The 110255-nt window shown below is 68.0% G+C and carries 115 protein-coding genes, 1 tRNA gene, 5 pseudogenes and 2 riboswitches (2 of these 123 cut by a window edge); of the genes and pseudogenes, 41 read left to right on the top strand and 80 right to left on the bottom strand.

Annotated elements, in window-relative coordinates; all coding sequences use genetic code 11:
• A protein-coding gene (locus ABNX41_RS02720) for an aminoacyl-tRNA deacylase (RefSeq protein ID WP_438668173.1) crosses the window boundary here: on the bottom strand, positions 1 to 95 show its start. It extends 376 nt beyond the left edge of the window; only the first 95 of its 471 coding nucleotides appear in the window; its start codon is at positions 93 to 95; its stop codon lies off the left edge, out of view.
• The gene (gene map / locus ABNX41_RS02715) at positions 95 to 904 is read right to left on the bottom strand and encodes a type I methionyl aminopeptidase (RefSeq protein ID WP_438668172.1); all 810 of its coding nucleotides are present in this window, start codon (positions 902 to 904) and stop codon (positions 95 to 97) included. The genes ABNX41_RS02720 and map overlap by 1 nt, the downstream gene beginning before the upstream one ends.
• 185 nt (positions 905 to 1089) lie before the next feature.
• Here map and ABNX41_RS02710 point away from each other — a divergent pair, with 185 nt between their 5' ends.
• The 3 genes from ABNX41_RS02710 to ABNX41_RS02700 are packed head-to-tail and all read left to right on the top strand — an operon-like array spanning position 1090 to position 3539.
• Complete coding sequence (locus tag ABNX41_RS02710) at positions 1090 to 1818, top strand: competence/damage-inducible protein A (protein ID WP_438668245.1); 729 nt, start codon at positions 1090 to 1092, stop codon at positions 1816 to 1818.
• The gene (locus ABNX41_RS02705; protein ID WP_438668171.1) at positions 1815 to 2552 is read left to right on the top strand and encodes a GNAT family N-acetyltransferase; all 738 of its coding nucleotides are present in this window, start codon (positions 1815 to 1817) and stop codon (positions 2550 to 2552) included. Before ABNX41_RS02710 ends, ABNX41_RS02705 begins: the two co-directional genes overlap by 4 nt.
• A 27-nt stretch (positions 2553 to 2579) precedes the next feature.
• A complete protein-coding gene (locus tag ABNX41_RS02700) occupies positions 2580 to 3539 on the top strand; it encodes an OmpA family protein (RefSeq protein ID WP_438668170.1) in 960 nt (319 codons plus the stop codon).
• Positions 3540 to 3600: 61 nt separating this feature from the next.
• On the opposite strand, the gene ABNX41_RS02695 is transcribed toward ABNX41_RS02700, so the two are convergent.
• The 3 genes from ABNX41_RS02695 to ABNX41_RS02685 form a co-directional block, all read right to left on the bottom strand.
• Entirely contained in the window at positions 3601 to 4506 is a 906-nt protein-coding gene (locus ABNX41_RS02695) for a LysR family transcriptional regulator (protein ID WP_438668169.1), read from the bottom strand.
• A 149-nt stretch (positions 4507 to 4655) separates the two neighbouring features.
• A complete protein-coding gene (gene rsmD, locus ABNX41_RS02690) occupies positions 4656 to 5219 on the bottom strand; it encodes a 16S rRNA (guanine(966)-N(2))-methyltransferase RsmD (RefSeq protein ID WP_438668168.1) in 564 nt (187 codons plus the stop codon).
• The gene (locus ABNX41_RS02685; RefSeq protein WP_438668167.1) at positions 5216 to 6406 is read right to left on the bottom strand and encodes an NAD(P)/FAD-dependent oxidoreductase; all 1191 of its coding nucleotides are present in this window, start codon (positions 6404 to 6406) and stop codon (positions 5216 to 5218) included. Before ABNX41_RS02685 ends, rsmD begins: the two co-directional genes overlap by 4 nt.
• 112 nt (positions 6407 to 6518) lie before the next feature.
• Between ABNX41_RS02685 and ABNX41_RS02680 the strand changes: the two genes are divergently transcribed.
• Positions 6519 to 7010, top strand: a complete 492-nt coding sequence (locus ABNX41_RS02680) for a peroxiredoxin (RefSeq protein ID WP_438668166.1) — start codon at positions 6519 to 6521, stop codon at positions 7008 to 7010.
• A gap of 137 nt (positions 7011 to 7147) precedes the next feature.
• Here the strand turns inward: ABNX41_RS02680 and ABNX41_RS02675 are convergent, their stop codons facing one another.
• Genes ABNX41_RS02675 through ABNX41_RS02665 form a run of 3 tightly spaced genes read right to left on the bottom strand, consistent with a single transcriptional unit; the run spans position 7148 to position 9584 of the window.
• Complete coding sequence (locus ABNX41_RS02675) at positions 7148 to 8320, bottom strand: GNAT family N-acetyltransferase (RefSeq protein ID WP_438668165.1); 1173 nt, start codon at positions 8318 to 8320, stop codon at positions 7148 to 7150.
• 32 nt (positions 8321 to 8352) lie between these two features.
• The gene (locus ABNX41_RS02670; protein WP_438668164.1) at positions 8353 to 9126 is read right to left on the bottom strand and encodes a glycerophosphodiester phosphodiesterase family protein; all 774 of its coding nucleotides are present in this window, start codon (positions 9124 to 9126) and stop codon (positions 8353 to 8355) included.
• On the bottom strand, positions 9126 to 9584 hold the full coding sequence (locus ABNX41_RS02665) for a RidA family protein (protein WP_438668163.1): 459 nt from the start codon (positions 9582 to 9584) through the stop codon (positions 9126 to 9128). The genes ABNX41_RS02670 and ABNX41_RS02665 overlap by 1 nt, the downstream gene beginning before the upstream one ends.
• 351 nt (positions 9585 to 9935) lie before the next feature.
• On the opposite strand from ABNX41_RS02665, the gene ABNX41_RS02660 reads away from it, so the two are divergent.
• A complete protein-coding gene (locus ABNX41_RS02660) occupies positions 9936 to 10724 on the top strand; it encodes an MlaA family lipoprotein (protein WP_438668162.1) in 789 nt (262 codons plus the stop codon).
• A complete protein-coding gene (locus ABNX41_RS02655; RefSeq protein WP_438668161.1) occupies positions 10714 to 11319 on the top strand; it encodes an MlaC/ttg2D family ABC transporter substrate-binding protein in 606 nt (201 codons plus the stop codon). Before ABNX41_RS02660 ends, ABNX41_RS02655 begins: the two co-directional genes overlap by 11 nt.
• 147 nt (positions 11320 to 11466) lie before the next feature.
• Here the strand turns inward: ABNX41_RS02655 and ABNX41_RS02650 are convergent, their stop codons facing one another.
• On the bottom strand, positions 11467 to 12831 hold the full coding sequence (locus tag ABNX41_RS02650) for an ammonium transporter family protein (RefSeq protein WP_438668160.1): 1365 nt from the start codon (positions 12829 to 12831) through the stop codon (positions 11467 to 11469).
• A gap of 31 nt (positions 12832 to 12862) precedes the next feature.
• Positions 12863 to 13201 carry a P-II family nitrogen regulator gene (locus ABNX41_RS02645; RefSeq protein WP_438668159.1) on the bottom strand — a complete coding sequence of 113 codons (339 nt, stop codon included), beginning with the start codon at positions 13199 to 13201 and terminating at the stop codon, positions 12863 to 12865.
• A 267-nt stretch (positions 13202 to 13468) separates the two neighbouring features.
• On the opposite strand from ABNX41_RS02645, the gene ABNX41_RS02640 reads away from it, so the two are divergent.
• A complete protein-coding gene (locus ABNX41_RS02640) occupies positions 13469 to 15718 on the top strand; it encodes a transglycosylase domain-containing protein (RefSeq protein ID WP_438668158.1) in 2250 nt (749 codons plus the stop codon).
• A gap of 61 nt (positions 15719 to 15779) precedes the next feature.
• Here the strand turns inward: ABNX41_RS02640 and ABNX41_RS02635 are convergent, their stop codons facing one another.
• The 14 genes and pseudogenes from ABNX41_RS02635 to leuC form a co-directional block, all read right to left on the bottom strand.
• The gene (locus tag ABNX41_RS02635; RefSeq protein WP_438668157.1) at positions 15780 to 16955 is read right to left on the bottom strand and encodes an amino acid aminotransferase; all 1176 of its coding nucleotides are present in this window, start codon (positions 16953 to 16955) and stop codon (positions 15780 to 15782) included.
• 43 nt (positions 16956 to 16998) lie between these two features.
• Entirely contained in the window at positions 16999 to 17877 is an 879-nt protein-coding gene (gene sseA / locus ABNX41_RS02630) for a 3-mercaptopyruvate sulfurtransferase (protein WP_438668156.1), read from the bottom strand.
• A 152-nt stretch (positions 17878 to 18029) separates the two neighbouring features.
• On the bottom strand, positions 18030 to 18320 hold the full coding sequence (locus ABNX41_RS02625; RefSeq protein ID WP_438668155.1) for a hypothetical protein: 291 nt from the start codon (positions 18318 to 18320) through the stop codon (positions 18030 to 18032).
• Between the two features lie 170 nt (positions 18321 to 18490).
• Positions 18491 to 18964 carry an SsrA-binding protein SmpB gene (gene smpB / locus ABNX41_RS02620; RefSeq protein ID WP_438668154.1) on the bottom strand — a complete coding sequence of 158 codons (474 nt, stop codon included), beginning with the start codon at positions 18962 to 18964 and terminating at the stop codon, positions 18491 to 18493.
• A 67-nt stretch (positions 18965 to 19031) separates the two neighbouring features.
• Positions 19032 to 19830 (bottom strand): annotated as a pseudogene (locus tag ABNX41_RS02615) (DMT family transporter).
• Positions 19831 to 19885: 55 nt separating this feature from the next.
• Positions 19886 to 20761, bottom strand: coding sequence for a 4-hydroxy-tetrahydrodipicolinate synthase (dapA, locus tag ABNX41_RS02610; RefSeq protein WP_438668153.1), 876 nt, complete (start codon positions 20759 to 20761; stop codon positions 19886 to 19888).
• Positions 20762 to 20897: 136 nt separating this feature from the next.
• Positions 20898 to 20974 (bottom strand) — tRNA-Pro (locus ABNX41_RS02605).
• Between the two features lie 115 nt (positions 20975 to 21089).
• Complete coding sequence (locus ABNX41_RS02600; protein WP_438668152.1) at positions 21090 to 22043, bottom strand: DMT family transporter; 954 nt, start codon at positions 22041 to 22043, stop codon at positions 21090 to 21092.
• A 133-nt stretch (positions 22044 to 22176) separates the two neighbouring features.
• Complete coding sequence (leuB, locus tag ABNX41_RS02595) at positions 22177 to 23283, bottom strand: 3-isopropylmalate dehydrogenase (RefSeq protein ID WP_438668151.1); 1107 nt, start codon at positions 23281 to 23283, stop codon at positions 22177 to 22179.
• A gap of 96 nt (positions 23284 to 23379) precedes the next feature.
• A complete protein-coding gene (locus ABNX41_RS02590; RefSeq protein ID WP_438668150.1) occupies positions 23380 to 24432 on the bottom strand; it encodes an endonuclease/exonuclease/phosphatase family protein in 1053 nt (350 codons plus the stop codon).
• 35 nt (positions 24433 to 24467) lie between these two features.
• Positions 24468 to 25331: a hypothetical protein gene (locus ABNX41_RS02585; RefSeq protein WP_438668149.1), complete on the bottom strand. Its 864-nt coding sequence runs from the start codon at positions 25329 to 25331 to the stop codon at positions 24468 to 24470.
• A 320-nt stretch (positions 25332 to 25651) separates the two neighbouring features.
• A complete protein-coding gene (leuD, locus tag ABNX41_RS02580; protein ID WP_438668148.1) occupies positions 25652 to 26257 on the bottom strand; it encodes a 3-isopropylmalate dehydratase small subunit in 606 nt (201 codons plus the stop codon).
• A gap of 9 nt (positions 26258 to 26266) precedes the next feature.
• Positions 26267 to 26782 (bottom strand): HdeD family acid-resistance protein, encoded by a 516-nt coding sequence (locus ABNX41_RS02575; RefSeq protein ID WP_438668147.1) that lies wholly within the window; start codon positions 26780 to 26782, stop codon positions 26267 to 26269.
• A gap of 54 nt (positions 26783 to 26836) precedes the next feature.
• Positions 26837 to 28255 (bottom strand): 3-isopropylmalate dehydratase large subunit, encoded by a 1419-nt coding sequence (gene leuC / locus ABNX41_RS02570; RefSeq protein WP_438668146.1) that lies wholly within the window; start codon positions 28253 to 28255, stop codon positions 26837 to 26839.
• Positions 28256 to 28710: 455 nt separating this feature from the next.
• On the opposite strand from leuC, the gene rsfS reads away from it, so the two are divergent.
• On the top strand, positions 28711 to 29061 hold the full coding sequence (gene rsfS, locus ABNX41_RS02565) for a ribosome silencing factor (protein ID WP_438668244.1): 351 nt from the start codon (positions 28711 to 28713) through the stop codon (positions 29059 to 29061).
• A 30-nt stretch (positions 29062 to 29091) separates the two neighbouring features.
• Complete coding sequence (gene rlmH, locus ABNX41_RS02560; protein ID WP_438668145.1) at positions 29092 to 29562, top strand: 23S rRNA (pseudouridine(1915)-N(3))-methyltransferase RlmH; 471 nt, start codon at positions 29092 to 29094, stop codon at positions 29560 to 29562.
• A gap of 37 nt (positions 29563 to 29599) precedes the next feature.
• On the opposite strand, the gene ABNX41_RS02555 is transcribed toward rlmH, so the two are convergent.
• Positions 29600 to 31522 (bottom strand): transglycosylase SLT domain-containing protein, encoded by a 1923-nt coding sequence (locus tag ABNX41_RS02555; RefSeq protein ID WP_438668144.1) that lies wholly within the window; start codon positions 31520 to 31522, stop codon positions 29600 to 29602.
• A gap of 163 nt (positions 31523 to 31685) precedes the next feature.
• Here ABNX41_RS02555 and ABNX41_RS02550 point away from each other — a divergent pair, with 163 nt between their 5' ends.
• Positions 31686 to 32972, top strand: coding sequence for a glycosyltransferase family 2 protein (locus ABNX41_RS02550; RefSeq protein WP_438668143.1), 1287 nt, complete (start codon positions 31686 to 31688; stop codon positions 32970 to 32972).
• 34 nt (positions 32973 to 33006) lie between these two features.
• On the opposite strand, the gene ABNX41_RS02545 is transcribed toward ABNX41_RS02550, so the two are convergent.
• The 15 genes from ABNX41_RS02545 to ABNX41_RS02475 form a co-directional block, all read right to left on the bottom strand.
• Entirely contained in the window at positions 33007 to 33882 is an 876-nt protein-coding gene (locus tag ABNX41_RS02545) for a transglutaminase family protein (protein ID WP_438668142.1), read from the bottom strand.
• Positions 33882 to 36272, bottom strand: coding sequence for a circularly permuted type 2 ATP-grasp protein (locus ABNX41_RS02540; protein ID WP_438668141.1), 2391 nt, complete (start codon positions 36270 to 36272; stop codon positions 33882 to 33884). The genes ABNX41_RS02545 and ABNX41_RS02540 overlap by 1 nt, the downstream gene beginning before the upstream one ends.
• 42 nt (positions 36273 to 36314) lie before the next feature.
• A complete protein-coding gene (locus ABNX41_RS02535; RefSeq protein ID WP_438668140.1) occupies positions 36315 to 39641 on the bottom strand; it encodes a transglutaminase family protein in 3327 nt (1108 codons plus the stop codon).
• A 201-nt stretch (positions 39642 to 39842) separates the two neighbouring features.
• Positions 39843 to 40439 (bottom strand): OmpW/AlkL family protein, encoded by a 597-nt coding sequence (locus ABNX41_RS02530; RefSeq protein WP_438668139.1) that lies wholly within the window; start codon positions 40437 to 40439, stop codon positions 39843 to 39845.
• Between the two features lie 153 nt (positions 40440 to 40592).
• Positions 40593 to 41702, bottom strand: coding sequence for an FAD-binding oxidoreductase (locus tag ABNX41_RS02525; RefSeq protein ID WP_438668138.1), 1110 nt, complete (start codon positions 41700 to 41702; stop codon positions 40593 to 40595).
• Between the two features lie 2 nt (positions 41703 to 41704).
• The gene (locus ABNX41_RS02520) at positions 41705 to 42943 is read right to left on the bottom strand and encodes an aromatic ring-hydroxylating oxygenase subunit alpha (protein ID WP_438668137.1); all 1239 of its coding nucleotides are present in this window, start codon (positions 42941 to 42943) and stop codon (positions 41705 to 41707) included.
• 81 nt (positions 42944 to 43024) lie between these two features.
• A riboswitch (cobalamin riboswitch) is annotated at positions 43025 to 43224 on the bottom strand.
• A gap of 89 nt (positions 43225 to 43313) precedes the next feature.
• Positions 43314 to 44003 carry an urease accessory protein UreG gene (gene ureG / locus ABNX41_RS02515; RefSeq protein WP_438668136.1) on the bottom strand — a complete coding sequence of 230 codons (690 nt, stop codon included), beginning with the start codon at positions 44001 to 44003 and terminating at the stop codon, positions 43314 to 43316.
• Positions 44000 to 44632 carry an urease accessory protein UreF gene (locus ABNX41_RS02510; RefSeq protein ID WP_438668135.1) on the bottom strand — a complete coding sequence of 211 codons (633 nt, stop codon included), beginning with the start codon at positions 44630 to 44632 and terminating at the stop codon, positions 44000 to 44002. The genes ureG and ABNX41_RS02510 overlap by 4 nt, the downstream gene beginning before the upstream one ends.
• A gap of 12 nt (positions 44633 to 44644) precedes the next feature.
• A complete protein-coding gene (locus ABNX41_RS02505) occupies positions 44645 to 45274 on the bottom strand; it encodes an urease accessory protein UreE (RefSeq protein WP_438668134.1) in 630 nt (209 codons plus the stop codon).
• Between the two features lie 39 nt (positions 45275 to 45313).
• Positions 45314 to 45484, bottom strand: coding sequence for a hypothetical protein (locus ABNX41_RS02500; RefSeq protein ID WP_438668133.1), 171 nt, complete (start codon positions 45482 to 45484; stop codon positions 45314 to 45316).
• Between the two features lie 120 nt (positions 45485 to 45604).
• Complete coding sequence (gene ureC / locus ABNX41_RS02495; RefSeq protein ID WP_438668132.1) at positions 45605 to 47356, bottom strand: urease subunit alpha; 1752 nt, start codon at positions 47354 to 47356, stop codon at positions 45605 to 45607.
• The gene (locus ABNX41_RS02490) at positions 47356 to 47661 is read right to left on the bottom strand and encodes an urease subunit beta (protein WP_438668131.1); all 306 of its coding nucleotides are present in this window, start codon (positions 47659 to 47661) and stop codon (positions 47356 to 47358) included. Before ABNX41_RS02490 ends, ureC begins: the two co-directional genes overlap by 1 nt.
• A 9-nt stretch (positions 47662 to 47670) precedes the next feature.
• Positions 47671 to 48225, bottom strand: coding sequence for a HupE/UreJ family protein (locus tag ABNX41_RS02485; protein WP_438668130.1), 555 nt, complete (start codon positions 48223 to 48225; stop codon positions 47671 to 47673).
• Between the two features lie 11 nt (positions 48226 to 48236).
• Positions 48237 to 48539 carry an urease subunit gamma gene (locus ABNX41_RS02480; protein WP_438668129.1) on the bottom strand — a complete coding sequence of 101 codons (303 nt, stop codon included), beginning with the start codon at positions 48537 to 48539 and terminating at the stop codon, positions 48237 to 48239.
• A complete protein-coding gene (locus tag ABNX41_RS02475) occupies positions 48536 to 49372 on the bottom strand; it encodes an urease accessory protein UreD (protein WP_438668128.1) in 837 nt (278 codons plus the stop codon). Before ABNX41_RS02475 ends, ABNX41_RS02480 begins: the two co-directional genes overlap by 4 nt.
• 251 nt (positions 49373 to 49623) lie before the next feature.
• Here ABNX41_RS02475 and ABNX41_RS02470 point away from each other — a divergent pair, with 251 nt between their 5' ends.
• Entirely contained in the window at positions 49624 to 50076 is a 453-nt protein-coding gene (locus tag ABNX41_RS02470) for a MarR family winged helix-turn-helix transcriptional regulator (protein WP_438668127.1), read from the top strand.
• Positions 50077 to 50211: 135 nt separating this feature from the next.
• On the opposite strand, the gene adh is transcribed toward ABNX41_RS02470, so the two are convergent.
• Positions 50212 to 51729, bottom strand: coding sequence for an aldehyde dehydrogenase (gene adh, locus ABNX41_RS02465; protein ID WP_438668126.1), 1518 nt, complete (start codon positions 51727 to 51729; stop codon positions 50212 to 50214).
• A gap of 158 nt (positions 51730 to 51887) precedes the next feature.
• Positions 51888 to 52862: a GAF domain-containing protein gene (locus ABNX41_RS02460; protein ID WP_438668125.1), complete on the bottom strand. Its 975-nt coding sequence runs from the start codon at positions 52860 to 52862 to the stop codon at positions 51888 to 51890.
• Positions 52863 to 53015: 153 nt separating this feature from the next.
• On the opposite strand from ABNX41_RS02460, the gene ABNX41_RS02455 reads away from it, so the two are divergent.
• Positions 53016 to 53423, top strand: a complete 408-nt coding sequence (locus tag ABNX41_RS02455) for a winged helix-turn-helix domain-containing protein (protein WP_438668124.1) — start codon at positions 53016 to 53018, stop codon at positions 53421 to 53423.
• 10 nt (positions 53424 to 53433) lie between these two features.
• Here the strand turns inward: ABNX41_RS02455 and pheS are convergent, their stop codons facing one another.
• The 5 genes from pheS to ABNX41_RS02430 form a co-directional block, all read right to left on the bottom strand.
• On the bottom strand, positions 53434 to 54513 hold the full coding sequence (gene pheS, locus ABNX41_RS02450) for a phenylalanine--tRNA ligase subunit alpha (RefSeq protein WP_438668123.1): 1080 nt from the start codon (positions 54511 to 54513) through the stop codon (positions 53434 to 53436).
• Between the two features lie 119 nt (positions 54514 to 54632).
• Positions 54633 to 55112 (bottom strand): LysE family transporter, encoded by a 480-nt coding sequence (locus ABNX41_RS02445; protein ID WP_438668122.1) that lies wholly within the window; start codon positions 55110 to 55112, stop codon positions 54633 to 54635.
• A 292-nt stretch (positions 55113 to 55404) separates the two neighbouring features.
• A complete protein-coding gene (locus ABNX41_RS02440; protein WP_438668121.1) occupies positions 55405 to 56016 on the bottom strand; it encodes a hypothetical protein in 612 nt (203 codons plus the stop codon).
• A gap of 5 nt (positions 56017 to 56021) precedes the next feature.
• Positions 56022 to 56363, bottom strand: a complete 342-nt coding sequence (locus tag ABNX41_RS02435) for a hypothetical protein (protein WP_438668120.1) — start codon at positions 56361 to 56363, stop codon at positions 56022 to 56024.
• The gene (locus ABNX41_RS02430; protein ID WP_438668119.1) at positions 56296 to 56460 is read right to left on the bottom strand and encodes a hypothetical protein; all 165 of its coding nucleotides are present in this window, start codon (positions 56458 to 56460) and stop codon (positions 56296 to 56298) included. The genes ABNX41_RS02435 and ABNX41_RS02430 overlap by 68 nt, the downstream gene beginning before the upstream one ends.
• A gap of 126 nt (positions 56461 to 56586) precedes the next feature.
• Here ABNX41_RS02430 and ABNX41_RS02425 point away from each other — a divergent pair, with 126 nt between their 5' ends.
• The 8 genes and pseudogenes from ABNX41_RS02425 to ABNX41_RS02390 all read left to right on the top strand — a co-directional run bounded on the left by ABNX41_RS02425 (position 56587) and on the right by ABNX41_RS02390 (position 61594).
• On the top strand, positions 56587 to 57231 hold the full coding sequence (locus ABNX41_RS02425; protein WP_438668118.1) for a hypothetical protein: 645 nt from the start codon (positions 56587 to 56589) through the stop codon (positions 57229 to 57231).
• 31 nt (positions 57232 to 57262) lie between these two features.
• Positions 57263 to 57568 (top strand): helix-turn-helix transcriptional regulator, encoded by a 306-nt coding sequence (locus ABNX41_RS02420; protein WP_438668117.1) that lies wholly within the window; start codon positions 57263 to 57265, stop codon positions 57566 to 57568.
• 118 nt (positions 57569 to 57686) lie between these two features.
• Entirely contained in the window at positions 57687 to 57929 is a 243-nt protein-coding gene (locus tag ABNX41_RS02415; protein ID WP_438668116.1) for a hypothetical protein, read from the top strand.
• Between the two features lie 90 nt (positions 57930 to 58019).
• Positions 58020 to 58769, top strand: coding sequence for a TonB-dependent receptor plug domain-containing protein (locus tag ABNX41_RS02410; protein WP_438668115.1), 750 nt, complete (start codon positions 58020 to 58022; stop codon positions 58767 to 58769).
• A gap of 9 nt (positions 58770 to 58778) precedes the next feature.
• Entirely contained in the window at positions 58779 to 59933 is a 1155-nt protein-coding gene (locus ABNX41_RS02405) for a TonB-dependent receptor (protein WP_438668114.1), read from the top strand.
• A 155-nt stretch (positions 59934 to 60088) separates the two neighbouring features.
• A pseudogene (locus ABNX41_RS02400) lies at positions 60089 to 60442 on the top strand (hypothetical protein); the annotation flags it as partial.
• Positions 60443 to 60581: 139 nt separating this feature from the next.
• Positions 60582 to 61133, top strand: coding sequence for an MFS transporter (locus ABNX41_RS02395; protein WP_438668248.1), 552 nt, complete (start codon positions 60582 to 60584; stop codon positions 61131 to 61133).
• The gene (locus tag ABNX41_RS02390; RefSeq protein ID WP_438668243.1) at positions 61130 to 61594 is read left to right on the top strand and encodes a class I SAM-dependent methyltransferase; all 465 of its coding nucleotides are present in this window, start codon (positions 61130 to 61132) and stop codon (positions 61592 to 61594) included. Before ABNX41_RS02395 ends, ABNX41_RS02390 begins: the two co-directional genes overlap by 4 nt.
• A 185-nt stretch (positions 61595 to 61779) precedes the next feature.
• Here the strand turns inward: ABNX41_RS02390 and ABNX41_RS02385 are convergent, their stop codons facing one another.
• Entirely contained in the window at positions 61780 to 61917 is a 138-nt protein-coding gene (locus ABNX41_RS02385) for a hypothetical protein (protein WP_438668113.1), read from the bottom strand.
• Positions 61918 to 62032: 115 nt separating this feature from the next.
• Here ABNX41_RS02385 and ABNX41_RS02380 point away from each other — a divergent pair.
• A pseudogene (locus ABNX41_RS02380) lies at positions 62033 to 62929 on the top strand (IS5 family transposase).
• A gap of 395 nt (positions 62930 to 63324) precedes the next feature.
• On the opposite strand, the gene rplT reads toward ABNX41_RS02380, so the two are convergent.
• The 4 genes from rplT to pyk form a co-directional block, all read right to left on the bottom strand.
• A complete protein-coding gene (gene rplT / locus ABNX41_RS02375; RefSeq protein WP_438668112.1) occupies positions 63325 to 63690 on the bottom strand; it encodes a 50S ribosomal protein L20 in 366 nt (121 codons plus the stop codon).
• Between the two features lie 12 nt (positions 63691 to 63702).
• On the bottom strand, positions 63703 to 63903 hold the full coding sequence (gene rpmI / locus ABNX41_RS02370) for a 50S ribosomal protein L35 (RefSeq protein ID WP_438668111.1): 201 nt from the start codon (positions 63901 to 63903) through the stop codon (positions 63703 to 63705).
• A gap of 119 nt (positions 63904 to 64022) precedes the next feature.
• Positions 64023 to 64247 (bottom strand): hypothetical protein, encoded by a 225-nt coding sequence (locus ABNX41_RS02365; protein WP_438668110.1) that lies wholly within the window; start codon positions 64245 to 64247, stop codon positions 64023 to 64025.
• A gap of 59 nt (positions 64248 to 64306) precedes the next feature.
• On the bottom strand, positions 64307 to 65752 hold the full coding sequence (gene pyk / locus ABNX41_RS02360) for a pyruvate kinase (RefSeq protein ID WP_438668109.1): 1446 nt from the start codon (positions 65750 to 65752) through the stop codon (positions 64307 to 64309).
• A gap of 274 nt (positions 65753 to 66026) precedes the next feature.
• Between pyk and ABNX41_RS02355 the strand changes: the two genes are divergently transcribed.
• The 3 genes and pseudogenes from ABNX41_RS02355 (at position 66027) to ABNX41_RS02345 (ending at position 68569) form a co-directional block, all read left to right on the top strand.
• Entirely contained in the window at positions 66027 to 66764 is a 738-nt protein-coding gene (locus ABNX41_RS02355) for an N-formylglutamate amidohydrolase (protein ID WP_438668108.1), read from the top strand.
• Positions 66757 to 67059 (top strand): annotated as a pseudogene (locus ABNX41_RS02350) (DUF1244 domain-containing protein); the annotation flags it as partial. The gene ABNX41_RS02355 and the pseudogene ABNX41_RS02350, both read left to right, overlap by 8 nt.
• A gap of 541 nt (positions 67060 to 67600) precedes the next feature.
• Positions 67601 to 68569: a calcium-binding protein gene (locus ABNX41_RS02345; protein WP_438668107.1), complete on the top strand. Its 969-nt coding sequence runs from the start codon at positions 67601 to 67603 to the stop codon at positions 68567 to 68569.
• A gap of 70 nt (positions 68570 to 68639) precedes the next feature.
• Here ABNX41_RS02345 and ABNX41_RS02340 read toward each other — a convergent pair whose 3' ends face one another.
• The 5 genes from ABNX41_RS02340 to dgcN all read right to left on the bottom strand — a co-directional run bounded on the left by ABNX41_RS02340 (position 68640) and on the right by dgcN (position 72665).
• Complete coding sequence (locus ABNX41_RS02340) at positions 68640 to 68939, bottom strand: AzlD domain-containing protein (protein ID WP_438668106.1); 300 nt, start codon at positions 68937 to 68939, stop codon at positions 68640 to 68642.
• Positions 68936 to 69604: an AzlC family ABC transporter permease gene (locus tag ABNX41_RS02335; protein ID WP_438668105.1), complete on the bottom strand. Its 669-nt coding sequence runs from the start codon at positions 69602 to 69604 to the stop codon at positions 68936 to 68938. Before ABNX41_RS02335 ends, ABNX41_RS02340 begins: the two co-directional genes overlap by 4 nt.
• Positions 69605 to 69667: 63 nt before the next feature.
• Positions 69668 to 70525, bottom strand: a complete 858-nt coding sequence (locus ABNX41_RS02330; protein WP_438668104.1) for a D-amino-acid transaminase — start codon at positions 70523 to 70525, stop codon at positions 69668 to 69670.
• A 75-nt stretch (positions 70526 to 70600) separates the two neighbouring features.
• A complete protein-coding gene (gene dgcA, locus ABNX41_RS02325; RefSeq protein WP_438668103.1) occupies positions 70601 to 71563 on the bottom strand; it encodes an N-acetyl-D-Glu racemase DgcA in 963 nt (320 codons plus the stop codon).
• Between the two features lie 100 nt (positions 71564 to 71663).
• Positions 71664 to 72665, bottom strand: a complete 1002-nt coding sequence (gene dgcN / locus ABNX41_RS02320) for an N-acetyltransferase DgcN (protein WP_438668102.1) — start codon at positions 72663 to 72665, stop codon at positions 71664 to 71666.
• 289 nt (positions 72666 to 72954) lie between these two features.
• Here dgcN and ABNX41_RS02315 point away from each other — a divergent pair, with 289 nt between their 5' ends.
• From ABNX41_RS02315 to ABNX41_RS02305, 3 genes are all read left to right on the top strand, one after another.
• Positions 72955 to 73914: an L-malyl-CoA/beta-methylmalyl-CoA lyase gene (locus ABNX41_RS02315; protein ID WP_438668242.1), complete on the top strand. Its 960-nt coding sequence runs from the start codon at positions 72955 to 72957 to the stop codon at positions 73912 to 73914.
• Positions 73915 to 74214: 300 nt separating this feature from the next.
• Entirely contained in the window at positions 74215 to 75174 is a 960-nt protein-coding gene (locus ABNX41_RS02310; RefSeq protein ID WP_438668101.1) for an acetyl-CoA carboxylase carboxyltransferase subunit alpha, read from the top strand.
• A complete protein-coding gene (locus tag ABNX41_RS02305; RefSeq protein ID WP_438668100.1) occupies positions 75171 to 75686 on the top strand; it encodes a hypothetical protein in 516 nt (171 codons plus the stop codon). The genes ABNX41_RS02310 and ABNX41_RS02305 overlap by 4 nt, the downstream gene beginning before the upstream one ends.
• Here ABNX41_RS02305 and ABNX41_RS02300 read toward each other — a convergent pair.
• From ABNX41_RS02300 to ABNX41_RS02290, 3 genes are read right to left on the bottom strand one after another with little or no spacing between them, the layout of a single operon-like run.
• Positions 75679 to 76419: a lysophospholipid acyltransferase family protein gene (locus ABNX41_RS02300; RefSeq protein WP_438668099.1), complete on the bottom strand. Its 741-nt coding sequence runs from the start codon at positions 76417 to 76419 to the stop codon at positions 75679 to 75681. The two genes, ABNX41_RS02305 and ABNX41_RS02300, sit on opposite strands and share 8 nt — an antisense overlap.
• The gene (locus tag ABNX41_RS02295) at positions 76416 to 77330 is read right to left on the bottom strand and encodes a cell division protein FtsX (RefSeq protein WP_438668098.1); all 915 of its coding nucleotides are present in this window, start codon (positions 77328 to 77330) and stop codon (positions 76416 to 76418) included. The genes ABNX41_RS02300 and ABNX41_RS02295 overlap by 4 nt, the downstream gene beginning before the upstream one ends.
• The gene (locus ABNX41_RS02290; protein ID WP_438668241.1) at positions 77327 to 77998 is read right to left on the bottom strand and encodes a cell division ATP-binding protein FtsE; all 672 of its coding nucleotides are present in this window, start codon (positions 77996 to 77998) and stop codon (positions 77327 to 77329) included. The genes ABNX41_RS02295 and ABNX41_RS02290 overlap by 4 nt, the downstream gene beginning before the upstream one ends.
• A gap of 187 nt (positions 77999 to 78185) precedes the next feature.
• Here ABNX41_RS02290 and ABNX41_RS02285 point away from each other — a divergent pair, with 187 nt between their 5' ends.
• The gene (locus ABNX41_RS02285) at positions 78186 to 79142 is read left to right on the top strand and encodes a zinc-ribbon domain-containing protein (protein WP_438668097.1); all 957 of its coding nucleotides are present in this window, start codon (positions 78186 to 78188) and stop codon (positions 79140 to 79142) included.
• A gap of 242 nt (positions 79143 to 79384) precedes the next feature.
• Here ABNX41_RS02285 and ABNX41_RS02280 read toward each other — a convergent pair whose 3' ends face one another.
• The 5 genes from ABNX41_RS02280 to argH form a co-directional block, all read right to left on the bottom strand.
• Positions 79385 to 81901 carry a DUF4175 domain-containing protein gene (locus tag ABNX41_RS02280; protein WP_438668096.1) on the bottom strand — a complete coding sequence of 839 codons (2517 nt, stop codon included), beginning with the start codon at positions 81899 to 81901 and terminating at the stop codon, positions 79385 to 79387.
• Positions 81902 to 82001: 100 nt separating this feature from the next.
• Complete coding sequence (gene lysA / locus ABNX41_RS02275; protein WP_438668095.1) at positions 82002 to 83267, bottom strand: diaminopimelate decarboxylase; 1266 nt, start codon at positions 83265 to 83267, stop codon at positions 82002 to 82004.
• 101 nt (positions 83268 to 83368) lie between these two features.
• Positions 83369 to 83512, bottom strand: coding sequence for a hypothetical protein (locus ABNX41_RS02270; protein WP_438668094.1), 144 nt, complete (start codon positions 83510 to 83512; stop codon positions 83369 to 83371).
• Between the two features lie 41 nt (positions 83513 to 83553).
• The gene (locus ABNX41_RS02265; RefSeq protein ID WP_438668093.1) at positions 83554 to 83715 is read right to left on the bottom strand and encodes a hypothetical protein; all 162 of its coding nucleotides are present in this window, start codon (positions 83713 to 83715) and stop codon (positions 83554 to 83556) included.
• Between the two features lie 40 nt (positions 83716 to 83755).
• The gene (gene argH, locus ABNX41_RS02260; RefSeq protein ID WP_438668092.1) at positions 83756 to 85171 is read right to left on the bottom strand and encodes an argininosuccinate lyase; all 1416 of its coding nucleotides are present in this window, start codon (positions 85169 to 85171) and stop codon (positions 83756 to 83758) included.
• Between the two features lie 27 nt (positions 85172 to 85198).
• Here argH and ABNX41_RS02255 point away from each other — a divergent pair, with 27 nt between their 5' ends.
• Entirely contained in the window at positions 85199 to 85741 is a 543-nt protein-coding gene (locus tag ABNX41_RS02255) for a TlpA family protein disulfide reductase (RefSeq protein WP_438668091.1), read from the top strand.
• A gap of 2 nt (positions 85742 to 85743) precedes the next feature.
• Here ABNX41_RS02255 and ABNX41_RS02250 read toward each other — a convergent pair whose 3' ends face one another.
• Complete coding sequence (locus ABNX41_RS02250; protein WP_438668090.1) at positions 85744 to 86532, bottom strand: exodeoxyribonuclease III; 789 nt, start codon at positions 86530 to 86532, stop codon at positions 85744 to 85746.
• Between the two features lie 475 nt (positions 86533 to 87007).
• The gene (locus tag ABNX41_RS02245; protein WP_438668089.1) at positions 87008 to 87694 is read right to left on the bottom strand and encodes a response regulator transcription factor; all 687 of its coding nucleotides are present in this window, start codon (positions 87692 to 87694) and stop codon (positions 87008 to 87010) included.
• Between the two features lie 171 nt (positions 87695 to 87865).
• Between ABNX41_RS02245 and ribA the strand changes: the two genes are divergently transcribed.
• The gene (ribA, locus tag ABNX41_RS02240; protein ID WP_438668088.1) at positions 87866 to 88963 is read left to right on the top strand and encodes a GTP cyclohydrolase II; all 1098 of its coding nucleotides are present in this window, start codon (positions 87866 to 87868) and stop codon (positions 88961 to 88963) included.
• Positions 88960 to 89496, top strand: a complete 537-nt coding sequence (locus ABNX41_RS02235) for a L,D-transpeptidase family protein (protein ID WP_438668087.1) — start codon at positions 88960 to 88962, stop codon at positions 89494 to 89496. The genes ribA and ABNX41_RS02235 overlap by 4 nt, the downstream gene beginning before the upstream one ends.
• Here the strand turns inward: ABNX41_RS02235 and ABNX41_RS02230 are convergent.
• Both ABNX41_RS02230 and ABNX41_RS02225 read right to left on the bottom strand, forming a co-directional pair.
• The gene (locus ABNX41_RS02230; protein ID WP_438668086.1) at positions 89484 to 90140 is read right to left on the bottom strand and encodes a YggS family pyridoxal phosphate-dependent enzyme; all 657 of its coding nucleotides are present in this window, start codon (positions 90138 to 90140) and stop codon (positions 89484 to 89486) included. The genes ABNX41_RS02235 and ABNX41_RS02230 overlap by 13 nt on opposite strands.
• A gap of 155 nt (positions 90141 to 90295) precedes the next feature.
• Entirely contained in the window at positions 90296 to 91126 is an 831-nt protein-coding gene (locus ABNX41_RS02225) for a porin (RefSeq protein WP_438668085.1), read from the bottom strand.
• A gap of 334 nt (positions 91127 to 91460) precedes the next feature.
• On the opposite strand from ABNX41_RS02225, the gene ABNX41_RS02220 reads away from it, so the two are divergent.
• The gene (locus tag ABNX41_RS02220) at positions 91461 to 92003 is read left to right on the top strand and encodes a DUF3576 domain-containing protein (RefSeq protein ID WP_438668084.1); all 543 of its coding nucleotides are present in this window, start codon (positions 91461 to 91463) and stop codon (positions 92001 to 92003) included.
• Positions 92004 to 92048: 45 nt separating this feature from the next.
• Here the strand turns inward: ABNX41_RS02220 and holA are convergent, their stop codons facing one another.
• The 3 genes from holA to leuS are packed head-to-tail and all read right to left on the bottom strand — an operon-like array spanning position 92049 to position 96105.
• Entirely contained in the window at positions 92049 to 93062 is a 1014-nt protein-coding gene (gene holA / locus ABNX41_RS02215; protein ID WP_438668083.1) for a DNA polymerase III subunit delta, read from the bottom strand.
• A gap of 6 nt (positions 93063 to 93068) precedes the next feature.
• A complete protein-coding gene (gene lptE / locus ABNX41_RS02210) occupies positions 93069 to 93560 on the bottom strand; it encodes an LPS assembly lipoprotein LptE (protein WP_438668082.1) in 492 nt (163 codons plus the stop codon).
• Positions 93547 to 96105 carry a leucine--tRNA ligase gene (gene leuS / locus ABNX41_RS02205; protein WP_438668081.1) on the bottom strand — a complete coding sequence of 853 codons (2559 nt, stop codon included), beginning with the start codon at positions 96103 to 96105 and terminating at the stop codon, positions 93547 to 93549. Before leuS ends, lptE begins: the two co-directional genes overlap by 14 nt.
• A gap of 153 nt (positions 96106 to 96258) precedes the next feature.
• Between leuS and ABNX41_RS02200 the strand changes: the two genes are divergently transcribed.
• From ABNX41_RS02200 to ABNX41_RS02185, 4 genes are all read left to right on the top strand, one after another.
• Positions 96259 to 97320 carry an MBL fold metallo-hydrolase gene (locus ABNX41_RS02200; RefSeq protein ID WP_438668080.1) on the top strand — a complete coding sequence of 354 codons (1062 nt, stop codon included), beginning with the start codon at positions 96259 to 96261 and terminating at the stop codon, positions 97318 to 97320.
• An 89-nt stretch (positions 97321 to 97409) separates the two neighbouring features.
• Positions 97410 to 97559, top strand: a complete 150-nt coding sequence (locus tag ABNX41_RS02195; RefSeq protein ID WP_438668079.1) for an aa3-type cytochrome c oxidase subunit IV — start codon at positions 97410 to 97412, stop codon at positions 97557 to 97559.
• A gap of 23 nt (positions 97560 to 97582) precedes the next feature.
• The gene (locus tag ABNX41_RS02190; RefSeq protein WP_438668078.1) at positions 97583 to 98215 is read left to right on the top strand and encodes a hypothetical protein; all 633 of its coding nucleotides are present in this window, start codon (positions 97583 to 97585) and stop codon (positions 98213 to 98215) included.
• Positions 98216 to 98293: 78 nt separating this feature from the next.
• On the top strand, positions 98294 to 98929 hold the full coding sequence (locus tag ABNX41_RS02185) for a GNAT family N-acetyltransferase (protein ID WP_438668077.1): 636 nt from the start codon (positions 98294 to 98296) through the stop codon (positions 98927 to 98929).
• Here ABNX41_RS02185 and ABNX41_RS02180 read toward each other — a convergent pair.
• Together ABNX41_RS02180 and greA are read right to left on the bottom strand one after the other, a co-directional pair.
• A complete protein-coding gene (locus ABNX41_RS02180; RefSeq protein WP_438668076.1) occupies positions 98926 to 99942 on the bottom strand; it encodes a hypothetical protein in 1017 nt (338 codons plus the stop codon). The two genes, ABNX41_RS02185 and ABNX41_RS02180, sit on opposite strands and share 4 nt — an antisense overlap.
• Before the next feature lie 13 nt (positions 99943 to 99955).
• Positions 99956 to 100426 (bottom strand): transcription elongation factor GreA, encoded by a 471-nt coding sequence (greA, locus tag ABNX41_RS02175; protein WP_438668075.1) that lies wholly within the window; start codon positions 100424 to 100426, stop codon positions 99956 to 99958.
• 315 nt (positions 100427 to 100741) lie between these two features.
• On the opposite strand from greA, the gene ABNX41_RS02170 reads away from it, so the two are divergent.
• The gene (locus tag ABNX41_RS02170; RefSeq protein WP_438668074.1) at positions 100742 to 102388 is read left to right on the top strand and encodes an electron transfer flavoprotein-ubiquinone oxidoreductase; all 1647 of its coding nucleotides are present in this window, start codon (positions 100742 to 100744) and stop codon (positions 102386 to 102388) included.
• Positions 102389 to 102406: 18 nt separating this feature from the next.
• Here the strand turns inward: ABNX41_RS02170 and ABNX41_RS02165 are convergent, their stop codons facing one another.
• Positions 102407 to 102802, bottom strand: a complete 396-nt coding sequence (locus ABNX41_RS02165; RefSeq protein ID WP_438668240.1) for an FAD-linked oxidase C-terminal domain-containing protein — start codon at positions 102800 to 102802, stop codon at positions 102407 to 102409.
• A 239-nt stretch (positions 102803 to 103041) separates the two neighbouring features.
• A pseudogene (locus ABNX41_RS02160) lies at positions 103042 to 103155 on the bottom strand (TetR/AcrR family transcriptional regulator); the annotation flags it as partial.
• Positions 103156 to 103944: 789 nt separating this feature from the next.
• Between ABNX41_RS02160 and ABNX41_RS02155 the strand changes: the two are divergent.
• Both ABNX41_RS02155 and ABNX41_RS02150 read left to right on the top strand, forming a co-directional pair.
• The gene (locus ABNX41_RS02155; protein WP_438668073.1) at positions 103945 to 104205 is read left to right on the top strand and encodes a LacI family DNA-binding transcriptional regulator; all 261 of its coding nucleotides are present in this window, start codon (positions 103945 to 103947) and stop codon (positions 104203 to 104205) included.
• A 260-nt stretch (positions 104206 to 104465) separates the two neighbouring features.
• Positions 104466 to 105233 (top strand): inositol monophosphatase family protein, encoded by a 768-nt coding sequence (locus ABNX41_RS02150; RefSeq protein ID WP_438668072.1) that lies wholly within the window; start codon positions 104466 to 104468, stop codon positions 105231 to 105233.
• Here the strand turns inward: ABNX41_RS02150 and ABNX41_RS02145 are convergent.
• The 4 genes from ABNX41_RS02145 to ABNX41_RS02130 are packed head-to-tail and all read right to left on the bottom strand — an operon-like array spanning position 105173 to position 108215.
• Positions 105173 to 105883 (bottom strand): glycerophosphodiester phosphodiesterase, encoded by a 711-nt coding sequence (locus ABNX41_RS02145; protein ID WP_438668071.1) that lies wholly within the window; start codon positions 105881 to 105883, stop codon positions 105173 to 105175. The genes ABNX41_RS02150 and ABNX41_RS02145 overlap by 61 nt on opposite strands.
• Entirely contained in the window at positions 105837 to 106634 is a 798-nt protein-coding gene (locus ABNX41_RS02140; RefSeq protein ID WP_438668070.1) for an ABC transporter ATP-binding protein, read from the bottom strand. Before ABNX41_RS02140 ends, ABNX41_RS02145 begins: the two co-directional genes overlap by 47 nt.
• Before the next feature lie 4 nt (positions 106635 to 106638).
• Positions 106639 to 107094: an ABC transporter permease gene (locus ABNX41_RS02135; RefSeq protein WP_438668069.1), complete on the bottom strand. Its 456-nt coding sequence runs from the start codon at positions 107092 to 107094 to the stop codon at positions 106639 to 106641.
• Positions 107058 to 108215, bottom strand: a complete 1158-nt coding sequence (locus ABNX41_RS02130; protein WP_438668068.1) for an extracellular solute-binding protein — start codon at positions 108213 to 108215, stop codon at positions 107058 to 107060. The genes ABNX41_RS02135 and ABNX41_RS02130 overlap by 37 nt, the downstream gene beginning before the upstream one ends.
• Before the next feature lie 189 nt (positions 108216 to 108404).
• Positions 108405 to 108509, top strand: a riboswitch (TPP riboswitch).
• Positions 108510 to 108589: 80 nt separating this feature from the next.
• On the opposite strand from ABNX41_RS02130, the gene thiD reads away from it, so the two are divergent.
• Both thiD and ABNX41_RS02120 read left to right on the top strand, forming a co-directional pair.
• Positions 108590 to 109405 carry a bifunctional hydroxymethylpyrimidine kinase/phosphomethylpyrimidine kinase gene (thiD, locus tag ABNX41_RS02125; RefSeq protein ID WP_438668067.1) on the top strand — a complete coding sequence of 272 codons (816 nt, stop codon included), beginning with the start codon at positions 108590 to 108592 and terminating at the stop codon, positions 109403 to 109405.
• Positions 109402 to 110255 carry the 5' portion of an FAD-dependent oxidoreductase gene (locus ABNX41_RS02120; protein ID WP_438668066.1) on the top strand. 124 nt of this gene lie beyond the right edge of the window, so only the first 854 of its 978 coding nucleotides appear in the window; the start codon lies at positions 109402 to 109404; its stop codon lies off the right edge, out of view. The genes thiD and ABNX41_RS02120 overlap by 4 nt, the downstream gene beginning before the upstream one ends.

Raw genomic sequence — 110255 nt, 5'->3', positions numbered from 1 at the left:
CCGATGCGCTCGGCCCCCGGATCGTAGTCATAGGGATGAAGCGTGAAGGCGATGCCCGCCCTGGCCAGCATCATCGTGCCCCGGGTCGCCGCCATCAGCCCGCAGTATGGAAGAACCGCCCCGCAGGCGACAAGGTGAAGATCTCGCAGCCCTCGGCGGTGACGCCGATGGAATGCTCGTATTGCGCGGAAAGCGACTTGTCGCGGGTCACGGCGGTCCAGTCGTCGGCCAGGATCTTGGTCTCGGGGCGGCCGAGGTTCACCATCGGCTCGATGGTGAAGAACATCCCCTCTTCCAGCACCGGGCCGCGCCCGGGCCTGCCGTAATGCAGCACGTTCGGCGCGGCATGGAACACCCGGCCCAGGCCGTGGCCGCAGAAATCGCGGACGACCGACATGCGCTGCGCCTCGACATAGCTCTGGATCGCATGGCCGATGTCGCCGAAGGTCGCGCCCGGCTTGACCACGGCAAGGCCGCGCATCAGCGATTCATGCGTCACTTCCAGCAGGCGCTCGGCCTTGCGGGGGGCCTTTCCGGCGGTGAACATGCGGCTGGAATCGCCATGCCAGCCATCGACGATCACGGTCACGTCGATATTGGCGATATCGCCCTCGGCCAGCATCTTCGGCCCCGGGATGCCGTGGCAGACCACATGGTTGATCGAGATGCAGGAGGCGTGCTGATAGCCCTTGTAGCCGATGGTGGCCGAAAGCAGGCCGCGCCGCCCGATCTCCTCGCGGATGAAATCGTCGATCTCGGCAGTGGTCACGCCGGGCTGCACCAGCGGACCCAGCATATCGAGGATCTCGGCCACCTGCCGCCCGGCCTCGCGCATGCCTGCGAAGTCGGCTTCCTCATGGATGCGGATCCCTTCGGGGGTAGTGCGGCCTCGGTTTTCGTCCATGGCGGGTTCCTTTCTTCTCTCCAAATAGGGCAGAGCCCGCGAAAAGGCCAGAGCGCGAAAGCCCGCCCTTGCCCGGCGGCTCGGGCTGGCAAAGCCCCGGCCTGCGGGTCTATACCCTGAGGCAAGGGCCGAGACCCTGGGGCAAGGGCCCCGAGGCCGGGCCGGACCAGGAGGCGCGAATGAACATTCCGGCAAATGCGATGCCCACGGCCGCGATGCTGGTCATCGGGGATGAAATCCTCTCGGGCCGCACCCGCGATTCGAACCTGCACCATCTGGCGCGGGAACTGACCGGCGCGGGGATCGAACTGCGCGAGGCCCGGGTGGTCGGGGACGACCATGCCGCCATCGTCGCCGCCCTGCGCGCGCTTTCCCCGGCCCATGACCATGTCTTCACCTCGGGCGGGATCGGCCCGACCCATGACGACATCACCGCCGATGCGGTGGCCGAGGCCATGGGCGCCCCCATCGGCCACCGCGCCGATGCGATGGCGTTGCTGGCCGCCCATTACGCGGCGCGTGGGATGGAATTCAACACCGCCCGCCAGCGCATGGCGCGGATCCCGGACGGCGCGGCGCTGATCGACAATCCGGTCTCGATCGCGCCCGGCTTCACGCTGGGGAATGTCCATGTCATGGCCGGGGTGCCCTCGATCTTCGAGGCGATGCTGGCCTCGGTCCTGCCCGGGCTGACCGGGGGCGCGCCGCTCATGTCGCAGAACCTGCGGGTCCTGAAGGGCGAGGGCGAGATCGCGGGCCCCTTCGGCGCGCTGGCCGCCGAATATCCCGACCTGTCGATGGGTTCCTATCCGTTCCAGCAGGATGGCGCGGTGGGCACCAATCTGGTGATCCGGGGCCAGGATCCGGGCCGGATCGCCGAAGCCATGCTGCGGCTGGCGAAACTGGTCGAATGACGCCCCTGCCGCCCTTCACCCCCGCCCGGTTCGCCGAGGTGATGGAGGCAACCTGGCCGCCACATTCGCATCGCGACCTCGGGCCGTTCCGGCTGCGCGAGGGCGTGGGCGGCGGCAAGCGGGTCTCGGCCGCAAGCCGCGAGGCGCCCTGGCGCGACGCCGACCTCTCTGCCGCCGAGGCCGCGATGGCGATGCCGCTTTTCGTCCTGCGCGAGGGGGACGAAGATCTCGACCGGGCTCTGGCCGCGCGCGGCTACCGGATCGTCGATCCGGTCGTGGCCTGTGCCGCCCCGGTCGCGCGGCTGACCGGCGACCTGCCGCCGATGGCCGCTTTCGCGCATTGGCCGCCGCTGGCCTCGGCGCTGGAGATCTGGGCCGAGGGCGGCATCGGCCCGGGCCGCATCGCGGTGATGGCCCGCGTGCAGGGGCCGAAATCCGCCATCCTGGCCCGGACCGCCGACCGCGCCGCGGGCGTCGCCTTCGTCGCCTGCCACGGGGCCGAGGCCATGGTCCATGCCATCGAGGTCCGCCCCTCCGCCCGCCGCCAGGGCACCGGCTCCACGCTTTTGCGCGCGGCGGCGAACTGGGCCGCCGAACGGGGGGCCGCGCGGCTTTCGCTGGCGGTGACGGAGCGAAACGCCCCCGCGCTGTCGCTTTACCACCGCGCCGGGCTGGAGATCGTGGGACGCTACCACTATCGGGCCCGGCCGGATCGCGCGCCCGTGCCGGGCTGAGATCGCATGAACCGAAAGCCCCGGCCCATGCGCCACCGCCTTTCCCACCGCACCGCCGCGCTCTGCCTCGCGCTCGCCCTGCCATGGCCGGGGCGGATCGGCGCCGAGACGCTGGAATTCCCCTTCCCTGTGGTCGAGGTCACCTCGGAGCCGGCGATCTTCGGCGGCTACCGCCTGCCGGTCGCGGGCTTTCGCGACGGCATCCTGCCGGTGCGGGTGGTCGAGGGCATGATCGACCGCCGCGCCTTCCGGCTCGACGCGCCGGGCATGCCGCTGCTGACCGTCCTCGCGCCCCTGCGCAGCCAGCTTCGCGCGGCGGGCTACGAGGTGATCCTGGATTGCGAGACCCGCGATTGCGGCGGCTTCGATTTCCGCTTCGCGACCGAGGTGATGGCCGAGCCGGGGATGCATGTCGACCTGGGCGAATTCCGCTTCCTCTCTGCGCTGCGAGAGGGCGAGGCGGGGGCCGAGGCGATCGGCCTTCTGGTCAGCCGCTCGGCGCTTTCGGCCTTCGTTCAGGTGATCTCGGTCGGGCCCGAGGCCCTGGCGCCGACGCCTCCCGCGCCCGGGGCGCACGGGGCCTTGTCACCCCCCCCGCCGCCCTCCGATCCCGCCGGGCTGGCGGCGCGGCTGGATCAGGGGCTTTCGGTCGCGCTTGACGATCTGGTCTTCGGATCGGGCGCCGCCGGGCTGGCCGGGGGCGAATATGCCTCGCTCACCGCGCTGGCCGCCTGGCTGAGGGCCGATCCCGCGCGCCGGGTGATCCTGGTCGGCCATACCGATGTCTCGGGCGGGCTGGAGGCGAACGTCAATCTGTCGAAACGCCGGGCCGAGGCGGTGCGGATGCTGATGGTGCAAAGCCTGGGCGTCAGCGGCGCGCAGATCTCGGCCGAGGGGGTCGGCCCGCTGGCACCGCGCGCCAGCAACCTGACCGAAGAGGGCCGACACCGAAACAGAAGGGTCGAGGCCATACCGGCCCCGACCTGAGTTGGACGCGCCCGCACCGGGTGGAAACCGGGGCGTTAGGGGAAACGAGATCAGGCCCGGCTCACCACTTGTCGGGGCCCTTGTCGATGAAGCGCCGGGCCAGAAAGTCGATGAAGGCGCGCACCTTGGGCTGGGTGAACCGGCCCGGCGGATAGACCGCGTAGATGCCCAGATTCTCGACCGGGAGGCCGGGGATCGCCTCTTCGACCTGGCCCTGGCGCAGGGCATCGGCGTAAAGGAAGGAGGGCAGATAGGCGATGCCCAGCCCCGCGATGGCGGCGTTCAGCAGGCTTTGCCCGTCGTTCACCGTCAGCCAGCCGTTCGAACGCACCTGGCGCCTTTCGCCCGAGGGCGCGGTGACCTTCCAGACATTGCCATTGGCCTGGTTCGAGTAATGCAGAAGCTTGTGCTCGTTCAGATCGTCGATCTTCAGCGGCCGCCCGAATTTCTGGAAATACGAAGGCGAGCCGATCATCCGCTTGGTGGTCTCGGTCAGCTTGCGGGCGCGAAGCGAGCTGTCCTCCAGCTCTCCCACGCGGATCGCCATGTCGAAGCCTTCGCTGATCAACTCGACATAGCGGTTGTTCAGCACCATGTTCACGGTGATATCCGGGTATTCCAGCAGGAAATCGCCCAGGATCGGCGACAGCAGATTGACGCCGAAATCGGTCGCGACCGAGATCCTGAGCAGCCCCGAGGGCGCGGATTGCATCGAGGTGACCAGCGCATCGGCCTCGCCCGCGTCGTTCAGCACGCGGCGGGCGCGGTCGTAATAGGCCAGTCCGATCTCGGTCGGCGAGACGCGGCGGGTGGTGCGGTTCAAAAGCCTTGCGCCCAGGCGGGCCTCAAGCGCGGAGACATGTTTCGAAACGGCAGATTTCGAAATCCCCATCTTCTTGGCCGCATCCGTGAAGCCGCCCTGGTCCACCACGGTGGCGAAGGCTTCCATTTCGGTCAATCGGTCCATCGGTTTCCCCAGGCAGACATTTGGCAGGTCATAGCCCTTATTGACGCCGAAATCGGGCGGGATCGGGGCGGGGACGCGTCCGATCCGGGGAATTTGCGGGGATCGTCCAAGGCACGGAAACAGGGCGCAGTCAGGTAATGGGCCGGATTTCAGCCCTCGGCGCGCAGCAAGGTGACCAGGGTGTCGCCATAGCGGCGCTGGTCGATCCGGGTCAGGCCGGGCGGGTCCAGGGGATCGGCGCCCTCCTCCCAGACGACCATCGCGCCGGGGGCCAGCCAGCCACCCGCCCGGGCCGAGGCCAGCGCCGCCTCGCCCAGGCCCTTGCGATAGGGCGGGTCCAGAAAGACCAGCCCGTATCCCGGCCCGCGATTGGGGCCCAGCCGGGTGGCGTCGCGGCGCCAGACATCGGTCGCGCCCATCGCCTGCATCTTTTCGATATTGCGCCGCAAGAGCGCGCGGGCCGCCGCGCCGTCGTCGACGAAGGCCACCCGGGCCGCGCCGCGCGACAGCGCCTCAAGCCCCAGGGCGCCGGTCCCCGCGAACAGGTCCAGCACCCGCGCGCCGGACACGCGATCGCCATGGCCGCCGTTGATCAGCAGGTTGAAGATCGCCTCGCGCACCCGGTCCGAGGTGGGGCGCAGATGCGCCGCCGCATCGCCTTCGCCGACATCGGCCAGGACCAGCCCCCGCCGGGCGCCACCGACGATCCTCACAGCAGGGCCTTGAGGTCGGGGGCCGTGGCCACCAGATCGGGATCGGGGGATTTCCCGGCCTCGATCAGCCGCTTGCCGACCATATAGGCGCGCGCGTCGCCCATGGAATCGACTGCCAGCAGTTCGGCGCCCCGGTAATACCAGAAGGACGGCGCCGCGCCGCCGCGCGTCACCACCCGGTCGTAACCGCAGTTCAGCCCGGCGATCTGCAGTTTCAGGTCATACTGGTCCGACCAGAACCAGGGTTTCGCCGCATAGGGCCGGTTCGCGCCGCACAGATTGGCCGCCACCGCCTCGGCCTGGTCGATGGCATTGCCGACCGATTCCAGCCGGATCCGCCCGCCCCGCCATGGAAACGAGGCGCAATCCCCCGCCGCCCAGATCGCCGGATCCGAGGTGCGGCCGAACGCATCGGTCGCGATTCCGTTGTCAAGCGCGAGCCCCGCCGCCACGGCCAGCCCGTCGCCCGGCTGGACGCCCACCCCCACGACGACGAAATCGGCCGCGATCTCGCGCCCGTCGGCCAGGCGGGCGCCGGTGACGCGGGTCTCGCCCAGAAGGCGTTCCAGCCCGGTACCCTCGATGATCTCGACGCCATGGGCGCGGTGCAGCGCGCGGATGTGATCCGCCGTCTCGGCGGCGGCGACCCGGCCCAGGATGCGCGGCGCGGCCTCGATGAGCACCACACCCAGGCCCAGCTTCGAGGCGACCGCCGCCGCCTCCAGCCCGATATAGCCGCCGCCCACCACCAGAAGCCGCGCGCCCGCGCGGAAAGCCGGGCGCATCCGGTCCACATCGGCAAGGCTGCGCACGCAGAAAACGCCCTCCAGCCCGCCGCCGATGGCATCGGGCAGCCGCCGGGGGCTGGCGCCCGTGGTCAGCACCAGCGCGTCATAGGGGATCCGCTCCTCCCCGATCACCACCTGTCGCGCGGCGCGGTCGATCGCATCGACCCTTTGTCCCAGGCGCAGGGTGATCGCGTTTTCCGCCCAGAACCCCGGCGCGCGCAGCCAGAGCCGATCCTCGGCCATCGTGCCCATGAGATAGGCCTTGGACAGGGGCGGGCGCTGGTAGGGCGGGCTGTCTTCTTCCCCGATCAGGGTGACGGCACCGCCATGGTTCAGCGCGCGCAGCTTCGCGGCCAGCGCCGCCCCGGCCTGTCCGGCCCCCACGATCACCACATCCATGAGCGGTCTTCCCCCGTTCGACCCCGTTCGCCACATCCTTCGGACTGGCAAGTTCCGGGCGTGACCCTATAACTTCAGGGGCAACAGGCGCAACGCGCGAGGAGAATGGAAGATGTCGGAAATTACCGTTGGATCGAAACTGCCCGAGGCGAAACTTCTGGTGGTCGGCGCGAATGGCCCCGAGGCGGTGGAGCTTGGCGAAAAGCTGAGGGGCCGCAAGGTCGTGATCTTCGGTCTGCCGGGGGCCTATACCGGCACCTGCTCGACCGCCCATGTGCCCAGCTTCATCCGCACCGCCGGAAAATTCGCCGAAAAGGGCGTGGACGAGATCATCTGCATCGCGGTCAACGATCCCTTCGTGATGAAGGCATGGGGCGAGGCGACCGGCGCCACGGCGGCGGGCATCACCTTCCTGAGCGATGCCGACGGCGGCTTTGCCAAGGCGGTGGGCCTGTCCTTCGACGCGCCGCCCGCCGGGCTGTTCGGACGCTCGAAACGTTATGCGCTGCTGGCCGAGGATGGCGTGGTGAAGATGCTGCATCTGGAGGCGAGCCCGGGCCAATGCGAAATCTCGGGCGGGGAAACGCTTCTGGACGCGATCTGAGCCCCCGGCCAAGCCCCCCGCGCCGGCCCCCCGAGGACACCGATCCCGCGGCGGAACACGAGCAAGGATCAGGGGCGGGAATCAAGGGCGGGGCCGGGAGTCGAACTCCGGCCCCGCCCCCTATTCGGGGCGAGGCTTCATTCCGCCTCGCCGCCCCGGCGAAACGGGCCGTAGCGGGTCAGGGTCTCGATCTCCTCGCCGGTGGCGCGGGCCTCGGCGGAAAGATATTGCGCGACGGCGCGGCGGAAACCGGCGTCGTTGATCCAGTGCAACGAATGGGTTTCGACCGGCAGATAGCCGCGGGCAAGCTTGTGTTCCCCCTGCGCACCCGCCTCGACCCGGGTCAGGCCATGGGCCAGCGCCCAGTCGATGGCCTGATAGTAGCAAAGTTCGAAATGCAGGCAGGGGTAATCCGCCACCGTCCCCCAATAGCGGCCGTAAAGCGTGTCGCGCCCGATGAAGTTCAGCGCGCCCGCGACCGGGCGGTCACCCTCGAAGGCCAGAACCAGCAAGATGTCGTCGCGCATCGTGTCGTGGAAGGCGTCGAAGGCGGCACGGGTCAGATAGGGCCTGCCCCATTTGCGGCTGCCGGTGTCCTGGTAGAATGTCCAGAAGGCCTGCCAGTATTCGGGCAGGATCGCGTCGCCGGTCAGCGCGCGCAGGTCCAGCCCATGGGCGCGGGCGGTCTCGCGCTCCTTGCGGATCATCTTGCGCTTGCGCGAGGACAGGTCCGACAGGAAGTCGTCGAAGCTGCCGTAGCCCCGGCTCTGCCAGTGGAATTGCTGGGTGACGCGGTGCAGGATGCCCTGCTGCCCGGCCAGGGCCCGCGCCTCGTCGCCGGTGCAGAAGGTGACATGCAGGGACGACAGGCCATTGGACTGCGCAAGCCCGAGCGCGGCATCCAGCAATGGCCCGCGCAGGGCGTCCGGGCCCAGGAAGCGGCGGCCGGTCGCCGGGGTGAAAGGCACCGCGACCTGAAGCTTGGGATAATAGTCGCCACCCGCGCGCTCGTAAGCCTCGGCCCAGCCGTGGTCGAAGATATATTCGCCCTGGCTGTGGGTCTTGACGTAAAGCGGCAGGGCGGCGCGGATCCGCCCGCCGCCCGTCCGCCCACCCTCGCGCAGGACCAGCGGGCGCGGCAGCCAGCCGGTGCCCTTGCCGGTCGAGCCCGACCGCTCCAGCGCCGACAGGAACCGATGCGTGGTGAACGGATCGACCGGCCGACCCGCCGCCTGTTCGCGCGCGGCCAGCGCGTCCCAGTCTTCGGGCGCGATCTGGTCCAGCGAGTCGAGAAGGTCGGGATCGGGCATGGGGCCTCGGGCTGGAGAAGCGGACCGGAAGGTCAGGTCGGGAACCGCGCGCGATAGCCCTCGAAAGTGATGTTCTGCGCATATCGGCGGGCCAGGGCCTCGGCCTCGGGCGAGCGGACGGTCCAGCACAAGAGCGCCGCCCCCCGCGCCTTCAGCTCGGCCACGCGCGGGCGCGCCAGATCGGCGGCCTCATGGCTGATGAAGCTGGAATCGGTCTCGTCGTAATCCGGGATCTCGCGCAGGCGCGCGCAGGTCTCGGGCGCAAGCGGCGCCCAATCCTCGGGATCATAGGCCGAGGTGGTCAGCCCGCGCGCGATATCCGGCGCCAGTCGCGCCATGTGGCCGATGGAATGGGGGTTGAAGGACATCACCGCCACCTCACCGCCATAAAGCGTCAGCAGCCGCGCCGCCTCGGCCTCAAGTCGGCCATCGGTCGGGCCCATGGTCAGGCTCTGGTCCTTGATCTCGACCAGCAGCGGCACCCGCCCGGCGATCAGCGCCAGCACCTCTTCCAGCGTCGGGATCGCCTCCTCACCGCCAAGCAGCGCGATGCGGCCCAGCTCCTCGGCGGTGCGGACCGCCACCGGGCCGGTCTCGGCGGTCAGCCGGTCGAGCGTTTCGTCGTGGAACACCATCGCCCGGCCGTCGAGCGAAAGCTGAAGGTCGATCTCGATCCCGTAGCCGCCTTCGATGGCCGCGCGGATCGCGGCGCAGGAATTCTCGATCCGGCCCGCCGCGCGCTCATGCAGGGCGCGATGCGCAATGGGGCGGGCCAGGATCCCTGGGGGAAGCGGGATGCGCGCCATCAGCGGATCTCGAAAATGCCTTCGATCTCGACCGCGACGCCCAGGGGAAGCGAGGCCGCCGAAACCGCCGAACGCGCATGGCGCCCGGCATCGCCAAGCGCGGCGACAAGGAAATCCGAGGCGCCGTTGATCACCTTCGGCTGGTCGACGAAATCGGGGGTGGAATTGACGAAGCCCACCAGCTTCACCGCCCGCACCAGCCGCGACAGGTCGCCCCCCACCGCCGCGCGCACCTGCGCCAGCAGCGAGATGGCGCAGCGCCGCGCCGCCTCGGCCCCCTGTTCCACGTCGAGATCGGCGCCCAGCTTGCCCTTGATCAGCCCCGCCTCGTTCTGGCTGACCTGGCCCGAGACATGGACCAGGTTGCCGACGATGGTGAATGGGACGTAATTCGCCGCCGGGGCCGGGGCCTCGGGCAGGGTGACGCCGAGTTCGGCGAGACGGGCTTCGATGGACATGGGCGACTCCGCTGATGATCGCATTCCGTTTCGGCGCGGAGCCTAGCCGCAGGACAGCGCCGCGCCAAGGGGGGCAAAGGGAACGCGCCGGTTTCAGCCCGTCGCGGCATTCCGCCCGGCGGGCGGGCGGCTCTGGCCGTTCCTTGCCGGAGCGGCGACGGGGCCCGCAATCCCTGTTGTCTTGCCCCGACTGAACCCGTAAGTCTGGATCGCGGTGGCGACGCCGACCGGGAACGGCAAAGGAGGTAGCCCGGCGCCTGCCTCCGGCCAGCGTTTTCCCCACCGTTCCCCGGCCCCGATCCCTCGGCGGCAAGACCGAAGACCCGACCCAGGCAGCCTGATCCCATGCGCATGAACCTTTCGTTGTCGACCCATGGCTTTCCAGGCCGTTTTCCCCTTCGCGGCGCCCTGGTCGGGCTGATCGGCCTGGCCCTGTCGGCCTGCGCCGCGCCGCCTTCCAGCCAGAGCGTCCACGATCCGATCGAGCCGGTGAACCGCGCGGTCCACGGCTTCAACAAGGGGCTGGACACCGTGGCGCTGCGCCCGGCCTCACAGGTCTATGGCAAGGCGGTGCCCGCCCCGGTCCGCAAGGCGGTCAGCAATGTCGCCGATACGCTGGATCTGCCCGGCACCATCGCCAACGACCTGTTGCAGTTCCGCATCGGCGATGCCGTGACCAACACCCTGCGGCTGGGGCTGAACCTCACGCTCGGCCTGGGCGGCACCATCGATTTCGCCACGGCGGCGGGCCTGCCCGATGCCGACAACGATTTCGGCCGCACCCTTGCCACCTGGGGCGTCGGCGAGGGCGCCTATGTCGAGCTTCCGGGCTTCGGCCCCTCGACCGCGCGCGATGCGGTGGGGGTGGTGGTCGATTTGGCGATGAACCCGCTGGGGCAGGTCTTCGACGGCGACGATGCCAAAGCTGTGACCGGCGCGGAGCTGCTTTCGCAACTTGACAAGCGTTACCGCTATTCCAACACGGTCGATCAGATCCTATATGAAAGCGCCGACAGCTATGCGCAGGCGCGCCTTCTTTACCTTCAGAACCGGCGTTTCGTTCTGGGTCAGGGCGGCGCGGCGGCGGATGGCGCGGACGACGACTTCATCGACCCCTACGAGGATCTTTATGGTGAATAACCCCGGCATTTCCCGCCGACTCTTCGTCGGAACCGGCCTTGCCGCCGCCGCCGTCTTCGGCGCGGCCCCGGCCTGGGCATTGAACAAGGACCAGGCCCGCGCAATGATCGACAAGGCCGTGGCCGAGATCAACAGGGTGATCGGCTCGGGCCAGTCCGAGGCGCAGATGTATCCCGCCTTCGAGAAGATCTTCGCGCAATATGCCGATGTGTCCACCATCGCCATCTCGGCGCTTGGCCCGGCCGCGCGCCAGGCCAGCGAGGCGCAGAAGACCGCCTTCACCCGCGCCTTCCAAGGCTATATCAGCCGCAAATACGGGCGCCGCTTCCGCGAATTCATCGGCGGCCGCATCGAGGTGACCGACGCCCGCCCGGTGAAAAGCTATTTCGAGGTGATCTCGACCGCGCATCTGCGTGGGGAATCGCCGTTCGAGGTGCGCTGGCATGTGGCCGAGCGGGGCGGCAGGAACCTGTTCTTCAACATCATCATCGAGGGCGTGAACATGCTGGCCTCGGAGCGGACCGAGATCGGCGCCCTTCTGGACCAGCGGCGGGGCGATCTCGACCAGCTTATCGCCGATCTGGCGAAGCTCTGACCGCGCCGCGCCCCTGGGGGGATCGCCGGACGAAGCAAAAGGCCCGCGCGGGGAAACCGGCGCGGGCCTTTTCCATTGCCCCCCCGGAAAGCAATCGGCCCGGAGCGAACTCCGGGCCGATGCGTCCAATGGCTTTGGGAGGAGAGATCAGCCCTTGGAGAATTCGGGATAGGCTTCCATCCCCAGTTCCGACTTGTCGAGACCGGCGTATTCGTCCTCCTGCGGCGTACGCAGGCCGAAGATCGCCTTGATGACCAGCCAGGCGACGGCCGAGGTCACGATCACGAAGATACCCACCACGACGATGGCCTTGAGCTGCTCGAAGAGCGAGGCGTCGCCATTGGTGAAGACCACGGCGATGGTGCCCCAGATCCCAGCGAAGAGGTGGACCGGGATGGCCCCCACGACGTCGTCGATCTTGAACTTGTCCAGAAGCGGCACGGTGAAGACCACGATCAGCCCGCCCACGGCACCGATCAGCGAGGCCGCGCCAAGCGACGGCGTCAGCGGCTCGGCGGTGACCGAAACCAGGCCCGCCAGCGCGCCGTTCAGCACCATGGTCAGATCGGCCTTCTTGTAGACGGCCGAGGTCAGGATCAGCGCGGCCAGCGCGCCGCCCACGGCGCCCGCATTGGTATTGGCCATCACGCGGCCCACGTCGGCGGCATCGCCGATCGACGAGAAGGCGAGCTGCGAGGCGCCGTTGAAGCCGAACCACCCCATCCACAGGATGAACGTGCCGAGGAAGGCGAGCGGCAGGTTCGAGCCCGGCATGGCGACGACCTTGCCGTCCTTGTATTTGCCAAGGCGCGGCCCCAGGATCAGCGCGCCGGTCAGCGCGGCCCAGCCACCGACCGAATGCACCACGGTCGAGCCGGCGAAATCGAGGAAACCGCCCGCATCGAGGAAGCCGCCGCCCCATTTCCACGAGGCCTGGATCGGGTAGATGAAGCCCGCGAGGATCACGGTGAACACCAGGAAGGGCAGAAGCTTCATCCGCTCGGCGATGGTGCCCGACACGATCGAGGCGGTGGTGGCGCAGAACATCACCTGGAAGAAGAAGTCCGACGAGGTCGACGCATAGTCATAGGCGTCGGTATCGGCGGCGGCGACGCCCACGGCTTCCAGACCTGCGGTGCCGAAGGTGCCGAAGATGCCCGAGATGATCCAGCCGTCACCCGGATACATGATCGAATAGCCGATCAGGTAATACATGAAGCAGGCGATGGCGAAGAGCGAGATGTTCTTGGTAAGCTGCATCGTGACGTTCTTGGAACGCACGAGGCCCGCCTCCAGCATGGCAAAGCCCGCGGCCATCCAGAACACCAGGATGCCCCCGAGCAGCATGATCAACGAGTTCAGGATGTAGTTCAGGTCGGTCGGAACGGCGGACGGGATCTCGACCGCAACCTCGACGACCTCCTCGGTCGCCTCCTGCGCCCAGGCGGGCAGGCTGGTGAAGGCCGCCGCAGCAAGCGCCCCCAGACCGGCAGGTTTCAGAAACTTGTTCATTTTCTTGGTATCCCCTTCCCTGGGTCGCTGTTCAGATGGCGTCATCGCCGATTTCGCCGGTGCGCACGCGCACGGCCTGTTCCACGTCGAGGACGAAAATCTTGCCGTCGCCGATCTTGTCGGTCTTCGCGGTCTTGGCGATGGTTTCGACCACGGCATCCGCCAGGGCATCCGGCACGACGATCTCAAGCCGGACCTTCGGCACGAAATTCACCGCATATTCGGCGCCACGGTAGATTTCGGTATGGCCGGACTGGCTGCCGAAACCCTTGATCTCGGTCACCATCATGCCGCGCACGCCGATCGTGGTCAGCGCCTCGCGGACTTCGTCAAGCTTGAACGGCTTGAGTGCTGCAATGATGAGTTTCACTCTCCATCCCCTTTTTTTGGCAGGGACCCTGGGAGCGGGCCCTTGCGCCGCAGAAAGCGGCTTTTCGCTTATGCAGCACAAGAAAACGGCGCTGCTCCCGCCAAGATTGAATGCAATAAGCCGTAAAAATAGGCTAACTCCGCGTGTTTAGACTAAATTATAATCACAATAGAGACTCGAATCGGCACGCCCCGGGACTTCGCTTTGCGGCAAAAGCGGGCTATCTTCCGGGCCGAGAAAAACACGCGGCAGAGCGGGCAGCACGAGATGGCGATACGGGGTGGAAACGGGGGGGCGAAGGCCCCGCTGGTGGCGGACAGGCGCTATCCGGCGCGCAGGGCGGGCGCATCCTCGTCCGGGGGCGCCGCGAAACCGCCGAAGAAACCCCGCCGGACCGCCAGGCCCGCGCGGCCGCGCCGCAAGCACGGCTTCATCCTCGGCTCGATCCTGTTCCTGTGGCGGATGATCTGGGCGGTGCTGTGGCGGGTGACGGCGGTCGGCGCGGCGATCTATGCCTGCATCGTCTTCTATTTCTATGCCCAACTGCCCGAGATGACCGCGCTTCTGGACGGGCGGGCGCGCGGCTCGGTCACGCTTCTGGACCGGCAGGGCCAGGTCTTCGCCTGGCGGGGCGAGACCTTCGGCGGCCAGCCCTCGGCCGGGAATGTCAGCAAATACCTCCATGACGCGGTAATCGCGACCGAGGACAAGCGCTTCTACTGGCATTTCGGCGTCAGCCCGCGCGGCATCGCCAGCGCGATCCGCATCAACCTATCGGAAGGGCGCGGCGCCTTCCAGGGCAACGGCGGCTCGACCATCACCCAGCAGGTGGCGAAGCTTCTGTGCCTCGGAGTCGTCTACGACCCGGCGCAATGGAAATCCGAGGCGGAATACGAGCGCGACTGCCGGGGCGGCGGCATCATGCGCAAGATCAAGGAAGTCCCCTACGCCATGGCGATGGAGGTGAAATATTCCAAGGAAGAGATCCTGACCATCTACATGAACCGCGCCTATCTGGGCGCGGGCGCGCGCGGCTTCGAGGCGGCGGCGCAGCGCTATTTCGGCAAGTCGGCCGCCAATGTGACCCCGGCCGAGGCGGCGATGCTCGCGGGGCTTTTGCAGGCGCCCTCGACGCTGGCGCCCACCGGCAATCTGGAACGCTCGCAGAACCGGGCCAATGTGGTGATCGGGCTGATGGAGGAGCAGGGCTACCTCAACGCGGCCGACGCCGCCGAGGCCCGCGCCAATCCCGCCCGCCCGACCGAGGCGGCGCGCCAGCGCTCGGGCGGGTTCTTCGCCGATTGGGTGATGGAGACCACGCCCGACTACCTTGCCCGCGACACGACCGAGGATGTGATCATCGAGACCACGCTGGACCAGCGCATGCAGAAACAGGCCGAGGAGGCGCTGGCCTGGATCTTCGAGAACAAGGTGCGCGAGGGATCCAAAGCCCAGGCCGCCATCGTGGTGATGAGCGCGGACGGCGCGGTGCGCGCCATGGTGGGCGGGCGCAACACGCCGCAGGCCGGGGATTTCAACCGCGCGACCCAGGCGCTGCGCCAGACCGGATCGGCGTTCAAGCCCTTCATCTATGCCGTGGCGATGGACATGGGCTACAGCCCGCTCGACTATGTCAGCGATGAGCCGTGGTCGATCTACGTTCCCGGTTCGGGCGAATATACGCCGCGCAATTACGACAACAGGTTCAAGGGGATGATCACCCTGACCCAGGCCCTGGCCGAAAGCCGCAACATCCCGGCGGTCAAGATCCAGGAACTGGTCGGCCGCGACCGCGTGCGCGAGGTGGCGACCGCCTTCGGCGTGGCGCAGAACCTGGCCACGGGGCCCGCGCTTGCCCTTGGCGCCAGCGAATCGACGCTGATCGAGATGACGGCGGCCTATGCCGGGATCCTGAACGGCGGCTCCTCGGTCACGCCCTACGGGTTGATGGCGCTGAAGCTGAAGGACGAGGCCGAGCCTTTGTTCGGCCGCGGCGGCGGCATCGGCGAGCGGGTGATCTCGGAAACCGCCGCCCATGCGCTGATCTACATGATGACCGAAGTGATCAACTCCGGCACCGGCGGGCGCGCCCGCCTGCCCGACCGCGAGGCGGCCGGAAAGACCGGCACCACCAATTCGGCGCGCGACGCCTGGTTCGTGGGCTTCACCGCCGATTACGTCGTCGGGGTCTGGATGGGCTATGACGACAACTCGCCCCTGAACGACGTGACCGGCGGCGGCCTGCCCGCCGACATCTGGCGCGAGGTGATGGTGCGCATCAACGAGGGCCAGCCCGTGCGCGACCTTCCCAAGGAGATCCCGCCAAGCGCCTTCACCGGCGCGGGCGGCGGTTATGACGGGCCGGTCCAGCCCGAGGATGTGCCCTGGTTCAACGACCCCTCGGCGCCGGTCTATGACGGCGGCTCGTCGGGACCGCCGCCCGCGGGCACCAATCTGGGCCCGGTGGGGACCGACGATCTGGCCGAACAGATCCTGCGCGAGCTTCTGGGGAACTGAAGGCGTGCGCGAGCATCGGCAGGAGGCGAGGGCCCGTCGCCCGCGCCTCCCCCCAGGTCCCTTAAAGCACCGCCGCGATGGCGCGGGCCAGCACCGGCACGGTGCGCGCATTCAGCCCGGCGATGTTGATGCGCGAATCACCCACCATATAGACCGCGTGATCCTCGCGCAGCCGCACCACCTGCGCCTCGGTCAGGCCGAGGCGGCTGAACATGCCGCGATGGTCGGCGACAAAGTCGAAACGGTCCGAATTGGTGGCCTTGCGCAGTTCTTCGGCCAGTTGGCGGCGCAGGTTCAGCATGTTCAGCCGCACCTCTTCCAGCTCGGCCTGCCAGTCGGCCCGCAGAGCGGCGTCCTCAAGGATCATGGTCACCAGCCGCGCACCATGATCGGGCGGGAAGGAGTAGTTCTGGCGGTTGAGGAAATTGAGGTTCCCCTGCACCACCGCCTTGCGCTCGGGCGTGCCGAGCGCGATCAGGATGCCGGTCCGCTCGCGGTAGATGCCGAAGTTCTTCGAGCAGGAGGCCGCGATCAGCGCCTCGGGGAAGGCCGCCGCCACCTTGCGCGTGGCCTCGGCATCGGCCTCCAGCCCGTCGCCGAAGCCCTGATAGGCCAGATCGACCAGCGGCACCGCGCCCCGGGCCCTGAGAACCGCGATCACCTCGTCCCATTGGGCGGGCGACAGGTTGGCGCCGGTCGGATTGTGGCAGCAGCCGTGCAGCAGGACGACATCGCCCTCGGGCACGTTGTTCAGATCCTCGATCAGCCCGGCGAAATCGATGCCGCTGGTCGCCACGTCGAAATAACGGTATTCGGCAAGCGGCATCCCCAGATATTTCACGATCGAGGGATGGTTGGGCCAGGTCGGGTTCGACAGCCAGATCTTCGCGCCCGGCCGCGCCAGACGGATCAGCTCCAGCGCCTGACGGATCGCGCCGGTGCCGCCCGGGGTGGCGATCGCCGCCGCGCGCGCGGAATGGCCCTCGCCCAGGATAAGCCCGGTCAGCGCCGCCGCATAGGCGGGCTCACCTGCAAGGCCGGTATAGGTCTTGGTGGTCTCGGTCTCCCACAGCTTCTTCTCGGCGGCCTTCACCGCCCGCATCACCGGCGTCAGGCCGGTCGCGTCCTTGTAGACGCCGACGCCCAGGTCGATCTTCTCGGCCCGGTCGTCCTCGCGGAACATGGCGATGAGTTGCAGGATCTTGTCCTGCGGCTGGGGGTTCAGCGCCTCGAGCATCTCGCTTCCTTTCAAGGCATGGGCAGGTCGGAAATCCTGCGGATCAGGGCCGGGCGGGGCCGGTTTCGACCGGCAGATCCTCATACATGCCCCATTCGGCCCAGGAGCCGTCGTAAAGCGACCAGTCGCGATGGCCGATCCGTTCCAGCGCAAGCGACAGCACCGCCGCCGTCACGCCCGAGCCGCAGCTTGTGATCGCGGGTTTCGACAGGTCCACCCCGGCGCCCTCGAACACCCGGCGCAGCGCGGCGGGATCGCGCATCGTGCCATCGGGCTTGAGGACCGCGCCGAAGGGCACGTTGCGCGCCCCCGGAATATGGCCCGAGCGCAGGCCAGGCCGCGGCTCGGACGCCTCGCCGGTGAAACGCGCGGGCGAACGGGCGTCGATCACCACCGCCTGGCCAAGCTTGGCCGCATGCGAGACCTGGGTCACGTCGCGCAGCAGGTGGTTCTGCCGCGTCACCGTCATGTGGCGGTCGCGGATCACCGGGGGCAGGTCCTCGACCTCGCGCCCCTCGGCCTGCCATTTCGGGAAACCGCCGTCCAGCACCGCGACATCGGTCTTGCCCATCAGCCGGAACAGCCACCAGACCCGCGCCGCCGAGAAGATCCCCGATCCGTCATAGATCACCACCTGATGGCCGTCGCCCACGCCCATGGCGCGCAGCCGCGCCATGAACTTCTCGACCGGCGGCGCCATATGCGGCAGGTCGGAGCGGTGGTCGGAAATCTCGTCGATGTCGAAGAACCGCGCGCCGGGAATATGGGCGGCCTCATATTCCGCGCGGGCGTCGCGCGGCGTGCCGGGCATATACCAGCTTGCATCCAGAATGCGCAGGTCCGGGTCCTTGAGGTGGTGCCCCAGCCATTCGGTCGAGACCAGCGTCCTGGGATCATCGGCGGGGGAAGGCGACAGGGACATGGCGGCCTCATGGAAAACCTGCGGGTTCGCCCTGTCCTATTCCCGCCCGCGCCGGGGTTCAAGCCTTGGCGCGGAGGACGGCGGCATGGCGGGTCCGTGCGCCACGTCGCCGGGATCGGCCGACCGGGCCCCGGTCGGCCGATCCCGTCATCTTACTTGACCAGCGCCTTCTTGATCACGCCGACGATGGCGACCAGCGCACCGCCGCCCACGCCGCCGCCCAGAACGCTCTGGACGATCGAACCGATGTCGAGGCCCGAGGCCGCAGCCGCCGCCTCGCCTGCGCCCGCGCCGCCCAGAAGGCCCAGAAGCTGGCCGCCGCCCACGCCGCCCAAGAGGCCGACGACGGTGTTGAGCAGCGTGCCGAGGTTGAGATTCTTCAGCCCCTTGCCCGCGGCGTTGCCGCCGACGGCACCCGCGATAAGCTGGATGATGAGTTCCATGTCATGCCCTTCCTAATGACCCGGCGTCCTGCCGGATCCGATCACCCTCAAGTCGTGGCATATGGCTTACGCTTTGGGCAGGGGGAATGCTGCACCATCCTTCCCCCAGGCGCAAATCCTGTGTTCACTTCTGAACAAATCCCCGGATCGGCGTTGCCCAAACGCCCTGTTCAGACGCCCTGCTTGAGCAGCCGGGCCTTCTGGCGGTCCCAGTCGCGCTTGGCGCTGGTCTCGCGCTTGTCGGCCAGCTTCTTGCCCTTGGCGATGCCGATCTTCAGCTTCACCATGCCGCGCGCGTTGAAATACATCCGCACCGGCACCAGCGTCATGCCCTCGCGCGCGGTGGCCGACCACAGGCGCGACAACTCGCGCTTCGAGACCAGCAGCTTGCGGCGGCGGCGTTCCTCATGCCCCCAGATCCCGGCCTGGAAATAGGGCGCGATATAGGAGTTGATCAGCCAAAGCTCTCCGCCCTCGACCGAGGCGTAGCTTTCGGCGATGTTCGAGCCGCCCTGGCGCAGGCTCTTGACCTCGGAACCGGCCAGAATGATGCCGACCTCCAGATCCTCTTCGATATGGTAATCGAAGCGGGCGCGCCGGTTCTCGGCGATCAGTTTGGAGTTGGGGTCGGATTTCTGCACCATGATCCCCGTCAGATAGGGGTTCGGCCCATGACACGCAAGCGGGCGCGCAAGCAGGCAGGGGGGAGGGTCAGCGCCGCGCCAGCCCGAAAAGCCCCGCCAGGACCACCAGCGCCGATCCGGCCAGCACCGCGGCATCGGGCCGCTCGCCCAGGAAGACCACCGCAAGCGCGATGGCGAAGACCAGCCGCGTATAGCGGAACGGCGTCACCGCGCCGATCGCGCCGGTGCGCATGGCGGCGGTCAGCGCGTGATATGCCAGCAGGCCAAAGCCGGTGCAGCCCGCGACAAGCGCCCAGCCCCCTGGGGTGGGCCAGGTCGCGCCCCCGGTGACCGCAAGCACGATCACCCCGGCCAGGCCCAGCATGGCAAAGCCCAATGTGCCGAGCTGGCGGTTCGACAGCACCTTCGGCGCCGCCCTTGTCGCCAGGTCGCGGCCCGCGAAGCCGATCATCCCGGCCACCGCCAGCAGCGACAGCACCGAAAAGCCCTCGACCCCCGGGCGCAGGATGATCAGCACACCAGCGAGCCCCGCCAGCACCGCGATCCAGCGGCGCGGCCCCACCCTTTCGCCGAAGAACAGCGCGGCCCCCGCCACCACCATCAAAGGCGCGGCCTGAAGGATCGCCGAAGTGGTCGACAGCGGCGTCAGCGCCACGGCGAGCGCGTAGAACAGCCACCTCGAACCCCGACCGCAACAGCAGGCGCGGCATCAGATAGGCGCGGGGAAACATCGTCTCTTGCCGCCGCCACGACATGGCGGCGAAGACCGCCACGCCGCAAAGCCCCATGACCAGCATGACCTGGCCCACCGGCATCTGCCGCGCCGCCAGCTTGAGAAAGACGTCCTCGACGGCGAATCCCGCCATCGAGAGCGTCATCAGAAGCGCGCCCTTCAGATCCGGCGAAAGCGGAGCGCGGCTCTCAGCCGATAAGACCGGCATGAACCATCGCCGCGCGTATCTTCGCCTTGGTGGGCTCGGTCAGCCCGACAAGGGGCAACCGGACCTCCTCGTCGCAGCGGCCCAGCAGCGAAAGGCCGTATTTCGCGCCGACCAGCCCCGGCTCGATGAAAATCGCCTCATGCAGCGGCATCAGCCGGTCCTGGTAGTCCAGCGCGGCGGCGTAATCGCCCGCGCGCGTGGCGGCCTGGAACTCGGCGCACAGCTTCGGCGCGACATTGGCGGTGACCGAGATGCAGCCCACCCCGCCATGGGCGTTGAAGCCGAGCGCGGTGGCATCCTCGCCCGAAAGCTGGATGAAATCCGCCCCGCAGGTGGCGCGCTGCTGGCTGACGCGCTCGATCCTGCCGGTGGCGTCCTTGACGCCGATGATGCGCGGCAGTTTCGCCAGTTCGCCCATGGTCTCGGGCGTCATGTCGACGACCGAGCGGCCGGGAATGTTGTAGATGATGATCGGCAATTCGCAGCAATCGTGCAGCGCGGTGAAATGCGCGATCAGCCCGGCCTGGGTCGGCTTGTTGTAATAGGGCGTCACCACCAGCGCGACCGAGGCGCCCACGCTTTCGGCATGACGGATCAGGCGGATGCCCTCGACCGTGTTGTTCGAGCCCGCGCCCGCGATCACCGGCACCCGGCCCGCGGCGAATTTCACCACCGCTTCGACCACGGTCTCGTGCTCTTCATGGCTCAGCGTGGGGCTCTCGCCCGTGGTGCCCACCGGCACCAGCCCGGTCGAGCCCTGCTCGATCTGCCAATCGACAAGTTTCTTGAGCGTCTCCAAATCCAGAGCGCCGTTCTTGAACGGCGTTACCAGTGCGGGGATGGACCCGTGGATCATGGCACGCTCTCCTCATTTCGGGGCGCATGTGGCGCCCGGTGCAGACGCGCCCTCCATATCCCCGGGCGCTGGCCTTGCCAAGCACCCGCGCGAAGGTCCGCCGCTACAGTCTGTCTGGGGGAAATGTCGGGATTTCTGGTCGGAGCGAGAGGATTCGAACCTCCGACCCCCTGCTCCCGAAGCAGGTGCGCTACCAGGCTGCGCTACGCTCCGACCGTGGGCGGGGCTTAGCGCCCGCGCCGGGGTTTTGCAAGGGGGATCGGGCAGCGGGTTGCGGATTTCGCCTGGGGAAAGCCCAGGCCCGATCTTCCGGCCCCCATGCGCCGGATCAGGGACGGCGGTCGGACCGGCGGGGCCAGAGCCCGCGCAGCACCTGCCCGGTGTCGAGGCGCGAGCGCGTGGCCAGGACGGGCTGGTTGTCCGAGACCTCGGGCTGGCCCTCGCGCTGCACGATGTAAAGGCCCGAGGCGACGATCACCGCCGTTCCCACCGCCGTCCAGCGGTCGATCCCCTCGCCGAAGAACAGCCAGCCGTAGAAAACTGCCCAGATCATCTGCGAATACTGCATCGGCGCCACGACCGCCGCCGGGGCCGCGCGATAGGCCGCGATGACCAGCATGCCCGCCAGGATCGACAAAAGCGCGACCACCGCCATCCGGCCCATGTCCGCGACCGGCATCGGCGTGTAGAAGAAGGGCATCAGCAGCCCCATGCCCAGAACCTGAAGCATCATCGGGTAAAGGATCAGGACGACCGTGCGCTCCCTGGAACCGATCCGGCGCACGATGATGCTGGTGGTCGCGCCGCAGACCGCCGAGGCCAGCGCGGCGGCATGGCCGAGCGACAGCGCCTCGCCCCCGCCCGGACGCAGGACGACGAGCACGCCGAGAAGCCCCAACCCCACCGCGAGCCCGCGCCTGAGCCCGACCCTCTCGCCCAGGACCGGAATCGCCAGCACGGTGATCAGCAGGGGCGTGGCGAACAGGATCGCATAGGTCTGCGGCATCGGCAGGCGGGTGAAGGCGATGAAGGCGAAGACGCTCGACCCGACCGCCGCCACCGCGCGCACCGCCGACCACCAGGGATGGCGTGGGATCAGCGTTCCGTCGGTGCGGTCGCGCATCAGCATCATGGTGATCAGCGGAAAGCCGAACAGCCCGGTGAAGAAGACGATCTGGAACGAGCTGTAGCTTGCGCCCAGCAGTTTCACCACGACGTCATGGGTCGAATAGACGCCGAACGCCGCCAGGGCCAGAATCGCGCCTCGAAGACCGGAAGACATCGCACGACCCACCTTTCGACGCCGGGCCGGGGCGGCCTCGGGGCAGGCGCATGCGGCACCCGCCTGTCCGAATCTCTAGCCGCGAAGGGGCGCGTCCCGCAAGCGGTCTTGCGGGGGCCGGAATCGCCGGAACTCAGAGCCCTGCGTCGAGCGCGGCGAGGATCGCATCCCCCATCTCGGCGGTCGAGATCGGGGTGCCGCCCTCGGGGCCCAACAGGTCGGCGGTGCGCTTGCCCTCGGCCAGCACCTTCTCGACCGCCTTTTCGACGCGGGTGGCCTCGTCGCCCAGGTCGAAGCTGTAGCGCAGCGCCATGGCAAAGCTCAGGATGCAGGCGATCGGATTGGCCTTGCCCTGACCGGCGATATCGGGGGCCGAGCCATGGACCGGCTCATACATCGCCTTGGGGCGACCGTTGGCCATAGGCGCACCAAGGCTGGCCGAGGGCAGCATGCCGAGCGAGCCGGTCAGCATCGCCGCCAGATCGGACAGCAGGTCGCCGAACAGGTTGTCGGTCACGATGACGTCGAACTGCTTGGGCCAGCGGGTCAACTGCATCGCGCCCGCATCGGCATACATATGCGACAGCGCCACATCCGGGTAATCGCGGTCATGCACTTCCTGCACCACGTCGCGCCACAGGATACCCGATTCCATCACATTGGCCTTCTCCATCGAGCAGACCTTGTTCGAGCGCCGCCGCGCCAGCTCGAATGCCGATTTCGCGACGCGGGCGATCTCGGATTCGGTGTAACGCTGGGTGTTGATACCCACGCGCTCATTGCCTTCCTTGAAGATGCCGCGCGGCTCTCCGAAATAGACGCCGCTGGTCAGTTCGCGCACGATCATGATGTCGAGGCCCGCCACCACATCGCGCTTGAGCGAGGAGAAATCGGCCAGCGCATCGAAACATTGCGCCGGGCGCAGGTTCGAGAAGAGGTCCATCTCCTTGCGCAGGCGCAGAAGACCGCGCTCGGGCTTCACGCTGAAATCCAGCTTGTCGTATTTCGGGCCGCCCACGGCCCCCAGCAGCACCGCATCCACCTCTTGCGCCTTGGCCATGGTGGCATCGGTCAGGGGCGTGCCATGCGCGTCATAGGCGCAACCGCCGACCAGATCCTCGGTCACGTCGAAGGTGATGCCACGCTTCGCGCCGATCCATCCGATGATCTTCTTCACCTCGGCCATGACTTCGGGACCGATACCATCGCCGGCGAGGATCAGGAGTGAGGGATTGGCCATGGCGCGCTCCGTCTGAAAGTGATGGGGAAGTATCGCGCGCGTGCTAACCCAAGCCCGGGGCGGGATCAAGGTCGGCCGGTTTCCGGCGCCGCCCGATCAGGGCGCGACCAGGTCGACCCAGACCGGGAAATGGCGCGAGGCGGCCTGAAGGTCGCGCCAGAGCGGATCGGCCCCTGCAGAGGTTTCGGCGGGGCTTTGGACAGGGCTTTCGGCGGGCCACAGGACGCCCGCGCCCACCACCTCCAGCCCGGCGCCCGGCACCACCAGATCCACCCGCAGCCCCCCGGTGGCGACAAAAACCGCCGTGTCCAGCGCCGGATCGCCGCGATGCCCGGGCTCGGTCCGACCTTGGCTGCCGCGCGGGCGCACATCGTTCAGCGCCGGATGGGCGAGAAGCGCGCGGATCGCATCCGGCAGGCCGTCGCCATCCTCGGGGTCCATGTTGCTGTCGGCCAGCATCACGAAGGGCGGCTCGGGCGGCGGCATCGGCAGAAGGCCGTCGAACAGCGCCAGCCAGAAGGCGGCCTCGTCATGGTTGCGCCGCGCGTTCCGCCCCTCGGCCCCGCCGAAGACCGGCGGCGTCGCATGCCAGGCCAGAAGCCGCAGCCGCCCGCCATCGGGCAGGATCAGCGGCACCTCCCAGTGGCCGGTGGTGGCCAGGCGCTGGATCCGGCGCACCTCATCCGTCATGCCGTCATGCAAGAGCGCACCGGGCAGATCGGCCCAGAGGAACCCCGAGAAATCCCGCACCGCCGCCTCGTCCACGGCCAGGCGCGACAGGATCGCCATCGCGCCCTGCCCCGAGAAACGACCCCAGCCCTGCGCATCCCCGGGCCCGCCCAGCCTGCCGTCGAGATCGAGGTCGAGCCCGGTCTGCATTCCGGTATTGGGCCGCAGCGCGAAGACATGGGGGTAAGGGGCGATCACCTCGCCCAGGCGGTCGGCGAACAGCCGGGCCGCGACCCGGTCGTGGTCATGGTCGAAGCCGGTCAGCAAGATCACATCGGCATCCAGGACGGCGAGCACCCGCAGCGCGGCCTCGATCTGCGGATCGCCGCCCTTCGCGATATCACGGGCCAGAAGGCCGGGACCGGCGCGGTCCATCTCGACATTCCAGTTCGCCAGCCGGATCACCTCGGCCGTGGCCATGCCGCCCAAGGCGAGCAGCCAGCACAGCGCAAGGGTCAGGCATGCGCCAGCCCGGGCCGCGCACCGGCCTGGGATTCGCGCTTGGAGCGGATCATGTCGGCGATCCGGCGCATGGCGATGCCACGCATCAGAAGGCTTGCGGGAATGAAGGCCCATGCGGCCACCGTCCAGACCTTGGTTTGCGGCGAGTTCAGCGTGAACGGCTCAAGCCCCATCGAGCCGATGCCGATCACGGCCGGGATCAGGAATGGCAGCAAAAAGCCTAAGGAAATGTTAATCCTCGCGTCGCGCTCCAGCCGCTCGATCACATCGCCGCCCGCCGTGGGCTCGAAGGTCGGCAGGTTCACCCAGACGTTGAAGGCCTGATGGCGTGCGGGCCAGCCGCTGAGCTTCATGATCAGCATGAAGAACACCAGCGACAAAACCGAGAGCAGATAGGCGGTCCCCGCCGCGCTGCGCACCGAGATCATCTCGGCCGCGCCCGCATCCCCCGCCATCATCACCGTGGCCAGCCTGACCGGCGAATAGGGAAAGTCCAGCGCCGCGCCGATCAGATAGCCGATGGCCTCGAACAGGCGCCCGAAGGGCGTGGGCGCGCCCCCGGCCGCCTCCATCACCGACAGGGTGAAGACGATGATGTAAAGCGTCAGATAGCGGATGCGGTTGAAGGGGGCGGCGTCGCGGAACTCGACCAGGCTGGGATAGGTGGCGTTGTATTCGGCAAAGGTCAGGGCGCCTGCGAAAAGCGCGACCAGAGCCACCATCTGCTTGGTGTCGGCCCCCACGCCCGGCAGAATCGCCGAGGGCGTGGCGACAAGAAACATCACCAGAAAGGCGCGCACCAGCGCACCGGCCAGCCGGGAAACCACTGCCTTCACATCCTCAACCTGGACGGTCACGATACGATGCCGTGACCTTGTTCCAACGAGCCCGCGCACATTGTGGCGGATTGCCTCAATCTTGCCCAATTTGTGCCTTCTTTCGCTTCCCGTCGCAACCGCTCGCGAAAGGGAAACCCATTCCTGTGGCGGAATAGGGGCAAAGGTGTTGCAGGATTGAAGCATGCAGGGGATGAATCCATGGCCCGGATGCAGCCCGGACCGGACAGGCCACAAGATCTTGTATATCAAGGCCTTCGCCCCAATAGGCAAGACTGGCGCATCGGCCTTGGCCTTGCGCGCCCGTCTGATCGGGGTCGGATATGGCGGTTGCGCGGGCCTCAGGCCCAGGGACGGGTCACCGCCAGCCGGTTTTCGAAACTGTCGATCGCGCCCGCATTCTCCATCGTCAGGCCGATGTCGTCGAGCCCGTTCAGAAGGCAATGCCTCTTGAAGGCATCGACCTCGAAGGGAAAGCTGCGGCCGTCCGAGGCGGTGACGGTCTGGCTTTCCAGATCGACGGTGATGCGGGCGTTCGCGCCCTTCTCGGCATCGGCCATCAGATATTCGACCTGATCGGCGGGCAGGCGGATCGGCAGGATGCCGTTCTTGAAGCAGTTGTTGAAGAAGATATCGGCGAAAGAGGTCGAGATCACGCAGCGGATGCCGAAATCCAGGAGAGCCCAGGGCGCATGTTCGCGCGACGAGCCACAACCGAAATTGTCACCCGCGACGATGATCTGGGCCGCGCGATAGGCGGGTTTGTTCAGGACGAAATCGGGGATCTCCTCGCCCTCGGGGGTATAGCGCATCTCGTCGAACAGATTCTTGCCAAGGCCCGAACGCTTGATCGTCTTCAGGAACTGTTTGGGAATGATCATATCGGTGTCGATATTGACCAGCGGCATCGGCGCCGCAATCCCGGTGATCGTGGTGAATTTGTCCATGTCTGATGCCTAGGGAAGTTTCTTGAGCCCGACGCCGAGCGCGATCAGCGCGGCGCCGACGGAAATCAGTTCGACCGCGAACAGCGTGCCCAGAAGCACCGGCGTCGCGGAGGGCAGGAAGAAGATGGCGTAAAGCCCGAGCAGCGCCGAAAGCACCCCGGTCAGAAGCAGCGCCCAGAACAGCCGCGTGCCCTTCAGGCCGAATGCGGCGACCACCCGCCCGATGCCCGAGGCGAGGAACAGGATCCCCGCCGCCAGCGTCAGCGAAACCAGCCCCGCCAGCGGATTGGCCAGGATCCACACACCCAGCACCAGTTGCAGGCCGGACAGAAGCCCGATCCAGCCCCGGCTGGGCAGGGTCTTGTCCGAGAAGGCCGCGAACAGCCCGAGCGCGCCGCTGACCACGAAGGCCACGCCCGCGAAGACCGTGACCGCCAGCGAGGCGGGCAGCGGGAAGACCAGCGCGGCAACGCCGCCCAACAGGGCGAGGACGCCCGCGATTATGCTGATGGTCGAGGATTTCATCTTTTTCTCCTGCGGACGGCGTGGGGCCGGATCCCGCATGCCATTCTGCCAGTGTCAGACGGTTTCCGCCATCATCTCGCGCACATCGGTCAGATGGCCGGTGACCGCCGCCGCCGCCGCCATGGCGGGGCTCATCAAATGGGTGCGCCCGCCGCGGCCCTGGCGGCCCTCGAAATTGCGGTTCGATGTGGCAGCGCAACGCTCGCCCGGGTTCAACTGGTCGGGGTTCATGGCAAGGCACATCGAGCAGCCCGCCAGCCGCCATTCGAAACCGGCATCGATGAAGATCTGGGCCAGCCCCTCTTCCTCGGCCTGCGCCCGCACCAGACCCGAGCCCGGCACCACCATGCCGCGCACGCCCGGCGCGATCCTGCGGCCCTTCAGGATGGCGGCGGCGGCGCGCAGATCCTCGATCCGGCCATTGGTGCACGAGCCGATGAAGACCGCGTCGATGCCGATCTCCGACAGTTTCATGCCGGGCTTCAACCCCATGTAGTCGAGGCTGCGCTGCGCCGCCTCGACCTTGCCGCCCTGGAATTCCGAGGGCGAGGGCACGGTGCCGGTGATCGGCAGCACGTCCTCGGGCGAGGTGCCCCAGGTCACCACGGGGGCGATATCCTCGCCCCGGATGGTCACGACCTTGTCGAAATGCGCGCCCTCATCGGTGAAAAGCGATTTCCAGTAGGTGAGCGCGGCCTCCCAGGCGGCGCCCTTCGGTGCATGGGGGCGCCCGCGGCAATAGGCGAAGGTGGTCTCGTCGGGCGCGATCAGGCCCGCGCGCGCGCCGCCCTCGATCGCCATGTTGCAGACCGTCATCCGGCCTTCCATCGACAGTTCGCGGATGGCCTGACCGCAATATTCGATGACATAGCCGGTGCCGCCCGCCGTGCCGGTCACGCCGATCACCGAAAGCGTGATGTCCTTGGCCGTGACTCCGGGGCGCAACGAGCCGGTGATCTCGACCTTCATGTTCTTCGACTTCTTCTGGATCAGCGTCTGGGTGGCCAGAACATGCTCCACCTCGGAGGTGCCGATACCATGCGCCAACGCGCCGAAGGCGCCATGGGTCGCGGTATGGCTGTCGCCGCAGACCACGGTCATCCCCGGCAGGGTCCAGCCCTGCTCGGGCCCGACGATATGGACGATGCCCTGGCGGATGTCGCTGACCGGATAGTAGTTGATGCCGAAATCGCGCGCGTTCCTGTCCAGCGCCTCGACCTGGATGCGGCTTTCCTCATTGTCGATATGGCTGTCGCGGCCTTCGGTGGTGGGCACGTTGTGGTCGGGCACCGCGATGGTCTTTTGCGGCGCATGGACCTTGCGGCCCGCCATGCGCAGCCCCTCGAAGGCCTGGGGGCTGGTCACCTCATGCACCAGGTGACGGTCGATATAAAGCAGGCAGGTTCCGTCTTCGGAGGTATGGACGACATGGTCGTCCCAGATCTTGTCGTAGAGCGTTCTCGGAGCGGTCATGGCTCTCACCCTTGGGCATGGCTTTGATGATGGGTTCTCTTGGCTCGCGGCATCCGGCAGCGCGCATGAGCGGCGCGCCCCGCCGCGTCAAAGACGCGCGAGAATGTTGCGGGTCGCACCGAAGAACCGGGCGGGAAGCCGGGCATGGTCGGTGATGTTGAAATAGATGAACCCTCGCATGGGGCGATATCTAGACCCGAATCCCCCTTGAGGCAAGGGCGCAGCTTGGCCCGCACCCTTGCCCCGGGCCGCGAAATCCCCTATCCGCGCCCTCCTGCGTTGAGTTGGCGGCCCGCCGGTGCTAATCTTGGCGCCGAAACACTCGGACCGGGGCGCCGCCCGCAGCGGCGCGTTGCTGGAGGACCCAAGTCCTGTCTCACTCTGATCCTTCGACCGGGCTTCCGGTCGCCACGCGCGAGGGACGCCCCGCGCCCACGGATTTCACCCCCGAACAGATCCTTGCCGCCGTCCTTGGCTCGGTCGATGACGACAAGGCCGAGGATATCGTGCAGATCGACCTGCGCGGGCGCTCGGACGTGGCCGATTACATGGTGATCTGCTCGGGCCGGTCCTCGCGCCAGGTCGCCGCCATCGCGGAAAAGCTGGCCGACCGGCTGAAACAGGGCTTCGGCGTCAGCGCCAAGATGGAAGGCCGCGAAACCGGCGACTGGGTGCTGATCGACACCGGCGACGTGATCGTCCATGTCTTCCGCCCCGAAGTGCGCGAGTTCTACCAGCTTGAAAAGATGTGGCTTCCGGCGGGCCAGGTTTCCGGCGCCCGCACCATCGCCGCGCCCGAGGCCTGATCCGGCCCGGGCCTGCGAAAGGGCTAGGGGATGCGCATCCATATCTGTGCCGTGGGTCGGCTGCGCGCGGGCCCCGAGCGGGTTCTGAGCGACGATTACCTCGACCGGCTGGGCAAGCAGGGCCGCACGCTTGGCCTTGGCCCCGCGCGCGAGCACGAGGTCGAGGACCGCAAGAATCTTTGCATGGAGGCCGAGGCCGCGCTCCTGGCCCGCGCCATCCCGCAGGGCGCGCTGGTCTGCACGCTGGATGAGCGCGGGCAGATGCTGTCCTCGCCCGAATTCGCCGCGCTGCTGGCGAAATGGCGCGATGCCGGGCGACAGGACCTGGCCTTCCTGATCGGCGGCGCGGACGGGCTTTCGCCCGGCCTGCGGGCCCGCGCCGATGCCTCGATCAGTTTCGGGCCCATGGTCTGGCCGCATATGCTGGTGCGGGTGATGCTGGCCGAACAGCTTTACCGCGCCGCGACGATCCTTGCGGGCGGGCCCTATCACCGGGCCTGACCGCCTCTGGCCCGAGTCGCCCCGCCCGGATCGCGACTCAGCCCTTCAGCTCGGCGGTGATGCGGATCGGCCCGGTCGTGCCGCGCAGCTTGGCGCGGTAGATCACCAGCCCCTCGACCACCCGCATCACATAGGTCCGGGTCTCGGCGAAGGGGATGGTCTCGACCCAGTCCACCACATCGACATCCGCCCGGCGCGGATCGCCGAATTCGGTGATCCAGCGGCGCGGGCGACCGGGGCCCGCATTGTAGCCCGAGGCCACCAGCGCGATCGAGGGGCCGAATTCCTCGACCATCTTCGCCAGATAGGCCGCGCCGACCTGCACGTTGAAGCCCGGATCGCTGAACAGCTTTCCGGCCGAGTAATCAAGGCCAAGTTCCCGCGCCATCAACTCGGCAGTGCCTGGCAGCACCTGCATCAGCCCGCGCGCATCGGCCTGCGACCGCGCCAGCGGGTCGAATTCGCTTTCGCGCCGCGCGATCGCCAGCGCCAGTGCCCGGCTGACCTTCAGCCCCTCGGGCACCAGATCGGGGGTGGGGAAATAGGCGGCGGGCAGGATCACCCCGCGTTCGGCCGCGGCCTTGGCGATCAGCACGGCGATATTCGGCTCGTTCAGTTCCAGCGCCATATCGGCAAGCTGCGCCAGTTCGGCGCCATCGAGGCTTTCGGCCAGATGCAGCAGGAAACGCCGCGCCTGCCCCTTGTCCCCGGCGGCGAGCAAAAGCCGCGCCGCCTCCAGCACCGAGGATCCCGCGAAACCCGCGCCGCGCCAATGCGGCGGGCGCGTGGTGTCGAGCAGTTCGGAGCTGAGCGGCAGGTCCAGCCGCTCGGCCGCCAGAAGACCGTAATAGGCGGTCTGGTGGCGGGCGGCGGCCAGGTAGAAGGCCTCGGCCTCGGACTGGCGGCCCCGCGCCTCGGCGGCGCGGCCCTGCCAATACTCCCCGCGCGAGACGCTGATCGGGGTCGAGACCCCGGCCCTGAGCCGCGCGAAATGCGTCACCGCCAGATCGGGCCGGTCCAGATGCCGAAGCGCGAGGAACCCGGCCAGAAACTCCAGATCGGCAAAGGCCGCGCCGCTTGAAAGCCCATGCGCGGCGGCCAGGCGATAGGCCTCGTCCCCGCGGCCCTGGCGCATCAGCCAGCGCGAAAGCAGCGCCCGGCGCGGCGCCCATTCGGCGGGGCGGCCCAGCGAATCGGCGGGCAACGACAGGATCAGTTCGGCGGCGCTGTCGTAAAGATCGCGCCGCATCCGCCAGATGAACCGCTCATAGGCAAGGCCGGGATCCGCGCGCAGACCCTCGGGCACCGCCGCGACCAACTGGTCGACACCGGCCTGATCGGCGCGAAGCGCCATCCGTGCCCGCGCCAGGGCCTGCTGCCCCTCGGACAGCCGGGGAAGCATCCGCATCGCCTCGACCCGCCGCCCGGCCCAGAGCAGGTTTTCCAGCCGAAGCTGATCGACCGAGGCCACCGCCTCAGGCATCATCGCCAGCAGGACCTGTTCCTCCTCGACCGTCAGCACCTGTTCGGCCCAGGCCCGCATCGCCACCGTCTCGGCCAGATCGCGCTCTCCGCGCGCCAGCGCCGCGCGCACCAGCGCGATCGAACCCTCGGCCGTGCGCGGCAGGTCGGCGCCGAACCAGCCGATCACGCGAGCGGGCGTCTCGGACCGGGCCACCGCCGCCTCGCCCTTCTGGCGCAGAAGCGCCAGGCCCGGCCAATCGGCGCGGCGGGCGAGGAAATCCTCGTAATCGCCAAGCCGCCCCTCGCCCTCGCGCAGCATCGACCACAGCACGAAATCGCGCCCCACCCCCGAAGGCGCGACCGCGAGCGCGGCCTCCCATTGGCGGGTCGGGATCAGTTGCAGCGCGGTCTTCATCGCCTGCACCTCATCGGCGCGGGCGGAAACCGGCAGCAGCAACAGCGGCAGCAGAAGGAAAAGGCGCAGAAGTCGGATCATGGCGCCAAACTGCCCGAGCCCCGGCGCCGCGACAAGCAACGATCCCGTCAACAGGGCCCGGGCCGGTGGCGCAGGCCAATCGGGGGGTTGAGAAATCCGCCGGGCGGGAGGATTCTGGCGCCGTCCGGTCCCTGCACCGGACGGGTTCGGGCAAAGGTGGCATATGGGTGATCGGTCGGAAGATGGCGTGGAAAGCGGGCTTTCGCAAGCGATCCGCCTTGCGCTTTCGTCGGACGGCGGGCCTGCGGAGAAGATCCTGGCCTGCCAGGCGGCGCTGCGCGATCACCCCGCGGGCGAAGGCGAGGGCGCGCTGCTCGCGCTTGTCCTGAACACCCTGGGCGAGGAATTGCTGCACGACCGGATCTCCCGGCAGGACACCGCCTTCCGGCTCAAGACGCTGATGCGGCAGCTCACCGGGCGCGAGCCCCTGCGGCTGACGGGCGAGGCGGCGGCGATGGATGTGCTGCTGGCCCGTGCACTTGGCGCGATGTCGAAACGGGCCGCGCGCGGCATCTTCGACGGGGCGCATTACCTTGCCCGCTATCCCGACATCGCGGCGGCGCGGGTGGATCCGCTGGCGCATTTCATCGCCGGCGGCGGGGCCGAGGGGCGCTATCCCGCCGATCTGGCGCAGGTCCTGCCGGGCGCGATGCGCAACCTGCCGCGGGATCTGGCCGCGCTCGGCCAGGCCGATCCCGCCTATCCCGAGACCCTTTCGCCCGCATTGCGCGACGAGGCGATGGCGGTCCTGCACCGGGCCCGGCCCCGGGTCAGCGTGATCCTTCCCAGCTACAACCGCGCGCGCCTGCTGCCCCATGCGGTGCTGTCGGCACTTTTGCAATCCTGGCCCGCGCATGAGGTGCTGGTGGTCGACGACGGATCGACCGACGGCTCTGCCGATCTGCTGGAGGCCCGCTTCGCCGCGCCGATCGAAACCGGCCAGTTGCGGGTGATCCGGTCGCAGAACCGGGGCGTCTCGGCGGCGCGCAACCTGGGCCTCGCAGCGGCCAGCGGCGATGTGATCGCCTATCTCGACAGCGACAACAGATGGGAGCCCGACCACCTGCTTTACGCCCTGTCCGGGCTGATCTCGGGCGGGGCGGATTGCGCCTATACGGCGGTGGCGCGCCACGACCTTGAAGGCGGGTGGAGCGACATTCTCTTCCGCCCCTTCGACGCGCAGGCGCTGCGCGAAGAGAATTTCATCGACCTCAACGGCTTCGTGCATCGCCGCGGCCTGCACGACCGCCTCGGCGGCTTCGACGAGGCGCTGACCCGGCTGGTCGACTGGGATCTGGTGCTGCGCTATACCGCCGCCGCCCCCCCGGTGGCGGTGCCGGTGATCACCACGATCTATGCCCTGGCCGAGCGCGGGATCGGCAACCTGTCCTTCACCGTGGGGCTGGAGCCCAATCTGGCGCGCATCCGGCAAAAGCACGGGATCGGCTGATCCCGCACCCCCCCCCCGAGCCGCCCCCGGCCGCTCAGATCTCGGCGATATCGACGCTGTGCGAGCCGGTATGGTCGCCATCCAGCCGCAGCGAGCCGGTGACCGGCGCCACATCGCCATAGTCGCGGCCATAGCCCACCACGATGTGATCGGCATCGACGCGACAGGCGTTGGTCGCGTCATATTCGATCCAGCCGGTCTCGCGCCCGGCCCAGGCCCGCACCCAGGCATGCATCGCATCCGCGCCTTGCAGCCGGGGCTTTCCGGGCGGCGGCAGGGTGCGCAGATAGCCCGCGACATAGCCCGCCGGAATGCCAAGGCTGCGCAGCCCCGCGATCATGATCTGGGCGAAGTCCTGGCAGACCCCCTTGCGGCCCGCGAAGGCCTCGGCGATCGGGGTGTCGACCTCGGTCGCGGTCGCGTCGAAGCGGATCTCTTCATGCAGGGCGCGGCCCAGCCGCTCGACCGTCTCGCGCAGGGTGGGGGCGCCCCTCGCCGCCTCTGCCGCGAAGGCGGAAATCTCGGCCACCACCGGGATCCGGGGCGAGACCGGCAGGAAGTGATGCGGGCTGTCGCCGGAAATGTCGCCCACGCCGGAAAGCTCGGCCGCCAGAAGCCCCGGCGAGGGCGAGATGTCGAGGACCGCGCCCATGGGAATACGCTCGACCTGCGCGGTCATCACCACCCCGAATTCGGTAAGGCCGGCGGGCAGCACCAGTTCGATCACCTCGGTCCCGAAGAAATCGGTGAAGCGATGCTCCTCCAGCGGCGGGGGCGAGACGGCGACGCGCGCGGCGCGCAGTTCCTGCCGACCCGGCAGATGCGCCGGGGTCACGCGCAGAAGCTGGCGGCCCGCGCCCGCCGGGCGGTCGAAACTGTAGTTCACCTCAAGGCGCAGCCCGTAAAGCATCAGTGGAAATAGGCCCCCGTGATCAGATCCGACAGGGCCAGGATCTGGGCGCGCAGGTCCCAGATCGCGTCGGAGCCCAGCGTCTCGGGCGCCTCGGTCGCCAGGGTGACCTGAAGCCGCATCGCCGCGCGCATCAGGGTCGAGGGGTTGCCCCCCTCATAGGCGCCGGGCAGGCGCGAGATCTGGTCGCGCAGCCCGTCGATCTGATGGCGGAGCGAGCGCGGATTGGCCTCGTCCAGCCCCAGAAGGTCGATCACAGTCTCACGCGTGGTGGAAACCGCAAAGCGGCGGCGATGGGTCATCACGCTGTCGCCCAGTTCCACCGCGATATCCAGCGCGCCCTCGGGCATGTCGGGATCCGCGAGAATGGCGAGCATCGCCGACATGCCCATGGCACGCTCGTGCAGCCGCCCCAGCGTCAGGAACCGCCAGCCCAGGAAGCGATACATGTTCTCATGCACCAGGCCCGAAATGCCGGCCAGCTTGCGCAGCAGCGCCGAAAGCGCGCGGGCGGCATCGTCGCCGGGGGCCACGCGGGTCTCCATGCGCCGCGCGGTCTTGTCGATGTCGACCAGCGCCGACCAGGCATCGGGCGAGAAGCGGTCGCGCACCCGCCCCGCCGTGGCGATGGCGGCGGAAAGCGTCTCAAGAAGCCCCGGGGGGATCCCGCGATCGGCAGTGATGCCGTTGAATTCCAGCAGCGGCTCGATCGCGGCCAGCAGCGGGCGGGCCGAGGCGCCGGTCTCGGCCATGCGCATGTTGCACGCGCGCAAGAGCCGGACCGTCGCCTCGGTGCGCTCGACATAGCGGCCCAGCCAGAACAGGTTGTCCGCTGCCCGCGCGGGCAGCGCCCCGGGCGAGACCCGCCGGTAGGGCCCCAGGCCGCCGCCGGTCAGCGAAACCTCGGCCACCGGGCCCTTGTCGCTGACCACCCAGACATCGGCGGTGGATCCGCCGCGCTGCATCGCGATGGCCGCCGGATCGGGCGAGGCGCCGATCCGCGCGAAGCCCCCGGGCATCACCTGCCAGCGCCCGTTCACCCGGGCCAGGAAAACCCGCAGCGCCATCGGGCGCGGCATCAGCCGCCCCTCGATCAGCGTGGGCGTGGTGGAAAGCCGCACCACCTCTTGCGCGACCAGCGCCGCGCCGTCCCTGGCCAGCCGCGCGGCCAGTTCATCGGGCGGCAGGTTGGCGGCCAGGCCCAATTCGCCCTGATGCTCGAAGGGCGCCCCGGTCGCCAGCGCCCGCGACAGCATCAGGTTCGAGGGACTCGCCTGAACCACGCCCCGCTCGGCCGCGCCCCCCAGCCACCAGGTCGCGATATTGGGCAGGGCCAGCGGCTGCCCCAGCAAAAGCCGCGACAACCGGGGCAGGAAGGCCATCAGCGCCCGCGTCTCCAGCACGCCCGAGCCCAGCGAGTTGATCATCGTCACCCCGCCCGCCCGCAGCGCGGAAACCATGCCTGGCGTGCCGATACGCGATCCGGGATCAAGCTCCACCGGATCGGCATAGGTGGAATCGAGCCTGCGCCAGATCACCTCGGCCGGGCGCGGCCCCGAGACGGTGCGCACATGGACACGTCCGCCCAGGACGGTCAGATCCTCGCCCTGAACCAGCGTGAAACCCAGATAGCGCGCGATATAGGCATGTTCGAAATAGGTCTCGTTCATCGGACCGGGCGAGAGGATCACCACCCGGCCCTCGCTGTCCTCGCCCGGGCGCAGCAGCGCGTTGCGGAAATCGCGGAAGAAACCCGCCAGCCGGTGGATATTGCCCCCGGCATAAAGGTCCGAGAAGGCGCGCGAGGTCGCCACCCGGTTTTCCAGCGCATAGCCCGCGCCCGAGGGCGCCTGGGTGCGGTCGGCCAGCACCCACCATTTGCCGTCCGGCCCGCGCCCGATCTCGAAGGCGAGGAAATGCAGGAAATGGCCCGAGCGCGGCCGCACCCCCACCATGGGCCGCAGCCATTCGCCATTGCCCGCCAGCAGTTCGGGGGGCAGATGGGCGTCGGCGACCATGCGGTTCGGGCCGTAAAGATCGGCCATCAGGGCTTCCAGCAGTTCGGCGCGCTGGATCAACCCCGGCGTCAGCGCATCCCAATCGGCCTGATCGACCAGCACCGGCACCGGCGACAGCGGCCAGGGCCGCTCATCCGACCGGCCCGCGCCATATTGGCGATAGAACACCCCGGAATCGCGCAGATATTGCTCGGCCCGGGCGCGGCGCAGCTCGATCTCTTGCGGCAGCGCCGAGGCCAGCGCGCGCGCCAGCGGCCGCCACAGCGGCCGGACCAGCCCGTCGGGACCGATCATTTCGTCGGGCACGCCGGGCTGGCACGCGTAATCGCGCGGCGCCGTCACCTCGGAAAGCCGTTCCCTGTCGCCGTCCATCTTGCCTTCCCCACCACAGGCGGGCCAATTTTGATCAAAAGATCAAACGCCGAGAGGGCGCCTGAGGTCAAGGGTCATCGGGAATTCGGCCGAGCGCCGCTCGGCCGAAGGGTGCCAGAACGTGCCCGGGCTGTGGCCCGAGGGCTGGAACCGCGCCAGCCTGCGCGCCTCGGCCTCGTTGCCGTTGACGGGGAAGGTGTCGTAGTTGCGTCCGCCGGGATGGGCGACGTGATAGGTGCAGCCGCCCAGGGCGCGGTTCGACCAGCGGTCGAAGATGTCGAAGCCCAGCGGGGCCTGGACGGGCAGGGTCGGATGCATGGCGCTGGCGGGCTGCCAGGCCTTGAACCGCACGCCCGCCACCGAAACCCCGGGCCCGGCGCCTGCCAGCGGAAGCTCGCGCCCGTTGCAGGTGACGGTGTAGCGGCCCGGCTCGGCGGCGGTCAGCTTGACCTGAAGCCGCTCGGTCGAGCTGTCGGTATAGCGCACGGTGCCGCCGATGGCGCCGGTCTCGCCCAGCACATGCCAGGGCTCCAGCGCCTGGCGAAGCTCCAGCCGCACGCCCTCGAACTCGGCCTCGCCGCAGAAGGGGAAGCGGAACTCGCCCTGGGCGGTGAACCATTCCTCCTTCAGGTCGAACCCATGGGCGCGCAGATCGGAAAGCACGTCGCGGAAATCCTCCCAGACGTAATGCGGCAGCATGAAGCGGTCGTGCAGGGCGGTGCCCCAGCGCACCAGATCGCCGCGCGCCGGGCTGGCCCAGAACCGCGCGATCAGCGCCCGCAGCAGCAGTTGCTGCGCAAGGCTCATCCGCGCATCCGGCGGCATCTCGAAGCCGCGAAACTCCACCAGCCCCAGCCGCCCGGTGGGCCCGTCGGGGGAATACAGCTTGTCGATGCAGATCTCGGCGCGGTGGGTGTTGCCGGTCACATCGGTCAGCAGGTTGCGCAAAAGCCGGTCCGTCAGCCAGGGCATCGGCACGATGCCCTCGCCCGGGGCGGCGATCTGCGACAGCGCGATTTCCAGCTCGTAAAGCCCGTCGTGCCGCGCCTCGTCGATCCGGGGGGCCTGGCTGGTCGGGCCGATGAACAGCCCCGAGAACAGGTAGGAAAGCGAGGGATGCCGGTTCCAGTGCAGGATCAGCGATTTCAACAGGTCGGGACGGCGCAGGAAGGGGCTGTCGAGCGTGGTCGCCCCGCCCACCACGACGTGATTGCCGCCGCCGGTGCCGGTGTGCTTGCCGTCGATCATGAACTTTTCGGCGCAAAGGCGCGAATTGCGGGCGTCCTCATAGACGCCCCGGGTGATCGCGACGCAATCCTCCCAACTGCTTGCCGGATGGATGTTGACCTCGATCACCCCGGGATCGGGGGCAACGCGGATCACGTTCAGGCGCGGGTCATGCGGCGGCTGATAGCCCTCGATATGGACCTTCAGCCCCAGCCGCGCAGCGGCGGCCTCGGCGCTGTGAAGAAGGTCGATATAATCTTCCAGCGCGGTCACCGGCGGCATGAAGACGCAAAGCCTGCCGTCCCTCGGCTCGACCGTCAGGGCGGTGCGGACATGGCCCTCGACCTCGTGGACCGATTGCGGGACGACCCCCTGCACCGGGGCCGAGGCCACGAAAGAGGCCATCGGCTGGCTGCGGCGCCTGGGCTCGATCCCGGCGGGTTCGGGCAGCGGCGGGCGCTCGATGGTCGGGTCCATCGGGTTGATGTAGGGATATTGCGCCGGGCTGAGATAGGGCAGCGAGTTGAGCGGGATCCGGTAGCCCACCGGGCTGTCCCCGGGCACCAGATAGACCCGGCCACGCCGCAGGCGCCAGCGTTCGGAATACCATTTGCGCCGCCCGTCGCGCGCCATCCAGGGCTGGACCGGCAACAGGAATCCCACCGGATTTTCCAGCCCGCGATTGAAGACGGTGGCGATGCGGTGACGCTCTTCGGGGTCCTTCAGCTTCGAATTCTCGGGCGTCACGTTTTCGGGAAGGTTCGCCTCGCGGACCAGCCATTCGGCCGGATCCTCATAGGCGGGCATGACATTTGCTTCGTCGATCTCAAGATCGGCGGCGATCTCGCGCAGCAGCTCCTGCGCCTGCAAGGCGGTGGCGCCCTGATCGGCGCCCTCGGCGGCGATCAGTTCGGGATTGCGCCAGACCGGCAGGCCGTCGCGGCGCCAGTAGAGCGAGAAGGTCCAGCGCGGCAGCGTCTCGCCCGGATACCATTTACCCTGGCCGTAGTGCAGGAAGCCGCCCGGCGCGAAACGGTCGCGCAACCGGCGGATCAGCGTATCGGCGCGGTCGCGCTTGGTCGGGCCGACGGCGGCGGTGTTCCATTCCTCGCTTTCGAAATCGTCGATCGAGACGAAGGTCGGCTCGCCCCCCATGGTCAGCCGCACGTCGCCCGCCGTCAGCGCCTGGTCGACCTTGTGGCCCAGCGCGTTCAGCTCTTCCCAGCTTTCATCCGAGAACGGCTTGGTGATGCGCGGATGTTCGGCGACCCGCGCCACCTTCATGTCGAAATCGAAACTGACCCCGGCCTGGCCGTAATAGCCCCCCACGATCGGCGCGGCATTGCGATAATGCGGGGTGGCGGCCAGCGGGATATGGCTTTCGCCGGTCAGGAGGCCCGAGGTGGGATCAAGCCCGACCCAGCCCGCGCCAGGCAGATAGACCTCGACCCAGGCGTGAAGATCGGTGAAATCGACCTCGGTCCCCGAGGGGCCGTCCAGCGCCTTCAGATCCGGTTTCAACTGGATCAGATAGCCCGAGACGAAGCGTGCGGCAAAGCCCAGATGGCGCAGGATATTGACCAGAAGCCAGCTCGAATCCCGGCACGAGCCCGAGGCCAGCGCCAGCGTCTGGTCGGGCGTCTGCACCCCCGGCTCCATGCGGATCAGATATTTGACATGGTTCGACAGATCCCGGTTCAGCCCGACGACGAAATCCACCGTCCGCGCCTTCTTGCGCGGGATCTTCGCCATATAGGCGTCGAATTCCGGGCCGAGGTCCTCAACCTTGCGATAGATCGACAGGTCCTCCTCAAGATCCAGCGGATAGGAGAACGGCCATTCCTGCGCCTCTTCCTCGACGAAGAAATCGAAGGGGTTGTAGACCGTCATGTCGGCGACCAGATCGACCTCGATCTTCAATTCGCGCACCGGCTCGGGAAAGACGAAACGCGCCAGCCAGTTGCCGTAGGGGTCCTGCTGGTGGTTCACGAAATGCCCGCCGGGCGAGACCTTCAGCGCATGCGAGATGACACGGGTGCGGCTGTGCGGCGCGGGCCTCAGGCGGATGATCTGGGGGCCAAGCCGCACCGGCTGGTCATAGGTGTAATGGGTAAGGTGATAGATGCTGGCCTTGATCGACATGCGCCCCGCCTGAGCCTGTTTCCGGCATCATTCTTCCCGCGCCTTGCCGCGAAAGGAAGCGTCCGGGCGATGCGGCGCGTTTTTTTGACCGCGGAAGCGGCATTCATGCCATTGTTGCACAAATAGCAGTCGAAATAATGGCGAAGGGCGCGGGAATGACCCGCGCCCCCTCGGCCTTGTGTCGGTGCCCCCGGGCGGAAATCAGAACTTCGTCACATAAGAGACGCCGAAGACCACCGGGTCGACATTGGCGGTGCCGATCTTGCTGCCGTCCAGATAGACGTCGCTGTCGATGTCGATATAGCGCAGGTCCGCCCGCACCGCCGCCCGGTCCGAGATCGCATAGGTGGCGCCCAGCGTGGCGGCGAGGCCGAAGCTTTCCTTCAGCTTCAGCTCGCCCAGGATCGAGCTTTCCTCGAAGAACTTGGTGTAGTTGACGCCGACGCCCACGAAGGGGGTCAGCTTGCCGCCGGTGGGGATGTGCCAGTTGACCGAGAGCGTCGGCGGCAGGTGCTTGGTCTCGCCGATCTCGCCCACGCCGACGATCGAGATGCTGTGCTTGAAGGGCGTGGCCGCCAGAAGCTCGATGCCGATATTGTCGCGGATGAAATATTCCAGCGTCAGAGTGGGCCGGGTGTTCGAGCCGATATCGGCCTCGCCCGGGCCGACGATGCCGTTGCCGTCCTTGGGCGAGACATAGCCAAGACCAAGGCCGAGGGTGATCGTCCCGGCCTCTTGCGCAAGGGCGGGGGCCGAGATCAGGGCGGCTGCCACAAGGGCGGGAAGGAAATGTTTCATGTCGGGTCTCGCGGTTTGATTGCTGCGAAATCCCTGCACCCGCAGCCGTCACAAAACATTGACACAGGTCAAGTCCGCCTGCGACATATTGGCATTCAATATATTGTTTTTATTATAAAACACATCCTGAATGCCTCTTTGTCCGCGCCCCGCTCACACCTCGACCACCACCTTGCCCAGAGGGTTCGAACAGCAGGCAAGGATCCAGCCCTCTTCGATATCCTCGTCCGAGATGCCGCCGTTATGGACCATATGCACCTCGCCCGAGACCTTCCTGGTCCGGCAGGTGCCGCACAGCCCGAAGGTGCAGCCCGAGGGAATGTTGAGCCCGGCGCGCCTGGCGACCGCCAGGACGGTATCGGTCTCGGCGCAACGCAGGCTGACGCCCGAACCGGCGCCCGGGCCGGTGAAGCTGATCTCGGCCCCCGCGCCCTCTTCGGGGGCGATATCCTCGATCACCGGGGCCTCGGCCTCGGTCGAGACCGGGGCGCCGAAGCTTTCCTGGTGGTAATGCTCCATGTCGTAGCCCAGCGAGACCAGCATCTCGCGCACCGCCTGCATGAAGGGCTCGGGCCCGCAGCAGAACACCTCGCGCTCAAGATAATCCGGCGCCATCAGGCCCAGCATGATCTGCGACAACCGCCCGTGATAGCCGGGCCAGGCGCGGAACGGATCAGGCTCTTCGACCGTGAAGCGCAATTGCAGGCCGGGCACGCGATTGGCGAACTGCTCCAGCCTTTCGCGGAAGATCAGGTCCGAGGGGCGGCGCGCGGCATGGACGAAGACGATATCCGGCATCTCCCCCGAATCCCAGGCCCAGGTCGTCATCGACATCATCGGCGTGATGCCCGATCCGGCCGAGATGAACAGGTGTTTCCGCGCCGGATGGCGGTGGAAGCTGAAGATCCCCGCGGGCCCGAAGGCCTTGATCCGCATCCCCGGCTTCAGGTGGTCCAGCATCCAGCGCGTGCCGATGCTGCCCGGCTGGGCCTTGACCGTGACCGAGATCGACAGCGGCCGCGAGGGCGAGGACGAGATCGTATAGGTCCGCTGCACATTGCCGCCCGCGCCCTTCTTCGGATCCACCGGCAGGTCGAGCGTGACGAACTGCCCCGGCTGATAGTCGAACCACGCGCCCGAAGGCGCGCGGAAGGTGAAGGTCGCGGTGTCCGGGGTTTCCGGCACCACCATGGCGCATTCCAGGGGCTCCTGGCCCGACCAGGGCTCGGCCGTCCAGTTCAGGCGGGATTTCACTGTGGGCATTTCTATTCCGCCGCCATCGCGGTCGGGGGCGACAGCCGCCGCGTCATCACCCCGCAATACCAGTCGATGAACTGGATCACGCCCTCTTCCTGGATCGGCGAATAGGGCCCGGGCTCATAGGCGGGAGAGAGAATGCCCTTCTGATTCTCCTCGACCACCTGGCGGTCTTCGTCATTGGTGTTGATCCAGACCTCGGTCAGGGTCTTGATGTCGTAATCCTCGCCCTCGACCGCATCCTTGTGGACCAGCCATTTCGTGGTGACCTCGGTCTCGGTCGGACTGATCGGCAGCACCCGGAAGACGATGGCGTGATCGCCCAGGAAATGGTTCCAGGTGTTCGGATAGTGATACATCAGAAGGCTGCCCGCGTCGTAGAACGGCATCTGGCCCATGCGCCTCGCGACCGCATGCTTCGTCGACATCGTATAGCTTTCGGCATTGTTCAGCAGCGGGATGCGCGCCAGCCGCCACTGGAAATCCGCCTTGTTCACGAAGCGCGACGGCAGGCCCGCCGCCTCGCAGCGCTTCCAGTGGTCAAGGATGTCGGGGCTGGCCGAATCGGGGCCGTCCATCGCGGTCATGCGCGGATTGTCGGAATAGGTCCGGCACAGCGAGGGATGCGAGCCGCCGCAATGATAGCATTCGCGGTTGTTCTCCATCACCAGCTTCCAGTTGCCCTTCTCGACGATGGTCGAGGAGAAGGCGACCTTCGCCTCGCCAAGACCCGAGGGCGCCAGATAGCCCATCGCCGTGCGCGCCAGATCCGCCACCGGCGGCGGCACCTCGGCCAGGCAGATATAGACGACGCCGCCCAGATCCAGGCAATGCACCTTCTTCAGCCCGAATTTCGAGGCGTCGAAATCCTCGCCCATGTCGCGGGCGAAGATCAGCTTGCCTTCAAGGTCGTAGGTCCATTGGTGATAGGGGCAGACAAGGTTCGGAGTCGATCCGGTCTCCTTGGCGCAAAGCCGCTGGCCGCGATGGCGGCAGACGTTGTGAAAGGCGCGGATCCGGCCGTCCTTGCCCTTGATGACGACCACCGGATAGGTGCCGACCTGAAGGGTCGCATAGGCGCCCGGCTTGACCAATTCGCAGGTCGGAACGGCGAACAGCCATTCGCGATACCAGATCTGTTCAAGATCGGCGGCATAGGTGCCCGGATCGCAATAAAGATCGCGCGACAGGGCAAAGGCGGGGCGGCGTGAGGCGATCTGCCCCAGAATGTCGGAATGGCTCAGCATCTCAGACCTCGCTCTGCCCAAGCCTCCCCGCATGGGCCGGTTTCCAGTGATGCGCCCTTGGAGCCGGGGCCCCGCCGGTCGCGGCTTCGTCGATGCGAAGGCGGGTTTGCGGGCCGCGGGCCGGGCCGATGGCCCGTGGCGCGACGCCTTCCCGGGGGCTCCCTTCCCCCGGCGGCCGTCGTCGCGCCCTTTCCCGTCACCGTAGCGGAAGCAGTGCCGGTCTTGCGCCGACTTTCCAGTTCCCTGCCCCTGCGGGCAGCACCTTGCAGGGATCAGGAAATCACGGCGCGGGCGGGCGGGATCGACTGTTTGCGACCATCGGCAAGCGGAAACGGTCGCGCCGAAAATTCCCCGCCATGCGCAGACCCGGTCAAGGGCCGGAAACGCCCTCCGCCAGGGCCGGGCCGGAGGTGGGATCGGACGCCCGACCGGAGGCAGGGCCGGTCAGCACCAGCCCGCCCTCGCGGATCAGGAAATCCACCACGGCCTCGATCCCCGCGCCCTGTCGCAGTCGCGCCATGACATAGGGGCGCGTGCCGCGCGCCGCCCGCGTATCGGCCTCAAGCTGCGCCAGATCCACCCCGACATGGGGGGCGAGATCGGTCTTGTTCACCACCAGCAGGTCGGATTTCGTCAGCCCCGGCCCGCGCTTGCGCGGGATGTCCTGGCCCGCGGCGGTGTCGATCACATAGATGGTCAGATCGGCCAGTTCCGGCGAATAGGTCGCGGCCAGATTGTCGCCTCCCGATTCGATCAGGATCAGGTCGAGCGCGGGAAAGGCCGCGTTCAGATCCGCCACGGCGGCAAGGTTGATCGAGGCATCCTCGCGGATCGCTGTATGCGGGCAGCCGCCGGTCTCGACCCCCCGGATCCGCTCGGCCGACAGGACCTGCGCCCGCATCAGATATTCGGCATCCTCGCGGGTGTAGATGTCGTTGGTGATCACCGCCATCTCGCAGCGCCGGGAAAGCGCGCGGCACAATCCTTCGGTCAGGGTGGTCTTGCCCGCGCCGACCGGGCCGCCGATTCCGACCCGCAGGGGCCCGTGGGGAGAGGTCATGTCCTGAACAGCCTTGTCTCAAGGGTTTCATGCCGCATCGCCTGAAGATCGGCGCAAAGCGCGGCATTGCCAAGATCTTCCTCGCCCGCCTGCGCCGCCCGTTCGGCCAGCCCGGCGATCAGCGGATGCAGCGCGGCCAGAACGCCCTGCCCCTCGGTCTGGCCAAGCGGCACCGCCCGGGTGGCGATGGTGACGAGGTTCGAGGCGAAGGCATGCAGCGCCAGCGCGATCACTTCGAAGGCGGGCAAGGCCAGCGCCTGCGCCGCCCGCCCGATCGCCACCGGCAGCGGCGCGGGCAGGATCTCGCGCCCCGTCAGGGCCGAGACGGTGCGGGCAAACGCCGCGCCCTGCTCTGCGGTCTCGCGCAGCCTCTCCTGCGAGGGGGAGAGCGCCAGGGCCAGATCGGCCAGCGCAGCATGATCCGCGCCGTCGCGCAGGGAAAGCGCCAGAAGGACCGAATCCTGCCAGCCCGCGCCGAATTCGATCACCCCCGCCAGCCAGTCGCGAAAATCCGCCGCGTCGCGGACCGCGCCATCGGCGATGGCCTGCTCCAGCCCGTGCGAATAGACGAAGGCGCCGGTCGGAAACGCCGGGGAAAGCCATTGGATCAGGGTCAACCGGGCGGTCACCTTGCGCCGCCGTCACTTGGCGTCGCGGTGGCCATAGGGCAAAGGCGGCATCTGGGTTGCCGCCTCGGGCCGGGCGGGCGGGTGATAATGCAGCCGCCCGTCGCCATGGTCGTGCCAGCCAAGCGCCTCGCCGCCGGGGGTGGGCGCCTGCGCGCCGCCCGGCGCGTGACCGTGTTCATGGCGATGTTCATCGCCATGCGAATGGCCCATGGTGCGACCGTGGCCATAGGCGCCGCCCTCGGGCGTGAAAGGCTCGGAAACCGGCGTCAGACCGGCGCCGAGACCCGAGAGCATCGCCTCAAGCACATGATCGGCGCGGATCAGCAGGCGCTTCGGCTCGATCTGGCAAGGCGTGTGGCGATTGCCGATATGCCAGGCGTAGCGCAGAAGATCGGGGCCGGTGACCTCGACCAGCGCCTCTTCGGCGGCAACCACCTGGATCGCGCGCCCGTCCAGCAGGCGAAAGCCCCAGAAATCATCAAGATTGGTGACCACCGGCAGATCGACGAGAAACCCCTCGCCATGCACGGTCACCAGCCTCTTGCGGCGCAAGAGCCGCTCGTCATAGCCCAGGACCACCAGATCATAGGTCTGGTCGGGCGCCTCTTTCAGCACGTCGCGCGCGAGGGGAAGGTCAGCCATTGCGCCCCCCCGTCCCGCATTCCGTGCCGCAGTTCGGCCTCAGAACAAGGAGCGTGCGCCCAGGAGGCGGTGCAGTTCGTCCAGGCGATTGGTGCCGCGCGCGGCGAGTTCGGCATCGCTGGTCTCGGCCAGACGGGCAAGCTGCCCGGCGCCGTAGCGTTCCTCGGACATGGAGACGAGTCGAAACCAGATGGATCTTGCGGAAATCATGGGAAACCTCTTTCACGAAATGGTTTCCTCCCTGTCCCCAATATGCCGCACCGCAGCAAATAGGGCAACGATGCTGACCGAATAACTGCCCTGCATTTGAATCAACGCTGATTTCCATGTTCAGAACATGAAATATCTTTGCGCCAGGGGCAATTCCCGCGCCGGTTCGCAGGTTAGCAGCACCCCATCGGCGCGCACCTCATAGGTTTCGGGATCGACCTCGATCTGCGGGGTCAGGTCGTTCAGCCGCATGTCGGATTTGCCGATGCCCCGGGTGTTCTCGACCGCGACCAGATCCTTGGCAAGGCCGTAGTCATCGCGGATCCCGGCCTCGTATCCCGCTTTCGAGGCGAAGATCACGGCATTACGCTCCACCGACCGGCCGAAGGCGCCGAACATCGGCCGGGTATGGACCGGCTGCGGCGTGGGGATCGAGGCATTGGGATCGCCCATCTGCGCCACCACGATCACGCCGCCGATCAGCACCATCTCGGGCTTGGCGGCGAAGAAGGCGGGCGACCACAGCACCAGATCGGCGCGCTTGCCCTCTTCGATAGAGCCGATATGGCCGCCGATGCCATGGGCGATGGCGGGGTTGATGGTATATTTCGCAATATAGCGCCGGGCGCGGATATTGTCGTTTTCGCCCTGCTCCTCGGGCAGGCGGCCGCGCTGGAGCTTCATCTTGTGGGCGGTCTGCCAGGTGCGGGTGATCACCTCGCCCACCCGCCCCATGGCCTGGCTGTCGGACGAGATCACCGAGAACGCACCCATGTCGTGAAGGATGTCCTCGGCCGCGATGGTCTCGCGCCGGATGCGGGATTCGGCGAAGGCCACATCCTCGGGCACCCGGCGGTCGAGGTGGTGGCACACCATCAGCATGTCGAGATGCTCTTCGATCGTGTTGACGGTATAGGGCATGGTCGGGTTGGTGGAACTGGGCAGGACGTTCCGGCTGCCCACCACCTTGATGATGTCGGGCGCGTGGCCGCCGCCCGCGCCCTCGGTGTGGAAGGCGTGGATCGTGCGGCCCCGGATCGCGGCCAGGGTATTCTCGACAAAGCCCGATTCGTTCAGCGTATCGGTGTGGATCATCACCTGCACGTCCATCCGGTCCGCCACCGTCAGGCAGCAGTCGATGGCGGCGGGGGTGGTGCCCCAGTCCTCATGCAGCTTGAGGCAGGCGGCCCCGGCGCGGATCTGTTCCTCCAGCCCGGCGGGCAGGCTGGCGTTGCCCTTGCCCGCGAAGGCAAGGTTCATCGGGAAGGCGTCGGCGGCCTGAAACATCCGCATCAGATGCCAGGGGCCGGGCGTGCAGGTGGTGGCCAAAGTGCCATGCGCGGGCCCGGTGCCGCCGCCCAGCATGGTGGTCAGGCCCGAGTGCAGCGCATCGTCGATCTGCTGCGGGGCGATGAAATGGATATGGGCGTCCATGCCGCCGGCCGTGAGGATCCGGCCCTCGCCCGCGATGATCTCGGTCCCCGGGCCCACGATCACATCGACGCCGGGCTGGGTGTCGGGGTTCCCGGCCTTGCCGATCCTGGCGATGCGGCCGTCGTGCAGGCCCACATCGGCCTTGTAGATGCCGGTATGGTCAAGGATCAGCGCATTGGTGATGACCGTGTCCATCGCGCCCTCGGCCCGGGTCAACTGGCTTTGCCCCATGCCGTCGCGGATCACCTTGCCGCCGCCGAACTTGACCTCCTCGCCGTAAAGCGGCCCGTTCGCCCCCCTGGTCGCCGCGCCCGAGCGTTCGGCGATCAGGTCGCGCTCGACCTCGATGATGATCTCGGTATCGCCAAGGCGGATGCGGTCGCCCGTGGTCGGGCCATACATGTCGGCATAGGTGCCGCGCGAGATGACATGCGCCATCAGAGATCCCCCATCACACGCGCGTTGAAGCCATAGACCCGGCGCCCGCCCGACAGCGGCACAAGCGCCACCTCGCGGGTCTGGCCGGGCTCGAACCGCACGGCGGTCCCGGCGGGAATGTCCAGCCGCTTGCCAAGCGCCGCCGCGCGGTCGAACGCCAGCCCCGGATTGGTTTCCGCGAAATGGTAATGGCTGCCGACCTGCACCGGGCGGTCGCCGGTATTGGCCACCGTCAGCACGGTGACCTCGGCCCCGGCGTTCAGGATGATGTCGCCATCGGCGGGGAAGATCTCGCCCGGGATCATGGGGTTACCTCAGCCAAGGGCCAGCGCGACACCGGCGATGGCGGTCAGGCCACCGGCGACGCGGGTCAGGTTGCGTTGCAGACCGCGCCCCAGCGCGATCCCGGCCAGATGCAGCCCCGCCGTCGCCAGCACAAAGCCGATGGCGTAAAGCGCCAGCCCGCCCGTCGGCCCCTCGGTGCCGTGGGCATGGCCGTGGAACAGCCCGAAGGCCGCCGTCACCGCCGCCACCAACGGCAGCGAGGGGTTCAGCGCCGCCGCCGTCAGCGCCCCCAGCACGACGATCGAGGCCAGGATCATCGGCTCGACCGTCGGCAGTGGCAGGGCCGCCGCGCCGGCCAGCCCGCCCGCGACCATGCCGCCGACGAAGGCCAGCGGCAGCGCCCACAGCGCCCGCCCGCCCAGCACCGAGGCGCAGAGCCCGACCGCCACCATGGCCAGCAGATGGTCGAGCCCGCCGACCGGGTGCGTCAGCCCCGCCAAGAACGAGTATTCAACGCCATGGCCGGGATGGGCCAGCGCCGCCGTCGGCAGCAGCAACATCAGGGTCAGCATAATGCGGTTCACGGGGGGCTCCTTCAGCGGATGGGATGATGCACGGTCACCAGCTTGGTGCCGTCGGGAAAGGTGGCCTCGACCTGGACGGAATGGATCATCTCGGGAATGCCCTCCATGCATTGATCGGCGGTGACGACATGGGCGCCCGCCTCCATCAGATCGGCGACCGAGCGGCCGTCGCGCGCGCCCTCGACCACGAAATCGGTGATCAGCGCCACCGCCTCGGGGTGGTTGAGCTTGACGCCGCGCGCCAGGCGCCCGCGCGCCACCATGGCCGCAAGGCTGACCAGCAGCTTGTCCTTCTCCCTCGGGGTCAGGTTCATGCCATCCTCTCCAGTGTTTGCCAGACGCGCGGCAGCGGCCTTTGCCGCAGCACCGCCAGCGCCCTTGTGATCTGTCTGCGCAGGGGCCAGCCGTCACCGGCCCGCATCCGGCACATCAGCCTGCCGTCAAGGCCCGAGGCCGCCGCCTCGACCCCCGGCTCGTCCAGCGCGGCCCGCAGCGCGGGCAGGGCGGCCTCGGCCCCGGTCGAGACCATGGTGAGCGAGGCGAAGGCCCGCGCGCCGCCGAGGACCGCGCGGCCCGCCGAAAGCGCCTCGGTGCTGATCGCCAGCGGCTCGACCATCACCGGCGTCGGACCGCGCCAGATCTCGCGCCGGTCGCGAAAGGCGATCCCGGCAAGCGTCTCGCGCATGGCGGCGCGGCCGAGCACCACCGCCTCGATGGCGAGACAGCCCGCGCCGGGGCCAAGCGTGATCACCGTGCGCCGCGACAGGGCCGAGCGGTCGAAGAGGATGGTCTCCTGCGGCAGCCAGTCCAGCCAGCCCCCGGCGCCGACCGTCATCGCGACCTCGACCTCGGCGGTGCCCTGGCCCGCGCGATAGGCGCGCTCGGCGGTCTGGGTCATGGCGGTGGCGCGACAGCCGGAACCGAGATCGAGCCGGTAGGCCAGCCGGTCGCCGCCGGTCAGCCCGCCCGAGGTGTTCAGGAACACCACCTCCGGCTCTGCCCCGGCATGGGGCAGGATCGCCTTGGCCGAACCCTGCTGGCGCAGCCCCGCGATCACCGCCTCGCCCGAGCCGGGCCGGGCGACCAGCCGGACAGCGGCCTCGCCCCGGCTGCGTTGCATCTGGCCTGGCTGGAAATGCGCGGTCATGGGCCCCCCTTCTCGCGCAGTCTTGGCGCCCGGCCCGGCGGGCTCAACGCCCATTCGGGGCGCGGCCCGGGCCGCAAGCGCGCGCGCCCTCGAACATGATTACGATATCGGCACTTCGATCACAAAAGAGGCAGATTTTGGACTTGCTTTTTCGCCGCACCAGGCCGGACCGCAACAGCCTGCCCGGCAATGCGTCACATCTTCGATTTTTCCCCTTTAAACATGGGCCATGCGCGGCCAAGCGGTCCCGCATGGCATATTCCATCGACCGACTCAGCCAGCTTCTCCACGACACTTCGCGCGCGCTGCGCCGCCGCTTCGACGAGCGCGCGGCCCCGCACGGGCTGTCCTCGACCCAGTTCCGCCTGCTGGTGCTGGTCTACACCGGCGGGCCGATGACCCAGAGGCAGCTTGCCGAACATCTGTATGTGGAGCCGATCAGCGTCTCGCGCCTGATCGACCGGATGGCGGCGGCGGGCTGGGTGGAGCGGATCACCCATCCCGAGGACCGCCGAGCCCGCCTGATCCGTCATACCGAAAGGGCCGATGCGGTGGCGGGCGAGATCATGGCCATTGCGCACCGGATCTGCGCCGAGGCGCTGGCCCCCCTGACCGAGGATCAGCGCCGGATGCTTGAGACCGGGCTGGCCAGCGTTCTGGAAACCCTGTCGGGACCGGACCGCGAAGCCGCCCGGGGAATCTGATGGTGGAGGGAATCTGATCAGGTGAAAACGGGCGGCCGGGTGAGGAGGGGGAACCCGGCCGCCGATCCCCCGGCCGAACCCGCCCTTCCTTCGCCTTGCACCAAGGAAGGGGCCGACCCGACCGGGGGTGGGGGATCAGAAGAAGCCGAGCTTCTTCGGATTGTAGCTTACCAGCAGGTTCTTGGTCTCTTGATAGTGGTCGAGCATCATCTTGTGCGTCTCGCGCCCGATGCCCGATTGCTTGTAGCCGCCAAAGGCCGCACCCGCCGGATAGAGGTGGTAGCAGTTGGTCCAGACCCGGCCGGCCTCGATCGCCCGGCCCGCGCGATAGGCGGTATTGGCGTTGCGGCTCCACACCCCGGCGCCAAGGCCGAAGGGGGTGTCATTGGCGATCTCGATCGCCTCGTCCGGGGTCTTGAAGGTGGTGACCGAAACCACCGGGCCGAAGATTTCCTCCTGGAACACCCGCATGTTGTTGTTGCCCTCGAAAACCGTGGGCTGGATGTAGAAGCCTTTCGAGATATCGCCGTCGAAATGGTTCGCAGCACCACCCGAAAGCACCTTCGCCCCTTCCTTGCGCCCGATATCGAGATAGGAGGAGATCTTGTCGAACTGTTCCTTGCTGGCCTGGGCGCCGATCATGGTGCCCGCCGCGCGCGGATCGCCCGCCACGATGGCCTCTACCCGTTTCAGCGCGCGCTCCATGAAGCGCTCGTAGATCGATTCCTGGATCAGGGCCCGCGACGGGCAGGTGCAGACCTCGCCCTGGTTCAGCGCGAAAAGGGTGAAGCCTTCCAGCGCCTTGTCGAAATAGTCGTCGTCCTCGTCCAGCACATCGGCGAAGAAGATGTTCGGGCTCTTGCCGCCCAGTTCCAGCGTGATGTTGGTCAGGTTGTCGGCGGCGGCCTTCATGATCAGCTTGCCCACCGGGGTCGAGCCGGTGAAAGCGATCTTGGCGATGCGCGGGCTGGAGGACAGCGCGGCCCCCGCCTCTTCGCCCAGGCCGTTGACGATGTTCAAAACGCCCGGCGGCAGCAGATCCTCGATGAACGAGAGCAGGTAGAGGATCGAGGCCGGGGTCTGTTCGGCGGGCTTGAGCACCACGCAATTCCCCGCCGCCAGCGCCGGGGCCAGCTTCCATGCCGCCATCAGGATGGGGAAGTTCCAGGGGATGATCTGGCCCACGACGCCCAAGGGCTCATGGAAGTGATAGGCGACGGTATCGTCGTCGATCTGGCCGATGCCGCCTTCCTGCGCCCGGATCGCCCCGGCGAAATAGCGGAAATGGTCCACGGTCAGCGGGATGTCGGCGGCCAGCGTCTCGCGCAGCGGCTTGCCGTTGTCCCAGGTCTCGGCCAGCGCGATGGCTTCGAGGTTCTGCTCGATGCGGTCGGCGATCTTGAGCAGGATGTTCGAACGCTCGGTGGTGCTGGTCGCGCCCCATTTGCGCCGCGCGGCATGGGCGGCGTCCAGCGCGGCCTTGATGTCCTTGGCGTCCGAGCGCGCCACCTCGCACAGCACCGTGCCGGTCACGGGCGAGACGTTTTCCATGTAGCGGCCGGATTTCGGCGCGACCCATTCGCCGCCGATGAAGTTGTCGTAACGCGTCTTGAAAGGTGCGGCCTTGAGGCCGAATTCTTCATGCTTGGTCATTTCCGCTTCCTCCGGTTGGGGCCGCCTCCTCGCGGCTCGGTTGATCCGTGCAACATAGAAAGGCGCGAAAACCGTCTTTGCATACCATTGTGCACCGGCAGCATCGCGCCATCTGTCTCAGTTCTGATACAGTCGGGGCGCGGAAAGCGCGCGGGCGCTCAGATCCGACCGCCCGATCCGGTCCCCGATCCCGGCCGCCCGATCTTGCGGTGCAAGGTGGCCCGGCTGATCCCCAAGGCGCGCGACGCGGCCGAGAGATTGCCGCGCGCCCGTGCGATGGCGCGGGCGATGACGGCGCGCTCGCCGTCCTCGGGGCGCAGATGGCTGTCGAGCCCCAGAAGATCGGCCAAAGGCACCGGATCGCGCGCCAGATCACCCGCAAGGCCCAGATGCTGGCGCGCCGCGCGGGTGGCGCCGATCACCAGCTCGTCCGCGTTCACCGCCAGAAGCGCACCAAGGCCACGCTCGGTCCCCGGGACCAGCACCATGCGCGCGCGCGGATGGCGGGCAAGGAAAAGATCCGCCTCGATCTTGCGCGCGGCCTCGGTCACCGAATGGCTGATCAGGCCCGCGAAACCCTCGGCCAGGTCGCGCCGCACCGTCGAGACATCCAGCACCGCCGCCAGATTGCCGTCGGCATCGTGGACCGGGGCGGAAACGCAGGTCAGTTCGATGTTCAGGGACAGGAAATGCTGGTCGCGGTTGACCACCACGGGGCGGCGCTCGACCAGACAGGTGCCGATGGCATTGGTGCCGACGGCGGCCTCGCTCCAGTCCGTGCCGGTCCAGAGCCCGACCTCGGCGAAATCGCGATCCTCGGACGGCTTGCCCAGCCGTTCGACCGCGATCCCCTCCTCGCTGGCCAGGATGACGCTTGCGCCGAATCCCCCCACGGCATGGAAAAGCCGCTCAAGCGTCGGGCGGGCGGCAAGGGTCACAGGCTCCATCCGCTGATGGACGGCGCGGAAGGCGCCCTGGTCGATCCGCTCGTCCCGGGGGCTGCGGCGCGGGTCGAGCCCATGGACATTCACCGAGCGCGCCCAGGAGGCGACGATGGCCGAGCGCGCGGCCTCACCCCCGGCCAGGGCGGCCGCGACGGTTTCCTCATGATGCCTGTGGCCCGAATGCGCCATGCGCGAGCCTCCTCCCCTTCACGCGACCCGCCCCTCAACGGATCGACTCGTGACGTGGAGGCAAGCCTAGCGCATCCGGCATGCCTTGGGCAAAGAAAGAAAGCGTGAGTTCCGGGCTTGATTGCGGCCGGGCGGCGGGGGAAACTCTGCGGCATGAGCGAAACACCCGCCCCCACCCTGCCCGAACCGCCCGCGCCGGATCTGCGCCGCAAGGATCCGGTCCGGCTGCGGCTGAGGGTGCATTTCGGCGACCGGCTGATGCTGGGCCCGGGCAAGGCCGACCTTCTGGCCGGAATCGCCGAGACCGGCTCCATCGCCGCCTCGGGCCGCCGCATGGGGATGAGCTACAAGCGCGCCTGGATGCTGGTCGAGGAGATGAACGCCGCCTTCACCGCGCCGCTGGTCGCCTCGACCCGGGGCGGCGCGGGCGGCGGCGGAGCGCATCTGACCCCGACGGGCGAGGCGGTTCTGGCGCATTACCGCGCGCTGATGGCCGCGACGGCCCGTGTCGGCACGACCGAGATCGACGCCATCTCGGCGCTGATGCGCCCCGACCCTTAGGGCGGGCGTCCTAGCGGCTCAGCCCGCCGGGCAGCGTCGGCAGGTCCAGCGCCGAAAAGCCGTAATGGCGCAGCCAGCGCAGGTCGGATTCGAAGAAGGCGCGCAGATCGGGGATGCCGTATTTCAGCATGGCGATCCGGTCGATCCCCATGCCGAAGGCAAAGCCCTGCCATTCGTTCGGGTCGATCCCCCCCGCCGCCAGCACCTTGGGATGGATCATGCCCGAGCCGAGGATCTCCATCCATTTGTCGCCCTCGCCGATGCGAAGCTGGCCGCCGACATTGGAATAGCGGATATCGACCTCGGCCGAGGGCTCGGTGAAGGGGAAGTGGCTGGCGCGGAAGCGCAGCTCCACCTTGTCCACCTCGAAAAAGGCGCGGCAGAATTCCTCCAGCACCCATTTCAGGTTCGCCATCGAGATGTCGCGGTCGATCGCCATGCCCTCGACCTGGTGGAACATCGGCGTATGGGTCTGGTCCATGTCCATCCGGTAGACCCGGCCCGGGCAGATCACCCGGATCGGCGCGCCCTGATCCAGCATGGAGCGGATCTGCACCGGGCTGGTATGGGTGCGCAGCACATGCGGCGGACGGTTGTCGCCTTCGGCGCGGGCCATGAAGAAGGTGTCATGCTCTTGCCGGGCGGGATGTTCGGGCGGAATGTTCAGCGCGTCGAAATTGTGCCAGTCGTCCTCGACCTGGGGGCCCTCGGCGACGGCAAAGCCCATATCGGCGAAGATCGCGGTCAATTCGTCCATCACCTGGCTGACCGGGTGGATGGTGCCCTGGCGGCGCGGGCGACCCGGCAGCGTCACGTCGAGCCATTCGGACTTCAGCCGCTCGTCCAGCGCGGCATCGGCAAGCGCGCTCTTGCGGGCCCGAAGCGCGGTGTCGATCTCGGTCTTCAGCTCGTTCAGATGGGCGCCCGCGGATTTGCGCTCTTCAGGGTCCATCTTGCCAAGGGTGGCCATCAGGGCCGAAATCTCGCCCTTCTTGCCAAGCGCGGCCAGCCGCACCTCTTCCAGCGCGGCCTCGTCGGCGGCCCCGGCCACGGCGCCGATGTATTTGCCACGGATTTCGGTCAGGTCCATCTGTCTCTCTCCCCTCGGGGTCGGGTGAGGGGTTAGCGGCAAGGGGGCGGGGATGCAAGCGGGCTCGGGGCCCTGGCCCCCCCTTCGCCCTTGGGCCAGGGGCCCGGGGGATGGCGCGGTCAGAGCGTATTGCCGATCAGCGCCGTGATGCCAAGGCAGACCAGGGCCACGCCGGGCACCCGCGCGATGATCCCGCCAAAACCGCCGAGGGCAAAGGCAAGGCGCGCGCCCGTCACGCAGAATGCCACCAGCGACAGCCAGATGCAGGCCACGACGATGACCCCGCCGACCAGCAACGGCAGCATCGGAAGCGCCGCCCCGGCACCGAGCCGCCCAAGCGTCGCGGCAAGGAACAGCGCGGTCATGGGATTGGTCGCCGCCGATGCAAAGCCCGCGAGAAAGCCGGAATGGGGCCGGCGCACCACCCCCGGCGCGCGCCCGGGCCTGAGGCAGTTCATGCCCAGCCAGATGAGGAACCCGCCATAGATCAGCGACATCGCATGTTCGGGCGGCGTCACCTGCGGCAACGATCCGAAGCAAAGGACGATCACGGCGGTCAGAAGGCCCGCGCCCAATGCGGCACCCCCCGCCCGCCACAAGGGCCTGGCGACGGGTGCCGTTCAGGCCGCTGTGGACCACCACGCCAAGATTCGGGCCGGGCGTCACGGCGATCAACGCATATGAAAAGATGAAGTCGAAAAAGCTCACGGAAAGGCCTTGGTGACAAAACCCGATCTTGGCGCCGACTGTGCCATCGGGGTCTTCACCGGGCAGTCGGCATTTGCCGACCCGGCCTTCACATATCGGGATCGCCTTCCCCGGGGGGATCAGCCCTTCGGCCGGATCAATCCCTGTGCCAGGACAAATCCAGCCCGACCGACGGCGCGCTTTTCAAAAGCGCCACGAGTTCCGCCTGCTTGTGAGTCGCCGTCTTCTCGAACACCCGCTCTCCAGATAGGTGCGGGCGGTCTTGAGCGTGATCCCCGCCTCGACGGCGATCTCGGCCAGGGCCCTTCCGGCCGAGATCGCCCGCGCCAGCCGCGCCTCGCTGGCGCCGAGGTCGAAAAGCCCGGTCAGGATCGGGGTATCGGGCACCATCGCGCCCGTCGCCAGCCTGGTCACGATCATCACGATATGGCCATGGGCGAACAGATCCCTCGCATCGCCGCGCAGGGGCATCAGATGCAGGACGATGGGCGGCCGCGTCTCGTTGCCGCGCAGCAAAAGCGATTGCGGCCCGGCCACCCCCGGCCTGCTGGCCGAGATCGCGTCGTGAAGGCGCTGCGTCGCCTCGCGCGCGTGAAGCGCGATCCGGCCGTGGGCGGCGAAGACGAACACATCCTCCATCGCCTCCATCAGGGCATTCGACACCAGCAACTTGCCCTCAACCGTGATCACCGCCGCAGGCAGGCCCAGCCGCCCAAGAAGGGCGGCCTGGTTTTTCGCCGCCTCAAGCTCCAGCCGCGTCGCGACCAGGGATGCGCGGGCAAGATGCGGCGTCATCCCGTTCAGGATGTCGCGCGTCGCGGCGGAATGCGGGCCGGAGCGATGCTGCGCTCCAGCGTGAAACAGGCCGTGTCGCCGGTCGGCAGCGGGGCGACGAGGCCGATCTGCCAGCCGAAGCCGAGGCTTTGCAGCATATGCCGGGCGGGATCGCGCTCGATCTCGGCGGCATCGTAGAGGTCGATGTCGCGCTTGAAAGCGCCCGCGGCGCGCTCCCACCGCTCGGCGCGGGATCGCGTGGCGGTCCAGTCGCCAAGGCGGACATATTCCGAGAAAGCGTCATATACCCCCGAAGAGGCGACCCAGCGCGGCGCCCCCCCAGCCGGGCTGCATGACCTGAAGCACACCGCCCCGCGATCCGTCGCGCTCGGCCAGCCGGTCCAGCAGCCGGGGCCAGAGTTCGGGCAGGAAGGCCGCCTCGCAGATCAGGTCGGTGAAATCCATCAGGCCTCGATCCCAAAAGTCAAAGGTGGTGGTCGGCAACGCATGCCCCGGCACTTTGCTCATCGGGCACGGATTCCGACAAGGCCGAAATGGGTCGAGGCCGTGTGGAAAGCGCGCGTGTCGGGGATGGCGCCGATCGCCTCGGATGCCCGGCCCGACAATCTGCGGGCGATCCGTTTCGCGCAGGCGCCCGACCCAGCCGCTGGCAGCCGAGGTTTTGCCGGGCCGCCGCCTCTGCTAAGCTGCGACCGATACCCAAGCCCCGACCGGCCGGGCGAAACCTTCAAAATTCGCCAGGGGGCGGACGTGGAAGTCATCGACGGGCCCGGCATTCAGATTTTCCTTGCATCCCAGCGGATCGAGAACAGCAGCGTGCGGGACAGCGTGGTCGCCCCGGGCTACTGGATGGGAACGCTGCTCGAAGGCGAGATATCGGTGCGCCAGAGCATCTCGGGCGAGCGCGCCTGGTTCGGCGGCGGCGGGACGCTCTTTTCGTCGAGCGAACCGGTCGAGACCCGGCATCGCGCCTTGAGCGGCGGCCAGATGGCAGCGGTCTTTATCCGGTTCGACCCGGCGCTGGCGCCCGAGATCCTGGGAGAAGAGGCGATGGCCGCCTTCGCGGCCTCGAACGCGGGCCTGCCGGAAATCGCCCGCAACCTTGCCTGGCAGACGCTGGCCTGCCGGATGTTGGGCACGGTGCGCAGGCTCTACATGGGCCAAGGCGCTGGAACTGGCGGCCCATGCGCTTGCGCCGGTCACCAACTCGCATGATCCGACCCGGCTTTCGCCGCGCGAGATCCGGGTGCTGCACGAGGCGCGCGCGATCCTGACCGTGGAACTGCGCCAGCCGCCGACGCTTCCCGAGCTTGCGCGCAGGCTGGGGCTGAACGTGACCCGGCTGGGCCAGGGGTTCCGCATGCTGTCCGGCGTGCCGCCCTGTGCCTGGCTGAAGGCGCAGCGGCTCGACAGGGCGAAGGCGATGATCGAATGCGGGGACCAGAGCGTCTCCGGGGTGGCGCGACAGGTCGGCTATCAGCCGCAGCATTTCGCCACCGAGTTCCGCAACCGTTTCGGGGTCGCCCCTTCGGCGTTGCGCCCCCGGCAGTGACGCATTCCCGGCACTGACACCGGATCGCATAGATCTTCCACCGGAACCCGCACGTCGCCACCATTGGCCGCATCTGCGGGGCGCTGCAGATTGGCGCAAAAAACCTACTGGAACAATCATGCATTATCGCGCCCTTCTGCTGGCCTGCAGCGCCCTGGTTCCCCCCTTCGCCCCGTCGGCTGTCTTCGCGCAGGGCCGCGAGGGGGAAGAGACGGTGATGCTGGGCGCCGTCGTCATCACCGCCCGCCGCTTCGAGGAAAGGTTGCAGACCGCCCCGGTCGCCGTGACCCCCTTAGCAGGCTGCTGGAAAAGTCATGTGCAACCGCAGCTTGCGTCAAAAAACAGGAAATTCGACCGATAGCGCGCCAAAACAGGCCGTTTTCGGTCCAATTTTCTACCGTGTCGGGAAGATTTTCGCTTCAAGACAGCCCCAAAATACTTTTTCAGCAGCTTGTTAGAGGCCGAAGACCTGGGCCCCGACCGGGCCGAGACGCTGGAGGGCGCGGCAATGCGCAGCCCGAACCTGCATTTCAACCCGCAGGGCGGGCCGATCGGCATCCGGGGCATCACCTCGCTGGGCATTTCCGGCGGCGTGGACCGCCAACCGGCGGTGGGCCTTTTCGTCGACGAAGTCTATCTGGCCCGCCCCATGGGCTATCCGCAACTGACCTGGGGGCTCGACCGGGTCGAGGTGGTGCGCGGCTCGCAGGCGCTGCTTTACGGCAAGAACACCATAGGCGGCGCGGTGAACCTGGTGCTGTCCACCCCGGACGGCAGCCAGGGCGGCAAGGCCTATGTCGGGGCGGGCAGCGACGGCGCGCGCCGGGCGGGCCTGTCGTGGCGGACGCCCCTCTCGCAGGATTTAGCCATCGGCGCGTCGTTCGCCTGGGCCGGATCGGAAGGCTGTATCCGCAACCAGTCCGACGGGCGCCCGGTCTCCGACACCGACCTCGCCTCGGCGCGGTTCGTCCTGGCGGGAACCTTCGGAAACGGGACGCGCAATGCGGCTGAGCGCCGATTACGGCCGGGACGGCGGCGATGGCGGGCTGTGGTATGCGCCCCTAGACATGGCGAACGCCTTCGAGACCGATCACGATTTCATCCCCGAGAACGAGGTCACCACCAGCGGCCTCGCATTGCGCTTCGACCACGATTTCGGCGCGGTAGAGCTGACCTCGACCACCGGCTGGCGCGGCCATGAAATGGAATCGTGGCTGGACGGCGACTTCAGCGCCTTCCCTTTCTGATGCAGGGCCAGACCGAACGCCAGCGACAGGTCAGCCAGGAATTCCGGCTGGCATCGACCGGCGACATGCCGCTTGGCTGGCGCGCTGGCCTTTTCTACATGCGCGAAAGCTTCCGGTGCACCCAGTTCTACGATTACGAAAGCCTGCCGCGCGACCTGCTGAGCCTGACCGATTTCGGCCAGATCACCACCAACGCCTGGGCCTATGGCGAGATGCTGTGGAAACCCTCGGAGCTGTGGGAGATCTCGCTCGGCGCGCGCTATACGCATGAGCGCAAATCCACGCTCAGCGAGATGGCCTCGCCCTCCGGCACCTATATGTTCGGCGCGTCGGGACGGGCCGAGAGGCGCATCTCCTATACCGATCTCTCACCCGAGCTTTCGGTCACCCGCCGCCTGGGCGCCGACAGCATCGCCTATGCCAAACTGAATCGCGGCTGCAAATCAGGCGGCATCAGCCCCTATATCAAGGATGACGGAACGGCCAACAGCCACGATCCCGAAAAGACCACCACGCTGGAACTGGGCTGTCGCACCGGGGCCACGGACAGGGCATGGACGCTGGCGGCGACCGCCTTCTACACCGACTGGAAGGACCAGCAGGCGTTGGTCTATACCAGCCCGGTCACCCGCGTCTATCGCAACGCGGCGGCGGCGACATCCAAGGGCATCGAGATCGAAGGCACCGCACGGCTGCATCCCGAATGGCGGCTGTCCTTCGGCTATGGCTATACCGACACGCGCTACGACGATTTCGTCGACACGGTGATGGGGCAGGATCACAGCGGCAATCCGATGCCCTTCGCGCCGAGGAATTCGGTGAACATCGGCCTCGACTGGGCCCATGACCTGGCCGACGGCAAGCGGCTGACGGCAGCGTTGGACTACACTTTCCGCGAGTCGCATTCGTTCACGCCGGACAATTCCTTCCGCCAGGGTTCGGTGCATCTGCTCGACGCCCGCATCTGGATCGAACCCGAGCGCTGGAGCGCCTCGCTCTACGCCAAGAACCTGACCGACGAACGCTATCTGCGGAACTGTTGCGACTGGGGCGGAACACCCTATGGCGTGGCGGCGTCGGGGCGCACGGTCGGCGTTCTCCTCAGCACGAAGTTCTGATCTGATGAGCGTTTCCGATACCGCAAGGCAAAGCCGCTTCCTGCCCCTGGTCGCGCTGCTCTATGTCAGCCAGGGCCTGCCGATGCGCCTCGCCATGGAGGCGCTGCCGGTCCTGATGCGCGACGCGGGCGTGCCGCTGGAGGTCATCGCCTGGGGTGCCCTTGGCCGGGCTTCCGTGGATCCTCAAGCTGTTCTGGGCCCCGCTGGTCGAGAACCGGGGCAGCGCCAGGCTGGGGCAGCGGCGCGGCTGGCTGCTCTGGATGCAGGCGATCCTGATGGCGACGCTGATAGGCATCGGGGTCATTCCGCTCAGCGGCACGGGGATATGGATCGCCCTTACAGTGCTGACGCTTGGCGGCATCGCCAGCGCCACGCAGGACACCGCGACCGACGGCATGGTGGCGGAAAGCCTGCGCGATGCGGGTCTTGCCCATGCCAATGCCCTTCAGGTCGGCGGGCTGATGGCGGGGTTCCTCATCGGCGGTGCGGGCACGCTGGTCATGTATGGGACGCTTGGCCAACTGGCGACCATGGCGGTTCCGGCGCTGGTTCCGGCCGCGAGCCTTGTCATGGCCTGGCACTGGCGCGAGGCGGCCCCCGCCGTACCCCCCCCTTGCCTGGACCTTCCGGCGCAAGGGCATCTGGCGGATGCTGGGCCTGGCCGTGGTCTTCGGCGGCGCCCATGCGGGCGGGCTCAGCGTCAGCCGCGTCATGCTGATCGACCAGGGCTGGACACCGACCGAGACCGGGCTGATGGCGACGGTCTCGGGCCTGGTCCTCGTGCTGGTGGGCAGCCCGCTCGGCAGTTCCCTGGCCGCGCGCAGCCGCCTGCTGACCATCGCGGGCGGCATGGTGCTGGCGGCGGTCTCCTTCGGCCTGCTGGCGGCGATCGGCACCGGCGCATGGCCTGCGAGCTGGGGCAATGTGCTGGCCGCGACCTCGGTCCTGTCGGTGGCGAGCGGGCTGATCGCGGTCGCGGCATTCACGCTGCTGATGGCGTTCGGCGGCGAGGGACATCAGGCCGGAACCGACGTGACGGTCCTGCAAAGCGCCAGCCTGGTCGGCGAGATGCTCTTCGCAGGCCTTGCGGTCTGGTGCGCCGGGGCCTTCGGCTATGGCCCGAGTCTGACCGTAGCGGCGGTCGTCATCGGACTGCTGGCGGTTCTGGTCGCGCTGTCCGCGCGCGGAGCGCCGGCATGAGTCCCGGCTTCGTCGATCGCGTGGCGCGACGCCCCTCGGGCTGGCTCGGGCGGTTGATCTACCGCTATCCGCTGGGCGAAAAGCCGTGTTTCGACCTGGCGCTGCGCGAACTCGGGCCCCGGGCCGGGGATCACATCCTGGAGGTCGGCTGCGGTGGCGGCGTCTTCCTGCGCCGCGCGCTGACCTCGGGCTGCCGCGCGACCGGGGGGAATCACAGCCCGGACATGCTGGCGGCCAGCACGCGGCTCAATGCGCGCGCACTGCGCGAGCGCAGGTTGGTCCTGCACCGGGCGGATGCGGCGGCGCTGCCCGTGACGAAGGACGCTTTCGACAAGGCCTATTGCCTGAACGCCTTTTTCTTCTTTCCCGATCCCCATGAGGCCGTCAGGGAAATGGCCCGGCCTTGCGGCCGGGCGGCGCCCTGGCCATCGTCACCGCCCCACCCGAGCTCGCTCTCCTGACCCGCCGCTTCTCGGCCGCGATGGCCGAGGCGATGCGATTTCACCCGCCCGAGGCGCTGGCGGCGCTTTGCGAAACCGCCGGATTGCGGCCCCGCCCGGCAAGGAACGCTGTTACCCACGCGCGCCTCGATATCAAGCCTGCGGCGCCGTCACCGCCCCGATGTCGCGACGCTTTCAGCCGCCTGCTATAGATCGATCTTGAGTTGATCTGTCAGAATCAGACCCGCCGCGCCGCCCAGGGTGACTTCCTTTTCATTCTGGCCCAGGGTGATCTGAATATCGCTCACCGCCAGAGACAGGTCGCACACCGCCCGCACCAGCATCTTTCGAAGCAGCGCACCGCCGAATGCCGCACCGCCATAGATGATGTAACCGGGCTCTGTTTCACGAATTTCGTGAGGGATTCATCTATTGAATCCAACGTTATAACTGCCTGTCATGAGCAGACCTCTCCCCCCGACTTACAAGACCCTGAACTGGCCGCATACAACAAGGCGCTCAAGCGTCTTGGCTCGCTGACGCTCTGGTTCGCGCCCGCGATGACCTGGGAGGGAGCGCCGAGCGGCAAGCGCGGCCGTCAGCAGAGTTATAGCGACACCGCGATCCAGACCTGTCTGACGATGGAAGTGCTGTTCGGCATGGCGCTCAGGCAGACGATCGGGTTCGTCGAAAGCCTCCTGCGCCTGATCGGCCTGGACTGGGCCATGCCCGACTTCAGCGCGCTTTCTCGACGGCAGAAGACATTGAAAGTGAACTTTTCCCTATCGCGGATCGGACGGCCCGCTGCGCATGCAGGTCGACAGCACTGGGATCAGGGTCGAGGGCGAAGGGGAGTGGAATGCCCGCAAGCACGGCGGCCCAAAGCGCAGGGTCTGGCGCAAGATCCACATCGGCATCGACGAGGAAACCCTGGAAATCCGGGCCGCGGAGTTCACCACCAGCGAAATGGGTGATGCGCCCATGCTGGCCGAACTTCTCGACCAGACCCTTCCCAACCAAGAGATCGGCAGCGTCACAGCCAATGGCGCCCGCGGTGCTGCTGCCATCATTCCGCCCCGAAAGAACGCCAAATTCTGGAAGGCCGACACCCCGGGCGCAATCGCCCGAAACGAAATACCGCGGATATCGAAACGCGTCGGGCGGGCCATCTGGCGACGATGGAGCGGATACCACCGCCGAAACCGCATCGAGACCAAGATGCATTGCGTCAAGCTGCTCGGGCAGTGTCTGGCCGCGCGGGACTTCGACCGTCAGGTCGCGCAGTTCCAGGTCCGTGTCGCCGTCCTGAACGGCTTTACGGCGCTCGGAACACCCATCACTGAGGCGGCAGAATAAGTCTGCCCGGGCACAAGGGAGGCTACCACCTTCGGCCGATCTGGGCAACACAGCCGGTCTGGATCAACACGCAAGATCCTCTGTCGGCAGAGCAAGTGCCAATGACCGGGATGGTGGAACTACCTCATGAAAAACATGAGGTTGATCGGAAGAGGGGCAAAGGGTTTGCCGATCCGTTGCGTCACCGCTCTGCCGCCCAAACGGGCTCCGTCAGGATTCCGGACCTGCGTTGAACAGCCGCGTCCACATAAGCGCAAGACAGTGTCGCCGCCCTGAGGGGCGCCCGGCGATGGCATGGGCGCAGTCAATGGAGCCGGGGCCTGCCAAGTCGCGCGCGCCCCATGAAAAAGCCCCGCCATCAAGGCGGGGCCTTCAATTCGGGCACAGGGCTCGGCTCAGGCGGCCAGCGCGTCGCGGGCCTTGCCTGCGATGGCGTTGAACGCATCGGGCTCATGCACGGCGAGATCGGCCAGAACCTTGCGGTCCACCTCGATCCCCGCCTTGGACAGACCGTCGATCAGGCGCGAATAGGTGAAGGCCGGGTCGAACAGGCGCACGGCCGCGTTGATGCGCTGGATCCAGAGCGCGCGGAACGAACGCTTTTTCGCCTTGCGGTCGCGGGTCGCATATTGGTTGGCCTTGTCGACTGCCTGGGTGGCGGTGCGGAAATTCGTCGAACGGGCGGCGTAATAGCCCTTGGCGGCCTTGATCACCTTGCGGTGACGGGCGTGGGTGACCTTGCCGGATTTGACGCGGGACATGTTTCGCTCTCCTTACCGGTTGTAGGGCATGTATTTCTTGACGATGCCCTCATCGGCATCCGAGAGGATCATGGTCCCGGTCGCCTGACGGATGAACTTCGTCGAACGTTTGATCATGCCGTGGCGCTTGCCGGCCACACCGGCCTTCACCCGCCCCGAGGCGGTGAAGGAGAACCGCTTCTTGGCAGCGGATTTGGTCTTCATCTTGGGCATTTTACACTCCAGTGTTTCGCGCGCGGATAGGCATGCCACATTCGCCGTCCGCGCGGTTCTTTCCGAAGCCGATCCTATAGGGGCGGGACGCGCGAAGGGCAAGAGCGAATCCGCCCGCCTCAGCGCAGGATGCGGCCAAGTGTCGAAAGCATCGCCTCCGGCACATCGTCCAGGGCATAGCCGCCGGGCTTTTGCACGAAAGCCGCCACGACCAGCGCCATCGCCGCCAGAATCATGATCGCACCGACCCTTGGCGCGCGCCCCTCGACCCAGGCCGCCATCAGCGAGGGCAGGCTGAACACGCCCAGCACGATACCCACGGTCAGGAAAATGTCGGGATCCATCCCAGCCCTTCGCCTCCGCGCCGCCCGCCCGCCCGCCCGCCCGCAAGCGGAGACCAAGGTTAACCGGGGTCCACCTTGGAGATCAACCGCTCGTCGCAGGGGGCGACACGCAGGATGTTCGTCGTGCCCTGAACGTTGAATGGAACGCCCGCCGTCACCACGATCTGGTCGGCCTCGGTCGCGAAACCATCGGCCCGGGCGGCGCGGATCGCCGAAAGGACGGCGCCCTTGAACCGCTCCTGCTCGGGCGTGACCACGCCGTGGACGCCCCAGGTCAGCGCCAGCCGCCGCGCGGTCGCGACCAGCGGCGTCAGCGCGATCACCGGCACATGCGGCCGCTCGCGCGCGACAAGGCTGACGGTGGCGCCGGACTGGCTGAAGACGGCGATGGCCTTGATGTCGGTCGCCTCGGCGATCTCGCGCGCGGCGGCGACGATGCCGTCGGCAACGGTCTCGCGCTTGACCTGACGGCTGGCGTCGATCACCGCGATATAGGTCGGATCGCTTTCGACCGAGCGGGCGACATTGTCCATCGTCGTCACCGCCTCGACCGGGAACTTGCCCGCCGCCGATTCGGCGGAAAGCATCACCGCATCGGCGCCCTCGTAGATCGCGGTGGCGACGTCCGAGACCTCGGCCCGGGTGGGCATCGGATTCTCGATCATCGATTCCAGCATCTGGGTCGCCACGATCACGGGCTTGGCGGCGGCGCGCGCCTTGCGCACCAACTGCTTCTGGATCGGCGGCACGGAATGGACCGGCAGTTCCACCCCCAGATCGCCGCGCGCGACCATGATCCCGTCCGAGACCCTGAGGATCGCGTCATAGGCCTTCACCGCCGCGGGCTTTTCGATCTTCGACAGGATCGCTGCGCGGCCCCGGGCCAGGGCGCGGGCCTCGGCCACGTCCTCGGGGCGCTGCACGAAGGACAAGGCCAGCCAGTCCACCCCCAGATCGCAGACGAATTCCAGGTCCGCCCGGTCCTTTTCCGACAGCGCCGCAAGCGGCAGCACCACGTCGGGCACGTTCACGCCCTTGCGGTTCGAGATGGTGCCGCCCACCGTCACCACGCAATCGGCGAAATCGGGGCCGCAGCTTTCGACCTTCAGCGCGATCTTGCCGTCATTGACCAGCAGCGCGGCGCCCGGCTCGAGCGCGGCGAAAATCTCGGGATGGGGCAGTTGCACGCGGGACACGTCCCCCGGCGCCTTGTCCAGATCGAGGCGGAACCTCGCGCCCTCGACCAGTTCCTCGGCGCCGTTGGCGAAGGCGCCCACCCGCAGCTTCGGACCCTGGAGATCGGCCAGGATGCCGATCGGGCGGCCCAAGTCGCGCTCAACTTCGCGGATGATGCCGTGCCTTTCGCGGATGTCGTCATGGGTGCCGTGGCTCATGTTCAGGCGGAACACATCGGCCCCGGCCACGAACAATTCGCAGATCATGTCATAGGTGCTGGAAGCCGGACCCAGCGTTGCAACGATCTTCACACTGCGATGGCGGCGCATGCCATCCTCCTTCGACTTGTGCTGTTGCCTTCCGGCCTCTTGGCCTTATGGCGCAAAGCATATGGTGCCGCAACAGAACGATTTGTGACGCCGGGCGGGCGGCCGCCCAGATCCGGGCCCGAACGGCGCGAAAAGACGCAAGCCCGGGGCGCGGCGACGGAAAAGGCGGCATCGGCGCCATCCATCCGCCGCGCCGCCCCCGGGCAAAGCATGGACGCCACCGCCGCGATGTTCTACCCCGATGGCAAGACCATCGCGGCACGGAGCCCCCTCAATGGCATTCCACATCGAAGGCGCGGACCGTCCGGGCCGGTGGCTGGTCACCTGCGACCATGCCACCAACCGCGTGCCCGACTGGGTGAACGGCGGCGACCTGGGCCTTGCGCCCCGGGACATGAACCGCCACATCGCCTTCGATCCGGGCGCGCGGGGGGTGGCGCGCGCGCTCGGACATCTGCTCGACAGCCCGGTGATCGCCTCGGATTTCTCGCGCCTGGTGATCGACCCCAACCGGGGCGAGGACGACCCCACGCTGGTCATGCGGATCTACGACGGCTCGGTCGTTCCGGCGAACCGCCGCATCACCGCCGCCGGGATCGAAGAGCGGATGGCGCGGCTCTACCGGCCCTATCACGCCGCCTATGCGGAACTGGCCGCGCGCCGCCCCGACACGGTGATCCTGGCCATCCACAGCTTCACGCCCGAGCTGCGGGGCCACGCGCCCCGGCCCTGGCATGTCGGGATCCTGCATTCGCATCTGGACGGGCGGCTGTCGCGCCCGCTGATCGCGCGGCTGCGGGCCGAGCCGGACCTTTGCATCGGCGACAACGAACCCTACAGCGGCCATCTTCCCGGCGATGCCGTCGACCGGCACGCCCTTGCCGCCGGGCGCCTGAACACGCTGGTCGAGATCCGCAACGACCTGATCGCCGATGACGCCGCCCAGACCGCCTGGGCGGGCCGGCTCGCGCCCTTGCTGACCGCCGCATTGAAAGAGGCCGACCATGGATGACCAGACCCGCACCCAGCTTGAGGCCGCGACCTTCCGCGCGCTGATGCACCATCTGCTGGAAAAGCGCCCCGATGTGCAGAACATCGACCTGATGAACCTGGCCGGGTTCTGCCGCAACTGCCTGAGCCGCTGGTATCAGGAAGCCGCAGATGCACACGGCATCCCGCTTTCGAAGGAGGAGGCGCGCGAGACGGTCTATGGCATGCCCTATGCCGAATGGGTCGCCCGCCACCAGACCGAGGCCAGCGCCGCGCAACAGGCGGCTTTCGCGAAATCCTTCGCCGAGAATGTCGGAGCACCGGCTGTCCGTGCGCCCGATCTCGTGGCCCCGGATGCCAATGTCCTAGACGCCAGCGCCCTGGATGCCGACGCCCATGAGGACGCCGACCCGAATATCGGCACCCGGGATGCCGAAGCCCAGGCCGCCGCCAAGGATGCGCCCCCCGCATATGGTTCCCCCGGGGCAACCGGATCGGACGGCAGCTCCACCAGCGACCCCAGCCCCGGGAACAAGGGCTGAGACCCGAGCCCGCGCGACACCCCCTTTCCAGAGCAACGGCAGAACGATTCGCGCCCGGGATCCGGCCGACCCGACAACCCCCGAAGGCCCGTTTCCAGAACCCGGAATTGGGCAGCCAACCCGGATGGATTGCAACCAAGACTGGAAACAATGCCCCGGCCTTTTCACCATCTTTCACCCGCAAGATTGACAAACCGTTAACGCCGACCTCAGGTGACTTGGGATGCTGCGATTTTCCCCGCAAAGGGGATCCGGTCGCATACCCCCGCCGATGGGATTCGGCCTGTTCAGCCCGTTGAAGATTTGGAGAGTTCAGGTGGAACTGTTATTTTTCATGCCGCTGCTTCTGGGGCTTGGCCTTGTCGCCGCCCTTGTCGGAGATGACGACGACGACGAAGATTCCGGCGGCGAAGAACAGACCGGCATCACCGGGACCGAATCCGCCGACAGCCTGCTGGGCACCGAGGGGCCCGACCGGATCTTCGGCCTGGGCGGTGACGACATCATCGGCGGCCTGGGCGGCGACGACCATATCGACGCGGGCCCCGGCAACGACATCGTCGATGGCGGCGCGGGCGACGATACCATCCGCGGCGATCTGGGCGACGACTGGATCGGCGGCGGTGTCGGCGACGACAACATCTTCGGCGGCGCGGGCAACGACACCGTCTTCGTCGGCCCCGAGGAGGGCGGCGACCGGATCTTCCTGGGCGACGGCTCGGACATCCTCGATGCCTCGGGCGCCACGGACGACCTGTTTGCCCGTGGCGGTGCCGGACGCGACATCATGCACAGCGGCATCGGCGACGACACGCTTTACGGCGATGCGGGCAGTGACGCGCTGCGCTCGGCAGGCGGATCGGACGTGATGTATGGCGGATCGGGCAACGACTATCTGCGGGCCGTGGACAGCCTCCCCGGCGCCGTCGGATCCGACGCGCTCTATGGCGGCGCGGGCAACGACCGGCTGACCGGCGATGGCGGCGACATCCTGACCGGCGGCACCGGCCACGACATCTTCGAGAAGGATTATCGCGGCCTTGGCGAAGGCGTGATGACCGTCACCGACTTCGACCCGGCCGAGGACCGGCTGGAAATCTATGTCGAGGGCGGGCCGGAGCTGCCCGAAGTCACCCTGCGCGTGGACGGAGACCATACCATCGTCACGGTGAACGGCGTGGACGAGGTGCTGTTGCAGGCGATCCAGCCCGGCGCGCTGGACGCGGACGCCTTCATCGTCCACCGGGTGCCCCTGGCGGCCGAGGCGGCGACCGCCGCGCCCTGATCCCGGGCGCGGAGATTTCCATCGGCATTTCCATCAACAAGGCCCCGCCCCCTCGGCGGGGCCTTTCGCGTCACAGCCCCAGCGCGCGCAGACCCGCCGCCACCGCCACCCCGGCCACCGCCGCCATGACGTCGTTGCGGGTGGCAAACGACAGCGCCACGGCCGAGCCCAGCGCAAGCGCCTCGACCAACCCGCCCGCGGCCAGCGCCAGCGCGGTGATCCCGGCCATGACCGACAGGGGCGTCGCCCGCAACGCCGCATCCAGCCGTGCCGAAGGCGGCAGGAACCGCATCGCCAGGTAACCGGCAAGGCGGCAGGTCATTGCGGCCCCGAACGCCACCGCCAGCAGCGCCCAGATCGGCGGAGTCATCGCGCCCCCTCCGCCTTACCGCCCGCCGTCAGCGCGGCGAAGGCCGCCCCCGCCACGCCCGAGGCGATGATCCCCCAGGCCGGGCCGAAGACCCAGGCCGCCAGCAGCGCCGCCCCCGCGCCCACCACGACCGGCATCAGCGACGCCCGCCCCTTCATCATCACCGCCGTCATCGCCGCCGCAAAACAGGGCAGCATCAGATCCGCTCCGAAGGCGCGCGGATCGGGCAGGCTGGCGCCAAAGACCACGCCGATCAGCGTGCCGACCAGCCAGACCGCGATCAGCGGCGCGCCGGTTCCCGCCAGATAGGCGCGGTCGGCCTCGCCCCGCTCGATCGCCCGCATGGTGGCGATCCAGTTGGCATCCCCCAGCAGCAGCAGGCTCGAAAGCGCGCGCCCCGGTCCCGCCGCGCTCAGCCAGGGCTGCAGGGTCGCGCCAAAGATCAGATAGCGCGCATTGATCACCAGAATCGTCAGCGCCAGCGTCGAAAACGTCACATTCCCGGTCTGGATCAGGCTGACCGCCGCAAGCTGCGCCGAGCCCGAGAAGATCCCACCGCTCATCGCCATGGCCCAGCCCCAGCCGATCCCGGCCTGGGCGGCGACCAGCCCGAAGGCCAGGCCATAGACCAGGATCGGAAAGGCCAGCGCCATGCCCAAGCGCAACCCGCGCCGGAATCCAGCGCGGGTGAAGACGGCCGGGACGGGATCGGGCCCTCGCATCGCGGATCAGATCGCGGCCTTGCGCCCCTCTTCGATGTAAAGCTCGCGCAGGCGGGCCGCGATCGGGCCGGGCACGCCCGCGCCGACCTTCACGCCGTCGATCTCCACCACAGGGGTGACGAAGGTCGAGGCGCCGGTGATGAAGGCCTCGTCCGCGGCCTGCGCCTCGGCGATGGTGAAATTGCGCTCGACGATCTCGAACTGCGCCTCGGCGGCATATTTCAGCAGCGCAGCGCGGGTGATCCCGTGCAGGATGTCGTTCGACAGCGCCCGGGTGATGATCTTGCCGTCCTTGACGATATAGGCGTTGTTCGCGGTGCCTTCGGTGACGAACCCGTCCTCGACCAGCCAGCCGTCATCGGCGCCCGCCTTCTTCGCCGCCATCTTCGCCATCGAGGGCCACAGCAGTTGCACCGTCTTGATGTCGCGCCGCCCCCAGCGGATGTCGGGGACCGAGATCACCTTGATCCCCGTCGCGGCCTTGGGGCTTTCCACCAGGTTCGCAGTCTGGGTGTAGAGAACCACGGTCGGCGCCACATCCTCGGCCGGGAAAAGGAAGTCGCGATCCCCCGCATTCCCGCGCGAGATCTGAAGATAGACCAGCCCCTCGACCAGATCGTTGCGCGCCAGCAGCTCTCGGTGAATCGCCAGAAGCTCTTCGCGCGTGAGCGGCGCCTTGATCGACAGCTCGCCCAGCGAGCGGGCCAGCCGCGCAACATGGCCCTCGAAGTCGATCAGCTTGCCGCCGCCGACCGAGGTAACCTCATAGACCGCATCCGCGAAAACGAACCCCCGGTCGAAGATCGAGATCTTCGCCTCGGCCTCAGGCAGATATTCCCCGTTCAGATAGACGATGCGGCTCATGCTGGCTCTCCAGTTGCGGATGATCGGTTTCTTTGCCGATCCGCGCGCGCGGTCAAGGCCGGATCGCAGCAGGCCTCAGCCCCAAAGCGAGGGTTCGGGCGGGTGGACGCCCGCCTCGTCATAGGAAAGCGCGGCGGGCCGGTCCTCGGCCAGCAGAAGCGGCCCGTCCAGATCGACGAAATCGGCCCCCTGCGCCACCAGAACCGCCGGCGCCATCGCAAGCGAGGAACCGACCATGCAGCCGACCATCACGCCATAGCCCGCGGCCCGCGCGGCATCGCGCAAGGCCAGCGCCTCGGTCAGCCCCCCGGTCTTGTCCAGCTTGATGTTCACCACGTCATACTTGCCGCGCAGATCGCCCAGGCTGGCGCGGTCATGACAGGATTCGTCGGCGCAGACCGGCAACGGGCGGGCGATTTCGGCCAGCATCCCGTCTGCGCCCGCAGGCAGCGGCTGTTCGACCAGCGCCACCCCCATCCGCACCAGATGCGGCGCAAGCTCGGAATAGACCTCGGCCGTCCAGCCCTCATTGGCATCGACGATGATCCGGGTCGCGGGCGCCCCCGCCCGCACCGCCTCCAGCCGGGGCATGTCGTCGGGCGTGCCGAGCTTGATCTTCAGAAGCGGCCGCCAGGCATGTTTCGCCGCCTGCGCCCGCATCGCCTCGGGCGTGTCGAGCGACAGCGTATAGGCCGTCACCATCGGCACCGGCGCCGTCAGCCCGGCCAGATCCCAGGCCCGCCGCCCGGCCGCCTTGGCCTCAAGATCCCACAGCGCGCAATCCACCGCATTGCGCGCCGCACCCGCGGGCAATGCGCGCTGCAGCCCGGCCCGGGTGATCCCCGGCGCCAGCCCCTCGATCTGCGCGGCGACGCTTTCCAGCGTCTCGCCATAGCGCGCATAGGGCACGCATTCGCCCCATCCCTGCGCGCCCCCGCGCGCGATCCGCGCCGTCAGCACCTTGGCCTCGGTCCGGCTCCCGCGTGAGATGGTGAAGACCTGCGCCAGTCGGAATACATCCGGGGTTACCGTGATCATGCCTGCTCCCTGAAGGAAAACCCCTTCATCTTGGCTGAAATATCCTCGGGGGGTGAGCCCCGGAGGGGCGAGGGGGGCGGAAAGCCCCCCTGCTCCGACATCAGATCGCCGCCAGCGCATCCACCAGCTTCGCCGCGCCGAAACGGAACGGATCGGTCGCGGGCAGGCCCAGCCGGGCCTCGACATCGGCCAGAAGCGCCTGCGCCTCCTCCTGGGGCAGATGCTGGGTGTTGATCGCATAGCCCGCGACCACGCAGGCCGGATTGACCACCCGCGCCAGCGCCAGCGCGGTATCGCGCACCTGTTCCAGCGTCGGCAGGGCGTAATCGGGCAGGCCGCGCATATGCGGGCGGGTCGGCTCATGGCAGACCACCAGCGCATCGGGCTGGCCGCCATGGATCAGCGCCAGGGTCACCCCCGAATAGCTGACATGGAAAAGCGAGCCCTGGCCCTCGATCAGATCCCAATGCCCGGCATCGTTGTCGGGCGTCAGCCATTCGACGGATCCGGCCATGAAATCGGCGACCACCGCATCCAGCGGCACGCCGTCGCCGGTGATCAGGATGCCGGTCTGGCCGGTGGCGCGGAACGTGGCCTTCAGCCCCCGCGCGCGCATCTCCTTCTCGACGCAAAGCGCGGTATACATCTTGCCGACCGAGCAATCGGTGCCGACCGCCAGCATCCTCTTGCCCGTGCGCTTCTTGCCGTTGGCGATCGGGTAATCCACCTCGGGGACGCGAACGTCGTGCAGGGCCCGGCCGGTGGCGCGGGCAACGGCGGCCAGGTCCTCTTCGTCGCGCAACAGGTTGTGCAGGCCCGAGGCCAGATCGAATCCCTCCTCCAGCGCCGCGATCAGCACCTTCTTCCAGGCCGGGCTGATCACGCCGCCCCGGTTCGCCACGCCGATCACCAGCGTCTTGACCCCCTTCGCCCTGGCCTCGGCCAGCGTCAGGTCGGGCAGGCCCATGTCGGCCTTGCAGCCCTCCATGCGAAACTGGCCGATGGCGAATTCCGGGCGCCAATCCTTGATCCCCTGGGCCACCTTGGCGGCAAGCTGGTCCGGCGCATCGCCGAGAAACAGAAGATATGGCGTTTCGATCATGATGGCCCCCGGATTGCATTTGCAGCAATCTGCTTCGTCTTGATTGAAGAGTCTCACGAAATCTTCGTGCCGCGAAGCCGTTGAATCGAAGATACTTCGACTATATTTGATTAATGTGATACTTTCTTCGATCACTATTACGATTAATATTTAATCATTCCAAGGATGCGGAGAAAACCGAAGAAATCTGCGGATGCTTGAGCGCCCGCGCCTCGGGGTTGCAAACCGATCAGCAATATTATATCGCAGAGACTAATCCGCACGAAACATGATTGCCGACACACCACCGATGAGCTTCCGCCCGCAACCTCCCGCCCCCGCCCGGCCCAATCGCTGCCAACTGTTCGGGCCCGGCTCGCGTCCGGCGCTGTTTGCCAAGATGGCGGCCTCCGGGGCGGATGTGATCAACCTCGACCTTGAGGATTCGGTCGCGCCCGGCGACAAGGACCAGGCCCGCGCCAATATCATCGAGGCGATCGGCGCCATCGACTGGGGCCGCAAGACGCTTTCGGTGCGGATCAACGGGCTCGACACCCCATGGTGGTATCGCGACGTGGTGGACCTGCTGGAACAGGCCGGGGACCGGCTGGACCAGATCATGATCCCCAAGGTCGGCTGCGCGGCGGATGTCTATGCCGTGGACGCGCTGGTGACGGGGGTCGAGCGCGCCAGGGCACGCCAGAAGCCGATCAGCCTTGAGGTGATCATCGAAACCGCCGCCGGGATCGCCCATGTCGAGGAAATCGCCGCCTCAAGCCCCCGGCTTCAGGCGATGAGCCTGGGCGCCGCCGATTTCGCCGCCTCGATGGGCATGGCGACGACCGGCATCGGCGGCACCCAGGAAAACTACTACATGCACCGCGAGGGCCGAAGATACTGGGCCGATCCCTGGCACTGGGCCCAGGCCGCCATCGTCGCCGCCTGCCGCACCCATGGCGTGCTGCCGGTCGACGGGCCCTTCGGCGATTTCTCGGATGACGAGGGCTTCCGCGCCCAGGCCCTGCGCTCGGCCACGCTGGGCATGGTCGGCAAATGGGCGATCCATCCCAAACAGGTCGCGCTCGCGAACGAGGTCTTCACCCCCTCCGACGCGGCGGTCGCCGAGGCGCGCGAGATCCTGGCCGCGATGGAGGCCGCGAAAGCCTCGGGCCAGGGCGCCGTGACCTGGAAGGGGCGGCTGATCGACATCGCCTCGATGCGACAGGCCGAAGTGGTGGTGCGGCAGGCCGAACTTATCGCTTCCGGTTGAATTGAATCGTTGACACAATGCTGTGACTTTGTGCAAGCTTCACGCAATCCAGTCATGGTTTTGGGCAATCTGTTAACGCTACACCCGCGCCGCGATCCAGGGGAGAGGAGGCCCCTCGCGGCAAAAGGGGAGGACGCGCACCCCGTGGCGTAAGCTGCGGGGTGTTGCTGTTTCCGGGGCCGGGCCGAACCCGCTGGCCGCCGCCCCGCACCGGCCCCCGCACCGATTTCCCGCAGGCCCGAGTTGCACTTTTGCCAAGCGCCCGCCATATAGGGGCCGGTCAGACAGGGTTGGACGCGCATGATCTATCTCGATTTCGAAAAGCCCCTCGCGGAAATCGAAGGCAAGGCCGGAGAGCTTCGCGCCCTCGGCCGTTCGGACAACGGGATGGATGTCTCGAAAGAGGCCGAGGCCCTGGACCGCAAGGCCGAAACCGCGCTGCGCGATCTTTATCGCAACCTGACCGCCTGGCAGAAATGCCAGGTCGCGCGCCACCCCGACCGGCCGCATTGCAAGGATTACATCGAGGCGCTGTTCTCCGAATACACGCCCCTTGCGGGCGACCGCGCCTTTGCCGACGACCATGCAGTGATGGGCGGGCTGGCGCGCATCGCCGACCGCCCGGTGGTGGTGATCGGCCATGAAAAGGGCAACGACACCAAATCGCGGATCGAGCGGAATTTCGGCATGGCCCGCCCCGAGGGCTATCGCAAGGCGATCCGGCTGATGGAACTGGCCGACCGTTTCCGCCTGCCGGTGATCACCCTGGTCGACACCCCCGGCGCCTATCCCGGCAAGGGGGCCGAGGAACGCGGCCAGGCCGAGGCCATCGCGCGCTCGACCGAAACCTGCCTGTCGCTGGGCGTGCCGCTGATCTCGGTCATCATCGGCGAGGGCGGCTCGGGCGGCGCCGTGGCCTTCGCCACCGCCAACCGCGTCGCCATGCTGGAACATTCCGTCTATTCGGTGATCTCGCCCGAGGGCTGCGCCTCGATCCTGTGGAAGGATGCCGAGAAGATGCGCGAGGCCGCCGAAGCCCTGCGCCTGACCGCGCAGGACCTGCAGAAGCTGGGCGTGGTGGACCGCATCGTCAAGGAGCCCGTCGGCGGCGCGCAGCGCGGCAAGGCCGAGGCGATCGAGGCCGTCGGCAAGGCGATTGAGATCATGCTCAACGAATTGTCGTCGAAAAAGCCCGAGGCGCTGATCCGCGACCGGCGCAACAAGTTCCTCGACATGGGGTCGAAGGGCCTGGCGGCGTGACCCGCCCCGGCTGGCCCGCGCTGCTGGCCGGGCTGGCGGTCGGCCTGTGCGCGGGCGCGGCACCGGCCGGAACGCTCGAAGGCCATCTGGTCACCTTCCACGTCATGACCTGGGACGATCCCGAGGCGCTGATCTTCGATTCGAAAGGCCGCACCGTCGTCGTCGACGCCCGGCAGGAATTCGGGCTGGAACCCGAGGGGCTGGTCCCCGGCTTCGACATCGTGCCCGCCCAGGTCGAAATCGGCCCGACCCGGGTCGAGGTCGGCTATGACGACGGCATATCGGGCCGGTTCTACGATTCCGTCTTCAACGGCTATGTGCTGCGCTTCGAGGCGCAATGCGCCCTGTTCGAAAGCCATCGCATCGACGCCGATGCCACCACCATGCCCCTGACCGAGGCCCATGTCTTCACCCGGGGCAATGCGCTTTACATCAATGTCGCCGATATGGACTACGGTCCCGAGGCCCGGCTGGCGATCGAGATGGAAGTGGCGGACTGCCCGCTCAGCTAAGCTGTTCGGGCGGCGCGAATCCGGCCTCGGCCATCAGGTCGTCCGAGCGGGTCTCGATCTCCCGCCCGATCCGCGCCATGAACTCCGGCACCGCAAGGCCCGGCGCGATCGCGGGCAGGAATTCGACCACCGCGGTGCCCGGACGGCGCAGGATGCCGCGCTTGGGCCAGAACAGGCCGACATTGGTCGCCACCGGCACGCAGGGCTGGCCAAGCTGTTCCTGGATCAGCCCGATCCCGACCTTGTAAGGCGCCCTGACGCCGGGAGGGACCCGCGTGCCCTGGGGATAGATCACAAGCTGTCCCGGCTCGGCCGCGCCGCGCGCCACATCGGCCTTCATCTTCGCGATGGCCGCGCCGCGCTTGCCGCGATCGACCGGGATGCAGCCGATCCGCAGCGCATACTGGCCCAGGAAGGGCGCATAGACCAGTTCGCGCTTCATGATGAATTTCGCCCGCGGCAAAGCGGCGAAAAGCACCAGGATGTCGAAGAAACTCTGGTGCTTGGCGGCGATCAGCACCTCGCCCTGCGGCACCTCGCCCCGCACCTCGGCGCGCAGGCCGCACAGAAGGCGCGCGCTGAAACAGACCCAGCGGGCGTAAAGGCGGCAGGCAAAGCGCGCGCCCCGGCGCGACACCAGCGCCCAGGGGAAGAACACCAGCGCGATCACCGCCATGGCCAGATACATCTGGATGACGAAGACCAGCGACATCAGCCAGCGCAAGGCGATCATGTCAGCTCCCTCAGCTTGTTCAGCGCCGCCCTGCGGGTGGCAAGAAAGGCGACGCCCCCGGCCAGCGGCGGCAGCAGGAAGGGCAGAAGCCAGCCCGCCCCGGCAAAGCCCAGCCCGGTCAGGAAGCCCCCGGCCGCATCCGCGCTTGGCAGCAGAAAGACGCAGACCATCCCCGCCAGCGCCCCCGCCGCCGCGCCCGCCAGCGCGCGCAGGGTAAAGCGGCGCACGAAGGCGCGGGCGATATAGGCATCCTTCGCGCCCACCAGCCGCAGCACCCGGATCACCTGCGCATTCGCGGCCAGCGCGGCATTCGCGGCCAGCGTCACCATCGCGGCCATGGCCGAACCGATCAGCAGGATGGATAGCCAGCCCAAGAGGCGCAGGCGCCCGGCGGCCTCTGCCAGGGGGCGGCGCCAGCGGGTGTGATCGTCCAGCACCGCGCCGGGGGCCTCGGCGCTCAGCCGCTGGCGCAGGCCCTCGGAATCGTAGCCCGAGGCATCCTCGGTGATCTCGATCAGCCGGGGCAGCGGCAGGTCCGCGACCGGCAGTTCGGGGCCGAACCAGGGCTCCAGCAGGGCAAGGTTCTCGGCATCGGTCAGGGCACGCGCGCGCTCGATCCCCGGCGTGGTCGCCAGAAGCGCCAGAACCGCTTCGGTCTGCACCTGCATCTGCTCGGGCGGGGCGGAAAGCCGGATCGTCGCCGTGCGCGCCAAGGCGTCCGACCAGCGGTCCGCCAGCCGCCCGGCGGCCAGCGAAAGCGCCAGCGCGAAGACGCAAAGGAAGGCCATCGCCCCCGAGGTGAAGCCGGTCAGCCAGGCGCTGTGGCCCGAGGGCGGCACCACCCGGTCGGCCTGGGGGTCGGGGCGCAGGAAGGCCAGCACCGCCGCGATCATCTGCGAGGGCCGCATCATAGATCCGCCCCCGCAAGCTGGATCCGGCGCCGCGCGATCCGCAGCACCCGCGCGGGCACCTGGTTCTTGGCCTGGCGGATCAGGTTCAGATCGTGGGTGGCGACCAGGATGGTCTTGCCCATCCGGTTCAGCTCGACCAGCAGCGTCAGAAGCCGCAGCGACATTTCCCAGTCGACATTGCCGGTGGGCTCGTCCGCGATGATCACATCGGGGCCCATGATCACCGCCCTCGCCAGCGCCGCGCGCTGACGCTCGCCCCCGGAAAGCGAGGGCGGCAGCGCCTGGGACAGATGGTTCAGCCCGACCCAGCCCAGCAGGTCCTCAAGATCGCGCCGGTCACCCCGGCGCCCGGAAACCGCAAGCGGAAGCTGCACATTGGCCGCCAGCGGCAGGTGATCGAGGAATTGCACATCCTGATGCACCACCCCGATCCTGCGCCGCACCAGCGCCACATCGTCGCGGCCAAGCGCGCGCACCTCGCGCTCGAAGATCGTGACATGGCCCGCGGTCGGCAAAAGCTCGGCATAGGCCATCTTCAGGAAGGTGGTCTTGCCCGAGCCTGAAGGCCCGGTCAGAAAGTGGAAAGAGCCCGGCGCAAGCCGCAGGGACACCTCGGAAAGCAGCTCGCCCCCGCCATAGTTGTAGGCCGCATTCTCGAAGGCAATCACCGCTTGCATCCTCTCCGCGCCCCAGGGCTTTCCATAACCCCCCGGCTGCGGGGTTCGCCATGCACAATCCTGTGCCTTCCATCGCACGAGCGCCGAGGATTGCACAAGACTCGTGGACAAAGCCTTGGATGCCAACGGGATCGTTGCTACAACACCCACCGGGGACGCGGGAACTGAGGGTTGATGAATGCGGTTGGCCTGCCCAAACTGCGACGCCAGATATGAGGTGCCGGACGACGCGATCCCCCCCGAGGGGCGCGATGTGCAATGTTCCAGTTGCGGAACCGCCTGGTTCCAGCAACGTCCCGAGGTCGAAGCCGCCGCCGAGGCCGAGGCCGCGCTTTACGGCGACGACCTGTCGGCCGCAGGCGCCGGGCAGGCGGTCGCCCCGCCCCCGGCCGATGCACCGCCGCCCGCGCCCGAACCCGAAGAGACCGCCGCCGAGGCCGATCTGAGGGCCGCGCTGTCGGACATGCTCGACGATCCCGCGCAAAGCCGGGATGCGTCGGCGCCGGAAAGCCCCTCGGCACAGGCGGCCCCGCGCAATACCATCGACGATTCCGTCCTGTCGGTCCTGCGCGAGGAGGCCGAGCGCGAGGCCGAGGCCCGCCGTATCGAGGCCCGCCGCAACGCCTCGCGCCGGGCCGAGGCGGAAGAGCAGTTGCAGGTCCAGCCCGAGCTTGGGGTCGAGGCGCCGCCGCCCTCCGCTCCGCAGCCCGCGCCGCCACAGCCCGACCCGCAGGCGCCGGTCGCGTCGAAGGCGCGCAGGCTCGCGATGCTGAAGGGCGAGGATCCCGATGCCGCCCCGCCCCGCCTGACAGCCCGGCGCGATCTTCTGCCCGATGTCGAAGAGATCAACTCGACCCTCCAGCCCAGCGAGGACGGGTTCGATCCCGATGCCGAGGTGGACGCCCTGCCCGACCTGACCAGGGGCGGCGGCTTTCGCACCGGCTTTCTGCTGGCGCTGTTCGTGCTGATCACCGGGGCGGCGATCTACATCGCCGCCGAGAGCATCGCCGCGCTGGTTCCGGCACTGGCGCCCGCGCTTGAAAGCTATACGGTCTTTGTCGACGGGCTGCGACTCTGGCTCAACGGGCTGATGGACAGCGCGACCAACGCGCTTTCCAGCCCCTCGGGAAGCTGAGCGGGGCGGGCAGCGGAAAACTCCGGCGAAACCCGGAAAAGGCGAAACCCGGAAAATCCGCCCGTGGTGCCGGATGCGCCTCTTGGGTTGCGCCCCCCTGTGCCCAATGCCGGGCCCAGTATCCGGCCAGCACCATTCAGACGATCGCCTTCAGCCAGCGCCGATCCGGGCCCGCGCTTTTCAGCGCCCGGATTCAGCCGTGACCCCGACCCATCCTCGTGCCGCGCCGGACAGGCCGAAGCTCAGAACAGGTCAAGAAGCCGCTTGAGGTAGTCGAGTTCCTCGCCCGGCCGCTCCGCCTCGCCCGAGCGGCGGCGGATCTCGTCGAGCAGTTCCTGCGCCCGCAGATCCGGGTCGTTCTGCACCATGTCGCGGTCCGATCCGATCCGCGCCGCATCGCCGGATTCCCGGCCCAGCGGGTCGATCGCGCCGGGATCGGGGCGCCCGGCCTCTTGCCGACCGCCGGGCTCGCGGCGCTCGCCCTGTTCCTCGGCCAGGGCCTCGCCGAAATCGCGCAGCCCGTCGCGCATGGCCTCCATCGCCTCGGCCTGACGGTCGAGCGCGCCAGAGAGATCGCCCTCGCGCATGGCCCGCTCGGCCTCGCGCATCGCCTCTTCCGCGCGGTCGAGCGAGCGGCGCCCCCGCTCGCCCGCCTCGGAGCCGTCGCCGGGCAGCCCGCCGTCCTGCAGGCGGTCAAGCCGCTCGCGCAATTCGCGCTGGCGGTCGGCGAGCGCGCCGGGGTCCTGGCCCTCGCCGTCGCGGCCGCGCTGCATGTCGCGATAGGCATCGTCGGACAGGCCCTGCTGGTCGCGCAGCGTGTCGCCCAGCTCGCGCATGGCCTCGTTACCCTGGCCCTGTCCACCCTGACCGCCCTGGCCCTGGGTGACCTGAAGGTTCTCCATCAACTGGCGCAGTTCCTCCATCAGCGCCATGGCCTCGGCGGTGCGGCCCTCCTCCATCAGGCGCTGGATCTCGTCGAGCATCTGCTGAAGCTGGTCGCCGGTGATTTCCTGGCCCTGGCCGCCGGGCGACTGCTGGCCGGGGTTGCGCTGCGCCTCTTCGGCCAGTTCGCGGGTATAGTCGCGCATGGCCTGCTGCATTTCGCGCATCAACTGGTCGATCTCTTCGGGCGAGGCGCCGTTGCGGATCGCCTCTTCCAGCCGGTCCTGCGCCCGCTGCAGCCGGTCATAGGCCGAGCCCAGATCGCCCTCTTCGAACATGAAGGCGATCTGCCACAGCTCATCCACGATCCCGGCCTTGGCATCGTCGCCCAGGGGCCCCGCCGCAAGCCGCGCGTCCAGGTCGCGGATCAGCACCCGCAGCCGCTTCGCCGCCGTCTTCGAGCGCGACAGATCGTCGGGCCGGTGCATCATCGCCTTGAGGATCTGACTCGCGCGCACGGCATTCTCGCGGTTCCAGAGGATGTCGCGGCGCATCTCGATCACCGCATTGGCCATCGGATCGAAGAACCGCCTGCCGGGCAGGGTGACCAGATGGGGCATGGACGCGCCCTCCTGCCCCGCCGCATCGGCCACGGTGAAGACCATGCTGACCGGCATGTTTGACAGGATCGTCTCGGAAATATCGTCGATCAGCGTCTCGGCCACCTGATCGCGCTTGCCCTTCATCGGCATCGGCAGGTCCAGCGTGACCGGCTCCACCGGCTCGGGCGCGATCTCAAGCCCGTAGCGCCGCGGGACCGCGGCCAGGTCCAGCGAGATGGTGACCCGGCCCGAGACGACGCCGTAATCGTCGCTGGCGGTGAAGCCCTGGCGGAAGCGGCCATCGGCCTCGCGCCCGATCTCGCCGGTGGCCGCGACCTCGGGGGCCAGGTCGGGGGTGGCGATGATGCGCCAGGCGCGCCCGCCGTTGCCCTCGATCGCCAGGCGGCCGGACTGGCTGACCGTCAGTTCGGTCAGACCGGCCAGGCCCTGCGGCACGGCCGGCGTCGCGCCATCCTCGGGCCCGGGCGGCGGCGGGGCGACCTGGGCCACGTCCTGCTCGATGGCAAGGCCGGTGGCGCCGTCGCCATAGACGCGGATCTGGATCCGCGTGCCCACGGGCATCTCGATCTCCGCGCCCGGAATGTCGTTGAGATAGATCGTCGGCTTGCCGGTATAGGCGGGGGGGCGGGCCCAGCCTTCCCAGACCGGACCTCCGGGCATGGCGACGGCGGGGCCGGGGGTCAGCCCGGTCGCCTCGGTCACCCGCCAGACCGAGCCGAACAGCGCCGCCATCACCGCCGCCGTCAGCGCCACATAGCGCAGCGAATAGGGATCGCGCGAGGAAAGCCGCAGATCGGGCCGCACCGGGCGCGCCGCCCGCGCCCGCTCGGCCATGCGCGCCAGATGGACCCGCCAGACCGCGGACGAGGCCGCATCCCCGGCGCCGATGGCCTGACGGTCGCCCAGCGCGGCGATGGGGCGGCCGGGCAGGCTGGCGTCCAGCCGGGCCAGCGCCTCGGCCTTCGAGGGCCTGCGAAAAATCCAGATCCCCCGGCCAAGCGCCAGCAGGGCGGCCAGCGCGACCACGGCCGCGCCGATGCGGAACCAGGACGCCGGGCCGACCTGATGCAGCCCGAAGGCCAGCGCGGCAAAGGTGGCAAGCAAGATGGCCCAAAGCGGCCAGAACGCGCGCGAGATCCGCTCGGCCCACAGACCGGCCAGCGTCAGCCGCATCGGCCATTTCAGCGCCGCAAGCGCCCGATCGGCCGGATCGCCCGCCGGGGTCTTTTCGCTGTCCGGCTGTCCGGTTGCCATGGCGCTTCTGCCTTCCCGCATTCTGGCTTCCCGCGTTCTGGGGGCCTCGGCTTCTGGGGTCCACAGCCAGGCTGCGGGCCGCGTCAGGATCGGGCCCGCATCAGGCCCATGGCGGCAGCTTATCGCGGGCGATCATCTCTTCATAGGTGGGGCGTTCCCGAATTATGGCGAATTGATCCCCTTTCACCAGCACCTCGGGGATCAGCGGGCGCGAATTGTATTCGCTGGCCATGACCGCGCCGTAAGCGCCCGCCGAGCGGAAGGCAACCAGATCATCCGCCGCCAAAAGCGGCAGTTCGCGCGCCTTGGCAAAGGTATCGCCGGTCTCGCAGACCGGGCCGACCACGTCGAAGGGCTGGCTGGGCGCGGCCGGAGCCGATTCTATCACCGGGATGATGTCGTGATGGGCATCATACATCGACGGCCGCACCAGATCGTTCATCGCCGCGTCGAGGATCAGGAAATCCCGCCCCTCGCCGTTCTTCACATAGATCACCTTCGAGACGAGGATGCCGGAATTGCCGGAGATCAGCCGCCCCGGCTCGATCTCGATCTCGCAGCCCAGATGGCCCAGGCGGCGCTTGACCATCGCGCCATATTCCACCGGCAGGGGCGGCGCCTCGTTCGAGCGGCTATAGGGAATCCCCAAGCCGCCCCCCAGATCGAGCCGCCGGATATCATGGCCATCGGCGCGCAGGGCGCCGGTCAGTTCGGCGACCTTGGCGAAGGCCGCCTCGAAGGGCGCGAGATCGGTCAACTGGCTGCCGATATGCACGTCGATCCCGACGATCTCCAGCCCGGGCAGGCGAGCCGCCTCGGCATAGACCTCACGCGCGCGGGCGATGGGGATGCCGAACTTGTTCTCGGACTTGCCGGTGGCGATCTTGGCATGGGTCCTGGCGTCGACATCGGGATTGACGCGCACCGCTACCGGCGCGATCACGCCGAGCGAGACCGCGACCTCGGAAATCGCCCGCATCTCGGGCTCGGATTCCACGTTGAACTGGCGGATGCCGCCCTCCAGCGCGATGCGGATCTCCTCGCGCGTCTTGCCGACGCCGGAAAAGACGATCCGTCCGCCCGGCACCCCGGCGGCGCGGGCCCGCAGATATTCCCCGATCGAGACCACATCCATCCCCGCGCCCAGATCGCCCAGGGTCTTGAGCACCGCAACGTTCGACAGCGACTTGATCGCGAAACAGACCAGATGCGGCAGCGGCGAAAGCGCCTCGGTGAACAGGGTGAAATGCCGCGTCAGCGTGGCGGTGGAATAGACGTAGAACGGCGTGCCGACCGCTGCGGCGATCTCGGGGATGGCCACGCCCTCGGCATGCAGCACACCGCCCGAATAAAGGAAATGATCCATTCCGCCCTCGCCTGTCCGATCCTGTCCCGGCGCGGCTGTCCCGGCGCGCGGCTTCCTGCCCGGCGGTATAGCAGAACCTGCCGCCCGCACAATTCGGCCGATCAGCGCGTGGCGACGCCCGCGCGCATCTCGCCCGAAATCACCAGCCCCGGCGCGGCACCCGCCTGTGACGGCGGCACCGGCGCCCCGTCGGCGCCGCAGGCGGCGGGCAGGATCAGCGTGGCGAAGAGAAGGATCCGCAGCATGGCAAGGCCCCTTTCAAGGCGGGATCGGATTCAGACCCGGTTCAGGGAGAGATAGAGATCCGACCGCCGCCCTCAAGCCCGGTCGACAGCACCGGCGTCACCCGCGCGCCCGAGGGCGTGATCGAGATCCCGGCATGAAGCCCCGGATCGACGCAGGCGCCCAGCGCCAGGACCAGCGAAAGCGCAAGAAGGCGGATCGGCATGGCAAAGGACCTCCCGTTCGGGCGGCGACGCGCGCGCCCTTCAGCCCAGCGCCGCCTGCCAGCGCGCGACCTGTTCGCGCACCCGCACCGGCGCGGTGCCACCGTAAGACATGCGCGAATTGACGGAGTTTTCAACGCCCAGAACCGAAAACACCTCATCCGTGATGCCGGGATGAACCGATTGCATCTGCGAAAGCGTCAGATCGGGCAGGTCGATCCCCGCGGCCTCGGCAATGGCCACAAGGCTGCCGGTGACGTGATGCGCCTCGCGGAACGGCAGGTTCAGGCGCCGCACCAGCCAGTCGGCCAGATCCGTCGCCGTCGAAAAGCCCGAGGCGGCGGCGGCGGCCAGGCTTTCGCGGTTCGCCGCCATGTCGCCGACCATCCCGGTCATCGCAGCCAGGCCCAGCATCAGGTTGTCGGCCGCGTCGAAGACCTGTTCCTTGTCTTCCTGCATGTCCTTGGAATAGGTCAGCGGCAGGCCCTTCATCACGGTGAACAGCGCAACCGTGGCGCCCAGGATCCGCCCCAGCTTGGCGCGCAGCAGTTCCGCCGCATCGGGGTTCTTCTTCTGCGGCATGATCGACGAGCCGGTGGTCCAGCGATCCGACAGCCGCACGAAGCGGAACTGGGCAGAGGACCAGATCACCAGCTCTTCGGCGAAGCGCGACAGATGCATGGCGGTGATCGATGCCGCCGCCAGGAATTCCAGCGCGAAATCGCGGTCCGACACGGAATCGAGGCTGTTCGCCGTGGGCCGGTCGAAGCCAAGCGCCTGCGCCGTCATATGCCTGTCGATGGGAAAGCTGGTCCCCGCCAGCGCCGCCGCGCCGAGGGGGCTTTCGTTCATCCGCCGCCGCGCGTCCTCGAACCGCGAGCGGTCACGGGCGAACATCTCGACATAGGCGAGCATGTGATGCCCCCAGGTCACCGGCTGGGCGGTCTGCAGATGGGTGAAGCCGGGCATCACCCAACCCGCCCCCTGTTCAGCCTGCGCCACGAAGGCCCGCATCAGGGCGCCAAGCCCCTCGATGGCCGCATCGCATTGCCCGCGCACCCACAGCCGGAAATCGACCGCCACCTGATCGTTGCGCGAACGCCCGGTGTGCAGGCGCTTCCCGGCCTCGCCCACGATCTCGGTCAGGCGCGATTCCACGTTCAGGTGGATGTCCTCCAGCTCCACCCGGAATGGGAAGGAACCCCCCTCGATCTCTGACAAGACCGTGAGCAGGCCTTCCCCGATGGCCTGCGCATCGCTATCGGTCAGGATGCCCGTCGCCGCCAGCATGGCGGCATGGGCGCGCGATCCGGCGATGTCCTGCGCGTAAAGCCGCTTGTCGAAACCGATCGAGGCGTTGATCGCCTGCATGATCGCATCCGGCCCTTCGGCGAAACGCCCGCCCCACATCTGGTTGGCGGCTTTGGACGGATCGGATGCGGTCTCGGATGCGGTCATGGGCGTGCCCCTGCGATGGAGAATGGCGTGCGGAAAACTCTGGCGGTGCTTTATACGGCCTTAACGCTTGGTGCAAATGCGGCCCTTGCCGATGGTGTCGCCGCGCTGCGCGAGGGCGACATGAAGAAGCTTGTCCTGCACGAGGCGCCGCTGGACCTGCCCAGGGTCGGGCTGCTCACCATGGAGGATGCGCCCGCAAGCCTTGCCGATTACCGGGGCCGCTGGGTCGTGCTGAACTTCTGGGCCACCTGGTGCGGGCCGTGTCGGGAGGAGATGCCCTCGCTCGACCGGCTTCAGGCCGCGATGCCCGATCTGGTGGTGCTGCCGGTGGCCTCGGGGCGCAACGATCTGGTGGGCATCCGGCGCTTTTTCGACGATGCCGGGATCACCCGTCTGACCGGGCTGCGCGACCCGACGGGGGAACTGTCGCGCGCCATGTCGGTGATCGGGCTGCCGCTCACCGTGATCCTGGACCCCCAGGGGCGCGAGGTCGCCCGCCTGATCGGCGATGCCGAATGGGACAGCGCCAGCGCCCGGGCCGTTCTGGCCGCGCTGATGGCGGGTGGTTGAGCCTAAAGGTCGAACCGCGCGAAGACCGGAACATGGTCCGAGGGCTGCTCCCAGCCCCTTACGTCGCGCAGGATGCGCGAGCCATGCGCGGCATTCGCGATATCGGGCGAGGCCCAGACGTGATCCAGACGGCGGCCCTTGTCGGCGGCGTTCCAGTCCGGGCTGCGATAGCTCCACCAGGAATAAAGCCGCCCCTCGGGGATGTCCTTGCGGGTCACGTCGACCCAGGCCCCCGCATCCTGCACCTGGGCCAGATGCTCGACCTCGACGGGCGTATGGCTCACGATCTTCAAGAGCGCCTTGTGGTTCCAGACGTCATCCTCGCGCGGCGCGATGTTCAGATCGCCGACAAGGATCGCGCGCTCGGGGCGGGCGGCATGGAAGGCGTCGCGCATGCCGGTCAGGAAATCGAGCTTCTGGCCGAATTTCACATTCACCTCGCGGTCGGGAATGTCGCCGCCGGCGGGCACATAGAAATTGTGGATGGTAACGCCGTTCTCCAGCCGCGCCGCGACATGGCGGGCATGGCCGAGACCGGCGTGATCGCTGTCGCCCGCATCCTCCAGCGGCAGTTTCGACAGGATCGCCACGCCGTTGTAGCCCTTTTGCCCGCGCGCGACCATGTAGCGGTAGCCAAGCGCGGCAAAACCCTCGGTCGGGAATTTCTCAAGCGGGGTCTTGATCTCTTGCAGGCACAGCACATCCGGCGCCTCGGCGGTCAGAAGCCGCGACACCAGCCCTTCGCGCAGGCGGACCGAATTGATGTTCCATGTTGCAAGGGTGAAGGGCATCCGTGGTCTCCTGTCCGGTATCGGCGGGCGGAGGTTATGGCGCAGAGACCCGGAAGCCAAGCCGACAAAAGATTGTCCGGGCGCGCGCAGGAAACCGCAGCGCACGACCCGGACAAAGGTCCAACAGGGAGGTCCGGTCAGTATGCCATGGAATACGTTCGGTGCGAATCCCCTTCTTCAATCTTCAATCGCGATCATGGCTTTTCGGTAACAACCGAAAGTTGCACAAGGCTCGCCAGATCAACAGGGATCCCCCGCACGCCAGGGCCGGACAAAAAAGACCGGGCGCAAGGCCCGGCCAGTTCCAACAGGGAGGTTGCCATGTCATGACCCCGACATGGCGAGGGGAGCCTTGGGTCGAAAATCCGGGGGCGCAAGGAAGGCTATCGGAACGAAGCCAGCGCCCCCGCCGGAACAATCCTGCCCGGAAGCCGTTGATAACCCCTGAATCGGGCGACAATACGGCGCGCGGGGATCAGGCGACCAGCTTGTAGCCGCCGCTCTCGGTCACCAGCAGCCGCGCATTCGAGGGATCGGGCTCGATCTTCTGGCGCAGCCGGTAGATATGGGTCTCGAGCGTATGGGTGGTCACCCCGGCGTTATAGCCCCAGACCTCATGCAAAAGCACATCGCGCGGCACGACCCCGGTCTGGGCCCGGTAAAGGAATTTCAGGATATTGGTTTCCTTTTCCGTCAGCCGGATCTTCTTTTCCTTCTCGTCCAGAAGCAGTTTCTGCGCCGGGCGGAAGCTGTAGGGGCCAAGCTGGAAGACCGCATCCTCGGATTGTTCATGGGTGCGAAGCTGGGCGCGGATCCGGGCCAGCAGCACGGGAAACTTGAAGGGCTTGGTCACATAATCGTTCGCGCCCGAATCAAGTCCCAGGATAGTGTCGCTGTCGGTGTCGTGGCCGGTCAGCATCATGATCGGGCATTTCACCCCGGACTTGCGCATCCGGCGGCACAATTCGCGCCCGTCGGTATCGGGCAGGCCCACGTCCAGGATCACCAGATCATGGATCGCCGCCTTGGCCTTTTCCATGCCCTCGGCGCCGGTGCGGGCCTCGAAGACGTCGAAATCCTCGGTCATCACCAGTTGCTCCGACAGCGCCTCGCGCAGGTCGTCGTCGTCGTCCACCAGAAGGATCTTGCGAAGCTGGGCCATGGGATCGGTCCTTTCGTTTTTCCGTGAGGAAGAGATGCGCGCGCCTCACGAATCGCGCAAGAACTGCGACAGCGCGGTCACGGGGTCGTGTCGCTCTCGCGGGAAATGTTTCAATCCTGTCATCGACGGGCTAGAGAATGGCGGGGTGAACCGCCCCTCGGGATATGCGCCATGACCTCTGATCCCCTCGGCCCCAATGTGATCGAACGGCTGGCCCGGGCGCGGGGGGACCTGCGCATGGGGGTGCCGGTGGTGCTGACCGGCGCGGGGACGGGCGCGCTTGCCATCGCGGTCGAGGCGCTGACACCCGAGCGGCTGGAGGGGTTCCGCAGGCTGGGCGCGCCGGAGCTGGCGCTGACCGCCTGGCGGGCCGAGACGCTGAAGGCGCGCGCCTATGACGGCGATCTGGCGCGGATCGCGGTGCCCGCCGGGGCGGATTGCGCCTGGCTGGCGGCGCTGGCCGATCCGGCCGACGATCTGCGGATGCCGATGAAGGGGCCGCTGCGCTCGATCCGCGAGGGCGGGGCCGACCTGCACCGCACCGCGATCCGGCTGGCGAAATCCGCCCATCTTCTGCCCGCCGCATTGCTGGTCCCGGTCGCGGATCCCTTGGTGCGGGCCGCGACCCACACCCTGACGCTGCTGCGCCAGGACGAGGTGGCGCCCGCGCTCGCCCAGCTTTCGGCGCTGGACGAGGTGGTGGCCGCGCGGCTGCCGATGGCGCTGGCCGGTGCCGGGCGGCTGCATGTCTTCCGCCCCGAGGATGGCGGCGAGGAGCACTACGCGATCGAGATCGGCCAGCCCGACCGCGCGGCGCCTGTGCTGGCCCGGCTGCATTCGGCCTGTTTTACCGGCGACGTCCTGGGCAGCCTGAAATGCGACTGCGGCCCGCAACTGCATGCCGCACTGGCGCAGATGGGCGCGGAGGGGGCCGGGGTGCTGCTCTATCTGAACCAGGAGGGGCGCGGCATCGGGCTGGCGAACAAGATGCGCGCCTATTCGTTGCAGGACCAGGGCTTCGACACCGTCGAGGCCAACCACCGCCTCGGCTTCGAGGATGACGAGCGCGATTTCCGCATCGGCGCCGCCATCCTGCGCGGCATGGGCTTTTCGCGGGTTCGCCTTCTGACCAACAATCCGCGCAAGGTGGACATGCTGGAAAGCTGCGGCCTTTCGGTGGTCGAGCGCGTGCCCCTGCAGGTCGGCAGGACCGCCGAGAATGCCGGTTACCTGGCGACCAAGGCCGCGAAATCCGGGCATCTGCTGTGAGCGCGGCCCCGCTGCGGCTGACCCGGAGCGGCCCGCGCCTGGGCCTGTTGCACGGGTTTGGCCGCCGGTTCACCTGCGCCCTGGGGCGCGGCGGGATCCGGGCCGACAAGCGCGAGGGCGATGGCGCCACCCCCGCCGCCGCGCTGCGGATCACCGGCGGGTTCTTCCGCGCCGACCGGATCGCGCCCGGGCGGGTGCCCGGCTGGCTGCGCCCGATCGGGCCGCGCGACCTGTGGTCGGACGACCCGGCGGATCCGGGCTACAACCGGCTTGTCCGCGCCCCGCACGGCTTTTCGCACGAACGGATGTTCCGCGCCGATCCGCTCTACGACCTCGTGCTGACGACCGACTGGAACGCCGCGCCCGCCGTGCCGGGGCGGGGATCGGCGATCTTCCTGCATATCCGCCGCGCGCCGGGCCATGCCACGGCGGGCTGCCTTGCGTTTTCGCGCGGGGATCTCCTTTGGATCATCGGCAGGATCGAGCCCGGCGCCCGGGTGATCCTGCCGGGGGCACAGGATCAGCGGCGGTAGTCGCGCGCGCCGAAGATCGCGCTGCCGACGCGGACATGGGTCGCGCCGTGAAGGATGGCGGTCTCGAAATCGCCGCTCATCCCCATCGACAGGCCAGAAAGCCCGTTGCGGGCCGCCAGATCGGCCAGCATGCGGAAATGCGGCGCGGGATGTTCATCCTCGGGCGGGATGCACATCAGCCCGACCACGGGCAGATCCATCATCCGGCAGGCGGCGACGAATTCATCGGTCTGCGCGGGGGCGATCCCGGCCTTCTGCGGCTCTTCGCCGGTGTTGACCTGGACGAAGACCTCGGGGCAACTGCCCTTGGCACCCGCCAGCCGCGCCAGCCGTTCGGCCAGCGAGGGGCGGTCGACGGTATGGATCGCGTCGAACAGATCCAGCGCGACCTTGGCCTTGTTGGTCTGCAGGGGGCCGATCATATGCAGCGCCACCCCGGGATAGCGCGCCTTCCAGGCGGGCCATTTCATCCCGGCCTCCTGGACGTAATTCTCGCCGAAAACGCGCTGGCCCTGGTCCAGCACCGCCTCGACCCGCTCTCCGGGCTGCACTTTCGACACCGCGATCAGGGTGACCGAACCCTCGGCCCGCCCGGCCTCTTTCTCGGCCCGGCGCATCCGCGCCAGCGTCTCTTCCAGCGCCATTTCGCGCCCCCGTCCAAAGCCCCCGATTCCCGGCCGGACCCTAGCCGCCCCGAGGGGAAAGGGAAAGGCGCGGCGCCGGAAGCCGCAGGCGAAACGCCCGAAATGAAAAGAGCGGGCACAAGGCCCGCTCTTTCCGGATTTCGCGTTCCGAAAGATCAGAACGAGAAGGTCAGGCCGATTTCCGAGATGGTGTCGGTGCCGTCTTTCTTGGCGATACCGCCGACGACCGAGGCACCGCCGCCCAGGTTGTAGGACGCACCCAGACCGTAGGCTTCGGTGTTGTCGTAGTTCAGGCCGTCTTGGAAATAAGCGGTGACGGTGGTCGCGTCGAAGGTGTAGTCGACCGACAGACCATAGGCGGTGTCGACATAGAGGTCGCCGTCCGCGATGATCGCCTTCACGCCGAAGTCGCCGAAGGTGGCGGCGGCCGACAGACCGTATTCTTCCACGCTGTCGAACGAAGCGTAGCCGAGGCCGAAGGTGTAGTCGCCGGTCGAGTAGCCCACACCGACCGAGTACTCGTCGCTGCCGGTTTGGCCAGCCGACGCGTAGAAGCTGAACGCGTCGATCGAGTAGCTGTACAGAACAGCGGTCTTGTCATGCTCGAAGTAGCTGACTTCGTTGTAATCGTTCAGGCCGATGTAGCCCACGCCCGACAGGTCGCCGACAGCGTTTTCGAACGCGGAGTCGACGTCGCCGAAGGTCAGGCGACCGAACGCACCCGACACCCAGATGGTGCCTTCGTCGTGCTCTTCGTTAGCGTCGTTGGAATCCTGGTCGGCACGAACCGAGGCGCCGAAGGCCAGGCCGGTGTCGGTTTCACCCGACAGCGAGAAGATCACACGGATACGGCTGCTGAATTCGTGATCGCCCGAATCAACGTTGTCGGTGATACCGAGGCGGCCGGTGCCCGAGACTTTGACGTCGGCGGCGGCGATGCCAGCGGTGGCGACCAGAACGGTGGTCGCGAGAAGAACCTTTTTCATGTTTCCCTCATTGATTAAGGTCGCCCGCCGCAGGGGAATCCACAGCAGGAATGCATTCTATTTCCACGCTGCGCCGCGCAAAGGCAATGTCAGGTTGTTCCTTGCCCGCATCGCCGCGAAAAATGGTGCATCAAAGCAACAGCCGCAGTTCGGGCGGATTTCCCGCCTCCGATCCGGGGCCGAGGATCCCGGGCCCGCCCCCGGATCCTCGGCCCCGCCGCGCGGTGGAAACGCCCCCGCGCGGGCGCAAGCGGGAAAACAGGCGGGAAAGTCCTTGGCACGCCCGGGTGCCTCGGCTAGACAGCAGGCAGATGTAACCCGCAAGGGGGTGGGCATGGCTTCGAATGTATTCGTCCGGTCGATGGTGGCTTCAGGGCTTTGCCTTGGGCTGGCGGCCTGCGGTGGTTCGGGCCTGTTCAACCGCGGCGGGTCCGACGGTGCCGTGACCGCCCGCGATCAGGCGGCCCGCCACAAGGCCGAGGCCGAGCGCGCCGCGCTTGCCACCGCAAGGGGCGACGACGGCGGAGACGGCTCGACCATCTGGGATATCTTCGGCAATTCGCCCGACCCGAACACCGCCGTCGAGGTCAACAAATATCTCTGGCAGGCCAGCCTTGAGATATTGAACTTCCTTCCGGTCGAAACCGTGGACCCGTTCACCGGCGTCATCGTCACCGGCTACGGCACGCCGCCGGGCGGCGGCCGGGCCTATCGCGCCACGGTCTATGTGCAGGATCCGGCGCTGGATGCGCGCAGCCTCAAGGTCGCGCTGCAGGCGCGCGGCGGCGGCACTGTCTCGGCCGAGACGCAGCGCGCGGTCGAGGATGCGATCCTGACCCGGGCCCGTCAGTTGCGCATCCGCGATTCCAAGCTCTGAGCAAGCTCTGAGGTCGGCCGCACGCGGCCGACAGGCGCAGGACCGTCAGCGCCGCGTCATGGCGATGCGGATCAGCGCGCGCTCCATCACCGCCATACCCGGCGCTTTGGTGGACGAACGCAGGCCGAGGTCGGTCTCGACCAGTTGCGCAACCGCCCCCTCCAGGCCCCGCATGCCCCAGCCCTGCACCTGGCGCTGCATCCGGTCGCGCCTTGGCCCGAAGACCCGCGCCTTCATCAGACCGGCTTGCACCCCGCCCGGATCCGAGGCCGCGACCTGAAGCGCCCGGAAATGCCGCAGCGCCTGGATACAGAGCGTGACCGGCAGGACCCCCTGCCCGTCGAGCCGCCGCACCAGGGGCCCGATCCGGCGCGAATCGCGCTCGGCCACGGCATGGAGCAGATCGTCGAGTTCGGCCTCGATCGTCGCCGGGGCGAGCGCGGCCACCTCGGCGGGCGACAGCGGCGTGGAATCGCCCCATTTGTAAAGCCCGATCCGCTCCAGCGTCTGGCGGAAATCGCCGGGATCCAGCGCCTTGGACAGCACGGTCAGATCCGCCATCGCCTCGGGCGCGATCCGCTCCAGCCCGGCGCGGCGCAGCTCGGCCTCGATCTCCTCGCGCGTGGGCGGGTCGTCGTAAAGCCCGACCGAGACCGCCGCGGGATGTTTCTCGAACAGGGTCTTGAGCGCGGATTTGCCCTGAAGCGCGCCCGCCGTGACCAGGATCACCGCATCCCCCGCCCGCCACTCCTTCAGGGCGGCGGCGACAGTCTCGGTCAGCCCATCGGTCGCATCCTCAAGAAAGGCCACCCGCTGGCCGGGAAAGAAGCCGATCTCGCGCACCGCATCCGACAGCAGCGAGGGCTGCTTGCGCAATTCCGCCGCCGGGATGCGCGACAGCCGCATCTCTTCCTCGCCCGAGGGGCCGATCAGCGCGGCCACCGCCTCTTGCCGCCTCATCGCGACCCGCATCGGATCGGTGCCGAAGATCAGAAGGCCCGGGCGTGCAGGATCGGGCCGCGCCAGATAGCGCGCCGCCTCGGCGCCGCGCATCAGCATGGCGCTTCAGCCCGCATCGAGATTGGCCAGATCGGCGATCAGCCGGGTCACGATCTCGTCGGCAAGGATCCGCATCAGCCGGTGGGCGGCGTCCTCCTCGGCCGAAAGCCCGGCCACGGTCGATCCGATCGCCGAATAGGCGGTGAAGCTGCGGACCGAGCCTTCAGTGATCCGCTCGCCCGAACCGGCGCGGGTCAGGACGTATTCGACGCTGCCGCGCAGGTTCTGGCGGGTGATCCGGTTGTCGGCGGTGATGCCGACGCCCACCCGCTCGGTCGCGATGCGATAGGTCAGATCGTAGCGGTGGTCCTCGGGCCGCCCCAGCCGTTCCTCGATACGCTCGACGAAATCGAACGCGTCCTTGGTGGTCGGATCGGCGGCGCGGACCCGGCCCATCAAAGAGGCCGCCGCCCCTCCCGGCGCATAGGCCGGGGAAAAGCCGCAGGCCGCCGCAGCCAGCGGCATCAGCAGCAAGAAGCGGCGATCAGGCAACCACATTGATGATCCGTCCCGGCACGACGATGATCTTCTTCACCGGCTGACCGGCAAGGAACCTGACCACATCCTCGTTCGCCAGCGCCAGTTTTTCAACCTGATCCTTCGGCAGATCCTTGGCCACGGTGATCTCGGCGCGCCGCTTGCCGTTGATCTGGATCGGCAGCGTCACGCTGTCGTCGACCAGAAGCGCGGGATCGGCCTTCGGCCAGGCGGCGGTGGCGCAAAGCCCCTCGCCGCCCTGGGCCTGCCAGATCGCCTCGGCCAGATGCGGGGTCATCGGCCCCATCAGCCGGGCAAGCACGCGCAAGGCCTCGCGCATCACCGGGGCCGAGCCATCGGCCTTCGAGATCGTGTTGGTGAAGCCGTAAAGCGCGGCGATGGCCTTGTTGAAGGCGAAACCCTCGATCCCCCGGGTGACCTCGTCGATCGCGCGGGCGGTGGCACGGCGCAGGTCGTCGTCTCCCAAGCCCTGATGATCTTCGGGCATCGCGCCCACGCGCACCGACAGCGCCCAGACCCGCGACAGATGCTTGAACGTGGCCTCGGCGCCCGAGGCGGTCCATTCCACGTCCCGCTCGGGCGGGCTGTCGGACATCACGAACCAGCGCGCGGTATCGGCGCCGAAGCGCGCGATGATATCCATCGGATCGACGACGTTCTTCTTCGATTTCGACATCTTGGCCGAGGGAATCACCTCGACCGGCGTGCCGTCCTTCAGCGTGGCGCCGCTGTCCTGGCGGATCACGTCCTCGGGCAGGTGATAGACCGGGCGGCCCCGGTCGTCGCGGGTCTGGTAGATCTCATGCGTGACCATGCCCTGGGTGAAAAGCGCGTCGAACGGCTCTACCGCCTTGGCGGGCAGGTGGCCGGTCGCATACATGGCCCGGGCGAAGAAGCGCGAATAAAGCAGGTGCAGGATCGCATGTTCGATCCCGCCGATATACTGGTCGACATTCATCCAGTAGCCGGTTTCGTCGGCCACCGTCGGCGTCGTCGCGCGCGGCGCGGTGAAGCGGGTGAAATACCAGGACGAATCGACGAAGGTATCCATCGTGTCGGTTTCGCGCCGCGCGGGCTTGCCGCAGGCCGGGCAGGTGGTCGCGGCCCAGGTCGGGTGCCGGTCCAGCGGATTGCCCGGCCGGTCGAAGCTGACGTCATAGGGCAGCTCGACCGGGAGGTTCTGCTTCCTTTCCGGCACCACGCCGCAATCGGCGCAATGGACGACCGGGATCGGACAACCCCAATAGCGCTGGCGCGAGATGCCCCAGTCGCGCAGGCGGAACTTGGTCACGCCTTGGCCGAAGCCCTTTTCCTCGGCCAGCGCGATGGCGTCCAGGATCGCCTGCTCCCCGGTCTTGACCTCGGCCCCGGCGGCATTGCGGAGATAGCGGACGGTTTCGGTCCTGGCGGGCACGAAGGGCGCGTCCAGCGCGGCCTCTTCGGCGCCTTCGGCGACGAAGACCGGCGGGATGGCCAGGCCGTATTTGGTGGCGAATTCGAAATCGCGGGCGTCATGGGCCGGGCAGCCGAAGATCGCGCCGGTGCCGTAATCCATCAGGATGAAATTGGCGATCCAGACCGGCAGTTCGACCTCCGGGTCCAGCGGGTGACGCACCCGCAGGCCGGTGTCGATCCCGACCTTCTCGGCGGTCTCCAGCTCTTCGGCGGTGGTGCCGCCCTTGCGACATTCGGCGACGAAGGCTGCGATCTTCGGATCACCAGCTTCAAGCGCCTTCGCCAGCGGATGATCGGCGGCGATGGCGGCGAAGCTCGCGCCCAGAAGCGTGTCGGGGCGGGTGGTATAGACCTCGATCCGCTCGAACCCCGCCGGGGCGTTGACGGTCTCGAAGGCGAATTGCAGCCCCTGCGACCTGCCGATCCAGTTGGCCTGCATCAGGCGCACCTTCTCGGGCCAGTCCTTCAGCCGGTCGAGCGCGTCGAGCAGATCCTCGGCGTAATCCGAGATCTTGAAGAACCATTGCGTCAGCTCGCGCCGCTCCACTGCCGCGCCTGAGCGCCAGCCCTTGCCGTCGATCACCTGCTCGTTGGCGAGCACGGTCATATCGACCGGATCCCAGTTCACCACCGCATTCTTGCGATAGACCAGGCCCGCCGCCAGCATGTCCAGGAACATCGCCTGCTGCTGGCCGTAATATTCAGGGTCGCAGGTGGCGAATTCGCGGCTCCAGTCGATCGACAGGCCCAGGGGCCTCATCTGCGCCTTCATGTCGGCGATATTGCCGTAGGTCCAGTCGCGCGGATGGCCGCCGCGCTCCATCGCGGCATTCTCGGCGGGCATGCCGAACGCGTCCCAGCCCATCGGATGCAGCACCGAAAACCCGCAAGAGGATTTGTAGCGCGCGACCACATCGCCCATCGTATAGTTGCGCACATGGCCCATGTGGATGCGCCCCGAAGGATAGGGGAACATCTCAAGGACGTAATATTTCGGCCGCTCGGGGTCGTGCCGTGCGGCGAAGACGCCCGCCTTGTCCCAGGCCTCCTGCCAGCGGGGTTCGATCACCGAGGGTTCATAGCGCGACATTTCGGGCGGTCTCCTGCTATCCAGCCCGCCGGAATTACCCCCCCGCGCGCCCGAGGTAAAGCGCCGCGCGCCGGGTCCGCGCCCGGCAGCCCGCGCCATCCGGCCCCATCCGACCCTTGCGCCGGGCCGCATCATGGCGCATGCCCCTGATCCATGGCCGAACAGATCCTGTTTCCCTTCCCGGACCCCCCGCCCGAAGGCACCGCCACAGAGGTCGCCTCCGGCATCCTGTGGCTGCGCCTACCGCTGCCGATGGCGCTCGACCACGTCAATGTCTATGCGCTGGAGGAGGACGACGGCTGGACGCTGGTCGACGGCGGCTTCCATTCGGGCCGCAGCGCCGCATTGTGGGAACGGCTTTTGGCCGGGCCGCTTGGCGGGCGCCCGGTGCGTCGCTTCATCGGCACCCACCATCACCCCGACCATATCGGCATGGCGGGCTGGTTCCAGGCCCGGGGCGCCGAACTGGTGATGACCCGCACCGCCTGGCTGACCGCGCGGATGCTGACGCTGGACATGCAGGACCGCCCCACGCCCGAGTCCCTGCGCTTCTGGCGCGAGGCAGGCCTGCCGCCCGAGCGGCTTGCGGCCCGGGCCGCCGAGCGCCCGTTCAATTTCGCCGATTGCGTCCATCCCCTGCCCGCCGGTTTCACCCGCATCCGCGAAGGCGACCGGATGCGGATCGGCGGGCGCGACTGGCAGATCCGCATCGGCCACGGCCATGCCCCCGCCCATGCCACCTTCTGGAGCGAGGAGATCGTCCTGGGCGGGGACCAGCTTCTGCCCGGCATCTCGGCCAATATCGGCGTCTATCCGACCGAGCCGGAGGCCGATCCCCTGGCCGAATGGCTGGAAAGCTGCGCCCGGCTGGCGCAGCACGCCCGACCCGGACAGCTTGTGCTTCCCGGCCACAAGCTGCCCTTCACCGGCCTGCCCTTCCGGCTGGCGCAGATGGCATCGAACCACCATGCCGCGCTTGAGCGGCTGCGCGCATGGATCGCCACCCCGCGCAGCGCCCATGGCTGTTTCCCCGCGCTCTTCCGCCGCGAGATCGGCCCCGCCGAAGAGGGGCTCGCCCTGGTCGAGGCGGTGGCGCATCTGAACCACCTGATGCGGCGAGGCGAGGCCCGGCGCCACATGGGCCCGGAGGGGGCCTGGCTCTGGCAGGCGGCGCAGGACGGCGGCGCGGCGGAACAATTCCTGCGCGGCCCCTAATTCCTGCTTGTCAGAGCGCAGCGCGCGCGTGACAGCGCAGGCTGAATCGGGTAACAGGCGAGAAGAACGCAGGAAACGGGAAACAGCACATGGCCGACCACGCCCAGGGCGAACACAAGCATGGTTCGATGGACATCCGCGAACATGAAAAGACCTTCGCGGGTTTCATCAAGTTCACGACCTGGACCACGGTCCTGATCTTTGTCGTGCTGGTCATCCTTGCTCTGGCGAACGCCTGAGAGACCGACGGGCGGACCCTGACATGCTGCGTATCCTGATCGCCTGCCTTGCGGCGCTTTTCCTGTCCGCCTGCGGGGCCGAGCGGGTCTGGGCCCCCGACGAACGGGTCGCCGCGGCCCGCTACGTCGCCGGGCCGCCGCCCTCGATCTCGCTGATCACGGTGATCAACGACCGCAGCGGCGCAGGCGCGCATTCGGGGCTTTTGATCAACGCCTCGCAACGGGTGCTGTTCGATCCGGCGGGCTCCTGGAAGCACCCCGACGTGCCCGAACGCAACGACCTGCATTACGGCATCACCGACCAGGTGCTGTATTTCTACCGCGACTATCACGCCCGCGACACCGAGGCCGAGAAGTTCCATGTCGTCGAGCAGACCCTGATCGTGACGCCGGAAATCGCCGAGACGGTGATGCGGCTGGCGATGGATTACGGCGCCGTGCCCAAGGCCTATTGCGCCAATTCGATCTCGAACATCCTGTCGGGCGTGCCGGGATTCGAGGCGATCTCGACCACGATGTTCCCCAAGCGCCTGCGGGCGGATTTCGCCACGATCCCCGGCGTGACGGAACAGATCTTCACCGAGGAAAACGACAATCCCGGCGTGGGCGGGCATAGCGTGGTCCTGGTCGACAGGCAGGGCAACCGCGTCAACTGAATCGGGGCCGACCGAATCGGGAAAGGCCCCGGATCGCGTGACCCGGATCGCCGGTGGGCGGGGAGGCATCCGAAAACCGTGCAGGATCCGGTCCCTTCAGAAACGACCGCCCTTCGAGGCCCCGGCCTGCGCCGGGGCTTCGACGAAGGCCAGCGCGCCGCCGCGGCCCGGCTTTACTGGGACGCCTTCGGCGACAAGCTGGGCGTCGTGCTCGGCCCCGAGCCGCGCGCCCTCGCACTCCTGCAACGCGTCCTTCGCCCGGACCACTGCTTCGCCTTTCAGGACGACAGGGGGCGGCTTGTGGGAATCGCCGGGTTCAAATCCCCCGAAGGCAGCTTCGCCGGGGGCCGCGCGGCGGATATGCGCGCGGTCTATGGCCCGATCGGCGCGGCCTGGCGCCTGGCGGTGCTGTGGCTTCTGTCGCGCGAGGTCGACAACCGCCGTTTCCTGGTCGACGGCATCGCGGTGGCCGAAAGCCATCGGGGGCACGGGGTCGGCACCGCCCTTCTCGACGCGCTATGCGACGAGGCACGCGGGCGCGGCTATGACGAGATCCGGCTGGAGGTGATCGACCGCAACAGCCGCGCCCGCGCGCTCTACGAACGCAAGGGCTTCACCGCCATTCGCATCGAAAAGCTGGGCGCGCTCGGCTGGATCTTCGGCTTCGCCTCGGCGACGGTGATGGTCCGGCCGCTGCAGGGCCTCGAAAGCTAATCGAAGACGCCCGTCACCCGGCCGAACAGCATGAAGGCCCGGGCCGTGCGGGTATCGGCCAGCGCCACCAGCTCGGCGTCCGAGGCGTTGCGCTCGAAGGCCTGGAACACCCGGTCGAAGGTGCGCAGGAAATGGTGCGCCGCGTCGCGGAAGATCGTATCCTCGCGCATCCGGGCCGCCGTCAGCGCCAGGGACGAACGATCGCGGATCGCGCCGACCGGGGCGATGGCGCGCCCGCGCTCGCCTGCGGCGAACTGGCGCCAGGGCTCGGGCCGGGCCATCTCGGGGCGAAGGTCGTCCATGTAGATGCCCTCCTGGCTCAGCAGGGTCAGCACATCCTGCGCCGCCCGGATCAGCCGCGCCACATCACGATCCTCAAGCGCCAGGCGCAGGGCGCGGAAGCCTTCCTTGTCCTCGGGGCTTTCGGGAAATTGCAGCGCGCGGATGAAATCGGCGACCGACAGCGGCGGGCGCAGGGCCTCGGCCGGGGTGCCAAGCGCAAGGCCCGGCTGTTCCGCCCCCGGATCGGGGCGCGGCGGCGCCAGCGCCGCCTTGCGGTCGGCCGAGGGCACCGAAAGCACCGAATCGCGGCGCGAGGTGAAGGTCGCCAGCACCGTCCCGGCCTGTTTCGTCACCTCGGCGATCTCGTCGATCTTCCGTTCCATCGAAGGCGCGATCTGCACGGATTGCATCTGCGCCGAAGCCTGGACATAGGACGCCCGCATCGCATCCACCGTTGCCTGAAGCCGCGCCGCCTCGGCCCGCAATTCGCGCACCGAGCGCAGCGTGATCACCGCCGCCCAGATCAGGACCAGCGGCAGGAAGACGATCAGAAGCGTCATCACCAGCCCCAGGGTCTGGATATCGTCCCCGGGGGGCGAGGCCATGATATAGGACAGCACCGACACCAGCCAGACCACGCTGAGCAGCGCGGCGACGATCTCTGTCACGCGCCCGACCGAGCCGACTTTCGCCGGTCCGGTCGCAGGCTGGTGTTCCGGCGGGCGCGGCATGGCTTCGGCCCTTTCAGAGATAGCGGACCGCGAGGATCTCATAGCTGCGCCGACCGCCGGGGGTGGCGACCTCGACGCTGTCGCCCTCTTCCTTGCCGATCAGCGCGCGCGCCAGCGGAGAGCGCATGTTCAGCAGGCCCGCCTCGATATTGGCCTCGACCTCGCCCACGATCTGGTAGGTCTTTTCCTCGTCGCTGTCCTCGTCGACCAGGGTGACGGTGGCGCCGAACTTGACCGCGCCCGAAAGCTTGGCGGTGTCGATCACCTCGGACAGGGACAGGATGCCCTCAAGCTCCTTGATGCGGCCTTCTATGAAACCCTGTTTTTCGCGCGCGGCGTGATATTCGGCATTTTCCGACAGATCGCCAAGCGCGCGGGCCTCGGCAATCTCATGGATGATCGCGGGCCGCTCCTCCATCTTCAACTGCTTCAGTTCCGCGTCCAGCCGGTCGTAGCCGCCCCGGGTCATCGGGATCTTGTCCATGGGTCTTGCCGATCACTCAAAATAAGAAGCCACGGGTCCGCATCCGGCCCCATGACTTCATGCCTCCATCACGGCCAACCTCACCCCAACGGCAGGAAAAAAGCAAGGGGCCTCGGGATCGCGGGGGGGCCGCCGCCGCCCTGGCGACGGTTACCCGCCGCGGGCCTGAGAAACTGGCAAGAAAATTGCTGCGATTCGGCATGGGCCGACGATGATGTTGCGTCATGGTTGACCTCGCCCCGACCATCGGGCAAGCACTTGGTGCCCCAGCCCAGGTGGCCAGCGCCGCCGCCAAGGACACGAGAGAGGACCGCCATGACCGAGACCGACCGGGAGTCGATGGAATATGACGTTGTGATCGTCGGGGCGGGGCCTTCGGGCCTGTCGGCGGCGATCCGGCTGAAGCAGCTCGACCCGGAACTGAGCGTGGTGGTGCTGGAAAAGGGCTCGGAGGTCGGCGCCCATATCCTTTCGGGTGCGGTGCTGGACCCTTCGGGGTTGGACGCGCTTCTGCCCGGCTGGCGCGAGATGGAAAGCCCGGTCAAGGTGCCGGTGGTCGAGGACAATTTCTACATCCTCGGCCCGGCGGGCAGGATCCGGGTGCCGAATTTCCCGATGCCGCCGCTGATGAACAACCACGGCAATTTCATCGTCTCGATGGCCAATGTCTGCCGCTGGATGGCCGAGATCGCCGAGGGGCTGGGGGTCGAGATCTTTCCCGGCATGGCCTGTTCGGCGCTGGTCTATGAGGGCGACCGCGTGGCCGGTGTCGTCGCCGGGGAATTCGGGCTCGACCCCGAGACCGGCGCCCCGGGCCCGGATTACGAGCCGGGGATGGAGCTTCTGGGCAAATACGTCTTCCTGTCGGAAGGCGTGCGCGGCAGCCTCGCCAAGGAGGTGATCGCGAAATACGACTTGTCCGCAGGCCATTGCCCGCAGAAATTCGGCCTGGGCATGAAAGAGATCTGGGAGATCGACCCCGCCAAGCACCGCGAAGGAAGCGTGACCCATACGATGGGCTGGCCGCTGGGGGGCAATGCGGGTGGCGGCTCCTTCATCTACCACCTTGAAAACAATCAGGTCTATATCGGATTCGTCGTTCACCTGAACTACCGCAACCCCCATCTTTATCCCTATATGGAGTTCCAGCGCTTCAAGCATCACCCGATGGTGGCCGAACTGCTGAAGGGTGGCAAGCGCGTGGCCTATGGCGCGCGGGCGATCTCCGAGGGCGGCTGGCAGTCGATCCCGAAACTGACCTTCCCCGGCGGCGTGCTGCTGGGCTGTTCGGCGGGGCTGGTGAACGTGCCGCGCATCAAGGGCAACCATAATGCGATGCTGTCGGGCAAGGCCGCCGCCGAGGCCGCCCATGCCGCCATCGCCGCAGGGCGCGCGGGCGACGAGTTGACCGATTACGAGACCACGCTGCGCTCGGGTCCGGTGGGCAAGGACCTGAAGCGGGTGCGCAACATGAAGCCGATCTGGTCGAAATGGGGCCTGACCGCCAGCCTGGTGCTGGGGGGGATGGACCTGTGGACCAACACCTTCGGCTTTTCCTTCCTCGGCACGCTCAAACACGGAAAATCCGATGCCGCAGCAACCGGCAAGGCCAAGGATTTCAAGAAGATCGACTATCCCCGCCCGGATGGCGTGCTCAGCTTCGACCGGCTGACCAACGTGGCCTACAGCTTCACCAACCACGACGAGCACCAGCCCGCGCATCTGAAGCTGAAAGATCCCTCGATCCCGATCGCGGTGAACCTGCCCGAATATGACGAACCGGCGCAACGCTATTGCCCGGCGGGCGTCTATGAGGTCCTGGGCGAGGGCGCGACGGCCGAGTTCAGGATCAACTTCCAGAACTGCGTCCATTGCAAGACCTGCGACATCAAGGACCCCACACAGAACATCAACTGGACAACGCCTATGGGCGGCGGCGGGCCCAACTATCCAAATATGTAGGCCAGTCCCGCCGCGAACTCAGGGCAGGATCCTGCCCGGGTTGAACAGATCCTCGGGGTCGAGCGCGGATTTGATCCGCCGCATCACCGCCAGCGCCGGGCCATGTTTGGCGACAAGATACTTGCGCTTGCCGAGGCCGACGCCATGCTGTCCGGCGCAGGTGCCCTCGACCGACAGCGCCTTTTCCACCAGGCGGCATTGATCGCGGCCACTTCGGCCTGCACCTTGTCCGCGATGCAGATCCGCGCCACCTCGGCCACCTCCTCGGTGGTCAGGGGCCCAGACCACGGCCTGCTGCGGCGCGTGGTGCGTTTCGTTTCCGGCATGGTGGTCGTGATCGGTCTGCCGGGGGGAGAATCTGTCGCCCAGAAGCGCCTGCAGCGCGGCAGAGGTTTCAGAGGGCAGGCTCGCCATGTCGGATCTCCGGTGGGGGCCCGGGGCGGAAGCTGGCATGGGCCGGGCGAACCAGGCCTCGAAGGCGCCCGGCGTTCGGCCTCGCCCAGCACACGGTAGAGCCAGGAGTTTTCGGTCAGATAGGCGAAGACGCTGCGGAAGGCATGGCCTTCGCGCGTGAAGAAGTTGCGTTCGCGCAGGGTTTCGTGGCGCAGGTGGTCCGCCGCGCGATTGGCCATGAAGGGCGGAAGCTCGTCGAAAAGCGCCTGGCGCGAGGGGAAATACAGATAGAAGGTACTCTGCGCGACCCCGGCAAGCTCGGTGATCCGCGCGATGGTGGCCCCGGCATAGCCGTGCTGGCCGACGGCCTCCATCGTCGCCAGCATGAGTCCGTCGCGCATGCCCGCATTGTGCATTCGCCGTCCGCTCGCCTCGGTCATCGCGCCCCTTCGCCGCCGTCTCGCCACCCCATGGCCCGGCGGCGCCCGAGTCTCTCGCGCCACCGCCCTTGTTGGGATCAGCACCAGGCGCCGCCGCCTGTCAAACCAGTTTTCCCGCGCCACCCGCAGCCCCGCCGCGATACGGTTGAAGGTGCCCCCCGTCACCCCCGCCGGCGCGATCGATCCGCCGCAGAGAAGCATCGCACAGACCCGCGCGGCTTGCTCGGGAAACAGCGGCCCCGGCCGGTGACGAATTGCGAGGTCTCGGCTGTCGAAAACGCCTGGTGCTGGACATGGCTCAACATCACCGTCTGGGCCGGAGCGGCGGCGCTTCTGTTCAGGATCGGGCCGGGACTGAACGTCGCACCGCTCCAGGGCATCTGGCAGGATGGCACCTCCCGTCCTGTCGGCCGAGCGGATACTGGTCGTCTTCGCCTCTCGGAACCCGCGCCATTGCCCGGCCGGAGCCGCTGACCGGGGATTTGCCGGGCCGGGCCCGGTGACCACAATCCCGATGCTGCCGCCCCTGACCTTCCATGTCCCGGATCGTGCCGACCGTGGTCCATCACGGCGCGGGCGAGAGGTGGCGTTTCGCGGGGACTGATCCCCCGGCGGGGAAAAGCCGGGCGCGTCCGACCCGCCGCCAAGAAAGCTTCTTGTTTCCCCCGCTATTTGAACCCGGCAGGCACGAAGACTGCGGCCGCAACCACGGCCAGGACAGATATGGGCAGGATCACATCACTTGAGGTCGCGCGCCTTGCGGGGGTTTTCAGCTCGGCGGTGTCGCGCAGCTTTACCGAAGGCGTCTCGATCGCGCCCGAGACGCGGGCGCGGGTGATCGCCGCCGCCAGCACGCTGAGCTACCGGGTCAACATGGTTGCGCGCGGGCTGAAGGACCAGCGCACCCGGATCGTCGGACTGGTGGCCTCGGATCTGGAGCATTCGCTGCGCTCGACGCTGATCGAGCGGCTGGCCCGCCTATGACCTGACCACCATCCGCCAGAGCGTGCCGGATCTGGCGGCGATGGCGGTGCGCGCGCTGTGCCTGCGGCTCGACCAGCCCGAAAGCCCGGCAAGCTGCGAGATCTCTCCCGTCACCCTGGTCCGGCGCGCCAGCACCCTGAAACGGAAGGACAGCCGATGACCCCCTCGCCCACCCCCTCGCCGCGCCTTGCCGCCATGATCCGGGCCGCGCGCGGGCGGCGCGGGCCCACACCGGTCTGCGCCGACGCGGCATCGAGGAAGTGGTCGAGAAGCCCGCCCGCGATTATCAAAGCGAGATCGACGTCGCCGTCGAGCGCCTGGCCGCCGGACATCTGGCGCGGGAATTTCCCGATCACGCCATCGCAGGCGAAGAGGCCGCCTCGGACCGCGTGGGCCGCCCCGGCGGCGGGCGCTTCATCATCGACCCGATCGACGGCACCACGAATTTCATCTGGGGGATCCCGCATTTCGCTGTGATCATCGCGCTGGTCGAGGGCGAAGAGATGGTCGCGGACGTGGTCCACGACCCGATGCTGGACGAAACCTTCGCTGCGGAATCCGGTCGGGACGCCACGCTGAACGGCAGCCCCCTGCGCATCGACGCCGCCCGCGACATGGTCAATGCGGTGTTCGGCGCGGGCCTGCCGGTGCCGGGCCAGGTCAGCTCGGTCCCGGTCGAGGATTATCACCGCGCGCTTCGCCGCCTGATCGACAATGCGGCCGGGGTGCGGCGGCTGGGATCAGCGGCGCTTTCCATCGCATGGGTGGCGGCGGGTCGGCTGGACGGCTTTTTCGAGGACCGGCTCTCGCTGCACGATTACGGCGCCTCGGCGCTGGTCCTGCACAAGGCGGGCGGGATCGCCACCGATTTCGCGGGCAGGCCGCTGCTCGATCCGCCATCGGGCGGACCGGTGGATGGGCCGGTCGCGGTGCTGGTGGCCCGGCCCGGGCTGCACGGCTGGCTGCTTCAGGGCTTCGCGCCGCGGCAGGCCGTCCACAGCCCCAGCGGATCGTCCGCCGTTACATGATCGGCACCAAGCGCCATCAGCCGGTGCAATTGCGCAAGGCTTTCGCCCTGGGCCCCCGGCAGGGTCCAGACATCGACCACGCGCCCCTCGGCCTGAAAACCCGCGATCAGGTCGAAGCCGCAATCCTCGGCGAAGAAGACCAGCGCGCGGTCAAGATAGATCACCCGCGCGCGCTCCGGCATCGGCCAGGGCACCGGCGCCGACCCCTTGGAATCGCGGCTTTCGCGCAGGGTGTCGAGGGCGGCCGCGAGACAGGGGTCGTGGCCGGTCGCCAGCCCCGGCAGGGCCTCGGCCAGCCGCCCGACCGCCCGCGCATCCCCGCCCGAAAGCACCATCCGCCCGGCAATGGGCGCGACCGCGCGGACAAAGGCGGCCAGATCCGCCGCGGTCAGCTCCGCCGCCCGGTTCTTGAGGTCGAACTGCAGATGCCCGCCCCCGGGCGCCGCCGGATCCGCGACAAGATCGGCGCAAAGGTCTTCGAGCAGCGCGACCCGGACCGCAGTCTCGCGACCCGCATCGTCGCGACGGCGCAGGCGGCGCAGCAGATCCGCATCGGCCTGCGCCACCGGGCCGGTGCCGGTGGTGCCGCGGTCGAGCATCTCGTCATGCAGGATGGCAAAGCCGCCGCCCGCATGGCGCAGAATGTCCACCTCGACCCGCGCGATGCGGGAACAGCGGATGGCGCGACGCCCCGTCGCGGAACTCGGCGGCGACGAAATTCATCGTGCCGATGAAGCCCGCCACGAAGCGCGTCGCCGGATTGCGGTAGATCCGCGCGGGCGTATCGGACTGTTCGATCCTGCCGTCGCGCAGGACGATGATGCGGTCGGAAAGGGCCAGCGCCTCGTCCCGGCCATGGGTGACGAAGATGGTAGTGATGCCCAGGCGATGCTGGATCTTGCGCAATTCGTCGCGCAGATGCTGGTCGAGGCTTGCGAAAGGCTCGTTCAGCAGCAGGATCTTCGGCTCCAACGCCACCCGCTGTTGCTGGCCGCCCGAAAGCTGCCAGACCCGGCGAGTGCCGAAGCCCTCAAGCCCGACCAGCGCCAGGACCTCGTCCACCTTGGCGCGGATCTGCGGCCGCGCCAGCCCGCGCAGCTTCAGCCCGAAGGCGATATTCCCCGCCACATCCATATGCGACCAGAGCGCATGGATCTGGAACACCCTTCCGGTGGGACGGCGCTCGGGCGGCAGGCGGGTCACGTCCTGGCCGTCGATCAGCACCGCGCCGCCATCGGGGCGCTCGAAGCCGCCGATCATGCGCAGGATGGTGGATTTCCCCGAGCCCGACGGGCCGAGAAGGCAAAGCAGCTCGCCATCCGCGAGGTCGAGCGAGACGGATTTCACCACCTCCTGCCCGGCGAAGGACTTGATCAGAGGCGATAGCGTCAGATCCGACATGGGGTCACACTCCGAAACCGCGGTCGAAGCTGGCCGATCCCACCAGGCGGCGGGCGAACATCAGCGCGAAGAAACTGGCAGTCCACGGCAGGACCGAAAGCACGACGCCATATTGCACCACGATCTGGTTGTTGATGAAGGTGATCATCAGGACCGGCATGGTGCGAATCTGCGGCGCGCCGATCAGCCAGGCGCCCTCGGTCTCGTAGAAGGTGCCGACGAAGGTCAGCGGGATGGCGGCGAAGATCGTCGGCGCGGCCTGGGGCAGGCAGACCGACCAGAACACCCGCAGCGGCCCGGCGCCCGCGTCCCGCGCGGCCTCTTCCATCCGGCGGTCGACGTTCTGAAAGGCGGCGGCGGGGATCCAGATCATCATCAGCGTGCCGACCAACTGGATCAGCACCACACCCCGGAAGTTCGCGATCAGCCCCAGCCCCAGGAAGATCCCGGCGATCGCCACCAGCAGGCGAATTTCGGAAAGGCATGACCGGCCAGGAAGGACAGGAAGGACAGGAAGGACAGGAACAACAGGTTCCGCCCCGGGAAATCCATCCGCGCGAGGGCATGGGCCGCGGGCAGGCAGATCACCGCCGAAATCACCGCGACGGTCAGCGAAAGCTTCACCGAAAGCAGGAAGTCGGCAAGCTTCAGCACCGCCTCTTTCTGCGCGCCGCTCGACAGCACCACCGCGACCACCGCGCGCGAGAACCCGCCGCAAAGCGCCAGATCCTGCAGTTGCACCAGGCCGGTGGTCTCGGGCAGCACGCCCTCGGCGATGGCGGTCAGCACCTGGTCGGACCAGACCGGGGTCATGCTCACCACGCCCCGGGCCAGAAGCTGGATCGACTGGGTGTTGCCCGCCGAACGGGAGCCGCCTTCGTAAAGCGAGGGCGCCAGATCGCGCCGGATCTCCCAGGCCGGGGTCAGGGCCTCGGCGCCGAAAGCCTCGGTGTAATTGTCGGCGGTGAAACGGTCGGAATCGCGGCCATTGGCCTCATGGATGGCGCGGCGGACGAAATTCCCGCCCGAACCGCCCTTGTCGGGGCGGTTGTAGATGAACTGGCCAGGATTGGCCTTGGTCAAGGCGGTCAGCTTTTCCCTGCTTTTCGGCGCATCCTCGGGCGAAAGCCGGATGGCGTCATAGGCCAGAAGCACCTGACTGCCGCGCCAGGGCAGCGAATAGGGCGTCTCGACCGCATCGGGATTGACGCGCGACCAGTTTTCCAGCCCGGCCTCGGCCATGTTGACCCAAAGCCCGGCCTCGATGGTGCCCTCAAGCTCATGGGGGCGGAAGGCCTCGAACATCTCGGCCCGCGGATCGGCGCCCGAGGCCAGCGCGGCCAGGGCGCGGTCGCCGATCCGCAGCCCGGCATTGTCCCCGGCATCGACCACCCGCAGCGTGACGCCCGGCCCGGTCGCAGCGAAGCGGGGCACGACCACATTGGCCCAGAAATCCGTGACGTTCGAATCCGAACTGGAATGGACGTAGAGCACGCCGTCCCGCGCCAGCGCGACACGGGGCAGTGCAAGGCCGACGGCGCCAAGCGCGGCCGGGCGAAGAAGAAAGGAGCGACGATCCATGAGTCGTGACCTTTCGGGTTGACCGGCGATGGCCGCTTTTCGCGCGCGGCTGCGACAGCGGCGAGACAAAACCGCAAAGGTTTGCTGACAACGTGTGCAAGCCCCCCGGCCAAGCCCCCAAGCCCCCCCCCGGGCCAAGGGTTTTGAAGCCCCTTGCCGCGCCATGCTTTTCGCTTTAGCCTCGTCCCCGATTACTCGTTGGGGTGTCCCGGGCGACCGGGGCTGAGAGGCGTCAGCCAACCCATCGAACCTGATCCGGTTCATACCGGCGGAGGGAACGGGTAGCTTGCAAGGGCCGGTCGCGCGCGCGTGTCTTCGAACGCGCCCGTTCCGTGCAATGCGCCCCCGATCCGTCGATCGTTCATGGGGGCGGCGTGACTTCAATCGCATTGACCATCGCGGGATCCGACAGCGGCGGCGGCGCCGGGATCCAGGCCGATCTGAAGACCTTCGCCGCGCTTGGCTGCTATGGCGCCAGCGTCCTGACCGCCGTGACCGCGCAGAACACCCGCGCCGTGACGGCGGTCGAGGTGCTGGCGCCCGGGATCATCACCGCACAGATCGAAGCGGTTTTCGACGATCTCGCCGTGGGCGCGGTCAAGATCGGCATGCTGGGCGACCCCGGGGTGATCCGGGCGGTGGCTGAAAGCCTGCGCCCGATCCTGCGCGACCGGGCGCTGCCGGTGGTGCTCGATCCGGTGATGGTGGCGAAATCGGGCGACCGGCTGCTCGATGCCGAGGCGATCGCCGCGCTGAAATCCGAACTCCTGCCGCTCGCGACCGTGCTGACCCCCAATCTGCCGGAGGCGGCGGAACTGCTGGGCCAGACCGCCGCCCGGGATCTGCCGCAGCAAGAGGCGCAGGGGCGGGCGCTCGGCGCGCTCGGCCCGGCCTGGGTGCTGATGAAGGGCGGGCATGCGGCCGGGCCGGTCTGCACCGACCTTCTCGTCGGGCCCGAGCGGCATGTCCTGACCGCCCCCCGCATCGCGACCGAAAACACCCATGGCACCGGCTGCACCCTTTCGGCCGCCATCGCCGCCGGGCTGGCCCGGGGCGGCACTGTGCCGCAGGCGGTCGCGCGGGCGCATCGCTATCTGCAAGGCGCCATCGCCGCCGCCGACCGGCTGAAGGTCGGATCCGGCCACGGGCCCGTGCATCACTTCCACGCCCTGCCCGGGGTGGCGCCATGACCATCCGCATTCTTGGCGCGGGCGTGATGGGCCTGGCCCTTGCCACCGAACTGACCGCGCGCGGCCAACAGGTCGAACTGGTCGACCCCCGGCCAGTGCCCGGGCCGCATGGCTGTTCGTGGTGGGCGGGCGGCATGCTCGCGCCCCATTGCGAGGCCGAATCCGCCGAGGAGCCGGTCGAGCGGCTTGGCCTGCAGGCCATCGACTGGTGGGACCGTCATGCCGGAGGGGTGACGCGCCGGGGCACCCTTGTCCTCGCCCTGTCACGCGACCGGGCGGAACTGGCCCGGTTCGCGCGCCGCAGCCGGGGGCACCGCGCGCTCGACGCCGAGGGGATCGCGGCGCTGGAACCGGATCTGGCCGGGCGGTTCGCCTCATGCCTCTTCTACGCCGAAGAGGCGCATCTGACGCCGCGCAGGGCCCTGGCCGAATTGCGGCGGCGGCTTGAGGCGCAGGGCGTCCCCTTCCACGACGCCCCACCCCAAACCATGCCCGAAACTGTCATCGACGCGCGCGGCTTCTCCGCCCGCGACACCCTGCCCGACCTGCGCGGCGTGCGGGGCGAGATGCTGGTCCTGCGCAGCGATGAGGTCACTTTGACGCGACCGGTGCGGCTTCTGCATCCGCGTATCCCGCTTTATGTCGTGCCGCGCGGCGATGGCATCTTCATGCTGGGCGCGACGATGATCGAAAGCGACCGGCGCGGCGCGATCACCGCGCGGTCGGTGCTGGAACTGCTGTCGGCGGCCTATGCGCTGCACCCCGCCTTCGGCGAGGCCGAGGTGCTGGAAACCGGCGCAGACCTGCGCCCGGCCTTTGCCGACAACCTGCCAAGGCTGCGCCGAAGCGG

It is taken from the genome of Pseudogemmobacter sonorensis, assembly GCF_042762395.1.
Taxonomy (GTDB): Bacteria; Pseudomonadota; Alphaproteobacteria; order Rhodobacterales; family Rhodobacteraceae; genus Pseudogemmobacter; species Pseudogemmobacter sonorensis.
The sequence above is the reverse complement of the archived record's forward strand: the minus strand, read 5'-3'. Positions and strand labels throughout refer to the sequence as shown.

Bases quoted from the DNA above. Each gene is read 5' to 3' on its own strand.
- adh (WP_438668126.1), bottom strand. From the start codon at position 51,729: ATGACCAAGCATGAAGAATTCGGCCTCAAGGCCGCACCTTTCAAGACG.
- rpmI (WP_438668111.1), bottom strand. From the start codon at position 63,903: ATGCCCAAGATGAAGACCAAATCCGCTGCCAAGAAGCGGTTCTCCTTC.
- ABNX41_RS02540 (WP_438668141.1), bottom strand. From the start codon at position 36,272: ATGGACGGCGACAGGGAACGGCTTTCCGAGGTGACGGCGCCGCGCGAT.
- ABNX41_RS02675 (WP_438668165.1), bottom strand. From the start codon at position 8,320: ATGCCCGATCCCGACCTTCTCGACTCGCTGGACCAGATCGCGCCCGAA.
- ABNX41_RS02640 (WP_438668158.1), top strand. From the start codon at position 13,469: ATGGCGATACGGGGTGGAAACGGGGGGGCGAAGGCCCCGCTGGTGGCG.
- map (WP_438668172.1), bottom strand. From the start codon at position 904: ATGGACGAAAACCGAGGCCGCACTACCCCCGAAGGGATCCGCATCCAT.
- ABNX41_RS02295 (WP_438668098.1), bottom strand. From the start codon at position 77,330: ATGATGCGGCCCTCGCAGATGATCGCGGCGGTGCTGGCCTTCCTGCGC.
- ABNX41_RS02660 (WP_438668162.1), top strand. From the start codon at position 9,936: ATGAACCTTTCGTTGTCGACCCATGGCTTTCCAGGCCGTTTTCCCCTT.
- ABNX41_RS02195 (WP_438668079.1), top strand. From the start codon at position 97,410: ATGGCCGACCACGCCCAGGGCGAACACAAGCATGGTTCGATGGACATC.
- pheS (WP_438668123.1), bottom strand. From the start codon at position 54,513: ATGGACCTGACCGAAATCCGTGGCAAATACATCGGCGCCGTGGCCGGG.
- sseA (WP_438668156.1), bottom strand. From the start codon at position 17,877: ATGTCCCTGTCGCCTTCCCCCGCCGATGATCCCAGGACGCTGGTCTCG.
- holA (WP_438668083.1), bottom strand. From the start codon at position 93,062: ATGCTGATGCGCGGCGCCGAGGCGGCGCGCTATCTGGCGCGGCCCGAT.
- pyk (WP_438668109.1), bottom strand. From the start codon at position 65,752: ATGCGCCGCCATCGCAGTGTGAAGATCGTTGCAACGCTGGGTCCGGCT.
- ABNX41_RS02365 (WP_438668110.1), bottom strand. From the start codon at position 64,247: ATGGATCCCGACATTTTCCTGACCGTGGGTATCGTGCTGGGCGTGTTC.
- dgcA (WP_438668103.1), bottom strand. From the start codon at position 71,563: ATGATCACGGTAACCCCGGATGTATTCCGACTGGCGCAGGTCTTCACC.
- ABNX41_RS02480 (WP_438668129.1), bottom strand. From the start codon at position 48,539: ATGAACCTGACCCCGAGGGAGAAGGACAAGCTGCTGGTCAGCCTTGCG.
- leuS (WP_438668081.1), bottom strand. From the start codon at position 96,105: ATGTCGCGCTATGAACCCTCGGTGATCGAACCCCGCTGGCAGGAGGCC.
- ureG (WP_438668136.1), bottom strand. From the start codon at position 44,003: ATGACCTCTCCCCACGGGCCCCTGCGGGTCGGAATCGGCGGCCCGGTC.
- ABNX41_RS02555 (WP_438668144.1), bottom strand. From the start codon at position 31,522: ATGATCCGACTTCTGCGCCTTTTCCTTCTGCTGCCGCTGTTGCTGCTG.
- ABNX41_RS02700 (WP_438668170.1), top strand. From the start codon at position 2,580: ATGCGCCACCGCCTTTCCCACCGCACCGCCGCGCTCTGCCTCGCGCTC.
- ABNX41_RS02355 (WP_438668108.1), top strand. From the start codon at position 66,027: ATGGCATTCCACATCGAAGGCGCGGACCGTCCGGGCCGGTGGCTGGTC.
- ABNX41_RS02330 (WP_438668104.1), bottom strand. From the start codon at position 70,525: ATGAGCCGCATCGTCTATCTGAACGGGGAATATCTGCCTGAGGCCGAG.
- ABNX41_RS02230 (WP_438668086.1), bottom strand. From the start codon at position 90,140: ATGGCGCTGGAAGAGACGCTGGCGCGGATGCGCCGGGCCGAGAAAGAG.
- ABNX41_RS02310 (WP_438668101.1), top strand. From the start codon at position 74,215: ATGATCTATCTCGATTTCGAAAAGCCCCTCGCGGAAATCGAAGGCAAG.
- ABNX41_RS02220 (WP_438668084.1), top strand. From the start codon at position 91,461: ATGGCTTCGAATGTATTCGTCCGGTCGATGGTGGCTTCAGGGCTTTGC.
- ABNX41_RS02285 (WP_438668097.1), top strand. From the start codon at position 78,186: ATGCGGTTGGCCTGCCCAAACTGCGACGCCAGATATGAGGTGCCGGAC.
- ABNX41_RS02280 (WP_438668096.1), bottom strand. From the start codon at position 81,901: ATGGCAACCGGACAGCCGGACAGCGAAAAGACCCCGGCGGGCGATCCG.
- rlmH (WP_438668145.1), top strand. From the start codon at position 29,092: ATGCGCATCCATATCTGTGCCGTGGGTCGGCTGCGCGCGGGCCCCGAG.
- ABNX41_RS02590 (WP_438668150.1), bottom strand. From the start codon at position 24,432: ATGGCCACGGCCGAGGTGATCCGGCTGGCGAACTGGAATGTCGAGATG.
- leuD (WP_438668148.1), bottom strand. From the start codon at position 26,257: ATGGACAAATTCACCACGATCACCGGGATTGCGGCGCCGATGCCGCTG.
- ABNX41_RS02265 (WP_438668093.1), bottom strand. From the start codon at position 83,715: ATGCCGATCCGCCTTCTTGCGCTTTCGCTGGTCCTGGCGCTGGGCGCC.
- ribA (WP_438668088.1), top strand. From the start codon at position 87,866: ATGACCTCTGATCCCCTCGGCCCCAATGTGATCGAACGGCTGGCCCGG.
- lysA (WP_438668095.1), bottom strand. From the start codon at position 83,267: ATGGATCATTTCCTTTATTCGGGCGGTGTGCTGCATGCCGAGGGCGTG.
- ABNX41_RS02455 (WP_438668124.1), top strand. From the start codon at position 53,016: ATGAGCGAAACACCCGCCCCCACCCTGCCCGAACCGCCCGCGCCGGAT.
- ABNX41_RS02520 (WP_438668137.1), bottom strand. From the start codon at position 42,943: ATGCTGAGCCATTCCGACATTCTGGGGCAGATCGCCTCACGCCGCCCC.
- ABNX41_RS02300 (WP_438668099.1), bottom strand. From the start codon at position 76,419: ATGATCGCCTTGCGCTGGCTGATGTCGCTGGTCTTCGTCATCCAGATG.
- ABNX41_RS02250 (WP_438668090.1), bottom strand. From the start codon at position 86,532: ATGCCCTTCACCCTTGCAACATGGAACATCAATTCGGTCCGCCTGCGC.
- ABNX41_RS02225 (WP_438668085.1), bottom strand. From the start codon at position 91,126: ATGAAAAAGGTTCTTCTCGCGACCACCGTTCTGGTCGCCACCGCTGGC.
- ABNX41_RS02200 (WP_438668080.1), top strand. From the start codon at position 96,259: ATGGCCGAACAGATCCTGTTTCCCTTCCCGGACCCCCCGCCCGAAGGC.
- rplT (WP_438668112.1), bottom strand. From the start codon at position 63,690: ATGTCCCGCGTCAAATCCGGCAAGGTCACCCACGCCCGTCACCGCAAG.
- ABNX41_RS02545 (WP_438668142.1), bottom strand. From the start codon at position 33,882: ATGCTTTACGGGCTGCGCCTTGAGGTGAACTACAGTTTCGACCGCCCG.
- leuB (WP_438668151.1), bottom strand. From the start codon at position 23,283: ATGGCCAATCCCTCACTCCTGATCCTCGCCGGCGATGGTATCGGTCCC.
- ABNX41_RS02505 (WP_438668134.1), bottom strand. From the start codon at position 45,274: ATGGCTGACCTTCCCCTCGCGCGCGACGTGCTGAAAGAGGCGCCCGAC.
- ABNX41_RS02165 (WP_438668240.1), bottom strand. From the start codon at position 102,802: ATGGCGAGCCTGCCCTCTGAAACCTCTGCCGCGCTGCAGGCGCTTCTG.
- greA (WP_438668075.1), bottom strand. From the start codon at position 100,426: ATGGACAAGATCCCGATGACCCGGGGCGGCTACGACCGGCTGGACGCG.
- ABNX41_RS02430 (WP_438668119.1), bottom strand. From the start codon at position 56,460: ATGGATTTCACCGACCTGATCTGCGAGGCGGCCTTCCTGCCCGAACTC.
- ABNX41_RS02425 (WP_438668118.1), top strand. From the start codon at position 56,587: ATGGCGCCGATCGCCTCGGATGCCCGGCCCGACAATCTGCGGGCGATC.
- ABNX41_RS02695 (WP_438668169.1), bottom strand. From the start codon at position 4,506: ATGGACCGATTGACCGAAATGGAAGCCTTCGCCACCGTGGTGGACCAG.
- dapA (WP_438668153.1), bottom strand. From the start codon at position 20,761: ATGATCCACGGGTCCATCCCCGCACTGGTAACGCCGTTCAAGAACGGC.
- argH (WP_438668092.1), bottom strand. From the start codon at position 85,171: ATGACCGCATCCGAGACCGCATCCGATCCGTCCAAAGCCGCCAACCAG.
- ABNX41_RS02270 (WP_438668094.1), bottom strand. From the start codon at position 83,512: ATGCTGCGGATCCTTCTCTTCGCCACGCTGATCCTGCCCGCCGCCTGC.
- ABNX41_RS02490 (WP_438668131.1), bottom strand. From the start codon at position 47,661: ATGATCCCGGGCGAGATCTTCCCCGCCGATGGCGACATCATCCTGAAC.
- dgcN (WP_438668102.1), bottom strand. From the start codon at position 72,665: ATGATCGAAACGCCATATCTTCTGTTTCTCGGCGATGCGCCGGACCAG.
- lptE (WP_438668082.1), bottom strand. From the start codon at position 93,560: ATGTGGTTGCCTGATCGCCGCTTCTTGCTGCTGATGCCGCTGGCTGCG.
- ABNX41_RS02530 (WP_438668139.1), bottom strand. From the start codon at position 40,439: ATGAAACATTTCCTTCCCGCCCTTGTGGCAGCCGCCCTGATCTCGGCC.
- ABNX41_RS02685 (WP_438668167.1), bottom strand. From the start codon at position 6,406: ATGGATGTGGTGATCGTGGGGGCCGGACAGGCCGGGGCGGCGCTGGCC.
- ABNX41_RS02460 (WP_438668125.1), bottom strand. From the start codon at position 52,862: ATGGCGCATTCGGGCCACAGGCATCATGAGGAAACCGTCGCGGCCGCC.
- ABNX41_RS02705 (WP_438668171.1), top strand. From the start codon at position 1,815: ATGACGCCCCTGCCGCCCTTCACCCCCGCCCGGTTCGCCGAGGTGATG.
- ABNX41_RS02170 (WP_438668074.1), top strand. From the start codon at position 100,742: ATGACCGAGACCGACCGGGAGTCGATGGAATATGACGTTGTGATCGTC.
- ABNX41_RS02395 (WP_438668248.1), top strand. From the start codon at position 60,582: ATGCTGGGCCTGGCCGTGGTCTTCGGCGGCGCCCATGCGGGCGGGCTC.
- ABNX41_RS02575 (WP_438668147.1), bottom strand. From the start codon at position 26,782: ATGAAATCCTCGACCATCAGCATAATCGCGGGCGTCCTCGCCCTGTTG.
- ABNX41_RS02525 (WP_438668138.1), bottom strand. From the start codon at position 41,702: ATGCCCACAGTGAAATCCCGCCTGAACTGGACGGCCGAGCCCTGGTCG.
- ABNX41_RS02655 (WP_438668161.1), top strand. From the start codon at position 10,714: ATGGTGAATAACCCCGGCATTTCCCGCCGACTCTTCGTCGGAACCGGC.
- ABNX41_RS02550 (WP_438668143.1), top strand. From the start codon at position 31,686: ATGGGTGATCGGTCGGAAGATGGCGTGGAAAGCGGGCTTTCGCAAGCG.
- ABNX41_RS02665 (WP_438668163.1), bottom strand. From the start codon at position 9,584: ATGTCCATCGAAGCCCGTCTCGCCGAACTCGGCGTCACCCTGCCCGAG.
- ABNX41_RS02140 (WP_438668070.1), bottom strand. From the start codon at position 106,634: ATGTCGGATCTGACGCTATCGCCTCTGATCAAGTCCTTCGCCGGGCAG.
- ABNX41_RS02440 (WP_438668121.1), bottom strand. From the start codon at position 56,016: ATGACGCCGCATCTTGCCCGCGCATCCCTGGTCGCGACGCGGCTGGAG.
- ABNX41_RS02535 (WP_438668140.1), bottom strand. From the start codon at position 39,641: ATGTCGATCAAGGCCAGCATCTATCACCTTACCCATTACACCTATGAC.
- ABNX41_RS02315 (WP_438668242.1), top strand. From the start codon at position 72,955: ATGAGCTTCCGCCCGCAACCTCCCGCCCCCGCCCGGCCCAATCGCTGC.
- ABNX41_RS02190 (WP_438668078.1), top strand. From the start codon at position 97,583: ATGCTGCGTATCCTGATCGCCTGCCTTGCGGCGCTTTTCCTGTCCGCC.
- smpB (WP_438668154.1), bottom strand. From the start codon at position 18,964: ATGGTGCAGAAATCCGACCCCAACTCCAAACTGATCGCCGAGAACCGG.
- ABNX41_RS02340 (WP_438668106.1), bottom strand. From the start codon at position 68,939: ATGACTCCGCCGATCTGGGCGCTGCTGGCGGTGGCGTTCGGGGCCGCA.
- ABNX41_RS02635 (WP_438668157.1), bottom strand. From the start codon at position 16,955: ATGCTCGAGGCGCTGAACCCCCAGCCGCAGGACAAGATCCTGCAACTC.
- ABNX41_RS02245 (WP_438668089.1), bottom strand. From the start codon at position 87,694: ATGGCCCAGCTTCGCAAGATCCTTCTGGTGGACGACGACGACGACCTG.
- ABNX41_RS02415 (WP_438668116.1), top strand. From the start codon at position 57,687: ATGCATTATCGCGCCCTTCTGCTGGCCTGCAGCGCCCTGGTTCCCCCC.
- ABNX41_RS02155 (WP_438668073.1), top strand. From the start codon at position 103,945: ATGGGCAGGATCACATCACTTGAGGTCGCGCGCCTTGCGGGGGTTTTC.
- ABNX41_RS02470 (WP_438668127.1), top strand. From the start codon at position 49,624: ATGGCATATTCCATCGACCGACTCAGCCAGCTTCTCCACGACACTTCG.
- ABNX41_RS02180 (WP_438668076.1), bottom strand. From the start codon at position 99,942: ATGCCGCGCCCGCCGGAACACCAGCCTGCGACCGGACCGGCGAAAGTC.
- ABNX41_RS02625 (WP_438668155.1), bottom strand. From the start codon at position 18,320: ATGGAACTCATCATCCAGCTTATCGCGGGTGCCGTCGGCGGCAACGCC.
- ABNX41_RS02670 (WP_438668164.1), bottom strand. From the start codon at position 9,126: ATGGCGCGCATCCCGCTTCCCCCAGGGATCCTGGCCCGCCCCATTGCG.
- ABNX41_RS02650 (WP_438668160.1), bottom strand. From the start codon at position 12,831: ATGAACAAGTTTCTGAAACCTGCCGGTCTGGGGGCGCTTGCTGCGGCG.
- ABNX41_RS02500 (WP_438668133.1), bottom strand. From the start codon at position 45,484: ATGATTTCCGCAAGATCCATCTGGTTTCGACTCGTCTCCATGTCCGAG.
- ABNX41_RS02475 (WP_438668128.1), bottom strand. From the start codon at position 49,372: ATGACCGCGCATTTCCAGCCAGGCCAGATGCAACGCAGCCGGGGCGAG.
- ABNX41_RS02390 (WP_438668243.1), top strand. From the start codon at position 61,130: ATGAGTCCCGGCTTCGTCGATCGCGTGGCGCGACGCCCCTCGGGCTGG.
- ABNX41_RS02385 (WP_438668113.1), bottom strand. From the start codon at position 61,917: ATGCTGGTGCGGGCGGTGTGCGACCTGTCTCTGGCGGTGAGCGATATT.
- ABNX41_RS02130 (WP_438668068.1), bottom strand. From the start codon at position 108,215: ATGGATCGTCGCTCCTTTCTTCTTCGCCCGGCCGCGCTTGGCGCCGTC.
- ABNX41_RS02680 (WP_438668166.1), top strand. From the start codon at position 6,519: ATGTCGGAAATTACCGTTGGATCGAAACTGCCCGAGGCGAAACTTCTG.
- ABNX41_RS02600 (WP_438668152.1), bottom strand. From the start codon at position 22,043: ATGTCTTCCGGTCTTCGAGGCGCGATTCTGGCCCTGGCGGCGTTCGGC.
- leuC (WP_438668146.1), bottom strand. From the start codon at position 28,255: ATGACCGCTCCGAGAACGCTCTACGACAAGATCTGGGACGACCATGTC.
- ureC (WP_438668132.1), bottom strand. From the start codon at position 47,356: ATGGCGCATGTCATCTCGCGCGGCACCTATGCCGACATGTATGGCCCG.